The organism is Haloferax sp. Atlit-12N, assembly GCF_003383095.1.
In the GTDB taxonomy this organism is placed as follows: Archaea; Halobacteriota; Halobacteria; order Halobacteriales; family Haloferacaceae; genus Haloferax.
The window spans coordinates 1-109,055 of record NZ_PSYW01000002.1 but is presented as its reverse complement, the minus strand read 5'-3'; the positions used below and the strand labels follow the sequence as shown (position 1 = coordinate 109,055).

The following is a 109,055-nucleotide window of genomic DNA, read 5'->3' as shown; positions in this document are numbered from 1 at the left end:
CGACGAACAGCAGCCGCAGTCCATTGAGGATGTGAAACACCGCCACCGCGAGCAGCCCGACTTCCAGAATACGCACGACCAAGAGACTCTCCAGCGCCTGAATCGTGTTCGTGTACGCCGCCGCGCCCGAGAGGGCCGTCGACAACACGGCGATGTGGGTGAAGAGATAGCCCACAAGCACCCAGCCGGTGAACTTGTGGAATATCCAGGCCCACATGCCGGCCGAGAACTCCCGCCATCTGCTGAAGTCCTCGATGAGGCCCCGATTGTAAGACTGACTCATGCTCCTGTGAGTGTCGGGAAGGGGAGGGTATAGAACTTACGTGTATGGAGTTTCGTGAGGGTTGGCAAAAGTCGCCGGCCCCCGAATATCTCGGGGCCGGCTGGCCGGTCTCAGAGCGTCGGCTCGGGGGTGCCGGACTGCTCGCGCTCGACGACGCGCCGCACCTTGTCCTTCAGTTCGACGAGGTGGCAAAGCGGGTTCCCGGGGTAGACGACCGGGTTTTCGAGGACGCCGACGAGCAGGCCCGTGAAGGGGGCGACGACGGTGACGTTGTCGTCCTTGAACGGGTTCGTAATCGTGCAGATGCGGTCGCCCTCGTGGACGAGCGCGCCGCGGTCGTGGTGCATGTCGACGATGCCGCCCGCGTCGGCGCGGAGCCACGTCTTCTCGTTTTCGTCCGAGATGACGGTCCGCCAGCCCGGCCAGTTGACCGTCGAGGCTCCCCGGAGGCCGTACTCGGCGAAGACGCTCTCGACGCCCGCGAGCGCCTCGTCGATAAGTTCGCGCTGGAAGCGGTGGGCCTCGCCCATCTCGACGGTGATGGCCGGCGTCCCGCTCGCCGACGACTCGGTGCGGAGCATCCCGCTGGACCCGGAACTGTCGATGATGACGTGCGAGCCGAAGGCGTTTGCGAGTCGCGCGACCGCGGGGTCGGACATGTCCGCGCGGACGTGGAGCATGTTGGTCCGCCCCCGCGTCGACGTGTGGAAGTCGATGCCGAGGTCGCAGGGCGCGATGAAGTTCTGGTAGATGCGGTGTGCCATCCGCTTGGCCCCCGTGGAGGTCTCGGAGCCCGGGAACGACCGGTTCAGGTCGCGGTCGTAGATGGGGAGATACCGCTGTTGGGCGAGGAACGCGGGGACGTTCATCACCGGCATGCAGACGAGCGTGCCCGCGAGGTCCGCGAGGTCCCACTCGTAGGCCACCTCGCGGACGACCTCGATACCGTTCAGTTCGTCGCCGTGGGCGGCGGCGGAGAGGAACACGGTCGGCCCCGGCTGCTCCCCGTTGATGATGGTGACGGGGATGCGAACCGGGTCGCCGAGATACGTCTCGGAGATGCCGTACCGGATGTCCTGTGTCTCGCCCGGCTCGACCTTCCCGCCGTTGTAGGTGAAGGCCTCGTTGTCGGCCATGTGATGCGATGGGAGGGCCGGGGTTATAAACGGTCGCGACGGACCGCCCGACGCAGTCCTCGCGGCCGCGAATCGCGGGCGGCCGGCTCTCGACCGTCATGTCTTTGAAACCCGGAGGATATCAACTGAGTATGTCCACCACAGACGACGCCGTGCGTGTCGGCGTGCTTTCTCTGCACAACAGCAAGGAGACGAAGGCAATCCTCAACGCGGTCGAAGACCTCGGCCACGAACCGGTGTGGCTCCGTCGGGAGAACGCGGCGGTCAGCATCGAAGACGGCGAGGTGACAGTCGAGCCTGAGGTGGACATCATCGCGAACCGACTGCTCCTGTCGAACACCGAAGAACCCGCCGAACTGCTCGGGCTGGCGACGACGTTCAACCGCATCCGACCGATGCTCAACGAGCCGGACGCGGTTCTCGCGGCCATTCACAAGTTCGCCACGGCCGCGACCCTCGCCAACTGGAACATCCAGGTGCCCGACGCGCTCCTCGCGCTCTCGAACGACCGGCTGAACAAGGGCCGCGAGCGCTTCGGCGACGTCGGCGTCTACAAGTCCGCCATCGGCACCCACGGCGGCGGGACGTGGAAGGTCGACCTGACCGAGCCCGTGAACCCGAAGGTCGGTAACCGACAGGCGTTCCTGCAGAAGCTCATCGACCGCGACGGCGACCGCCACCGCGACCTGCGCGTCTACATCGTCGACGGCGAAATCATCGGTGCGATGTACCGATACGCCCCTGACGGCGACTGGCGGACCAACGTCGCCCTCGGCGGCGACGTGCTCAACGCGACCGACGAGATGCCCGAGGAAGCGCGGGAAACTGCGCTCTACACGGCCGAAGTGATGGAGATGGACTACGTCGGCGTCGACCTCGTCGAGGGCGAAGACGGCTGGTTCGTCCTCGAAGCCAACCCGACGGCCGGCTTCAAGGGTCTGTATCAGGCGACGGGCAAGAGCCCCGCGCCGCACATCGCGAAGCTCGCAATCGAGCGCGCGGGCGGCGAGGTCGACGAGACGCGCGTCGAGGAGCTCTCGGCGACGCTCGACGACTCCGTCCCCTCGTGTGCCCCCAACGAGTCGCCCATCATCGACGGTGAAGCGCCCCTTATCGGCTACATCGAGGAGGTCGTCGTCAACGGGACCAGCGGCTCCCAGCAGACCCTCGCCAAGTCCGACACCGGCGCGACCCGGACGAGCATCGACACGAGCCTCGCCGCCGAAATCGGCGCGGGGCCAATCAAGAGCATGACGCGCGTGAAGTCCGGGAGCCTCAAGGGCGGGAAGGCCCGTCCCGTGGTCGACCTCGTCATCGGTATCGGCGGCACCCAGCACACCGTGACCGCCAGCGTCGAGGACCGCTCGCACATGGACTACCCGCTGCTGCTCGGGCGCGACATCCTCGAGCACTACCGCGTGGACGTGCGCCGCCGCGCCAACGCCGACCGCAACGACAGCGACGACGAGGAAGAAGAACTCCTCGAAGAGTAAGTCGGTCCGCCACGCCACGGCCACCGGCGCGGTCACCGCCGTCGAACCGACCGGCGACCGCACTCGAGACACGCGCACTTTTCTCGCCGACGCCCCAACCACGAGTCGATGAGCGACGACGCCTACCGCGAACTCCGGGCGGACCCGCACCTCGGCGACGTAGTCGAAGAACACGGCCCGCTCTCGCTCGACCCCGCCGACGACCCCTTCGAGCGACTGGTCGTCTCGATTGTCAACCAACAGCTCTCGACGACCGCGGCGGCGACGATTCGGGACCGCCTGTTCGACCGCGTCGAAGTCACCCCCGAGGGGATACTGGCCGCTGACGAGGACGTCCTGCGCGACTGCGGCCTCTCGAATCAGAAAGTGGGCTACGTCCGCAACGTCGCCGACGCGTTCCGAGACGGCCTGTCGGCCGAATCCCTCCGGGCGATGGACGACGACGAGGTCGTCGCGGCACTCACCGAGATTCGCGGCGTCGGCGACTGGACCGCGAAGATGTTCCTCATCTTCGTGCTCGCCCGCGAGGACGTGTTTCCGGTCGAGGACCTCGGAATTCGACGCGGCATGGAACACGTCTTCGGGTTCGAACCCGACGCCGTCTCCCGCGGCGAGATGCGCGAGCACGCCGAGCGATGGGCACCCTATCGAAGCTACGCCAGTCGCTACCTCTGGCGGTGCGTGGACTAACGCCCGCAGGGTGGAAAGTAACGGGGGAGCGAATAATCGCCAGACTGCGCCGGTGTGTTCTGTCGGTTGAATAAACGTCTGTTTCGTTTATATTTCACGCGAGGGAAACGTTGAAACCGCCGCGCACTATAACGTTCGTCCATGAACGTAGATGACGTCAACAGTATCACCGTTCTCGGAGCGGGCAACATGGGCCACGGCATCGCGGAGGTCGCGGCCCTCGCCGGCTACGACGTCGTGCTGCGCGACATCAAAGACGAGTTCGTTCAGAAGGGCTACGACCAAATCGAGTGGTCGCTGAACAAACTCGCCGAGAAGGACCGACTGTCGCAGGACGACGCCGACGCCGCGCTTGCCCGCGTCTCGACTGCGGTGGACCTCGGCGAAGCCGTTACCGACGCCGACGTCGTCATCGAGGCCGTCCCCGAGAAGATGTCCATCAAAAAGGAGGTGTACACCGAATTAGAGGAACACGCCCCCGACCACACGGTGTTCGCCACCAACACCTCCAGTCTCTCCATCACCGAACTCTCCGAAGTGACGGAGCGACCCGAGCGCTTCTGCGGGATGCACTTTTTCAACCCGCCGGTCCGCATGGACCTCGTCGAAGTCATCTCCGGCGCGCACACCGCCGACGAGACGCTCGAACTCGTCGAGGACCTCGCCGAGGCGATGGGCAAGACGCCCGTCCGCGTCCGCAAGGACAGCCCCGGCTTCATCGTGAACCGCATCCTCGTCCCGCTGATGAACGAGGCCGCGTGGATCGTCCACTCCGGTGACGCGACGATGGCCGAAGTCGACTCCACGACGAAGTACGACATGGGCCTCCCGATGGGGAGTTTCGAACTCGCCGACTACGTCGGCATCGACGTGGGCTATCACGTCCTCGAATACATGCACGAGGTGCTCGGCGACGCCTACGAACCCTGTCCGCTCCTCTCGGAGAAGGTCGAAGAGGGCGACCTCGGCCAGAAGACCGGCAAGGGCTTCTACGACTACGAAGACGGCGAGGGTGCCGAGGTCCCCCACGACGAGGGGAGCGAAGCGGTCAAGAACCGCCTGCTCGGCGTCATGGCGAACGAGGTCGCCGGTCTCGTCGGCAACGACGTGGCCGACCCGGCCGCCATCGACCGCGCGGTCAAACTCGGCGGGCGCTTCCCCGACGGCCCGGCGAAGATGGCCGACAACGCCGGCATCGCCACGCTCGTCGGCGCTCTCGACGAACTCCACGACGAGACCGACGAAGCGCGCTACGAGGCTGTCGACTACCTCCGCGACCTCGCCGAGTCCGGCGAGGGCTTCTACGGCGGCGAGGAGGAATCCGACGAGGCTCCCGCGTTCGACGACATCTCTGTCGAGGTCCGCGACGGCATCGGTCACATCACCCTCGACCGCCCGCACCGCCTCAACACTATCAGCATCGAACTGATGGACGAACTCTCCGAGGCGCTCGACGCCCTCGCCGACGACGACGAGGTTCGCGCCGTGCTCCTCACGGGCGCTGGCGACCGCGCCTTCTCCGCCGGGGCCGACGTGACGAGCATCGCCGCGGGCGGCGGCGACGCCGTCTCGGGCGTCGAAATCTCCCGGAAGGGCCAACAGACGTTCGGAAAGCTCGAGGAACTCGACAAGCCGGTCATCGCCGGCATCGACGGCTTCTGTCTCGGCGGCGGGATGGAACTCGCCATGTGCGCCGACCTCCGCATCGCCACGGAGCGCTCCGAACTCGGCCAGCCAGAGCACGACCTCGGGCTCCTCCCCGGATGGGGCGGCACGGTCCGCCTCCAGCGCATCGTCGGCACCGGCCGCGCGAAGGAGATTATCTTCAGCGCCGACCGCTACGACGCCGAGACGATGGCCGACTACGGCTTCATCAACGAGGTCGTCGAGAACGACGACTTCGAAGAACAGGCCTTCGAGTACGCAAAGCGGTTCGCACAGGGCCCGCCGGTCGCCCAGCGCTACACCAAGCGCGCCATGCACAACGGCTGGGAAGATACCGACTCCGGGCTGGAAGTCGAAGCACAGGCGTTCGGCCTGCTGTTTACCACCTCGGACCTGATGGAGGGCATCGCGGCCTTCACGAGCGACCGCGACCCCGAATTCACGGGCGAGTAAGCCGACGCCGTGGGTGGGTTCCTCTCACTTACCCACGATGGAACGCAACGCTTAAAATAGTCCAACGACCACTCGTGAATGCAGACGCTCGGTTGGTGTAGTCCGGCCAATCATCTTGGCCTTTCGAGCCGAGGACAGGGGTTCAAATCCCCTACCGAGCACTTCTGTCGAACACAAACCTTCGAGAGACCTCTGTGTCTCTCGGTCTTGTGAGACTGAATGCACGACGGGGGATTTGAAGCAGAGAGCGAACAGCGTGAGCGACTGAGGTTCAAATCTCCTCCCGAACACTTCTCTCAATCCCGACCAACTCGACTCCCGACCACACCAATTAGCTTACACGTTTTTAACGATAGCAATTAAAATATACACGATAGCATGGAACACGGACGTTCGGGAGTTCGATGATGCTCGAAGAGTTCGTCTCGCAAATCGACCCCGTCGTCGTCCGCCTGTTCGTCGCGGCGGCGTTGGGGATGTTCCTCGGCTTGGAGCGCGAGCGGTCGAAAAAGAGCGCCGGCGTGCGGACGTTCACGCTGACGAGCCTCCTCGGGGGCGTCGCCGTCGCGGTCGGGAGCGACATCCTCCTCGCAGTCGGCGGATTGTTGGTCGTCGCGCAAGCGGTGTTGCTCGGGAGTCGCGGACTCGTCGAACGCGGGTCGCGCGAAAGCGAAGACGACCGAACCGACTCACGACTCGACTTCGATGCGGATGCTGACGCCGAAGCTGGTGACGGCCGCCGCGGTGACACCGAGGCCGCGCGGTTGGACGACCTCGGCGTGAGCCTCTCGCTCACCACGTCCACGTCGCTGTTGGTCGCCTACGCGGTCGGTGCGGCGGTGGTAAGCGGCTTCGTCATCGAGGGCGTCGTCGTCGCGCTCACGTCGTCGCTCCTGTTGGTCCTGCGGCGCGAACTCCACGGGTTCGCCCGGCGACTCACGACCGACGAGGTTCGGAGCGCCGTCGAGTTCGCCATCATCGCGTTCGTCGTCTACCCGTTGCTCCCCGAGGGGCGAATCGGCCCGTGGGACGCCGTCAACCCCCGGACCGTCTGGTTGCTCGTCGTCGCGGTGAGCGCAATCGGCTTCGTCAACTACGTCATCATCCGGCGGTACGGCGAACGCGGCATCGCCATCACGGGCTTTTTCGGCGGGCTGGTGAACTCGACGGCCGTCATCGGCGAGATAGCCGGTCGGACCAGCCGGAACCCGTCGATTCGACCGCTCGCGGCCGGCGCGATTCTGATGGCCGACGCGGCGATGGCGCTCCGAAACCTCTCGCTCGTCGTCGTGTTCGTCCCGGAACTCGCGGTCGAGGTGGGGGTTCCCCTCGGACTCATCGCACTCGTGGGGATGAGCTACGCGCTGCACTCTCGCGAGTGGGGCGTCGACCTCGACGTGGCGTTCGAGTCGCCGTTCAGCCTCGAAAGCGCCCTCCGGTTCGGTGTGTTTTTCCTCCTCGTGTTGCTCGCCTCCGCGGCCGCACAGGAGTACTTCGGCGCGACTGGATTCATCGTGACGAGTTTCATCGGCGGACTCGTGTCGAGCGGGTCGGTCGTCACGACCACCGTCACGCTCTACGGCGGCGGCAACATCAGTGGAACGACCGCCGTCGTCGGCGTCCTCGCCGGAACCGCCGCGAGCATCGGGGTCAAGGTCGCGCTTGCGACGAGCGTCGACCGCGAACTCTTCGGTCCGGTGGCCCGCCGAAGCGCGCTCCTCGTGGCCGCCGGCGTCGTCGGCGTCATTATCGTCGTCTTTCGGCCGTGAGACGGGCGTGCGGAGCCCCGCGCCCACGGAATCACCGCAACCGACACAACAGTCAGCGACACAACATTGATAACACCGTGCCGCGGCAATCAAATCGCACTGGTTCGGCGCGTATCCCGTGACCGAACGACCCACGAAGATTCGCCCGTCGGTCGTCCCCCGACGGGCGAGGGTCATTCCGCGTATCCGACGCTTCTGAGCGACTGCGCTCGTCTGACTCGACCACCGAGCCGATGGCTTGAGGTACACCGCCGTCTATCGTGGCTCCACGTCCAACAAGCGATGATACGCGACCCGACCCGACGAGACCGTGGCGAACCGCACGCGGAGCGACAGCAGGTGAACGTGGTGCCGAACCGGGCGGGAAACATCCTCGGGAGCGCCTGACCGTGTCGGACACGACGCGCGCCGCGCTCGCCGCGGGAACCCTCGTCGCGCTCGCCGCGACGAGCGGGAGTCTCTACTTCAGCCTCGGCCTCGGACTGACGCCCTGCGACCTCTGTTGGTACCAGCGCATCCTGATGTACCCACTCGTCGTGGTGCTCGGAGTCGCCGCGGTTGAGGACCGACCCGGCGTCTGGAAGACGGTGCTCCCCCTCTCGCTGGGCGGGCTCGCACTCTCGGGCTACCACTCGTACCTGCAGGTCGCCCCGGGCGCGACCTGTACCGTCGGCGGGCCGTGTACGTCCATCCAGTACTCTATGCTCGGCGGTCTCCTGACGATTCCGCGACTCGCGTTCATCGGGTTCGCACTCGTGACGCTCCTCGCTGTCGCCGCCGCCCGCCTCGGCGGGTCGGCCGACGACGCGTGGGGGATGTGACCGCGGCTACTCGCTCGAATCGTCGAGGTCGACCATCGGTTCGGGGTAGTCCACGCCCAACTCGACCCCGTAGGTCTCCTGTTCGTCCTCGGTGAGTTCCCACGGTTCGTGGGCGTACTCGGCGGGCACGGCGTCGAGTTCGGGGAGCCACGTTTTCACGTACTCGGCGTCCTCGTCGTAGCGGTTCGCCTGCCAGCGCACGTCGAACGAGCGGTCCCGCGAGTCGTTGCCGACGCCCGCGATGTAGGCCCAGTTGCCGTAGTTCGACGCGGGGTCGTAATCGACGAGTCGCGTCTCGAAGTAGGCCGCGCCGCGTCGCCAGTCCAGTCTGAGGTCGTTGGCGAGGAACGATGCGGCGTTCTGCCGCCCGCGGTTCGACATGTAGCCGGTCGCGTTCAACTCCCGCATATTCGCGTCGACGAAGGGGATTCCCGTTTCTCCCGCCGCCCAGCGCTCGAATTGTGCGTCGTCGCTTCGCCAGTCGATGTCGGTCCGCTCCCGGATGCCCTCTCGACGGAAGAAGTCGCTCCCGTGTTTGGCGAACTGGAACTGGAAAAAATCGCGCCAGCGGAGTTCGAAGACGAGCCAGTACGTCGAGTCATTGGCGACCCGTCGGTCCTCGTAGCGGTCGACCTCGGCCTTGACGTACCGCGGCGAGAGACAGCCCTCGTTCAGCCACGGCGAGAACTTCGAGGAGTAGTCGGCTCCGAGCAGTCCGTTTCGCGTCTCCTTGTACTCCCGGAGGTTGTCGCCCGCCCAGATGTACGACTCCACGCGGTCGAGCGCGGCCGTCTCGCCGCCATCGAAAGAGAGGACGCCGCGTTCGTCCGGGGCGCTCTGGGACTCGGCGTCCGGATTCCCGACGAGGTCCGAAATCGAGGGAAGGTCGCCCGCGGCGGGCGCGTCCCCGGGAAGCGGCGAGACAGTCGGTTCGGGAAGCGGGTCGCCGCCAGCGGGGTCGCCGCCGTCCGTGGGCTCGTCGCCCGCGCCTCCGTCGCTCTCGTCGGTGTCTTCGGCGGCCGATTCGACCGCCTTCCGGAACGTCGTGTACGTGTCCGGGAGTTCCGAGAGCGCCATCGGGAGGTCGTCGAGGTGGGTGAGTGTGTGCCCCCAGAAGCGCCGGAGTTCGACGTCGCCGTCTCCAAGCGCCCGCTCGACCGCCGCTTCGACGCTCGACTCCTCGGGCGTCGGGTGGGTGTGGACCGTCACGAAGTCGGCATCGACGGCGTCGGCCACCTCGGGGAGGACGGACTCGGGACGGCCCTCGCGGACGACGAGGTCGCTCCCGCGGTCTCGGAGCGACGACCGCAGGTCGGACAGCGATTCGAGGCGGAAGCGAGCGCGGTGCGCGCCGGTCTTCTCGAAGTCGAAGGAGTCGGGGCCGCCGAACGGTCGGTCGCCGTACTCGCGGGAGTCCACGCAGTAGACGGGAACCACGCGGTCGGCGTCGCAGGCGGCCGCGAGCGCCTCGTTGTCGTGCAGGCGGAGGTCGCGGCGGAACCACGCGAGCGAAGTTGACTCGGACATCGTCGGCGGCGCTTAGGATGGGGGTGACTTGAGTCGAACGGCGGATTCGGGAGTGATACAAGAGGGCGACCCCCGGTCGCTCCGCCCGACCTACGTCCGGCTTCGCGTCTGCAAGCGGAGTTCCGCGCCGGCGACGACGGCGACGACGGTGAGCGTGAGTCCGGCGACGAGCCGCGGGTCCACGCGGTCGATGACGGGGACGCCCATCCAGCCGGCGAAGAGGAGCGCGAGTCCGGCCAGACAGGTCGCGAGCGTCAGGACCGCGAGAGGGGTCCGCGTCGGTTCGTCGTCGGCCAAGAAGTGGTCGAGTTCGGCGGCGCTCGACCCAAGCGAGACGGTCTTCGCCCGCGAGTCGTACGCGACGATGCGGAGCGAATCGAGTTTGGGCAGGTGAGTCTGGTGCAGCGAGATGTAGACGCTCTGGCGAACGTTCTTCGGGGGCGGCGACTCGCCGGACTCTATCTCGGCGATGTGCTCCGCGAGGTCGCCGACCGACTCCGGCCCGTCCCCGTCTCGCAGTCGTTCGAGCGCGAGCCGCCGCCGCTCGTTTCTGAGCACGTCGTGGATGTCGGCCTCGTCGAGGGAGTCGTCGACCGACTCCTCGGACACGGTCGGCGGGTCAGGCTCGGCCATCGCCCCGTTCAGAGCCAGTCATCGGGCTTCGTGTCGTAGTCGACCTCGCCGGCCGCGATGCGGGCTTCCAGTTCGGCGTCGAGGTCGTGTTCCTCGAACGACTCGCCGTCGTATCGAATCCGGATGGCTCGCTCTTCGGGCGTCGGCTCGCGCCCCCGCCGCCGGGCGACTTCGACCTCGTGCTCGTCGAACTCCTTCGTGATGGTCATCAGGTTCACCGGGCGGCCCCAGAGGTGGTAGACGCGCTCCAAGACGCCCTTGGCCTGCTTCATGTCGAGGATGACGCCGTTGTACTGGTGGCCCAAGAGGAGTTCCCCCCGGTTGTCGAAGTTCCCGTCGTACACCGCGATGGTCGGCTTCCCGAAGTTGGTGAACTGGAACAGGAGCTTCTTTTTCACGTCCCGGTACTCCGACGAGGAGACGCGGAACTGCCGGGACGACTGGGAGTACTCGTAGGCGAAGTAGTGGTTCGAGCGGACGAACTCCTCGGAGAGGAACGCGTCGAGGAACGTCACGTCGTTGTGACTCTCGCGAATCTCGCGCATGCGGTCCCAGCCGGCGGTCTTGTCCACGTCGGCGACGGCCGCCTCGACGCTGTCGTACACTTCGTCGTCGAACATGTACCGCGAGAGCTGTTCGAGTTCGGAGCGCCGAATCCGGCTGAGGAACCCGCGGTTCTGCGCTTTGACGAGCGAGTAGTGTCGCTCCGCGAGCCCCTCGTAGGTGAGGAGCTTCCACGGGTACGCTTCGAGGTCGAGCGACTCGTCGCCCGACAGCGCCCTGTCGAGCGTCTCGTGGTCGACTCTGGGGTCGTCGGGACCGAGTTCGGACAGTTCGTCGAGGGAGTCGGCGCTGACACCGTCGATAGCGGCGTCCGCCCGAAGGAGTTCCTGTACCTCGTCGAATTCGACTGTCTCGTGGAAGTTGCGCCACGTGACGCCCTTCACGCGCAGGAGTTTGTCGGCGACCTCCGCGCGGTTCGTCGAGTTCTCGATGTACTCCCACAGCTCCTTGCCGAGCTTGTAGGGGTTGAGCCCGGGCGACCCGAGGACGCGCGACTGGTGGTCGGCGTAGGTGATGAACTCGTCCGTGCCCGCGAAGCGCTCGTCGCCCATCATGAGCGACTCCCAGTAGGCCGCCCAGCCCTCGTTCATCACCTTCGTCATCTTCTGGGCGGCGAAGTAGTACGCCTCCTCGCGGAGCATGTCGAGGACGTCCTTCTGCCACGGCTCCATCTCTTCGGCCTTGCCCGTCTCCTCGTCGTACCGCATCCCGTGTTCGCGGACGTACGCGAGCACGTCCTTCCGGGGGTCGGTGAGCTTCGCAGCCTCGCGTTCGGCCTCTTCGACCTGTTCGAGCCACGCGTCGTCGAACACCTCGCGGCGCACGTCGTCGGAGATGTCGAGACTGTCCAACTGCGCGCGGATGTCCTCGGGGATGTGGCCGTCCTCGTCGGCGGCGGCCTCGCGGATGGTCCGGTGCTGGTCGATGGTGTCTTCCAGACAGAGGACGGCGTCGATGAACTTCTCCACGTCGTCCCGGCTGATTTCGGGATTTTCCACGTACCGCTCGATGGTCTGGGCGTGCTGTTCGAGCATCGCGGCGGCGGCGAACTGCCCCTCGTCGGAGAACAGCCCGAACCACTGGTTGTTCTTGAAGAAGTCCGAGTGGGCCTCGACGTGGGTGATGACGGCCTTCTGGTCGGCCAGCGAGTTCGACTCCTGGAGGAAGGCGTTCGCCGGGTCGTCGTTGTTGACGATTTCGAACGCCTTGCCCATGCCGAACTGGTCGGTCTTCCGCTGGCGGTCGTAGGTCATCCCCCACCGCCAGTGCGGATACCGCTCTTGGAACCCGCCGTAGGCGATGAGCTGGTTCATCTCGTCGTAGTTGACCACCCAGTAGTTCACCGGGTAGGGGTCGAGTCCGAGCTTCTTGGCGAGCGCGCCGGCCTCCCGGACGGGCTCGTCGAGTCTGGCGGCCTCGCGCTGTGCGTCTCTGCGGTGTCGTCTGAAACTCATTCTGCTGTCGCCTCCGTGCTGAGGATGGTGTAGATGGCGTCGATGACGTCGTCGGGCTCCGAGACGTACGCGACCACGACGTTACCCTGCTCGCCGAGGCTCCGTTCGACCTCTTCTGCGTGGGTGGCGTTGATGGCGGTCCCGCCGGGCTGGGTCTCCACGTAGGCGTGGAGGTTCGCGTCTATCTCCTGCATGAGCGGGACGACCCGCTCTTTGGTGTCGTTCGAGGAGTTCTCGGAGTCGCCCGCGGCGAAGACGTAGCGGTTCCACTCGCGCCACGGGTAGCGCTCGTCGAGGACCTCCTTCGCCAGTTCGTAGGCCGACGAGATGCGCGTCCCGCCGCCCGAGCGGATGCCGAAGAACTCGTCGCGTTCGACCTCCCACGCCTCCGCGTCGTGGGCGATGTAGACGAACTCGGCGTGGTCGTACTTGCCCGTGAGATACCAGTCCAGCGGGGTGAAGGTGCGCTCGACGAGTTCGCGTTTCGTCTCCCGCATCGACCCCGACACGTCGCGGATGTTGACGACCACGACGTTCGACTGCTTCTTCTCGATGACTTCCGGGTGGCGGTAGCGCTCGTCCTCGCGGCGGAACGGAATCTCGCGGAGCCCCTCGCGGCGGATGCGCTGGATGGCCGTCGTCCGCTCGACGTTCTCCTCCATCTCCTCGAAGGAGGCCCACGTCCCGCGTTCGTCGTCCGGGATGCGGCTCCACTCGTCTTCGATCCACGCCATCGAGACGAGGATGTTTTGCTCGCGGCACCACCGGAACACCTCGCGGGCCGAGGTGCCGTCGACTTTCATCGCCTCGCGGACGAACTCCTCGTCGAAGTCCATCGCGAGCTTTCGCTTCAGGCCCTCCTTGAACAGGCGCTCGAAGTCGAGGGTGCTGTGGGGGCCGCTTCGGGTGATGTCGGTGAAGTCGCCTTCGACCTCCTCGATGACCTCCTTTCCCTTCGGTTCGAGTTCGAGGCCGAGTTCCTCGTCCAACGCCTCGGCGAACTGCTCGGGGTCCATCTCGTAGTACTCGTGTTCGGCCCCCTCCTCGCCGGGTTCGCCGTCTTCGCCATCGCCGTCACCGGGCTGTGGCTGGCCGAGCGGTTGGCCCACGTCGGGTGTTCCGCCTTTGCCCTGTCCGACGCCGCCCATGTCGAGGCGGTCGTACTTGAACTCCGGCAGGTCCACGACCTTGATGGGTATCTTGATGTCTTTCGACCCGGACGCGCCGAGGTCGCCGTAGGAGATGAACTCCTTGAGGTCTTCGCGGCGCTCTTCACCCACTTCGCGGAATCGTTCGAGGTCGTCTCTCAGTCCCATGTGTGGCTCACCTCCTTCATCACGGCACGGCTGGTCAGTTCGGCCGACGCGGCGGTGTAGCCGCGGTCGACCAACTCGTCGATGGTGCGGGCTTTCACCCGCGCTGTTTCGGTGTTCGCCGGCGGGTTGTCCCACTGACGGGGGTCGAGGTCGGTGAACAACCGGCGCACGTCCTCCCAGTCGTGGGTTTCGAGCACCGTCCGGATGACCGGAATCTCGGTCAGGTCCACGTCGGAGACGGTAAAGCCCTCGTCGCGGTTCTCCCACGCGTAGCGGTTGAGCGCGGTGATGACCTTCTCGTTGCGGAAGTCTTCGACCGTCTCGGAGGGGTCGTTGCCCTCGTAGTCGTCCGGCGAGAAGCGCCCGAGGTGCTCGGTCTCGAACAGTTTCATGAGAAGCGGGTCGGGGTCGATCGGCCCGCGCTCGGTCTCTATCTGTCCGTCGGACGCCCACGCGTAGACGTGTTCGACGTACTCCTCGACCGTCTCGCGCTCGACGCCCTTGTCGGCGAGAAGCGCGTCGAGCACGTCCGCCTCCTGCTGGTCGAAGATGTACGCTTTGACGATGGCGATGCGTCCCTCGTACTCCGAGGACTCCGCCCGCGAGAACACGGGGGCGTCCGAGAGTTCGGCGACCATCTCGTCGAGCACGTCGGTCGGCATCACCACCGACGACACGTCGAGGTCGGGGTGTCTGCGGTCGATGCGGTCGTGCAGCAGGTCGGCGATGACGTCGCGGGTGAACGTCACGGGAATCCCGTGGGTCCCCTCCGAGTCTCCGACGAACTCGAACGCCGACACCTCGCGGCGCTGGTCGCCGACCTGCAGGTAGCCGCGGTCGAACAACAGCGCCTTGTCCACGAGGTTGAACTCGATGTCCGGGTCGCGCGGCACGTCCTCGCCGTCGAGACGGGTCACGACACTGTAGAGCGCCGCGGCCTCGACCGCGTGGGGTGCGAGTTCGCGGGTTCGGACCTCACCCGGCCCCTCCCGCACGTCTAACGAGACGGCCTCGGCGACGCGTTCGGCCATCGTCTCGGGGTCGTCCGTCCAGACGCTCGTCTCGTTGGTCAGCTCGCGGCGGATGAGTTCGGCCTCGAGCGAGAGGTTCGTCAGGTACCGGAACTCGTGTTTGTTGAGCCGGCGCTTGAGCGCCTTCAGCGGGTCGCGGCCGTTCCTGTCGGCGTACTTGTCGAGTTCGGCGTCGAGGTCGGGGTTCGAGATGATGACGAGCTGGGTGTCGATGTCCATCCCGATTCCCTTGTCCAGTTTGACGTGCCCCTCGTCGGGGACGTTCAGGAGCTTCTGGAGCAGGTCGGCGTGCTGGGTGGCGTCCTCGACAATGGTGAGGAGGCCGTTGCCCTGCGACAGCACGCCGTCGTAGCTGAACGCCTGCGGGTTCTTCCGCCCGCGGGAGTTCAGTTCGCGGAGCATGCTCGGCATCCACGACCCGACCAGTCGCTCCTTGGGCGAGCCGTCGTCCTCCGAGTGGAGGACGCCGACGCCGCGGCCGACGTCGACGACGTAGTTCTTCACCCGGAGGTGTTTCGGGTCGGTGACGGCGCTGAAGAGGTCCTGCTTGCCCGCTCTGCGGAACTCCTCTTCGAGGTAGGTGTACGCCTCCAGACAGAACGGGTCGAGGTCCTCGTCCACGTCCACGGGGATGTGGTCGCCGTTCTTGCTGTTGAGGTCGGCGAGCAGTCGCTTACGGACCTCCGCGGGGAACACCGAAAGCGGGTGCGACTGGACCGGACTCTCGTACCAGTCCTCGTCGGCTGCGTCGACCTCGCCGCCGTAGGACAGCCCGCGGGTGTCGTCGGCGTTGGCGACGTTCCACTCGACGGTGTAGCGCCGCCCCGCGTCGGTCTTCGAGTACTCCCGAAGCCCGTTGATGAGACAGCGTTTCAACTCGGATTTCCCCGTGGCCGTCGGACCGTCGAACCAGACGATTTTCTCGGCCTTGCCGCGGTCGGCGGCGATGGTCCGCAGGTCGTCGACGAAGGCGTTCAGCACCTCTGTGTTGCCGAGGACCGCGTGCTCGCCGTCGTTGGCGGGGTCGTCGAAAAAGCGGTAGCGCTCTTTCTCCTCGCCCTGTTCGACCACCTGTCTGGTCCCCATCGACTCGATGGCTTCCAAGAGGTACTTCGACGCGTGAGAGGCGATAGAGGGCGACTCGAACGCGGCGTCGACGTACTCGCCGAGACTCATCGGCTCCTCGTAGGTGCCGCGGAGCGCCTCGTCCGCCTCGCGGATGTAGTCTCGCATGGTCACCCTTCGAGTTCGGTCTTCGCCACCTCCGCACCGGCGAACTCGAGCACCTCCCGTGCGCCGTCGCGCGAGTAACCCTGGTCGACGAGCGCGTCTATCCACGCGTTGCGTTCGTCGTCGTCAAGCTCGTTCGCGCTCACGAGCGCCGAGAAGTTGATGTTGTGCTTCTTGTCCTCCCAGAGCTTGCGTTCGAGCGCGCGGCGGAGGCGGTCGTTGTCCTGCGGGTTGAACGACGTGCCCTCGCGGGCGCGCCGGGAGACCCAGTTGGAGACCTCCTGTCGGAAGTCGTCCTTGCGGTCCTCGGGGATGTTGAGCTTCTCCTCGACGGCGCGGAGGAACTTCTCGTCGGGGTCCTGGTCACGACCCGTCAGTTCGTCTTCGACCGTCGCGTCGTCGATGTACGCCATGACGTGGTCCATGTACTTCTCGCCCTGCCGGCGAATCTCGTCGATGTCGTAGGCGAGGGCGTGGCGCACGTCCTCGATGGCGCGCTCTTTGTACTCCTCGCGGACCATCTCGAGGTAGCGGTGGTAGCGTTCGAGGTTCTCCTCGGGAATCGACCCGTGGTTCTCGAGGTTCTCTTCGAGGTGGGTGAACGAGGACAGCGGCGAGAGGTAGCCGCGGCCGCGGTGGGTCGCGTCCATGATGGCCTCGGCGATTTCGTCGCCGATGAACCGGGCGGAGACGCCGTCCATGCCCTCTGCGATGTCGGCTTTCTTCTCGCCCTCCTCGCGGAGTTTGCGCACGTCCACGTCGTCGCCGTCGTCCAACTCGCCGTTGTAGGCCTTCGCCTTCTGGACGAGCGAGATGGTGTCGGAGTCGGGTTCGACGATACGCGTCAGGACGCCGAACAGCCCGGACATCTCCAGCGTGTGCGGCTCGACGTGGATGTCGGGCACGTCGGCGTTGCGGAGCATCTTCCGGTAGATTTCGGCCTCCTGTTCGTACTCGAGGACGTACGGGAAGTCGATGCGCTTCGTCCGGTCGTTGAACGCCTCCATCTTCTCGTCGCCCTTCTTCTCGCGGTATTCGGGCATGTTCGTCCGCCCGACGATGACCTGGTCGATGTCGATTCGGGGGTTGTTCTTCGGCTTGATGGTCTGTTCCTGCGAGGCGTGCAGGAAGTCGTAGAGGAACTCACGCTGGAGTTTCAGCAGTTCCTCGCCGGAGAAGATGCCGCGGTTCGCGTTACAGAACGCGCCGGCGTAGTCGAACGCCCGCGGGTCGGACTCGCCGTACACCGCGAGCTTCGAGTAGTTGACGTCGCCGGTGAGCTCGGTCTCGTCTTGGTTCTTCTTGTCCTTCGGCTCGAACGTCTCGATACACTGGCGTTTGTTCTCGGAGGCGACGAGGCGGATGACCTCGATGTGGTTCGCCACGACCTCCTCTAAGTCGTCGTCGTAGTGGGCCAGCAGCCGGTCCATGTAGAACTCCGAGGCGGGGTCTAACGCCTGGTCGTTCCGGATGGTGTACGGCGCGTCGAGGTTCTCGTTCAACTGCTCGATGACCACGTCGCGCTGTTCCTGCGGGAGCAACACGAGGGGGTCCTGATTCATCGGCGACGTGACCACGTCGTCGGAGGGGTCTTGGTCGCGGATGACGTCGCCGAGGTTCGTCCACCGGAAGGTGTACATCCGCCCCTCGTCGGACATCGTGTAGTCCTCGAAGTAGCGCCGGGAAATCCAGTCGAAGTGGGACTTCCCGGAGCCGACGGGGCCCAAGAGGAGTTTGATGCGTTTTTCGGGACCGAGGCCGCGGGCCCCCGATTTCACCTTGTTGACGAACTCGTGAATCGACTCGTGAACTTCGCGGCCGTAGAAGACGTTCTCTCCGTCGTGAAGGGGGTCTTCCGAGGCCATGAGGTACTCCACGACGCCCGCGTCCTCGTCGTAACGGGTGCCGTAGAAGTCGAACATGTCCGCCACGCGCTGGTGGGCGTTGCGAGCGATCTTTGGGTGTGCGTAGACCTCTTCCAAGTACCACTCGAAGCTCTTTGCCTCGCGGAGGTCCGCGGGCACGGAGTCTTTGTAGTGCTTGCTCAGGTCTGCGAGTGTTTCAATTTCGCCGGTCATTGTTCGTGGAGCCTCGTCGGACCAGCCGTCCGAAGACGACCGAGGGCGACGCGCCCGCGTTCGCGGGTCGCAGACGACACACCACGAGCCACGGACCCGCGGCGACAGACCACGGGCGGTGAGTCAAAGTGCGTCGCCGCCGCTGCGCGCTTACGACGGGTCGGCGACGGGCGACAGAATCGGCGATTGGCAGACTATGCGCGACGGCTCGCTCGGCCCGGGGACCGAGACTGTTAATGAATGAGGGACGTTAACATATAACGCTTTCTCTGAAAGTAGTCAACTGATTGTCTTGAATACCGACCAATCCAGATACGTACCACATCGGGTGACCCTCCAACTGACCAACGTATGTCGATTTAATCGGCGATTCAGTCGGTTGGCGGTCCCATTAATCGGGTCGGTTGTGATTCATGTCGTTCCCGATGGGTCGCTTTCGAGCGGCGAACCACGCGCTTCGAGTCGGGTCGAAGTGACTGCTCTTCGGCGCAGAAGCGGGAAGGCTTAGGACGCGCGGCGGACTAGCACGCCCATGACCGACCTGCCCGACGGGTGGACCCTCTGGAACGACGAACACGAGGGTCGGCGCATCCTCGCGTTTCGCCCGGACGTGTTCAACGAGAGCGCCTTTCCCGCCGAGTGCATGCCGACCGTCTTCGTGTGGAACGGGTCGCGGGCGAACCGCCCGGGCGCGACGCAGATACGCACCGAGACGTGGCACGCAGTGCTCTATCTCGAACCGGAAATCGAGGTCGTCGTCGAGGAGTTCGACTCCCGCGAGGCCGCCGTCGAGGGCGCGACCGACATCGCCGGGCGCTTTTCAGACGGCGAGATAGATTACCGGAGCGCCTACCAAGTCCCCCGGGAGGACTACTTCGAAAAGCTCGACGAGCTGACCGGGCGGGAGCCTTAACCACCTCGCAGGAGAACCACCGCTATGACCTCCGTCACGCTTGTCGGTGCCCGCCTGACCGACCCCGGCACCGAGTTCGTCTACCACGGTGAATCGAGCGCCTGCGAGGGGTGTCCGTACCGCCAGCAGTGCCTCAACCTCACCGAAGGCGTCCGCTACCGGGTCCTCGGCGTGCGCGAGAACACGCAGGTCCTCGACTGCGCCGTCCACGACGAGGGCGTCCGCGCCGTCGAGGTCGAACCGGCCCCGGTCACGGCGAACGTCCCCTCGAAGGGCGCGTACGCCGGAAGCAAGGCCAGCCTGCAGGGCCCGTGTCCGCACACCGAGTGCCCCAGCCACGAGTACTGCGTCCCCGAGGGTGCCGAGTTCGACCAGGAGTACCGCATCAGCGACGTGCTCGGCGACCCGCCGCACGACCACTGCCACCTCGACCGGAACCTGACGCTCGTCGAGTTCGAACCCGCCGACGAGTAGGGGTTTTTGTGGTTCCCGGCCGCTGGCCCTGATATGACGACCGCCGTCTTCTTCGACCTCGACCTGACGCTCCTCCGCTACACCGCCGACTTCGAGACTATCTTCGACCGCGCGGTCCCGGACGCTCCCGAAGGCGCCTACGACCGGTATCTCTCCGTCTTCTTCGACGCGTTCGAGGACCTCGCGGTTGACCCCTACGCGGTCGGCTTCGAGGTAATCACCGACGAGTTCGACATCGATGCCGACCCGGAGGCGCTCGTGGCGCGCTACGCGGAGGCCGAACTCGCCGCCACGACGGTCCCCGCGTCGGCCCGCGAGGCGCTCGTCCGCGTCGCCGACCGCCGACCGACCGGGATTCTCACGAACGGCGCGCCGGCGGTCCAGCGGGCAAAGCTCGAACGACACGACCTCACAGACGTCGTCGACGCCGTCGTCGTGTCGAACGACCCCGCGGTCGCCTCGCGGAAGCCCGACTCGGGCATCTTCGAGGCCGCGGAGACCGCGCTCCCGGCGGACGACTACGTCTACGTCGGCGACACCTACGACGAGGACGTGGTCGGGGCGAGAAACGCCGGGTGGGAGGCGTACCACGTCGGCCGCGAGGGGCCCGACGGCGACCCAACCGGCGACGCCCATGACGCCCATGACGCCCACGACGACCCGGCAGCGGTCGAATCGGTCGCCGACGCGGTGGCTCGAATCCTCGGTGACGACGACGCGTAGCGCGGGAGAAACGAGAGAATCGACCGACTACGGGAGCGTGCCGACTTTCTCGCCGGCGTAGCCGAAGATGTCCGCGTAGCCGTACGCGGAGAGGAGAATGGGGTAGAAGTCGCGGTCGGCGACGAACTGCTCGGCGTCGGCGCGGGCGAACGTCTCGCCGGCGGCGACGGGCTCGAAGTTGGTCGCGTGGACCTCGTACTGGTCCGCCGTCGGCTTGGGAAGCCGTTCCAGCAGGCGGAACACGTCGATGCTGTTCTCCTCTGGGATGCCGAGCTTCAGGCGGTCGTCCTCGGTCTGCGACTCGGACTTCTCGTCGAGCTCGCCGCTCCCGTCGCTTGCGACGGCTGGCGCGGGCAGGACGTTGGTCGCCGTGAGGAACGCCCGGATGAGCCAGTAGGCGTTGTCGGCCGCCTCGTCGGACTTCTGGAGGCCGGCTTCGACCTCGATGGTGTGGGCGTGTTCGATGAGGCGGCCCTCCGCGAAGTGGTTCGTCTCGACGGCCACATCGACCGGGAGCCGGGGGAGAATCGACCGGGAGATGGCGTCGACCGTGTCCACGATGGCGAACGGTTCGGCGTACGACTGGGTGGAGTGAAGCGAGAACGCGGTGGTGCCGCGGACCTCGCGGCCGAGGTCGTGGGCGAGGCGTCGCTCGTGGCTCTCGGCGTTGGGGTCGCCCGGAAACGCCCGGTTGAGGTCCTCGTCGAGGTAGCGCTCGTCCGCCGCCAGCGCCTCCTCGTTGGCGACGATGAGCTTCACCGGGCGCTCGACGTCGGGGTCCTCCGCGACGAACCGCTCGATGGCGCGAGCGCCGCACGGTTCGTCGCCGTGGATCGACCCGACGACAGACACTTCGGGCGTGCCGTCACCGAGTTCGTAGATTCGCATTGCCGATTCCTAGAACTGGACGCTAAAGGACTTTTAGATTCTCCCGGTTCACGCCGCTTTCGCTGACGTGTCAGCAGGAACTACTGATTCGGCGGGCGGGAAACCGCGGGTCAGACGCGATTAGTGGTCGAGCCCTTCGACGTACTCGTAGTCCGCGGGGTAGGCGGTCGCCCGGTGGCCGTCGAGTTCGATTTGCCAGCCGTGGAGCGCCGTCGGGTCGTCCAGCGCCGCCCGGAGCGTCTCGCGCACGTCGTCCACATCGACGCCGTAGAAGTCGCTCGGAACGCCGCGGATGTACTCCAGCGCCGTCTCGAACAGCGACCGCATCCCCGCGTCGTTCTCGAAGTCGAAGTGCTTGTACGCGCCGGCGGCGACCTGCACCATCCCGTGGAGGAAGGCGCTTTCCGCGGTCCCCGCGCCGTAGTTGTACCACTCGTCTTCGAAGCAGTCGTGACTCTCGTGGAAGTCGCCGGCGTTGAACAGGCGGACGCCGTGTTCGACCGCCCGTCGGAGCGTCGCGTGCTCCCACAGCCGCAGGTCGTCGTTCCACCCCGTCGGGTTGCCGAGCGGCGGGGCGACGCTCGGGTCGCGGGTGTGTTCGTCCATGTGAGTCAGGGCGGCCGGGAAGCCGGTAACTCCATCGGTGGCGACACCGGTCGCGCAGCTTTTTGATTCGGGCGCGACAACGGTCGGACATGCCGGACACGATAGCGTGCACCTACTGCGGAAGCGACGTTCGGCGTCACGACCCCGTCTTCGTGGCGGAACTCGAAGCCGGCGAGCGCGTGCCGGCGGGCGCGTTCTGCAACTACGCGTGCCTCTCGTCGCACATCGACGCGGCGGGGCTGACGACCGGCGCGTCCTGCGAGTGGCGGCCGGAGTAGGCTCCGACCGTGGTCGGAGTACCCGCCGGGACCCCTGACCTATTTACCGTGATTCGTCCTTTCGAGCGTATGGCACTCGCATCAGCACTCGTGGCCGGCGGGGTTATCGGGGTCCGGCATGCGCTGGAAGCCGACCACCTCGCCGCCGTCGCGACGATGGTCGAAGACGACGACCGACCGAGCATCGTCGGCGCCTCGTGGGGCGTCGGACACTCGATTCCGATCGCCGTCGTCGGCCTCCTGTTCGTCGCGCTCGGCGTCCGCCTACCCGAGTCGGTGACGCACTTCTTCGAAGTCGTCGTCGGTGCGATTCTCGTCCTCCTCGGCGCGCGGATGCTCCTTCAGGCCGCCGGCGTCTCCGTGCCGACGCTCCGCGGCCACGACCACGACAGCGGCGTTCACCGGCACCTCTCGCTCGGGAACGTCGCGTTCGGGACGAAACACACGCACGTCCACGACGAGTCGTTCGGCGTCGGCGTTCTCCACGGTTTCGCCGGGAGTGGCGCACTCGTCATCGCGATGGTCTCGACCGCGCCCGCGATGGGGCAGGCCGTCGCATTCCTCGCGGCGTTTAGCCTCCTCACTATCGCCACGATGGCGACCGTCTCTTTCCTCTGGGGTCGCTCGATGGCGGTCGGCGGGACGCGCGTCCTCTGCGTCGCGGCCGGCATCGTCGGCATCGCCGTCGGCGGCCTCCTCGTCGTCGAACAGTTCGGCGGTCTCGTCTGACGTTTCGCAACGTTTTAGCGGTCCCCCTGTCGTACTTGAGTACGCGCGAGGGTAGCTAAGTCAGGAAAAAGCGGCGGACTCAAGATCCGCTCCCGTAGGGGTCCGTGGGTTCAAATCCCTCCCCTCGCACTTATCTCGAGAAACGACGTGACGAGCGGCAAGTGCAGCTCAACCTGCGGCGAGAAGCGGACGCCGAGGCGGCCTGCAACCCTGATATAAACCCGGTCGCTCGGTGGCGGACGCGTTCTCTTCTGTCCCCCGCCGTGCACCCGGTTACGACGCCCCCACAGCGCCGCCGCCAGTATCCCGAACGATTCATCATGAACAGACCACGTTTCCGATGAAAACCGCCGGAAGTAGTCCGAGCGGGGACGACGTTCGGCGACAACCGGGACTGATCCGTCCGTCGGCCGAACTATCAGTTTCTCCGGACAGTCCAAGATTTATCAGAAACATTCATTATGTTATCGAGCCTACTGTAGTGTTGCCGGAAGCGCAAGGACGCACCGGATGACCAAACCGAATCTGTCGGGCGACGTGAAAGGCGTCGACGATGGTACGCATCGCAAGATGCGGAGGAATGGAATCGACACGAACACCGAGTCTTTCGTAACAGGAAGACGAGGTCAAAGTGCCGAAGAGGAACCGAAACAGCCCCGTAACCGCTCTGCGAGCGAGCGGCGGGAAGACCAAGTACCGGACCACGAGGAATCGGAGTTCGGGAAGTCGGCGCAAGCCGAAAACGGTCGTGAGGGCTGCGGAAAACGTCTTCCGTCCGGGTTCTAATTGCGGATTCTGGCTTTTCTGTTATTCGCCCTTCGAGCGGACGAGCCGTCTCGTGCGGCGCAGTTCACGACCCGACACGACGACGCGTCGCGTTCGCGGTCTGGGTGCGATGTTCCGGCCGGATTACGGCCGAATCAACTGACTCATCAGCCGGAGGTACTCCGAGGCGACGAGCGGTTCGTCGGCCGCGGTCCGCTCGACGGCCGCCACGCCGTGCCGGAGTTTCTCCTTGAGCGGACTCGGCGGAACCTTGTGTCCGAGCACGCGGGACGCCGTCTCGACGTGTTCCAGCGCGGTTTCGGCGTCGCCGGCTCTGACCGCCGCTCTGGCGTCGTCGAAGGACGCCGCGAGCGACTCGCGGACCCGCACCGGGAGGTCGATAGCGTCTGACACGCCACGAGATAAACCGTCCATCGACATAAGCCACCGGGCCGCGTCGGCGTCGGGTCGGTGGATATAGGCACTTCCACGTCCTGTCACGCCCATGAACGAACTCGACGCCCGGGCGGACCGGACACAGCGCGCGGCCCGCGACGGCGGCGCAGTCGCGCGACGCGCCTTCAGAACCGGCATCTCCGTCGAGACGAAAGACGGAAAGACGGACGTGGTCACGCAGGCCGACAAGGACGCCCAGCGCCGCGTCGTCGAGCGAATCCGCGGGGCGTTTCCCGAGGACCCAATCGTCGGCGAGGAGGACGACGAACTCAAGTCGGTTCCCGAGTCGGGGCCGGCGTGGGTCGTCGACCCCATCGACGGGACGAACAACTTCGTCCGCAACGTGCCGGTCTGGGCGACCGCGGTCGCCGCCGTCCGCGACGGCGACCCCGTCGCGGCGACAAACTACCTGCCCGCGCTCGACGACTGCTACGCGGCCGACGACGAGGCGGCCTACCGTAACGGCGAGGAGATTTCGGTGAGCCAGCGCGACGACCCCGAGACGTGTACGGTCTGTCCGACGTTCTGGTGGGATTACGACGTCCGCGACGAGTACGCCGCCGCGGCCAGGGCCATCGTGACACGCTTCGGCGACATGCGGCGCTACGGGAGCATGCAGGTCGTGCTCTCGTACGTTGCCGACGGCTCGCTCGACGGCGTCATCACGAACAAGCGGGCGAACCCGTGGGACTCGGTCGCCGGCGTACACCTCATTCGGATGGCCGGGGGGACGGTCACGGACCTCGATGGCAACGAGTGGCGGCACGATTCTGAGGGCCTCGTCGCCTCGAACGGGCGCATCCACGACGTCGTGCTGGAGGCGGCCCGCGAAATCGACGGGCGGTAGACGGACGAAAACCGGAACCGGACGGCGCTCGCCGCGGGCGCGGGCGCGCTTCTTATCCGCAAGTGCGAAGTCACCCCCCATCAGAAAGGATAGCATGGACCTCGACGCGACGGACCGGGCGATTCTCCGGATTCTGATGGAAGACGCGCGGACCCCGTTCAGCGAAATCGCTCGCAGAATCGATATGTCGAGTGCGACGGTTCACGACCGGGTCGGCCGGATGGAAGACGCCGGCGTCATCGAGGGCTACCACGCCCACGTCGACCCGCGGGAGGTCGGACTGGGTACCTCCGCGCTGGTCGGCTTCCGGGTCAAACAGGGCCGCGAGAAGGAGGCGCTCCAACAGCTTCGCGACATCGAGGGCGTCCAAGAAATCGACCTCACCACCGGCGAGTGGGACGTCATGCTCCGGGTGTACGCCGAGGACACCGACGCTCTGCGCGAACTCATGTTCGACCACATCGCCGAGCTCGACGGCTTCTCGCGGTCCCAGACGATGGTCATCCTCGGGACCGAGTACGACGACCCGGTGCTGCCGATTCGCGAGCCGGACGACGAGAACTGAATCCCGCTCGTCGCAGAACTGATTCGCCCCGCCGAGGCGTGCGCGGGGAGTGCGAGAGACCGGAACCCTAAACAGGCCCGCCGTCGGGGTATCGGCTATGGCAACGGTAGCAGAGCGAATGGGTCTCGACTCCGAGCGCCTCTGGGGACTCGGCGTCGTGGCCATCCTCGTCGCCCTCGTCGGCGGGTCGCTCGCGTTCCCTCGCGTCGTCTACGACGGCTTCATCTGGCACTACTTCTGGGGCCCCGTCCAAGCCGACGCGAACTCGGCCGTCTGCGCGGTTCGGGCGAACGGCGTCACGCAGTATCTCGACACGGCGTCGGCCTGCGCCGCCGCAGCCGAACCCGTCGCGTACCCCGGCTACACGCTCGTCTCCGAGGTCGGGTACATGGTCACGCTCGTCATCGCCCTCTCGGGCGTCGTGTTCCTCCTCCGCCGTCTCGACATCGGTGAGCGCCCGCGGTTCTTCTACGCGCTCTTCCCGTTCATGCTGTTCGGCGGCGCGTTCCGCGTGGTCGAGGACGCTAACGACTCGCCCGGCGTCGCCGACGCGCTCATCAGCTACCCGCTGAACACGCTCGTCATCAGCCCGGTCATCTACGTGACCGTCTTCGCAATCACCCTCGTCGCCGTCGTCGGGAGCGTCTTCGCCGAACGGCGGGGGCTCGTCGACGACTACGTGAAACCGCTGTTCGGGGCCGGCCTCGCGGTGCTCGCGGTCACGCTCGGCTACCTCCTGTGGGCCGGCCTCACCGGCGCGCAGGGCGCGACGTTCTACCCGCAGGTGCTCGCCGTCATCCTCGTCGGCGCGACGCTCACCGCCGCGGCGACGTGGTGGCTCGTCGAGCACTTCGCCCCAGAAGTCAACGAGGGGACCGGGTACATCGGCCTCGTCGTCATCTGGGGCCACGCCGTCGACGGCGTGGCGAACGTCATCGGCCTCGACTGGATGGTCGCGCTCGGCGCGGGGAACAACCTCGTCCCGAAGCACCCGGTGAACCAGGCCGTCGTCGACTTCACCGCCTCCACGCTCCCCGAGTCGGTGCTGGCCATCACGGGCGACGCGTGGCCGTTCCTGCTCGTCAAACTCGTGGCCGCGACGGCCGTCATCTGGGTGTTCGACGAGCAGATATTCGAGGACAGCCCGCGCTACGCAATCTTGCTTCTCATCGCCGTCCTCGCGGTCGGGCTCGGACCGGGGAGCCGCGACATGCTCCGCGCGACGTTCGGCGTCTAATCGACCCGCGGTCCCCTCCGCTCCGATTCTCCGGCTCTCCGACCTCTCGTTCACGGCCGCGCCCCGACGAAGCTTCAAGTACCGAGCCGCGGCTAACGCCGCTATTCTGTGACGCAGGCCGTGCGGCGGCTCGCGGGTGTCCGGCACACCGCCGCGCGGACTCGATTCGGCCCGCCTGCCACGCGGCCGCCCGTGCCGGCTGTCAGCCACGACGCCCACGAACCCCGAGACCCACCAGCTACGGGAACGGGTGGAACTCGCGGTCCAGTCGCGGTTCGAAGCCGAGATCCCGCGGCACCGACTCAGCACGGTCGGCGAAGTACGGCTCGCCGATGAACAGCGGCTGAGCCTCCGGAACGACCACGCGGACCGCCTCGAAGCCGAGTCGCTCCACGTCGCGCGGGGTGGTCCGCGCCGCGTACGCGTCGAGGCCGGCGTCGGCGACCGCCGAGACGACCGCGTCGAGTTCGGCCGCGCCCTCGGGGACTTCGTCGGGACCGACCGAGTCCGCGGGGATGGTCGCGTCCGGCGAGACGAACGTCTGTGCGGGCTTCGGGAAGTCGGCGTAGGTCGCAATCGCGCCGCCCTGCGTCGCGGCCTGCTCTGGTCCCATAGCGCGCAGTTCGGTCCAGTTCTGAAGCGCCTCGGCCAGCGCGGAGCGAGCGGCGCGGTTCGCGTCGAGATCCGCGCCGGAGCCCATGGCGAACTTCGGCCACTCGCCGTCGCGGTGGACGGCCACCGCCACGACCGGCACGTCCACGTCCTGCGTCACGAGGAGCGCAGTCACCTCGAGGGACTCAGAGCGGGCGCGGGCCGCCAGCGTCTCGAACGTCTCGTCGGTCACGTCCAGTCCGAGTGGGTCGAACGTCGAGTACCACGCGAGCATTGTCGCGTCGCGCTCGACGACCTCGTAGAGCCCCGAGAGAACCGCCTCAGTCCCGGTGTTTCCGAGGCCGAGGCCGGTCGTAATCGACGGCTTGTGTCGCTCCGACGGCGGCGGGTAGTGGACGAACTCCGCCGGGAGCGAGACGGTCGCCCCGGTTGCGAGGTCCTCGCCTTCGACCCACTGAATCGGCTCCTCGGGGTCGGGGTCGCGAAAGGAGTCGGGTCTGACGAAGCGACTCGGCGGCACCGCGGCCGGCCGGGACGCCGCGGGCGCGACGGCGAACTCGCTGGTTCGGTAGACGCCCGCCGAGTAGCGTTCGAGCGCCTCGCCGAGCGCCTTCATGTAGGCCTCGTCCCAGCCGGCGGCCGCGCCGCCGGCGAGTTCGGCCGCCCGAGCGTCGGCGTAGACCGTCGTGTCCGCTGTCTGCGCGACGTAGTACGGAAGCGGGAACGACTCGCGCTCACCGACCTGCGTGACGATGCCGACGCGGTCGTCCACGGCCGACTCGGCCCGCGCGAGCGCGTCATCTAACTCGACGGCGCGGAAGTCGCGGTCGAGGGTTCGGTCCCGCTCCATCGGCGACGGCGCGGGGAGGAACGACCGCTCGGGACCGGGGACTTCGACGACGGTCCCGGCCACGTCGTCGCCCGAGAGGAGCGCGATACCGCGTCGCCCGGCCACCGCGCCGGCGAGTCGAACGGCGGCGCGGTCGCCGCCAGGGCGACCCTCCGACTCCGTGGTGGACGCGACGCGCGCCCGGAGGTCCGCGAAGTCGGCGCTGGCGGGGTCGAACGCCGACACGGCCGCGTCGAGGTCGCCCACGGAATGACCGCCGATACCGCCGATTTCGACCGCAAGCCACCGCGAGGCGGCGTCGTCGGCCGCGTCGAAGACGTCGCTGCCGGCCGCGGCGACGACGAATCCGAGGTCGAACGAACCGAGCGAGTCAGGGGCCGTCTCCGCGACCGTCGCGTCGATGTCGGCGCACGCCGCGCGAATCGACTCGGCGGCGGGACCGCTCCCGACGAGTCCGATGTTCATGCGCGCGACGAGGAGAGGCGGAGGGAAAAAGCGAGGGGGTCGCGGTCGGTTACGCGTCGAGCAGTTTCTGGGCCTCGTCGGCCAGTTCGTCCGCGGTGGCGGCGACGAGTTCGTCCGCGCCGAGCTTCAGGCGGAGCCGCGGGCGACCGACGTCGATGGGTACTTTCTCGGTGTCGATGAGGCCGAGTTCTTCGAGCTTCGTCTTCGTTCGGGAGAACGTCGCCTTGCTGGCGATGCCCACGTCTTCGCCCCACTTCGAGATGTCGTAGAGGAGAACCTCGTTGCGGGCGGCGACGAGAAGCGAGATAGTTACCTCGTCGAGGCCGTCGCCGTCGCCACGAGCCGACGACAGCGAAGCGAGCACGGCATCGAAGTCGGCGAGCGTCTCTTCGCCGATATCCTCGCCGAGCGTTTCGCGGACGCGCGAGAGCGGCGGGGTCCGGAGCTTGAACTCGGGCGCGTCCGCCCAGTGGGCCTGATGGGCCTCGAACGCCGTCTCGACGAACGCCTCGTCGTCGGTGACGAGGCCGGCGACCTTGTCACCGGCGGCGACGAGCGCGACAACCGAGTTCGGCGTGACGAACAGCGTGTTCTCGACTTCGTCGTTGGCGGTCCGCATCGAGAGCGCGCCGTCGGCGACGAGGTTCGCGGCGTTCGCGGCGACGATGAAGTCGTCGAGCACGTCCTTCAGGACGCTCTCGTCGGCGACGAGACGGATTTCCGGCAGGTCGCCGTCGATGTCGGTCGCCACGGCGACGAGCCCCTCGATGACCTCGGCGGTCGGGTTCGCGACCAACACCTCGTCTTCCGACGAGGAAAGGACGGACTCGATGATGTCTCCTACCCCCTCAGCGAGTAGATTAGAACGAATAGCCATAGCTTGAATATCGCCAGTAATATATTTAATATTAACGCAAGACGACCGGCAGAACGTATTCGAAATCGAGTTGTACCAACGCTGTATCGCGCGAATTGAGCATTTCGTTTCAGAAATTTTACTCCTACCGGTGAGCGGGAAAATCGAGGGCGAACCGAGTACCTCATCCGTCCGGGAGTTGTCGTCCACGGCGGTCGGCCTCGGCGCTCAGTTCGGCTCGGGGACACGTCGGAGACGTTCAGTATCGCGCGTTCGTGTATCTGTTCACGGTAGCACACCACAGAATGTACACGGGTGTGCAACACAACACCGGCAGGCGTAGCCAAATGGGACACATTTATGCCGTAATTGGACCGGATACTACGTATGGACTACAGCCACGTCCGCGACGTCGACCCCGCCGTGGCAGACGCCCTCGACGGCGAGGTCGAACGCCAGCGCGACACGCTCGCGATGATCGCCTCGGAGAACCACGTCAGCGAAGCGGTCCTCGAAGCGCAGGGGAGCGCGCTGACGAACAAGTACGCCGAGGGCTATCCCGGCAAGCGCTACTACGCTGGCTGTGAGTACGCCGACGACGTGGAGACCCTCGCCGTCGAGCGCGCGAAGGAGCTGTGGGGCGCAGAGCACGTCAACGTCCAGCCGCACTCCGGTACGCAGGCCAACATGGGTGTCTACCTCGCCATGCTCGAACCCGGCGACAAGATTCTCTCGCTGGACCTGACCCACGGCGGCCACCTGAGCCACGGTCACCCCGCGAACTTCACGGGCAAGCTCTACGACGTCGAACAGTACGAAGTCGACGCCGAAAGCGGCTACATCGACTACGACCAGCTCGCGGAGAAGGCCGCGGAGTTCGAGCCGGACATCATCGTCTCCGGCTACTCCGCGTACCCACGCGCCGTCGAGTGGGAGACGATTCAGGAGGTCGCAGACGACGTGGACGCGCTCCACCTCGCCGACATCGCCCACATCACGGGCCTCGTCGCCGCTGGCGTCCACCCCTCGCCGGTCGGCGTCGCCGACTTCGTCACCGGCTCGACCCACAAGACCATCCGCGCCGGTCGCGGCGGCATCATCATGTGCGACGAGGAGTACGCCTCCGACATCGACTCCGCTGTCTTCCCCGGCGCGCAGGGCGGTCCCCTCATGCACAACATCGCCGGCAAGGCGGTCGGCTTCAAAGAGGCGCTCGAACCCGAGTTCGAGGAGTACGCCCAGCAGGTCGTCGACAACGCGAAGGTGCTCGCCGAGACGTTCCAAGACCACGGTCTCAGCGTCGTCTCCGGCGGCACCGACACGCATCTCGTGCTCGTCGACCTCCGCGACTCGCACCCCGACCTCACCGGCGGCACCGCCGAGGAGGCGCTCGAATCGACGGGCATCGTGCTGAACGCGAACACCGTCCCCGGCGAGACGCGCTCGGCGTTCAACCCCAGCGGTATCCGCGCCGGCACGCCCGGGCTCACCACCCGCGGCTTCGGCGAAGACGAGATTCGCGAAGTCGGCGAACTCATCGTGAAGGTCGTCGACGCTCCCGAGGACGACGACGTGCTCGCGGAAGTCTCCGAGCGCGTGCAGGAACTCTGCGACGCGAACCCGCTGTACGAGTAAGCGACACTCACGGGCGACCACTGCGGTCCGAGTCGTCCGGTTTTTCGAACACCTCTCCCAAGTAACACTATTAGCCGCGCCGCCGTATCGCTACTCGACATGGCACCGATTCGTCGGCTCGTTCTCGACGTGCTGAAACCGCATTCGCCGTCGACGGTTGAGTTCGCCCGCGAGGTCGCCGACGCGGCCGGCGTGGCCGGCGTGAACGCGACGCTCCTCGAAACCGACCGCGAGGTCCAGAACCTCAGACTCGTCGTGGAGGGCGAGGCCATCGACGCCGACGAGGTCGAGCGTCGCGTCCGCGACCTCGGCGGGACGGTCCACTCGGTCGACGAAGTGGTCGCCGGCGAGGAACTCGTGGAGTACCGGAACCAGCCGCAGGACCCGTCGGCCTCGTGATGTTCGGTCGGCTCGGCGCGCTCCTGCGCGACGACCGCGTCCGCGCCATCTCCCGCCGGTACTTCGTCTCGAACGGGTTCGACGGGGCGCTGACCTGCATCGGCCTCGTCATCGGCGCGTACCTCACCGGCGTCACGGAGGGGCTGACGGTCGTGAAAATCGGCGTCGGCGCGGCGGTGGGCCTGACCACCTCCGGCGTCTGGAGCGTCTGGGAGATAGAGCGCGCCGAGAAGCGAGCCGAGTTGGCCCGCATCGAAGAGGCCATGCTAACCGACCTCGGCGGGACCGCGGTGGAGCGAGACAAGGCCGCGGCGCGAGGAATCAACGCGGCCGCCAGCGGACTCGGCCCGTTGGTCGGCATCGTCGTCCCGCTGCTCCCGTTTCTCGCGGTCGGCGGACTGCTTTCGATGACGTGGGCGACGCTCGCCTCGGTCGGCCTCGGGACGGGTATCCCGTTTTCCTTCGGCGCGTACATGGGGTCGATATCGGACCAGCGGTGGTACGTCGCCGGCCTGCGGATGGCGCTCGCGGGCGTCGCGGTGGCCGCCGTGAACCTGCTGTTCGGGTGACTGCCGATAACCACATTCATGTATATTTTGCTCTGTTTACGGTCGAGAATACGCACGAATCCGAATCTTTGAAATGGTCGGGGCGCGCTGTCTGAGACAATGACGACCATCATCGACGGCAACGCCGTCGCCGAGGAGATTCGAGACGGGCTGGCCGACGCCATCGACGCGCTCGACGAGGCCGGCGTGAAGCCGGGTCTCGCGACCGTGCTGATGAGCGACGACCCCGCCAGCGAGACGTACGTCTCGATGAAACAGCGCGACTGCGAGGAGGTCGGCATCGAGGCGTTCGACTACGAACTCGACCCCGAGACGCCCGCCGACGAACTGTACTCGCTCGTCGACGACCTCAACGACGACGACGAGGTCCACGGCATCCTCGTCCAGATGCCCGTCCCCGACCACGTCGACGACCGAACGGTCCTCCGCCGCATCGACCCCGCCAAGGACGTGGACGGCTTCCACCCCGAGAACGTGGGTCGCCTCGTCGCCGGCGACGCCCGCTTCAAACCCTGTACGCCCCACGGCGTCCAGAAACTCCTCGACGCCGCCGACGTGGAGACCGAAGGCGCTGACGTGGTCGTCGTCGGCCGCTCGGACATCGTCGGCAAGCCGATGGCGAACCTGCTCATCCAGAAGGCCGAAGGCGGCAACGCCACGGTCACGGTCTGCCACTCGCGCACGGACGACCTCGCCGCGAAGACCCGCGAGGCCGACATCGTCGTCGCCGCCGCGGGCGTCCCCGAACTCGTCACCGGCGACATGCTCTCCGAGGGCGTCGTCGTCATCGACGTGGGCGTCAACCGCGTCGACGCGGACAACGAGAAGGGCTACGAACTCGTCGGCGACGTAGAGTTCGACTCCGCGAAAGAGAAGGCCAGCGCCATCACGCCCGTCCCCGGCGGCGTCGGCCCGATGACCCGCGCGATGCTCCTCTGGAACACCGTGAAGGCCGCCGCCGAAGCCGAGGGCGTCGACGTGGACCTCCCCTGAATCGGTTCGAGAACCGTGAGTCCCCCGTTAGACGCCGACATCGACGGCGAGTGGACGTACGACGTGGACGGCGTCATCCGGCGTCGGAACCGCCACGACCTCGGCGCCGAGGCGTTCGCCCGCGCCCTCGAGCGCATCGAAGACGGCCTCGACTGGGGCGTCGGCGCGCTCTGCGAGCGCGAGCACGACGGCGCGGTGCTTCTCGTCCGGCAGGACGGAGAGTGGGTCCTCCCCGGCGGCGGGGTCGAAGCCGGCGAGTCGAGACGTGAGGCGCTAGTCCGCGAGGTTGCCGAGGAGACCGGCCTCGACGCCGACGTGGGCGCGCTTCGAGTCGTCACGGAGCAGTCGTTTCACCACGGTGACGACGCCGCGAGCTTTCGGTTCGCGATTTACGAGGCGACCGTCGCGGGCGACCTCACCGACGACCCCGGTCTCGAAGACGAGGCCATCGCCGACGTGGCGTGGTTCGAGACGCTCCCCGACGACACGCTGGACCGCGGGCTGATTCGGTTTCTTCTCGGGCGCTGACGCCCGTTCGACAGCGGTCTTTTCTCACTCGTGAGTCGCCACGAGTAGCTGGTCGCCGTCCCGCCGAACGCAAAAGCGGGTGCCGGCGTCCACGTCGAAACTGTGCGCGGTTCGGTCGGAGATGAGCAGTTGCGAGAAGTCGTCGCCGCAGGCCGGACAGGCCACGCCGTCGCGGTTTTCGATGAGCGTGGTCTCGCCGTCGTCGCGGAGTAGTTTCACCCGGTGGCGCACGTCGTGGATGTCGAATCCGGCAGTCATCGTCGGCGAAGGGTCGTCGTGGACGAAAAACGTTCGGGAGCGTCAGAACAGCGCCGCGAGCGTGTCGCGGGCCGACGCGAGCGCGTCGAGGTCGTCGTCGACGAGCGCGGTGTGAAGTTCGCGGGCGGCCTCGACGAGCGACTCTGACTCCGAAAGGGAGACGGCCCCGTCGAGCGCTTCGACGCGTTTGCGGTGGTTCGAGAGGGTTTCGAGCGTCGTTCTGACCTCGGGGTTCGGGTTGTCGTCGAGCCACGTCGAGAGGTCGCGGCAGTAGGCGTCGATGGCCTCGGCGTAGGCGAGGCCGCGGGCGTCGGTCATCGAGTCGGGCACGGCGTCAGGCGTGGGTCGCTCGCCCTCGTCGGCGCGGCGGAGCAGGGTGATGACGTAGAGCTGTTCGTCGTCCGTGGGTCGGTTCGACCGGGCGACCACGTCGACCGCGTGGAGGAGTTCGTGGGCCGCGAGCGGGGTGTCTTCGAGGGGGAGCAGTTCGCCCCCGCGGATGTAGCCCGTCTTCCGAATGTAGTCGCGGAGGTCGGACTTCAACGCCGGGGCGGCGTCCCGAATCGACCCGTCGCCGACTGCGGAGCGGTGCGCCGAGAGGTCGAGGTCGGCCTGCATGGCGGTGTGGCGCGCTCTGTCGCCGACGCCGACACTCCGGAGGCTCCCGCACTGCGGGCACGATACGCTTCCCGTCTCGTAGTACGACCACCGGTGGTCGCACTCCTTGCACTCGCGCTCGCCGCGTATCTCCATGCGACTGGGTTCGCCCCGACGGCGCAAAAGCACGGCGACCCGACGCGGAGGGCATCAAGAGCGAGGCGAGTCGACGCGGCGGTGAGCGGCCGCCAGCCGAGACGACCGCCGGGCTACATACGTTCGGCGACCCACCATCGACGCATGCGAAGCGAATCCGAGGTCCGAGAGCAGTACGAGTTCCTGAAGGACGAACTCGACTCCGAGGAGATGCGACACGAAGGGGTCAGAAAGCTCATGACGCACTACAAGCGGGCGCTCGGCTGGGTGCTGGAAGAGGAACACATGTGATTTACCCAACATAAATCCCAGAGTCGAGTGAAATCGACGATCTTCCGGAATTCGGCGCGTACGTGCCACTCATACGGACTGTTTGCCGCGTTGTCAATGTTTGGCACGCGTCGTTATCTTTAAGTGAAACCGAACAGTAGCCGATAGTGACGCTTCGCTTTGGAGGGCCGAAGCGTCAGCGGGGACCAATTCAGGGCGGCATGCCGTGCCGGAGATTTCCGGCACGGCTTGCTTTCCTTCTGCGCGAAGCTACGACCCACAAGCGACTGTTTCATCCGCGCTGTGTTCGAGTGTATCCGAGTACCGACTCCGACCGTACTCGGTGGTCATCCGAGTCGTCAACTCGACCTTGTCACACAAGCTACGTGTTCGACCCGCCGCCGACTGCTCCGAGAGAGTGGTGACGCCGCCACCTCGCCTCGGATTTCCGTTTTAGATAGTCGATCGATTGTTCATTGATAACACTTAACAATCTGCTCGCTTAATTCGCCCGAGCCGTCCAGTTGTGGACATATCCGGACATCGAAACAGCAACTTCGGGTAATTAGTAATTTGGACTACATAATTGCTGACGGAGTATCTCGGAGACTAGCGGGTTTTCGAGGGAGATTCGTCGGTCGAGGCCGATATGCTTATCTGAATTAGACAGTAACATACGAGTCGAATTTACCGATGTACGACCTGACAGGATTCCAGCGAGACCTGCTGTACGTCATCGCGGGTCTCGAAGAGCCGCACGGACTCGCCATCAAAGAAGAACTCGAAGCCTACTACGAAAAGGAGATTCACCACGGGCGGCTCTACCCCAATCTCGACACGCTCGTCGAGAAGGGGCTGGTCGACAAGGGCCAGCGCGACCGCCGGACCAACTACTACACGCTCACCCGCCGCGGTCGCCGTGAGATAAAGGCCCGCGACGAGTGGGAAGCGGAGTACGTCCCCGAAGACTTCGAAGCGTGAGCGGGCGACTCGGACTACCCGTCCACGCCGGCGTCGGACGGCGACCGTGAGTCACGACTCGATTTCTCGTCTCGGTCGGTAAACGTCTCTAGCTCGTCCGATTCGCTCTCTTTCGGCCGGTCGGTCGCGGCTGTTTCTCGCGGTGTGTCATCCTCCTCGTCAACGGTCAGCTCGTCGACTGGCGGGCCGTCGACCAGATATGCGGGGTCGACCATGTACGGCCGAATCGGCTTCCCCGCCAGGAGCTCCGGCAGAACGAGCCGGACGAAGTTCACGAACAGCACGAGTATCATCGGCATGAGGAAGATGCCGTACCAGCCGAACAGGAGCGGACCGAACGTATAGGCGAGCATCACGGCCCCGACGTGGAGGCTCCGTCCGGAGACGTACGGCCGGAGCACGAGGTCGGGTATCGTGTCCACGATGACGAACGAGACGGCGGCGAAAAGCAGGACGAACCAGAACCCGGGGGGGTTGGCAATCGTCGCTTCGAGAGCCATGTAGGCCGCGACGGGGACGTAGACGAGCTTCATCCCGACGACGGGGATGAGGCTCGCGACCCCGGCGAGCAGGCCGATAAGCGCCGGTGCGGGGATGTGGACGCCCACGGGTGCGATGACGTTCAAAAGCGAGTACGCGATGACGCCGATGGTGCCCGTGAGGATGGCGTTCAGGATGTTGCCGAAGAAGATGTTGTTGAAATCGCGGTCCACGCCGCGCATGTAGGCCTCGAGGATGCCGTGGTCGTCGGCGAACATCGACTGGCCCCACCGGCGGAGTCGGTGGCCGTCGCGGAGGAGGTAGAACGCGAACGCGATCATGACGAACAGGTGAATCGCGCCGATACCGAGGAATGCGAAGGTGTTGGCGGCGACGCTCAGCGAATCGAACACCGAGCTAATCGCCTCGGGAGTCAACACCGAGCGGAAGTCGTACTCCAACAGCGCCTGCGGGCTGGCGATTCCCTCCAACAGCGTGGGGTCGATGCCGTAGGCTTCGAGGTCGATAGGCACCTCGTCGGAGGAGAGTTGGTCGGCGTATTTCAGGAACTCGCGGAGGGCGATGGTCGCGGCGTAGACGACGAGTCCGAGCGCGGGGAGCGCGAGGGCGAAAAGCGCCACAGCCGCCGCGAGGCTTGGGGGCTTCACCCGCCTCCGAATCCGCCGGTAGATGGGCCGCGTGGCGTAGTAGATGAAGAGACCGAAGACGAACGTCCCGATGAAAGAGTAGACGACGTAGGCGAGCGCGCCCGCGAGAACCAACGCGAGCGCCCACCACATCGCCCGGGAGCGCTGAATGTCACGGAGAGCCATACCCAACACGGACGCGGAGGCGTCAAAAGCCTATCGCGGGAGCGACAGGTCACGACGGGACACCGTCACGTTCGGCCGCCGAACCCCTCCGTTCACGGGATAAAATCGACCGACTGGACCGCGTCTCGGCTGATATTGCACCATTAATAACGAATATCTTAACACACGGGTCTTCGTACCGAGGCGCATGGACCGAGAGACGGCGGTGCCACGCGTCGATTCGATGCCCGGCGAGAAAGCGCGCGAGTGGGTGGAGTACCACCACGAACACGCCGCGCCGAGCACGTACGTCTACGACTTCGTCTGGGACATCACGGCGGAGTCCGAAGGCCCCTTCTGCACCGACGTCGACGGCAACGTCCTCCTCGATTTCACGAGCCACGTCGCGGCCGCCCCGCTCGGCTACAACAACCCGAAGCTCATGGACCGCATGGCCGAGTTCGACCTCGTCGACCCGACGAAAATCGCCGGGCAGGACTTCTACGTCAGCGACGGCTCCGCACCCGGCGAGGAACAACTCCCCGGCCCCGCCGCGCTCATGGACAAACTGACCGACCTCACGAGCCACTACGGGATGGACACGGTGTTCCTGTCGAACTCCGGGGCCGAGGCCGTCGAGAACGCCATCAAAATCGCCTACGACCACGCCGACGGCGCGAAGTACGGCGTCACCTTCGAGGGCGCGTTCCACGGCCGCACCCTCGGCGCGCTCTCGCTCAACCGCTCGAAGTCCGTCTACCGCCGCAAGTTCCCCGAGATTTCGGGCGTCCTCGACGTGCCGTTCTGCGACGACCGGGCCTGCTCGCCCGAGACGTGTTCCTGCGGCTTCTTCCCCGACGCCGACTCCGCCGTCTCCAAACTCCGACAGAAGCTCCACCCGAAGAAGGGCCACATCGACGCCGACGAGGTCGCCTACGTCATCGTCGAACCGATACAGGGAGAGGGCGGCTACCGCTTCCCCTCGGACGCCTTCGCCGAGGAACTCGCCGCCGTCGTCGACGACTACGACCTGACGCTCATCGCCGACGAGATTCAGACCGGCGTCGGCCGCACCGGCGAGATGTGGGGCTCCGACCACTACCCCATCGAACCCGACATCATCACCGGTGCAAAGGGCCTCCGCGTCGGCGCGACCGTCTCGAACGACGAGATATTCCCCGACGAGACCTCGCGGCTCTCCTCGACGTGGGGTGCTGGCGACATCGTCTCCTCGATGCAGGGCGTGTTCACGCTCGAAGCCATCGAGGAGTACGACCTGCTCGACAACGCCGTCGCCCGCGGCCGGCAGTTCACCGAGCGGATGCGCGACGACGCGCCCGACACCGTCGTCGACGTGCGCGGCAAAGGCCTGCTTCTCGCCGTCGAGTTCGACACCAAAGAACGCCGCGACGCCGTGCAGGAAGCCGCCCTCAAACGCGGCCTCCTCACCCTCTCGTGCGGCTACAAGGTGCTCCGAATCCTCCCGCCGCTCGACGTGACCGACCGCGAAATCGACCTCGGCGCGACGATGCTGGTAGACGCCATCGAAGACGTGTCGTAACGCGGCCGGTCAGGTCACGTCGCGGTTGACGACGGGTTCGACCACGTTCCCGAGTTCGCGCATCATCCCGGCACCGACGAGGTAGTACACCGCCGATTCGACGCGCTCTTTCCACGCGGGACCGTCGCCCATTTCGAGACTCACGTCGCCGGCGCGAATTCGGCGCGCCGCCTCGCTGGCGACGACGCCTGCAATAGGGGAGCCGTACTCGTCGCGGGCGCGACGGAACTCGCGCATCGCCCGGCGCTTCGCTCGGAACGACCGGCCGGAGTCGTAGTCGGTATCGCCGGGGTCCACGTCGAGGGCGTCGAGCGCGAAGTCGTGGGCACGCCGCGCGAGGAGGGCACGGGCGGTGTCGACGAACTGCTTCGCGGTCAGTCCGCGCTCGTAGTCCCCGACGTATCTGGCGTCGTTGTCGAAACAGAGCGTAAACAGCTCCCACCGGGCGGCCCCGTAGGGCGTCGATTGGTCAAGGTCGCGCTCTTCTTCGATCGTAGTCCGCATCTCGCTCCGCCGCGGGTACTCGTCGATTCGAGTCCAGAACGACTCGATAGCGTCAGTGAGTCGGTCCCCGTATGGAATCGTGTCGTCGCCGAGGTTCGCTCGGTACTGCTCGCGGTGATAGCGGGCGGTCCGGAGGCGTTGTTGTGCCTGCAACTGCGAGCCCCACTCGCGGGCGAAGTCGTGTGCCGAGTAGTCGGCCTTCTCGTCGCTGCCGTTCGAGTCGCCCCAGCCGACGGTCAGTCGTGTGAACGAGAGGAGTCGTTCGATGGCGTAGAGATACGCGAGGTCGCGGCCGGGGTCGGAGACGCGGTACTCGGAGATTGACGCCGCGAGTTCGTCGGCCGCCCGCTCCAGTTCGCGGCCGCGCTCGACGAGAAACTCGGGGTCGTCGTTTCCGAGTACGACGGTCGCGTAGCCGACCGTCTCACCGGCGTACTGAAGTCCGGTAGTCGCAGACCTGAGTCGGTCGCGAGCGTTGCCCCAGTCCTTCGCGGATTCGAGATGCCCGCCCGCCGGCGACATACGGAGGTGAAACCGCACGTCCTTGTCCACCGAATCGCGGTCGACACGCGAGCGCAACTCCTCAGCCCGTTCGACGACGGATTCGAGGTTCGCCACCGCCGCGTCGGCGTGTTCGTCGCTCACCGGCGGCTGCCAGACGTAGTTGCTCGGCGGGTCAGGGTACATCGTCGTCAGCCAGTCCGTAATCGGGTTGGGGAGCCACGTCGGCCTGAACCAGCCGATACCGCCGACCGCGCCCGCGCCGCCGACGAGGCCGAGCAGTTGGCGACGCGAGAGCGAGGAGGGTTCGTTGGAGGGAGAGCCGTCTGTGGGTGGGGCGTCGTCGGGGGACACACGCCGGAGTTCCGAACCAGTCCGTGTAAACGTGTCGGCGGACTGTTGACTCGGGTCGAACGCGCCCTACGTCCAGCGGTCGAGACCGGTCTGCGTGACCGACTCCTCGATGCGCTCGAAGCCGCGGCGGACCTCCTCGGGGTCGACCTCCCACGTCTCGGTGACGAACTCGCGGGCAGCGGCCACGTCGGGGTCGATGTCCGTGTCGTAGTCGTAGTCGTCGGTGACCGGCGGGTCCAAGAAGAACTCGCGCACCCGGTCGGCGTTGGGGATGGTGTCGCCGCGGGCTTCGAGGACCGACCAGAGGTCGCCGTGTTCTGTGACGACCTTCACGGCCGTCTTCGGCCCGATTCCCGTGATGCCCTCGTTGAAGTCGGTCCCGCAGAGCATGGCGATGTCGACGAGTTGCTCGTAGGTGATGTCGTGTTTGTCGAGCGTCGCGTCGAGGTCCATCAGCTCGGGGTTGCCCTTGCTCGTGAGCTGTCGGAGCGTGTAGGGCGCGCCGAACAGGAGGGTGTCGTAGTCCTCGCTGCCCACGTAGTCGGCATCGCCCTTGCGGGCCATGTAGGACGCCTGCGCCTCGCCCTCGGCGGGCGCTTCGACCACGGGCACGTCGAGCAGCGAGAGGAGTTCGCGACTGGTGTCCTGAATCGTCTCGGTGAGTCGCTGAGTGCGTGCTTCCATCCGGGCGGCTTCGACCGCGTCGCCTGCCTCACGAGCCGCTTCGAGCCGCTCTTCGGCCTTCTCGCGCTGTTCGCGGCGCTTCGCCACCTCGTCGTCTTTCATCTCGGTGACGCCGCCGTCGAAGACGAAGACGGGCGTCAGGTCGTGTTCGAAGAACTTGGGGAGCCCCTGGACGATGCCGACGAGGTTGGCGACCTCCTCGCCCTCGCTCGTCGTGTACTTCTCCGAGTTCGTCCACTTGACCGTCGTCGTGAGATAGCGGTACAGCCAGTTGTGGGCGTCGACGGCGACGACGCTCCCGGCCACCTCGTCGAACGACACCTCGGAGAGCGCGGCGAGCGTCCGCAGGTCTGCGTTTCCCATTTGCTCGGCTTTCGAGGGCCGAGGGTTTCAATCGTCCGAGTGAACGCCGTCGGCACCGGGCGGCTCCGCCCCCTCGCGCGCCGCGAGAAACGTCCGCTCCGGGTCGCCGAGGTCGCGGGCGCGGTAACGGTCGAGGCCAGACTGGTACGTCTCGCGGGAGGCCGCGGCGGGCGCGTCGGCGGGGCGCTCAAGCACCAACTCGGCGACGCCCGTCTCGCGGCCCGTGAAGCCGAATCCGGCCTTGTGGCACGCCTCGTAGGCGAAGGGGTTGTTCGCGGCGATGCGGACCGTCTCGTAGCCGCGGTCGGCGGCGGCCTCGCAGGTCCGGCGGAGGAGGTCGGGGCCGAGTCCGTCGCCCCGGCGGTCCCGCCGGACCGTGACGTACCGGAGCCAGAGCGTCGTCGGGTCCGTCCGGTCCTCGTTGAACGCGACCGCAGCGACCACGTTCTCGGCTAGCGGCGGCAGGGAGTCGGGGCCGCCGGTCGGCGCGGGTCGGTCGTCGTCGAGGGGCGGCAGGGACTCGTCGGGGTCCCGGAGCACCGTCTTGCCCGTCGCCGCGGTGACGAACTTTCCCGCGTAGGCGAACCGCCGGTAGTCGAGACGGAGCCGCGGCCCGTCTTCGGGCCACCCGAGCAGGTCGAACTCCATAGCCGAGATGGGACCGCCGCGCGCAAGAACCTTCCCCGGCGGGGGCGTGGAGTCGGGCATGCACGGCGCAGGCGACGTTCGGTTCTTCGACCGCTTCGCACCCGTCTACGACCTCGTGATGCCGCCAGCCGACCCCGGCGCGCTCGGAACCGCGCTTGACCGCGCCGACCGCCCCGTCGAACGCGTCGTCGACATCGGCGGTGGCTCCGGGCGGGCGACCCTCGCGCTCGACGTTCCCGAGCGAATCGTCCTCGACCGCTCGGCCGGGATGCTCCGCCGAGCGCGCGAGCGTGGCCTCGACTGCGTCCGCGGCGACGCCCGAGGGCTTCCCTTCGCCGACGACTCCCTTGACGCCGTGACCGTCGTGGACGCCTTCCACCACATGCCGAACCAGCGGGGCGTCGCCGAGGAGGTCTTCCGCGTCCTCGCGCCCGGCGGGGTGTTCGCCGTCAACGAGTTCGACCCCGAAACGCTCCTCGGCCGAGGGCTCGTCGCCGCCGAGCGGGTCGTCGGCTTCGGGTCGGCGTTCGCTACGCCCGACGAACTCGTCCGGTTCCTCGAACGCGTCGGGTTCGATGCCGACGTGGTCGAACGGGGCTTCGAGTACACGGTGGTCGGAAAAAAGCGGGAAAGCCATTAGGGGGGCGACGAATCCTCGCCTATGGCAACCTCGACTTCGTTCTTAGAGGAGCGACTCGATGCCGGGGCGTTACCCATCGCCGTGGGCGACGTGCTCGCCATCTTCCTCCTCGTCACCGTCGGCGTGGTTCAGCACAACGGGGTGTCGTACCTCTCGGCCGACCCGGTCGGCTGGGTACTCACCGCGGTCCCGTTCCTCATCGGATGGCTCGTCACCGCCCCGCTTTTGGGCGCGTACTCGCCCGGCGCGGCCGAGTCGGCGAAGTCGGCCGTCCCGCTCGGAATCCGCTCGTGGCTCGCGGCGACCGTCATCGGCATGGCGATTCGCTGGACGCCGCTTTTCGAAGGCGGCGTCGAACTCACGTTCGTCGCGGTCATGCTGGTGCTCGGCTCCGCCGCGCTCGGTGTCTGGCGGACGCTGTACTTCAAACTCGTCTGAGCGTCGAACACCGCCCCCCGCGAACCGAACCGAAGAACTGACCGAAACCGTATTTTCTGCCGGCCGTCCGCGCCTGTCCCCGACCGTCCCGGAGTCAGGCGGGCGTCGGCCGCCGTCGCAACAGTGTCACGCCGAGAAGCGTCGCCGCCGCCGCGAACCCGGCGAGGACCACGAACAGCGCCGTCGAGTCGGCGACGGTGAGGATGTAGCCGGCGATGGCCCCGCCGAGCGCGCCGACGCCGAACACGCCGAGATAGGTGAATCCGTAGGAGAGTCCCCGCAGACCGGCGGGCGTGTACTCCGCGACGATCGCCTGGTAGAACGGCTGGACCATGAACAGGAAGAAGCCGAGGAGCGCACAGATGGCGAGGAGCGGGACCACACCGAGACTCGCCACGGGAAGGAACGCGATGGCGATGACAGCGAGCGCGCCGAAGCCGGCGACGATGCCGCGTTCGGTCCTGATGCGGTCGGTGAGTTTGCCGCCGACGTACTGTCCGAAGACGCCGACCGTCAGGAGGCCGGCGTAGACGAACAGTTCCACGTCGAGCGTCGGCGCGCCCCCGGCCGACCCGGACGCGAGGGCGGCGGGCAGGAGTTCGGAGACCGGAATCGGCTCGATGCCGATGACAGAGCCGAGGAGGTCCGGCAGGAACGTCGTGACGCCGCGGTAGTAGAGCCCGGAGAACATCACGAGCGCGAAGACGAGCGCGAACCCGCCGGCGAAGAGGTGCTTCGACTGCGAGACCAGTTCAGCGAACGAGGAGACGCCCGTGCCGGCCTTGCTGTCGCCCCCGGTGTCATCGTCGTCGTCGGTGTCGCCCGTCTCGCCGCCGTCGGTCGCGGCGACGGCAGCCTGCTCTTCGAAGTTGGCGCGGGTCGCGAGTGCGGCGGCCACGAGCGCCGGGAGCGCGAGCACGGCGGCGACGAGGTGCCAGTCGAAGAACAACAAGAGGAGCGCGGTGAGGAAGGGTCCGAAGCCGATGCCGAGGTTCCCGGCGATGCCGTGGTAGGCGAAGCCGGTTCCGCGTTCCTCGACGCCAGTGCTGATGAGTCGGAGTCCGGCGGGGTGGTAGACGCTGGCCGCGGCACCCCAGACGACGAGCGCGAGGGCGACGACGACGAGGTTCGGCGACAGCGCGAGCATGACGAACGAACCCGCCATACCGAGGAGACAGGCGACGATGAGGCGCTTGGAGCCGACGCGGTCGACGAGGATGCCGCCGGGGAGCGCCCCGAGGCCGAACAGCGCGAATCCGAGGCCGGTCATCACGCCCAACGAGGCGGTCGTGACGGGAACCGTCGCGAGGCCGAGGTCGATGCTCGCGAACTCCCCGAGCCAGATGGCCACGAAGATGGGGATGGACAGTTCGTACGTGTGGACCATCCCGTGGGCGAGCATCACCAACGCGACGATTGAGCGGTCGTTGCGGTTCACGTCTCCGGCCACGGCACCGACTCCCATAACCGTGTGGAGTTCCGGCAGACGACGCGAACCCCGGACCGACTGTTCGGGCGAGAGGCACAATCCACAGTATCGAATTTGTGATGTTCTCTTGGGTGTACAAACCCTCCGCAGTCTTGCGATTATCGAGCCATAAGTTATGAGAAAGTTATCTGGAGGCCACGAAAACAGTATCAGTCATCTATGGGAAAGAATTATACCACTTACGTCCGTAGTATGCTATATATTATGACCGGATATTACGACTACATTCTTGGGCTCATTCCGCTCACACTCCTCGGCATCACCGGCACGCTTACCGTCGCCGGGTTGCAGTTGACCACGGCAGTGCCGATGGCCGCGGGCATGGCCGCGCTCCTCACCGGCCACGCGCTCTTCGTGAACGGGCCCTCGTCGCCGTCCCCGTCCCGATTCGACGAACACGCCGGACCCAACGCCGCTGACGCGCCTTCTCCGTCGGTTCTCGACGCCGACTAATCCCCATCGCACGCCCGCCCGGCCGGTTCGCCGGCCCGCAGGGTTTTGACCGAAGGTCTCGTTTTTCCGACCATGACAGCGACGTTGTTCCTCACGAGCGACGAGGTTAGTGGACTGGCGACCCCGGCCGAGTACGTCGCGGCCGTCCGCGAGGGCTACAGGCAGCGCGGGGAGGGCGCGCCGGCCGAGCCGCGGACGAAGCTGTTCAACCGCGAGCCGCCGGGCATGCTCACCTCCTACGCGGCCGTGCTCCCCGAGACGGGCGCGATGGGCGGCTACATGTACTCCGCCGGCTTCGGCGCGGAGGACGCGTGGTTCATGACGCCGCTTTTCGACGCGGAGAGCGGCGAGCCGCTGGCGCTCCTCGACGGCGCGAGCATGAACCCCTTCAAGACCGGCGCGGCCGGTGGGGTCGGCATCGACGCCCTCGCCCGAGACGACGCCTCGACGCTCGCGCTCATCGGAAGCGGCGCGCAGGCCCGCGGACAGCTCCGGGCCGCCGCGACCGTCCGCGACCTCGACACCGTCTGGGTCTACTCGCCGACGAAGGAGAGCCGCGAGTCGTTCGCGGGCGAGATGGACCGCGCGCTCGACGCCAGCGTCGCCGCCGTCGCCTCCAGCGCCGCGGCCGTCGAGGGCGCGGACATCGTCGTCACGGCCACGACCGCCACGGACCCGGTGTTCGACGGCGACCTGCTCGAACCCGGCACACACGTCACCGCGATGGGCCAATACCACCCCGAAAAGCGCGAACTCGACGAGACGACCATCGAGCGCGCGACGTACGTCCCCGACCTCCGCGAGCGCGCCACGATGGACGCCGGGTCGTTCCTCGCCGCTGTCGAGGCCGGCGTCGTGGACGAAGACCACATCCACGCCGAACTCGGCGAGGTCGTCGCCGGCGTCGCCGCCGGGCGCGAGGACGACGAGGAGATAACCGTCTTCGACAGCGGCGGCACGGGCATCGAGACGGTCGCCGCGGCGCACATGCTCTACGAGAAGGCGCGCGACGAGGGACTCGGGACGACCATCGACTTCTCGCCGGCGAGCGAGTCGCTCACCGGCCAGTAAGCGTCCGCGCGCCCGTCAAATCGTCAGCCGCGCGACCCGCTCGGTCCCGACGAGGACGACCGGAACGAGCGCCAGCGCGCCGACGCCGACAACCGCCGGGACGACGACACCGGGCCAGAACGACCCCAGTTCGGTCTGCGCGAACGCGCCGAGCAGGGCCGTGCCGCCGACGACGAGGCTGTAGTACGCCGAGCGAATCGGGAGCGTCGGCAGGTGGCCGGGCCGCGGCCACGACCCGGTTCGGACGTAGCCGCCGCGGAAGGTGCCGACGGCGACGGCGCTCGCCGCGAGAGCGGTGAGGCCGGACAGCGACACCTCAGCTCTCGGGGTCGCGAAAAGCAGGAACCAGAGGGTCGGAATCGCCAGTACCGACACCTCCCACGCGGCGAAAAACACCTGGTCGAGCCAGCGGTCGACCCGCTTTGTCGTCTCCGAGAGCGCCCCCCACATCACGACTAGACGTAGGTTTCGGGCGGTTAAACGGTTTTTCCGGCGGTAGCAGCGAAGGCGGTCTACTGCAGTCGGTACCGGAGGACCGCCGCGATGCCCCCGAGGTTCTTCAACTGCTCGCCGGGCTGGAACTCCGCCGAGAACACGGTGACCTCGCCGCCCTTCTGTTCGACCGAGTCGATGATGTCGTTCACGTCCACGTCCCAGTCGCCGTCGCCCTGTCGCTCCGCGCGGAGCCGGGAGTCGAGGAGAAGCAGGTGTTCGACCGCGCCGAACTCCGCGGCCTCCGCGACCTGTTCGACGCCGTAGGCCGCCTTCGCGCCCGTCGAGATGTTCTCCATCAGTTCGTCGATGAGGTTGGCCTCCTCGGCGATGCGGGTCTGTTTCTGCACGTCGTCGACCGCGCCGCGCTTGAGCACCTCGTGGACGCCGCGGTCGCCGACGCCGGCGGTGTCGACGGTCGTGACGATGGTCTCTGCGACCGCGGGGAAGTTGTTCTCGAAGTAGTCCATCGCGTCGTTTTTCGTGAATCCCGGCCCGGCGAGGATGATGGCGTCCACCTCGAGGTGCGACAGCGCGGACCCGAGTTCGTCGAACAGTTCGGACCGCGGGCGGGCGTACTCGCCCTTCCCGGTCGGCTTCGTGAGCGAGGCGTACTCCTCGGTGCCGTACTGGGCGACGGTGTGGATGTAGGCCGCGCCCTCCTCGACGGTCGCGATGGCCACGTCGGGGTTCTCGGCGGCCTGTTCGGCCGTCTCGATGCGGTCTATCTGGTCGGCCTTGAAGTGCTTCTCGATGGTTATCTCGGCGCGCTCCTCGACGTTGAGGGTGTGGTGGTGGCCGAGTTGGTCCTCGCGGGAACAGGAGACGATGACGCCGCCGACGCGGAGGCGGTTGGCGAAGCGAGCGAACTCCACGTCGTCGACCTCGATGGTGACGTTGAGGTGCTCGCGCTCGCCGCCGGTGTCCCGCATCTGCTCGTCGTCGCGCTGGATGCGGCGGGTGGTGTCGCCGGAGACGAGGTCACCCGGCTCGAGGACGTACGAGAGGTGCCAGAGGTCGTCGACGTTCTCGGGGACGAGCGTGATTCGCTCGCGCCCCTCCTCGCCGCGACCGCGGCTCGAAATGCGCATACACGTCCGGTCGTCGGGGAACGGAAAAGAGTCCTGCTATCGCGGTCCTCCGCAATCGCCGTCGACTTACCACCCAGTCGACTGCTGGCCCTTGCCGGTGGCGTCGGCGAAGCCGCGGGCCCACAGGTAGAACGTTATCACCTGCACGTAGAACAGGACGAAGAGCCCGACGACGATGACCGAAAGGAGACCCCCGATGAAGCCGAGCACGACCGCGACGACGAGCGCGAGCAACCACGCGACGGCGTACTCGCCGGTGAACGCGCCCGAGAGGATAGTACGCACGTCGAAGCCGGCAGCGAGGTTCCCCTCGATGGCGAAGTTCGCCCCGGCGGCCGGCCCGAGGTAGGCCGCGAGCAGGCTGAGCACGAACACGAGGAGGCCGAGGACGACCGAGACGATACCGAGCCCGACGCCGCCCGCGGAGGACGCCGCCGCGCTCCCCGTCGCCGCCTCGGAGACGGTGAAGGTGCCGATGCCGATGATGACCGAGAGCAGCATCGACGGGACGATTGCCACTAACGCCCAGACGAACGTCACCACGAACAGCTTCAGGCCGTCGACGAACAGTCCGCCCCAGTCCGTGAACGAGGGCGCGGCCCGCTCGCCGTTCGCGGCCGCCTGCATCGCCCTGACGAAGTAGCCCTGCAGGATAATCCCCGGGAGTATCAGTACAGAAAGCAGCGAGAGAACCCCGCCGATAATCGTCGTCGCAACCCAGTCGTCGCTTCGCTTGAGAAACCACAGCGCGTCGGAGAGCATACCGTTGGGGTGTCGCGCCGCTAGCGGCTTAGATATTCCGTCGAAAATTCGGATTTTCGCTGACAGCTCAGACGGCGGGCTGTTCGCCCGGCGTCTCGCCCTCGTCCATCATCTCGATGTCGTGGAGTTCGCCCCACGTCTTGCCGATGATGTAGTAGGCAGCGACGGCCGCGTAGAACGTCACGAACGCCCCGACGACGAAGCCGAGAAGCGGGATGACGTTGAGGACGCCGACCACGATGGACGACGCGAACAGCACCGCGAAGGACATGAGCCACGCGGTGGCGTACTTGCCCGAGGTCAGGATGGGCCGGAGCGTGCCGAAGTCGAACGCCGCGCCCATGCGGTCGGTCTCAGCGTAGTTCGACAGCGCCGCCGGGATGAGGTACGCGGCGAGCAGGCCGAGGACGAACGCGAGCAGGAGGCCCACGAGCGCCACGATGCCGCCGACTGCGCCCGCGGCGTCGGAGCCGCCGGCCGCCGCGCCGACGATGCCCGCGAAGCCGAACACGCCCGCGATGATGGCCGGGACGAGCGCGTAGACGAACGCGATAGCGAAGCCTTTCACGCCGTCTATCGCCATGTCGCCCCAGTCGTCGAACACCGGGGGCTCCTCGTCGCCCTTCATGGTCGCGCGAACGACCCGAAGGAGATAGCCGATGACGAGGAACGTCGGGACGATGAGGAAGCTCAACAGGCCGAGGACGCCGCCGATGAGGACCGTCTTTACCCAGTCCTCGCCGTTTCGAAGGTAATTGAGTGATTCTGAAATCATGATGTTTCACCGAGCGCCACCACCCACCCACCCATCCACCGGCCGTTCGGCCGAATGTGAGATTCGCGGGTTGACACGCGCGCTCGAAGCAACATTACGACGAGAAAGTATATAATCTTGTACCCGACACGCCCGAATAATTGAATATTAAGCCGTCTAGCGTCTGGTTACCGGAAGACGGCGTCGACGTTTACGGAGAATTAAGGAGAAAGCCCCGCCCTTTAGGGCGGGGATCCGGCATAATCCTCCACAAACCACCGTTCAAACACTCGGATGGATATTCCACGCTGCGTAATCCATACTTTCAAGTAATATTCTCGACATAGGTTACGTATGGCGAAACAGGTCGTCACCCGCACCTATACTGCTTCCATACGGAACCAGCAACAGGTGTCCGACGACCTTGATTCGCTCGGGTTTTCAGCCTCGAAACTCTGGAACGTCGGACGGTGGATTTGTGACCGCGTATGGTCAGAGATTGGCCACATTCCCGGTCACAATGAACTCACCTCGTACCTCAAGTCGCACGAACACTATGATGACCTGCATTCTCAGTCAAGTCAGCGAGTCCTTCAAGAACTCGCTGAAGCGTTCACCGGCTGGTACGGCAAACGACGCAACGGAGACACGAGAGCAAACCCGCCGAAGTACCGCAAACACGGCGACGAACACCCCCGAAGCACGGTCACGTTCAAAGCCGCTGGCTTCAAACTCGACACCAAGTACGAGCGAGTCCGACTCTCGAAAGGCTCGAACCTGAAAGAATACTGGTCGGACTTCATTCTCTGCGAGTACCAGACTCGTCCTGACGTTGACCTCTCCACCGTGGAGAGCGTCCAACAGGTTCGAGCGGTTTGGACTGGTGACGAGTGGGAGCTACACTTCGTGTGCAAGGTCGAAATAGAGGTTGCTGAAGTCCCCGGTGAGAAGACCGTTGGAGTTGACCTCGGCGTCACCAACTTCGCCGCCCTCGCCTACGAGGACGGCCACAGCGAGTTGTATCCACTGAACTGCTTGAAGCAGGATGACTACTACTTCAGCAAGCGAATCGCTCGCTGTGACGACTCAGAATCTGACCAAGCGACACGGTTGAATCAGAAGAAATCGGCTCGCCGCACCCACTACTTCCACACCCTCTCCAAACACATCGTCCAACGATGTATTGATGAGGAGGTTGGAACGATTGTAGTTGGCGACCTCTCCGGTATCCGTGAGGATGAGGAAAATGGTGAGTCGAAGAACTGGGGCAAGCACGGCAACCTCGACTTGCACTCGTGGGCGTTCGACCGATTCACTTCGATGCTCAAATACAAGGCCGAGATGGAAGGCATATCGGTCGAACAAGTGTCTGAGCGTGATACGTCGAAGTCGTGTTCATGCTGTGGTCGGAAGCGGAAAGCGAACCGTGTTGAACGCGGGTTGTACGTGTGTGATGAGTGTGAGACGGTGGCGAATGCAGACGTGAACGGTGCTGAGAACATTCGGCAGAAAGTATCTCCGAGTCTCGCCTGTGATGGGGGAGATAGGAGTAACGGCTGGTTGGCACAGCCATCAACGTACCTGTTCGACCAAGAGAGCGGATGCTTCGCACCGCGAGAACAGGCCACGTCGTAAACCACAATATCCCAACGGCAGTCGGGAATCCTCGCCCTTCAGCGCGGAGAGGATGTCAATCGTCGACGATATCGCTCCCGCCCGGTGGGAGGAACTCCTGAATCTGGTCGGGTGATGCGATTTTTCTGACGAACGACTTGTCGGCGAAGCGCTCGCGGAGCCGGCGATAACACAGTTTCGCGGCGTCGTTCTGGGCGTACTGCCCCGGCGTGAGCGTCAGCGTCGTCTCCGCGCGCGCCTCGATTGCCGACGGCGGGCCACCGATGACGCGCGTCTCGTCCTCGCACTGGATGCCGACCGCGACCTTCGCGGCCACGTCCTCGAAGTATTCGCGGTCGCCGCGGATGACGAAGCTCCCCTTCTCAATGTACTCGCCGGATTCGGGCGTCTTCGACACCTGCGAGGGCTCAACCATGTAGGCGTCGTCGGCGAAGCGGCCCTCTTTCCAGATGGAGGAGTACGAGACGGCGAACTGCGCGGCCTCGCGGAGCGTCTCGTCGGAGAAGTCGACCGCCTGCGCGGGTTCGCTCGGCCCCGTCGCCTTCAGGAGCGTGACCGGCCCGCCGTGGGCCTGCGTGTGGAAGAAGCGGTCGTGCTTGCTCATGTACTTCTTCACTAACTCCTCGTTTTGGTCGGCGTTGCGGCCGCCGACGACGAGGTAGCCGCTGGAGGTGTGGAACCAGCGGAACCGCTCGAACCAGTGTTCCGTGGACTTGACGGGCACCGAGTCGAGCGCGAGCCAGTCGGTCTCCTCCGGTTCTTCGTCCTCGTCGTCCTCGTCGTCCTCGTCGTCGTCGGCCTCCCACTCGTCGCGGCGCTTCTTTACGGCCGCTAACTCCTCGCGGGTGTCCTCGATGGCCGCCAGCGCGCCCTCCTTTTTCTCCTCGATGCGCTTGGCCTCGGTGTAGAGGCGGTCGGCGTTCTTCTCGACGCCCATCGACACGTCGAGGGTGACGGTCGCGTCGTCGAGGTCGACGGTGACCGTTCCGTTCGCACCGTCGACGTTCGTGACGGCCTCGGCTTCGGGGATGCCCTGTTCGGCACCCTCCGCAAGCGTCTCGCCGATGTCGTCCCACGGGACGCCCTCCTCGCGCGCGCCGCGGACGGTCGAGAGCACGTCGTCGACGAGGTCGTAGTTGGCGTACAGCAGTTCGGCGCGCTCGCGCTCGTCTTGGGCCTGCTGTTCGAAGCCCTCGATTGCGCCCTCCTGCTGGTCGATGATGCGCTGTTGCTTGGCGATTTGCTCCTCGAAGTCCGGGCGGTCAGCGGTCGCCTCCTGCTCGTCGGCGGTCAAATCGAGCCGGAAGAAGTACTCGTCGAGCGCGTCGTTGAACGTGTCGTAGGCCTCCTCGTCGAGCCCGGCGTTCTGGTGTTCGCGCAGGGGGAAGGGCGTCACGTCCACGACTTCGCCGTCGTCGTCGAGGTAGAGCCGCGGGTCGAACTCCCCGGAGCGAACCTGCTGGCGGAGGTCGACGATGGCGTCGTAGATATCGTCGTAATCGTCGGCAGTCGCGTCGGTGATGTCGAGGGTCTTCTCCACGCCGGCGCGGGTACACAGCTCTTCGGCGTAGAGGCCGCCGAGGTTCAACTGAGTCGCGAGCGTCCGCACCACGTCGGTGTCGGACTGCTCCATGTTCCGGCCGAGGGCGTCGCGGCTGACGGTCAGGGGGTCGAGCCGCGAGGCAGGGTACTCGTACTGCGACCCCGGCGCGACCGTCCGCGACTTGAGCCGCACCGTCTCCAGACTGCGGACGACTTCGCCCGTCTCGTCGAGCACCGCGATGTTGCCCTGTCCGAACAGCTCGACGACGATTTTCGTGTTCTCGTCGCCGCGCTCGAACGTGAACGTGAGGATGCGGTCGAACTCGTACTGCTCGACGCCCGCGAAGTCGGCCCCGTTGAGCCGGTTTCTGAGCATCATCGCGAAGTTCGGCGGCCGACCGGGGGCGTCCGGCACGTGCTCCTGTGCGGCGAGGTGCGCGCGCTTTATCTCGCCCACTTCGAGAAGGAGTTCGAGCCGTCCGCGGTCGAAGTCCCGCATCTTGAGGCGAAGCAGGTCGTCGCCGTAGAGGTACGCCTTGTCGACCTTCGCGCCCTCGTACCGGTTCAACTCGGTGACGAGGGCCGCGAGGTCGACGCTCGTGAGTTCCCGCTTCGGGTCCATGGACTCGCTTTTTGGCGGCGAACGAAAAGGGGTGTCGTTTCCGCGGGTTCGACGGCCGCCCGAATCGGGGAGAAGATTCTTATCAGCCAGCAAGAATTTATTCGGTGAATGCGTCTCCGAGCCCTCGCTCTCGTCACCCTCGCCCTCCTCGTCGCGCTGGCCGCGCTCCCCGCCGGGAGCGTCCCCGCCGAAGCTCGACCCCCGCCAGAGGCCGTCTGCGGCGTCTGCGGCGAGGGGTTCGAAGAAGCAGGCGTCGACGCCGGCGTCCCGCTCACCGTCGAATCGAGCGCGCTTCGAGTCCGCGTCGGCGACGACGGCGTCGGCACGTGGACCGCTCGCGTCGAACTCGACGACGAGTCGGCCGCGACGTTCCGCGAGAACCCCGAACAACTCGACCGCGTCGTCCGCGGGACGTTCGAGAGCCACCGCGTGTTCACCGACGACCGCAGACGTCTCGAAACCCGGATGGACGGCGACACCGCGGTCGTGACCTTCGTGGTGCCCGAGATGGCGTATCGCGGCTACGACGACGTGCTGGTCGTGGACTACTTCCACGACGACGGTGTCAGAGGAACCGTCTACGTCGATGCCGACCGGTTCGTCGTGACCGGCCCCGAGGGGTCGACGCTCCTCACCGCGCCCACAGAAGTTCAGACCACCGAGACAGCCGCCGTCTGGAGCGCCGACGACGAGGGCGCGTCGAGCGTCGGGAGCCAGACGTACCTCACGTTCGGCCCCGACGCGGGACTCGCGACCACGGCCGCGGCCTACGCCAGTCTCGCCGCCGACTCGGGGCCCGGCATCCTCACGAACCTCGCGTGGGTCGCGTTCGTCCCGACGCTCGTGCTCACCATCGGCGTCCTCCTCATCCGGCACTTCGACCGCCGGTTCGGCGGCCGGGGCGTTCGACGCTTCGGCCCCGTCGTCGCGGGACTCGGCGTCATGTGGGGCCTCTGTCTCCTCGTCGTCCGGGCGCTCTCCGGGAGCGTCGCCGCGATGGCGTGGCTCCTCGCACTCCAACTCGTCGCGCTCGGCGTCGTCTCGGCGGTCCGGCCCGGGGCGCTCGGGTTCCGTCGTCTCGTCGCCGCCACCGTCGGACCGCAGGTCGCGCTCGCGGTCGCCACCGCGATTTCGATGCCGGGGCCGAACCCGTGGTTCTCGCTCAGCGCGCTCGCGTTAGAGGCCGCAGTCGTGCTGTTTCTCCCCCTCGGCTACGCGGCCCGGCGCGACGGGAACACGCGCCTGCTGTCGCTCGCCATCGTCGCCGCGCCCGTGGTATTCGCGCTTCCGCTGGTCCCCTTCGGCGGCTACGGCGTCCTGTTCGTCGGCGTGCTGCTCGTCGTCTGGGTGCTGGTGACGCTCGCGACCGGGTCGCTCGTCTACCGACTCGGCTGGGCACTCGGCGGCGAGTCGGTACGGGGTCAGGCCGACGATAGTACGCGAGCGACGGTGTAGCGCCCACCGAAGCCGAGCGCGAAGCGAGCGCGAACCCGAGGCTCGCGAGTCCGACATGAGAAACTCGCTCCGCAATCGTCAGGTAGTCGCCCGCAGAACTGCCCTCATGAGCGAATCCGATGTCCGCGTCGCGGTCACCGAGGGCGAGCGCGACGACGCCTTCGCCGTCCGCAAGGACGTCTTCGTGGACGAACAGGGCGTCGACGAGGAACTGGAGTGGGACGAACACGACGACCCCGACGCCGAGGCGGTCCACTTCGTCGCCTACCGCGACGGCGACCCGGTCGGCGCGGCCCGCTTGCGCGAGTACGAACCCGGCGTCGGCAAGGTCGAGCGCGTCGCCGTCCTCGACTCGGCCCGCGGCGAGGGCTGGGGGCGGCGACTCATGGACGCGCTCGAAACAGAGGCGCGCGAGCGCGGGTTCGACTCGCTTCTCCTCCACGGCCAGACGACCGCGGAGGGGTTCTACCACGGCCTCGACTACGAGACGACGAGCGACGTGTTCGACGAGGCCGGTATCCCCCACGTCGAGATGCGGAAGTCGCTGTAGTCGCCTAGTCCTCCGAGACCGACTTCTCCACCGGCCGACTGCGACGGTCCTCCCGCAACTGGAAGCCATCGGCCTCCTCGCGGGCGAGCAGTTCGCGCTGCGGGTAGGGTATCTTGATGCCCTCGCGGTCGAACGCGAGTTTCACGTTCCGAAGCACCTCGGCTTTCGCCTGCGCCCGGCGCGGGGCCGAGGGGTTCGTAATCCAAAAGCGCAGTTGGAGGCCGATGGCTGAGTCGCCGAACGTCGTCGGCATCACCTGCGGTTTCGGGACCCCTTCGACGAACTGGAGGTCCGAAAGCGCCTCCTCCGCCACCGACTCGGCGTGTTCGATGTCCGCCTCGTAGTCGATGCCCACGTCGAGGCGGAGCCGGAGGCGATTGCGCTTCGTCCGGTTGGTTATCTTCGCGTTCGTCACGCGGTCGTTGGGGAAGACGACCGTCTCGCCGTCGGCGTTGCTCAGTCTGGTGTTGATGATGGTGATGTCGGTGACGATGCCCTCGGCGTCGTCTATCTCCACCCAGTCGCCGAGTTCGAACGGCCGAGAGAACATCAGCACGAAGCCTGCGATGAGCGACCCGAGGGTCTGTCTCGCGGCCATACCGACCACGATGCCGAGGAAGCCCGCGCCGACGAGCAGGCCGCCGATTTGGACCTGCCAGACCGTGAGCGACGCCATCCCGACCGCGAGGAGGACGACCAGTTGGAGGACGCGGAAGACGATGCCCTGCTGGTGGGCGTTGATGTTGTCGGAGGCCGTCGCGTAGGAGTCCAGTTTCTCTTCGAGGACGTTCGTCCCGACGAGCGCCCCGGCGAACAGCGCGACCGTGGCCCCGAGTTTGGCGGCGTTCGGCACTGCGACGGCGAGGACTTCGGTGAGGTCCGCGGCGAGGCCAGTGTACCCCCAGAGGAGCAACAGCGACAGCGTCGCGACGACGAAGACCGCGAGTTGGAGCGTCCGGACGACGACCGTCGCGGGGAACAGCCACGCCGCGTCGGTGACGGCGTCGGGAACCCGCGGGTGGGCCAGTACCCGCGCTCGGAGCTCGGCGGTCGCCCGCGAGACGAGCCGCGGCGCGAGAAAGACCGCGATACCGAGCGCGAGCGCCACGAGCGCCGCCGAGATACCGAGTCGTTCTTCTGTCGAAACGAACTGTGCCAGTGCCGAACGGAGGTCCTGAAGCCACGTCGTCGCCTGCCCCTGAACCGCCGCACCCCCCTGTGGTGCCATTCTACCGTGTGCGGTCGGCCAAAAAGTAAAAGCGTGGCGGAGTGACAATCAGCGGTGAGAATCGGCCGAGGAGGGTGTTTTCGTCGGCTACAGCCGTTTCGATACGTACGGGCCAGTCCCACCTTTTTCCGAGACTCGCTGCGCTCGTCTCGCAAAAATCTGGACCAAAAAGCTGGTTCTCAGTCTACAGCCGCTTCGATACGTACGGGCCGTCTTGGTGGTAGCCGAGTTTCTGCTTGTAGTACTGCCGGACGCCGATACCCGAGATGACCGAAATCTTGTCGTAGCCGGCGTCGCGGGACAGTTCCTCGGCGTGCGCGAGGAGCTTCTTTCCGTAGCCCTTGTGCTGCCAGTCGCCGTCGGCACCGATGCCCGCCTCGGAGCCGTACACGTGGAGTTCGCGGACGAGCGCCGCATCTTGAAGCTCGCGGCGGACCGGGTTGCCGGGGAACCGGAGGCGACAGAAGCCGACGAGCAGGTCCTCGACGGGGTCCTCGAACGAGATGAAGTGCTCGGTCCCGCCGGCGACCTCGTAGGTCATCACGTCGAGTTCGATGCGCTCTGGGTCCGGGTCGGCCTCGTTCATGCCGACCTCGCGGGCGCGGATGTCCCGCTGGACGATGCCTCGTTCCTCGGCGCGCTGGGCGGCCAGTTGTCGGAGGTTCGACTTCCAGACGCCCGCGTCGATGAAGTCCGCGGGGATGTCCCGCTGGACGCGCTGGAGGCGGGTGTACTTCGGAATCATGCCCATGACCTCCGCGACGATGTCGGCGGCCTCCTCGTTGTTCAGCGGCTCGTACTCGTCGCGCCGCCACATGTCGTAGGTGATGGTGTCGCGGACGATGAGCGTCGGGTAGATTTTGAGATAGTCGGGTCGCCAGTCGCTGTTTTCGAACAGCTGACGGAAGTCCTCCAGACACATCTCCTTGGTCATCCCCGGCTGGCCGGGCATCATGTGGAAGCCGACCTTGAACGCCGAGTCGCGGAGCCGGCGGTTGGCGTCGATGGAGGCCTGAACGCCGTGGCCGCGGTGCATCTCGCGGTTGATGCGCTCGTAGGTCGTCTGGACGCCGACTTCGACCTTCGTCGCGCCCAAATCGAGCATCCGGTCTATCTGCTCGGGGTCGCACCAATCCGGCTTCGTCTCGAAGGTCGTCCCGATGTTGCGGATGTCGTTCGTCTCGTTTTCCGCGATGACGTCCTCGATGTACTTGAACTCGACATCCTCGGGGTCGGGCTTGAACGACCGGTCTTCCGCCGGTTCGGGCTCCTTGTCGAGGTCGTAGTCGTTCATGGCTTCGAGCGCCCGCTTGACGAACCACTCCTGGTAGTCGTGGCTCCGGGCGGTCATCGTCCCGCCCATCAAGATGAGTTCGACCTTGTCCACGGGGTGGCCGATGTGTCGAAGCTGTTCGAGGCGGAGCGTGACCTGCCCGTAGGGGTCGTAGTCGTTCTGGACGCCGCGGGCGGCCGCGGGCTCGTGGCCCGTGTACGACTGCGACGAGGAGAACTCGCTGGCTGGCCCGCCGGGACAGTAGAGGCACTTCCCGTGGGGGCACATGTGCGGCGAGGTCATGATGGCGACCGGCGAGACGCCGGAAGCGGTGCGGACGGGCTTGCGCTGAACGACCTCTTTGACCTCCTCGCGGCGGTCCTCCGGGGCGTACTGCAGAATCTCGGCGTTCTTCGGGACTTTCGGCGAGGAGTGTTCCGAACAGGCGTCGAGCTTTGCCGATTCGAGGTCGTCGCGGTCGACGTCGCCCGCGAGGATGCGCTCGACGAGCGCCTCGCAGGTCCGTTCGAACGCCTCGGACTCCGTCTCGGTCTCGGCGCTCACGGACACACCTCCCGTTCGGCGACGTGGTGGCGGTTCATGGGCGCGAATCGGGTCGTTTCGTGGATAAGCGTGTCGCTCGGGAGGCTACAGTTCGACGCGTCGAAGTACGTCGATATCTTCGGCCCCGTACGGTGTGAGAGGAAGCGACGCGAGTTCGAACGCCGAGACTGTCGTGTCTGGGACCTGTATCTCGCGGTTGTCCCGAACCCACGAATACGCCCGCTCGAATCCGTCGGTGGTCTCGAAGTGCGCGAGCGAGACGTGCGGGACGTAGTCGTCGCCCTCGTACTGAAACGTCGGCACGCCGTCGAGCGACCGTATCCGGTCATGAAGCGCGCGAAACTGGCCGTCGGCGTGCGGTTCCGCGAAGACGACTGACGGGAAGGCATTGAGCCGTCGAATCGAGACCTCGAACGGGTCGATGTCCGCCGTCGCGGCTTCGAGGTCTCTCGTGATGGTGTCGAGTTCTTCGGGAGTGATTTTCTCGGAACCGTTGCCGGACTCGCTCGGCCCGAACCCCACGAGTTTGAGCGTCACGTGGAGGGTGTCCTCGTCGTCGAGCGAGACGCCCGGAATCGACCCGAGTTCGGTGCGAACGGGCGAGAGCGCATCGAGAACGGTCTCGTCTTCGATTCGAACCCAGCAGACGTACTCTTCGGTCAGACCGCGTGCGCGCTGGTCGGCGAAGCTCCCGCTCTGGAGGGTAGGGTCGCTCGTCTGCGTCCGCGACCAGACCGCGTCGTAGTCGGGAGAAGACGAATCCTCGGTCATCTTCGGGGAGACGCCCCGAGCGGTCAAAAAAGATGAGGAGGAGTCTGGATTGCGGCTTAGAACTGCTCGGCGGCGGCGTCGAGGACGGCTTCGAGCGCCTCGTCGCGCGCGCCGGTCAGGAACTCGATGCGACCTTCGCGGATGCCCGCGGCGGCGAGACCGGCGGCGGGCGCTTTCTCGGCGGCCGACTCGACGACCGCGCGGAGGTCGAGGTCGCCCGTGGCGCGGAGGTAGAGTTCGTCCATGCCGAGCGCGACGGTCACGAAGGAATCACCCTCGCGGGTGCGGCGGTGGAGTTCGTCCACGAGCAGGCCCGTCGGCGGGAAGTCGAAGCGGTGACTGTAGGCGTCGGAGTCGAGGACGGCCGCGGAGATAGCACCGACGTCACGGCGTTCGAGGTTCGCCTGCGCCGTCTCGATTTCGTCTTCGACCTTGATGCGGAACTGCTCGGAGACGTGGCCGGCGAGGCCCTCGTCGGCGTCGAACAGCAGGTCGGCGATGAGTTCACGCTTGTCCTGATACGACTGGTAGTAGGCTTCCAGCGCGACGGCCTCACGGAGTTCGCGGACGCGGTCGGCGTCGAAGCCGTGCGACTCGGCGAGGTCGAGGTACTGCTGCGGGCAGTTCTCCCAGTAGCTGACGGCGGGGAGGTGCGACACGTCGTCGCGGATGTCCTCGTTGACGGCGACCGAGAGCGTGGAGGCGAGCGCGCCGACCGAGAGGTCGCGGGCGTCGGCTCCCTCGCGGGCAGGGTTGACGAGCACGTCGACTTCCTCGGCGACCTCGTCGTCGGCGGGCGCGGCGTCGACGACGACGCGCTCGGAGCCGTAGACGCCGAGCAGGCCGAGACCGTCGAGGGACTCGGCGGTCGAGCCGGCACCGAGGAGAAGCACGAGCGGGAGCTTCTCGTCGTGGCGGTCGCGGTCTTCGAGCATCCGCGTCACGTCGTTCGTGGCGGCGTCCATGCCGTAGACTGCCTCCTCGAGCGGGCGACGGGTGAAGTAGTGGTACTCGGCGTCGTCGCGGGGGTGCTCGTCTCGGATGAGCGGGAGCACGGCGCGCTCGACGGCGGCGCCGGCGACGTAGCCGTCGGCGGTGGCCGTGTGGCGGACGACGATAGGGCGCGATTCGAGGACGGCGCGGCGGATGGCCTCCGCGGCGTCGAGCAGCGACTTGCCGACGGCGGCGACCGGCTCGTGGGCCGCGAGGGGCGCGACGGCGTCCGGGCGGGCCTCGTCCGAGAGGGCGTCCGCGAGGCGCTGGGCCACGGTGTCGGCCTCGCCGCCGTCGAGAATCGTCAGCTCCTCGGTCTCGATCTGGAGTTCGCCGCGGCGGCGCTCGACCTCGCCGTCGATGCGGACGTAGTCGCCCACTTCGACTTCGGGGTACGCGCGGACGCCGGCCTCGACGAAGGCCGCGCAGTCGGCGATGGCCGTCTCGTCGCGGAGTTCGAACACCGTCGGGCCGCCGGTCTGGCGGACGCTGGCGATTTCGCCCTCGACGCGAATTACGTCGCCGACGCGGTCGTCGATACTGGCGAGCGTCACGCGTTCGGCTTCGTCGTCCTCGGCGTCAGCCTCGGTCTCGACTTCCTGCTCGGCGTCGGTGTCGTCCTGTTCGGGCTCCGATTCGGGCTCGACCTCGCTCTCCGGTTCCGCTTCCGCTTCGACGTCCTGCTCGGACTCGCCGTTGGCGGCGATGTCGTCGACGACGTCTCCGGCGGTCGGCGCGCGGTCCTCGTCTCCGGCGTCGGACTCGGACTCAGACGCGGCGTCCTGCTCGGGTTCAGGTTCGGGCTCAGATTCGGCTTCCTGTTCAGGTTCGGACCCGGTCGTCTCGGACGACGTGCTCGCGCCGACGGGCTTCGTCGTCTTGCCTGTCTTCGGGCGCGTCTTGACGGTCGCCGGGCCGCTGCTCTCGGCTTCCTTCTCGACGGGCTGGCCGTCGGCGTCGCCGTCGGGGTCGTGGATGCGAGCGCCGCGGAACTCCGAGTCGGACTGGCGAATCGACCAGCCGAGGTCGATGTTGCCGTTGTCGCGGACGTTCTTCACCTGGACGAACACCTCGTCGCCCGGCTCCCACTCGAGGGATTCGAGGCGGCGGTCGAGTTCGCTGCGGTGCAGAAGTCCGGTCACGTTCGAAGCGAGGTCGACGAAGACACCGAAGTCGGCGTACCCGTCGACGGTGCCCTTGTAAAATCGGCCGGGGACGAGCTGGTGGGGGCTATTGCCCCGGAATTCGAACCAGACGTCCTCCTCGTGCGTAATCCAATCCATTGCGTTGAGCAAACAACCCCTAACTAAAACGATTGTCGAAAAACGCTCAGGGGAGCGGAGCGCGTGCACGGGCGAAAAAACGGCGCTCCGTCGGTCGAAACGCGGGAATTCGAGGCGAGGTTCGGCTCAGACGAGCGCGAGCGCCGCGGCGAGTTCCGAGAGGGCGCGGAAGCCGCCGAAGGCGTAGCCGAACACCACGCCGGCGGGGACGGCCGCGGCGAGCGCCGCCTTCGGAACCGTCGTCTGGTGGACCTCGCTGATGCCGACGACGAGGAGGACCGCGCCGTAGACGGCGCACAGCGCGCGAAAGCCGGGAATCGGGAGGCTGGCGAAGGCGCACGGCGCGGCGGCGTAGGCGATGACCTGCACCGTCTCGCTCACTCCTGCGCGGCGGGACAAAAGCGGGATGAGAAGCGCCGTCTGGATGGCCGCCGTCAGGTGGAGGAGCGCCGGCGCGACGAACAGCGCGACGACGAGCAGGGCGACGAGCGCCGAGACGAGCGGGCCGCCCTCGATGGCCGGAATCGTCGCCGGCGCGAAGGCGAACCCGAGGCCCTGATAGACGAGTGCCACCGCGATGGCGAACACGAGGCCGGGCGCTTGGTCGCCGGGAGCGACGCCGTCGCGGAAGAACTGGCGTGGGCGAACGACCACGGCGACCCACGCGCGGAGGATACCGGTCGGTCCGCGGTCGCGGCCCTCCCGTGGGGTTTCGACCCAAGTAGTCACGCTAGCCTCTAGTCCCGCCGGAGGGTATGACAGTTCCGGCACCGCGCCTCGTAGGACTCCTCCGCGCCGACGAGGATGGTAGGGTCGTCGACGTGCGCGGGTTCGCCGTCGATGAGTCGCTGGTTCCGGGTCGCCGGCTCGCCGCAGACGGTGCAGATGGCTTGGAGCTTGTCGACGTACTCCGCGAGCGCCATCAGTTGCGGGAGCGGGTCGAACGGTTCGGCGCGGAAGGTCTGGTCGGTCCCCGAGACGAGGACGCGCTTGCCGTCGGCGGCCAGCGCCTCGCACACGTCGACCAGCTCGGCCGAGAAGAAGTTGGCCTCGTCGATGGCGACCACGTCCTCGCCGTTGAGTTCCTCGGCGATTTGCCAGACGCCCTCGCCTTCGGAGGGGACGACGCTCGCCTCCCACGAGCGACCGGCGTGAGAGCCGACCGTCGTCTCGCCGTAGCGGTCGTCGAGTTGGGGCTTGAACACCGAAATCTCCTGCCCCGCGATTTCGGCCCGGCGGAGGCGTCGGAGGAGTTCCTCCGTCTTCCCCGAGAACATAGAGCCGGAGATGACCTCTATCCATCCGCTCTGCGTGATGGCGTGCATATCCTGACTGGGGGACGAGGAGGGTCAAAACGATTGTTCATCTGCCGCGACGGTCGGGCGTCGAGACGGGTCGACTCCGCGGAACGTTGACGGGGTCGAGACGGCGCAGTCGGGGCGACGCGTGACGGCGACTCAGTCGTCCGCGCCGACGTTCTCGCCGCTCTCGAACGTCGGTGGCTCCGGCTCGATGTTGGCGTAGACGACCGCGTCCCGCCCGAGTCGCTCGACCCGCTCGCGCAGGTCCTCGTTCGCGAGGTCGTCGCCGTCGAACGACGAGGAGACGCGGGGAATCGCGACTTGGTGGGGGAGCACCCACGAGTTCAGCGACCGGCAGACCGACCGGAGGTGTTCGAGGGCGGTCACGGGGAACGAGCCGCCGGCGACGGCGAGGAGGCCCACGGTCTTCTCGCCGAACTCGTCGAAGCCGCAGTAGTCGAGCGCGTTCTTGAGGACGCCGGAGTACGAGCCGTGATAGACCGGCGTACCGAGGATGACCGCGTCCGCGCCGTCGACGACGTGGCGGAGTTCGGCCGAATCCCCTTGCTCGTCGTAGTCGGCATCGAGCGGCGGGAGGTCGTACTCGCGGAGGTCAACGAGTTCCGTCGTACCGCCGGCGGCCGACGCGCCGGCGAGGACGTGTTCGAGCGCCAATCGGGTGTAGCTGTGGTCGCGGAGACTGCCGCAGATGGCGACCACGTGTGGCTGCGTCATACCCTGTATCTCCGTGAGCGCCGTGAAAATCTCGTCGGCCGCACTCGGCCGTGCCGGATGGACACAACACACAGGAACCCGGGCCGCGAAAACCAGCCATGAACGTCGTCTTCCACGTCTCCAGCGCCGACCTCGGTGACTGGCGGCACGCCATCCGCAACGTCCGAAACCTGCTCGACGACGAGACGGTCGAGACGGGCGAGGTCACGCTTCTCGCCAACGGCGACGCAGCGCTCCTCTTTCTCGCCGACTCGCCCGTCCGCGACCGCCTCGACCCGCTGTTCGAGGCCGACGTTCGCTGTTGCGCCTGTCAGAACTCCCTCGACGGCCGCGGCATCGACACCGACCGACTGGCCGACGGCGTCGAGGTCGTTCCCTCTGGTGTCGGCGAGCTCGTGACGCGGCAGGCGGCGGGCGATGCCTATCTGAAGGTGCCGTAGGCGTCGGTGCGCGTCACCCCGAGCCGACGAACTCCCGGAGCACCGTCGCCTCGGCCTTTCGGAGTAGCTCACCGGCCGTACTCGTCGAGCAGTCGAGCACGTCGGCCACGTCCGCGACCGACCCCTCGCGAGGGATTTCGTAGTAGCCGGTCGAGACCGCGGTCTCCAGCGCGGCCCGCTGTCGGTCGGTGAGCTGCGAGGGGGACCGCCGCCGGTCGAAGGGTTGCACGCGCTCGACCGTGAGGTCGCCGAGCGCCGCGATATCGTCGTAAAACGCGCTGAGCGCCGACACCTCGCCGACAGCCTCGAACCGGACGGAGCCGGTGGCGTGAAACACCACCGGTGGGAGGAATATCACCCGCGAGTCAGCGATGACTCCGAGAAGCGGGTCCGCGAACTCGTAGTCGCGCTGGTGGAGGAAGCCGTAGGTCCCCTCCGCGCTCTCGACGAAGTGCGACCGCACGAGCGAATCGACGCCCGAAACGAGCGCGTCGGCCGCGTCTCGGTCGCCGTCGAACCAGAACAGCGTCGTCGCGTCGGCCGTCGGACTCCACATCAACAGCTCCGCCCGGTCGACCGGCGAGTCGCGCATCATCCCGCGCTGGAGCGGGTGGACCAGTCGGTCCGGGTAGTCGACCGAGAACTGGGCGTGTTTCATTCCGTTTCGACCGACCGTTTTTCGGTCCGGTATATCAAACGCGGTGGTGCGATTCGGCGGCGGCGGTCGACCCCGACAAACCGTCCGAAGCGTCCGGGTCGAGCGACCCCGCGGCACGGCACTGTTCGTCCAGCGCGTCGGGGACGCTCCGGAGGAGCGTCCGGAGGTGGTCTGTGCCGCGCACCTCTCGAAGCCGCGCGCCGGGTATCGCGGATTCGAGGCGTTTCGCCCCGGATATCGGGACGTTCGTGTCGGCGTCGCCGTGCCACAGGGACACGTCGGCTTCGATGTCGTCGAAGGGAATCCCCCACGGCGCGGCCGCGGCCCGGAAGTCGTCGACTACGCCCCGCCGCGAGTGACTGACCGCCGCCACGAAGTCGTCTCGAACCAGCGCGGCGACCCCGTCAGGGACCGCTTCGGTCGCGTCGTCGGCCGTGTACTGCGCGACGACGAGCGAAGGGTCAAGCCTCCCGGCGAGCCATGCCTGTCCGCGGAAGAGACTGCCGAGGAGTGCCGGCGCGTTCGTCGCCAGCCACGACAGGAACCGCTGCGGGCTGGGCGTCCGCTCGCGCGCTTCCGGCGGGACCGCCCCCGCGACGACGCTCACGTGCTGAACTCTGTCCGGCCGCGCCGCCGCGGCGGCCAACGCGTCGCGGCTCCCGCCGGAGAACGCGACCAGCCCCGCCGACTGCGCGCCGATGTCGTCGAGGAGCGCGTCGAAGAAGTCCGCGGATGTAGGTTCCGCGGGTCGCTGGCTCGGGTCACTCGATTCCTCGGGTATCGGGCGCGGCGACGAACGTCCGTAGCCGGGTCTGTCGGGGGCAAGGACTCTGATTCCGCGTTCCTCAGCGGGCGCGTCAAACAGCGCTCCGAGCAGGCGCGACCCCGGCGCGCCGTGGAGAAACACGACCGGGATGCCGTCGGAATCGCCGTACTCGGCGTATGCGAGTCGCCCTCCGTCGTCCAGCGCGAGGGTCTTCGCTTCGGCGGACTCCGCGGCTTCGCGAGGGTCGAACGAAGACGCGTCGCGTGTTGCCATCGAGTGTACGTAGTCGGAACCGAGGGGTGCGACTGCTGCCGGACTAGTCCGGTGGGATAAATACGGGCGGCGAGACGACCGCGACGAGACAAGCACGGCGAACACCACCGGCGGAGCGCGGGCTACTTCGCCAGCGAGACGCGGACGCCGTCGTCGCCCTCCGCGACATCGACGAGGCCGTCGGATTCGAGGTCGTCCACGAGGCCGCGAAGCCACTCCGACCCCGTGTCGCCGCCGTAATCGACGCGGACTCGCGGTCCCAACTCCGAGAGGCCGAGTTCGTCGTACTCGCCGAGAACCCTGACGACCCGGCCGCGGAACTGCCGCCTGCTCCCCTCGAAACTCGGCTGGGTCGGCACGTCGGGCGCGGTGAAGTCACCCGTCTCGTAGGCGTGACAGAACTGCCGCCACGGACAGCCGGACTCGTCGCACGTCGGTGTCTTCCCGCAGGCGACCCCACCGAGTTCCATGATGGCGTTGTTCCAGACGCGGGACTCGCCGTCGGGCATGAGTTCCGAGGCGGCGGCCTCGAACGCCGCGTCGTCGTCGGGGACCGCGAAGGCGCGGTGCAGCACCCGCTTGACGTTGGTATCGACCACCGCGTCGCCGTTGTTGAACGCGAAGGAGGCGACCGCGTTGGCGGTGTAGGGGCCGACGCCCATGAGTTCCGAGAGGCCGTCGGGCGTCCGGGGGAACTCGCCGCCGTGGTCCTCTTCGACCTGCCGGGCGGCCTCGTGGAGGTACTTCGCGCGGTTGTTGTACCCCAGTCGGTGATTCGTCCAGAAGCCGACCACGTCGGCGCGGTCGGCCGCCGCGAGGTCGGCCGTCGTCGGCCACTCGTCGAGGAACGCCTCCCACGCCTCGACCACGCGGCCGAGTTGGGTCTGCTGGCTCATCACCTCGGAGACGAGAATCTCGTAGGGGTCGTCGGTGCGCCGCCACGGGAAGTCCCGGTGGTCGGCCTCGTACCACTCGGTGAGCGCGGACTGGACTGCTTCGCGGTCGAGGTCTGCGGGGAGTTCGGACGGCGCGTCGCTCATCGCCCCGGCTTGGGACGGCCCGCGTTTAGCCGTGGCGATGCCGAACGGTTATCAGACGACCGTGTTTACGAGGTCCACTTCGTACGTGGTCCCCTCGTACTCGACGAGCGGGGCACCGTGACCGGTCGCGCTATTCTCCGATATCTCGTCGATTCGATCTTTGAGCGCGGCGAAGTCGTCGGAAAGCGGTTCGCATTCGTCTACCTCTCCGTCGATTGCGCGCTCGAACACCGCGCGCTCGCCGTCGGAGAGGTCGTCGAGGGGAACGACGAGTTCCTCGTGAACGAACGCGGCGAACGCCGCCCTGTCTTCGCCGACTTGTTCGAGCGTGTATCTGTTTGTCTCTTCTTCGACGGTTCGCGTCTCTCCGACGGTGACCTCGAACGAGCGCCCATCGTACCGTACCCAGACGGTTCCGGCGTCGGTGAGTCGAGAGTCGGCACCGTCGGGATAGACGTACGCGTATCCAGTTGCGAACCCTCGCGGGCCGTCGCCGTTCTCGAACTCTTTGCTCGGATACGCGGCGAGGAACGCCTCGCGGTCGGCCTTCGGGAGTTCATCGAAGTCGAAGACCGTCGCTCCGGTCGGCGGCGACTCGTTTCGGTCGTATTCGATTTCGACCTCGCGGGCGATGCGTTCTCGCGTCTCGATTCGCTCGCGTTCGACGCGGTAGTACGCGCCGTCGTGTTCGACGTAGTCGCCCGACTCGAGCGGGAAGTGGTCGTACGTACTGTACGTGGCCTCGCCCTCGCTGGCCGCAGTTGCGACGAGACGCGACACCGTCTCAGCGTGCTCGTGGAAGTCCTGGATGACGGTATCGACCAGTTCGGGGTCGGAGAGTGCCGTCGCTTCGAGCGAGTAGCTGGAGGTACAGCTATTGCCGGGGGTCCCACCGAGACAGCCCGAGAGAAGGGCCGAACCGACCACGAGGCCGCCGAGGAAGGACCGCCGAGAGAGTTCCGGGGACATGCGCGGAAATTGCCGAATCACCAGTAAGTGTCTTCTGTCGGGGAGCGCCAGTCGGCGGGCGGGAGGCACAGCGGACAGCTCCCGCGGTCGAAACGCGTATCCCCGTGACGGCCCCATCGCCGGGCGATGACGCTCGACGAACTCACAGACGACGTTGACGCGGCCTACGGAGACCTCGGCGATAGCCTAGACGTGTCGCTCGACCGCGAGACGCGACACGAACTCGCCATGCTCGTCGCCCTGTTCGACCCCGACGACGCGGACGAACTCGTCCGCCGGGCGGTCCACGCGCTGTTCCAGTCGGAACTCGACCGCGGCCAACTCGACTTCCACCTCCGGCAGGGCTACGACGTGACCTACGACGAGTACCTCGCAGGGATGACCTACGAGGAGATGACCGGGCAGTCGCAGGCCCCGCCGCGGGACGACGTGCGCCGCTACCAGATGTAACCGCGGGCGGACACCGAAACGTCGGGGGACGAAGCGCGCCCCGCAGTCGAGACGTAGCGACCCGACTCAGACGATTTCGGCTTCGATTTCGACGCCGTCGATGCGGCGGTAGCGGTGGGAGTCGTCGCCGTCGCGGACGACTTCGAACGCCCGGAGGAGCACCACCAGTCGCTCCTCGCCGAGGTTGGCGCGGAGGACGACGCCCTCGCCGGTGACGACCACGTACGGCGGAGACGCGACGGGCGGGGCGGCCATCGGTCGGCCGGTAGCCGTCACCGCGTCGGCGAGGGCCCGCGGCAGTCGGGAAAGCGCGCCGGAGCCGTCGAGCGCGCGCCTGAACGGCGGCATGACGCGCTCGCGGTCCGCCACCGAATCACCGTCCCACTCGGCGGCGACGGCGGTGGCGCATTGGCCGACGACGGTCAGCAGTCGCTCGTGTTCGTCGCGGAGCACGCGAGCGGCCTCCTCGGCGAGTCCGTCGTGAGATGTCACGTCAGTCACGAACCGAGGTGGGTCGCCACCGGATAAAAACCTCCGCGAGTGCGCCCGCTTCCCGGACGCTTTTTGCCGGCGCGGGCCGCCAGTACGCACATGGAACTCGCCGCCATCGAGGAACTCATCGAATCGCACATCGAGGACGCCGACGCGACGGTCTCGCGGCCCCGGACGGTCGACGAGAACCACGAGGACGACCACTACGCCGCCGTCGTCGTCTCGCCCGCCTTCGAGGGGAAGACGCTCGTCAAGCAGCACCAACTCGTCTACGACGCCCTCGGCGACCACATGACGACGGACATCCACGCGATGGAACTGAAGACGTACACGCCCAAGGAGTACGCGTCGCTGGAGGAGTGAGCACCGCCGCGACCGACGAACTGAGGAAAAGGGACCGGACCGAAAAGCGACCGACTGACTGAACCCGGCTGAAACCGGACGCCCGCTCAGAGGTTCGCTTCCGGCGCGTCGAGGTCGGCCGATTCTAACGACCGATTCTGGAGCGTCTCGCCGGTGGTCGCGTCGAACAGGTGAACCGCGTCCTCGGGGATGCGGGCGACGACGGACTCGCCGGCTTCGACCCGGCGCATGCCGCCAACGGTGGCGACGAAGCGGCGCTCGCCGCCGAGTTCGAGGTAGACCGCGTTCTCATTGCCCATCGGTTCGACCACGTCGACGGTCGTCTCGTAGGCGTGGTCCGCGGCCGCGTCGCCGATGACTTCGATGTCCTCGGGGCGGATGCCGAGCGTGACGCGCTCCGAGCCCTCGACTGCCTCCGCGGACTTCGCGGAGAGGTCGTAGGAGAAGGCGTCGCCGACGAGTTCGTCGCCCTGCACGTCCATCTCGAAGAAGTTCATCGACGGCTCACCGATGAAGCCCGCGACGAACCGGTTCGCCGGCCGGTGGTACGCCTCCAGCGGCGTGGCGACCTGCTGGAGTTCGCCGTCGTTGAGGATGGCGATTCGGTCGCCCATCGTCATCGCCTCCGTCTGGTCGTGGGTGACGTAGACGGTGGTGACGCCGAGGTCCTCCTGCAGGCGCTGGAGTTCGGTCCGCATCTGCGAGCGGAGTTTGGCGTCGAGGTTGGACAGCGGTTCGTCCATCAGGAACACCTCGGGGTCGCGCACGATTGCGCGCCCGAGGGCGACCCGCTGTTGCTGGCCGCCGGAGAGTTCGCCGGGCTTGCGGTCGAGCAGGTCGGCGATGCCGAGCATGGACGACGTCTCTTCGACGAGTTCGTCGATGTCGGCGTCGGCCATATCGGTCGACTCCTCCAGCCCGAAGCGCATGTTCCCACGGACGGTCATGTGGGGGTACAGCGCGTACGACTGGAACACCATCGCGATGTCCCGGTCGCGCGGCGGGCGGTTGTCCATCCGGTCGTCGCCGAGGCGAATCTCGCCCTCGGAGACGGTTTCCAGCCCCGCGATCATGCGGAGCGTGGTCGATTTGCCGCACCCCGAGGGACCGACGAGGACGAGGAACTCGCCGTCCTCGATGGTCACGGAGGCGTCGTCGACGGCGACGACTTTGGAGCCGCCGTCGTCGAAGAACTTCGATACGTGGTCGAGCGTGAGGTCAGCCATGGGTCTGTGTGCGTGTCGTGGTGGTCGTCTGCGATGCGACGAGAGGGGTGCGACGGCGGCGGCGGCCGACCGCGACGCGTGCGAGTCGGTTCATGTGTTGCCTGCGACCCCCTTCGCGAACTTGTCCCCGAACAGAACGTAGACGAGCAACGTCGGCAGGGCGGCGACGAACGCGCCGGCCATCTGCGTGTTGAACGTCTGGATGATGCCGCCGGTCAGTTCGTTGAGCGCGATGGTCGCCACCGCCGCGGGGCCGGACCCCGAGGGGATGATGATGAGCGCGAACAGCAGGTCGTTCCAGACCTGCGTGAACTGGTAGATGAGCGTCACCGCGAACATCGGCATCGAAAGCGGGAGCACGATGCGGCGGTAGACGGTGAACGCGCCTGCGCCGTCGAGGCGAGCGGCCTCCAGCATCTCCGTCGAGAGCTTCTTGTAGTAGCCTCGGAACAACAGCGTCGTGATGGGAATCCCGTACGCCGTGTGGGTGATGATGAGGTTGATGATGCTCGCGTAGTGCGGGTGGGTGGCGAGTTCGACCGTCCCGAGGACGGGCACCTGCGCCGAGAACACCGTGATGTCGAGAACCGGCGCGAGCAACTCCTGGGTGTCCACGATGGCCCAGAGCCGCGACAGCGGGATGAGAACCGCCTGGTACGGGATGAAGATGCCCGCAATGAACAGCGCGACGACGCCGAGTTGGCCGCGCCACTCGAAGTTCGTGAGGCCGTAGGCGGCGAAACTGCCGAACAGCGCCGACAGCACCGTCGCCGGCACGGCCAGCATGATGCTGTTGAGGATGGCCGACGACAGCGTGTCGAGGGCGACGCCGAACGGTTCGAGCGTGAAGCCCTCGACCGTCGGCGGCACGAACGGCGGCGACGTGGCGAACTCGGCTTCGGTCTTCAGCGCGGTCATCAGCCCCGATTCGAGGGGCGACAGGTAGAACGCCACCAGCCCGACGAGCGTCGCGTAGAGGGCGACGCGCAGCGGGTCGATGGCTTCGAGGTCGACGCCGACTCGCTCTGCGAGGTCGTCGCGGACGCTCATAGTTCACCCCGCCGGTACTCGCCGTAGAGGTACGGCGCGACCACGGTCAGTGCCACGAGGAACAGGATTACGGCGATTGCGGAGCCGTAGGCCCACTGGTTGGCGGAGAACGCCTGTCGGTACATCATCGTCGAGAGGATGTCCGCCGTCGGTCCGGGGTTGCTCCCGAACAGGACGTACAGGAAGTCGAACGCCTTGAGCGCGAACACCATGAGGACGACCGCGGCGCTCACTGTCGAGGCGCGGAGTTGCGGCAGGATGACCCGCCGGTACATCCGCAGGATGGACGCGCCGTCGACCCGCGCGGCCTCGTACTGGTCGTTCGGAATCGCGCGGAGCCCCGCGAGGTAGACGACCATCGCGTAGCCGCTGAACTGCCAGAGTAGCGCGAAGATGACCGCGAACAGCTTGAAGTAGAACGTGTCTGGGACGAGCGGTATCGCCCCGAGCGCGCCCGTGTCGATGCTGCCGGTGAGCCACTTCGACGCGACGAAGTCGAGGCCGATACTCCGCAGGAAGGCGTTGATGAGCCCCGAATCGAAGTTGTACATCCACCGCCAGAACACCGCCGTCACGACGAACGACAGGCTGAACGGCAGGAGGTAGATGGTGCGGAACCAGTTTTCGAACCGGATGCCGCGGTCGACGAGGATGGCGAGGCCGAGCCCCCCGGCCAGCGAGAGGCCGGTAAACGAGATGAGGAGCACGAACGTGTTCCGGGTGGCGATCCAGAACTGGCCGTCCGAGAAGGCCCGCCGGTACATCTCCAGGTCGAACGTCGAGGGGTCGTACGTCGGCAGTGTGAGCCCGCCGAAGTCGGTGAAGGAGATGACGATGTTCCAGCTGATAGCGCCGTAGACGAAAAAGCCCATCAGCAGGAACGGCGGGAGCCAAAACGGCGCGGAGCGGACCGCGTCACTCTCGCGGAGCGACGACAGCGCCGACCCGAGGTCGGAGCCGCCCCCGGCCGTTTCGTTCCCCGCGGCGGCCGTCCCGCCGTCGGTTCGAACCGGCTGGCCGTCGTCTCGCAGACGGTCCAGGAGTCGCTTGAGGATGTGTGATGACATAATCGGAAATGGGGGAGTGTTCCCTTACTGGAACGCCGACTGGATGGCGCTGTAGGCCGCCTCCACGTCGTAGCTGGAGATGAACGAGGCCATCGCGTCCTCGAACGCGGTGAGCGCGTCGGGGGCGACGGCGAGGCCGTGCTGAATCGACAGCGGCTGAGCCTCGGAGTTGGAGAAGTCGTCCATCTGGTTCTGGAGGAACGGCCCGAAGGCGTCCTGCGGCACGTCGGTCCGCGGCGGGATGGAGCCCTTCTTCGGGTTGAACCGCTCTTGGGCGTCGACCGAGCCGACGTAGCGGAGGAACGCCTTCGTCGCCTCGGGCGACGGGTTGTTCGTCGGCATCGGGAACGAGTCCATGTTGAGCGAGTAGAGTCCCTCAGTGCCCGGGAACGCGACGTGGTCCCAGTTGGTCTCGTACTCGAAGTCGTCCTGTGCGCGGTACATTCCGGCCGCCCAGTCGCCCTGGTGGAAGAACGCCGCGTCGCCCGAGATGACCTTCGAGTTGGCGTCCTGCCACGAGATGGAACCGGCGTCGTTCGGGTAGTACTCGGAGTACTGCTTGACGATGTCGAGCGAGTCGCGGACGGCGTCCGCGTTGGCTTCGACGTTGCCGGCGGTCACGTCGGCGTACACGTCTGCGCCGTACTCGCCGAGGAGCACCTGCGCCCAGAGCTGGCCGGTCGACCACGCGGAGTTCGTCTGCTGAGCCATCCCGACGTAGCCCGCCTCTTCGACGGTCGCCATCGCGTCCACGAGGGCGCTCGGCGAGTCGATGTTCGCGGGGTCGACGCCCGCGTCTTCGACGACCTCGACGTTGTAAAAGAGGTTGTTGAGACGGTGGATGTTCAGCGGGACCGAAACGTAGTTACCGGCCGGCTGAGCCGCCTCTTGGGGGCCGTCGAGGTAGGCGTTCTTCATGTCGTTGTGGCCCCAGACGGACTCCTCGATGTCCTCCAGTTTGTCGGCGTCCGTGAAGGGCTGGAGGTTCGCGCCGGGCCACGCCTGCCACGTGCTCGGCGGGTCGTTGTTCAGGATGCGCTTTTTGATGACCGCGCGGAGGTTCTGGCCAGCGCCGCCCGCGACGGGGTTCTCCGTGAGTTCGATGTCCGGGTACTGCTCGTTGAAGCCTTCGAGGAGCGCCTGCGCCGCGGCACCGCCGTCGCCGCCGGTCCACCAGTGCTGCACTTCGAGCGCGTTGTACTCCGTCGAGGAGTCGGAGTCGTCACCGCTCGTCTCCTCGGTGCTCTCGGAGTCGCCGGAACCGTCCGTGGACTCCGTCGTCGACTCTCCGCCGCCGCCGGTACAGCCCGCGAGGAAGGTCGCGGCTCCGGCACCGCCGGCGAGTTTGAGATACGTGCGTCGAGAAACGTCGTCCGAATCGGGTGTGTCAGTCATGATTGTTGGTCCGTGACAAGTCCAGCCAATGAATTTTACACGATTTACTTAAGACTTTCCAAATCAACAATTCGAAATCGAGTAAATTTTTTTGTCATCAGATAACTGTCTAGTCAGAATCGAAAGACTGCATCCACTTACAGAGACGATTAATAATTATTCAAACATGAGTTAATTTTCATGAACGAGAGTCGGGCGCACGGACCAATGGATTTTACCCCCTGCCAAAACGACCCCCGAGCCATGGGCGACGATGATTATCGAATCGAGCGGGACAGTCTCGGCGAGATGGAAGTTCCTGTCGACGCCTACTGGGGCGCACAGACCCAGCGGGCGGTCGAGAACTTCCCCATCTCCGGTATCACCTTCGGGCGGCGCTTCGTCCGCGCGCTCGGCGTAGTGAAGAAGGCCGCCGCGCAGGCCAACCGCGACCTCGGCATGATAGACGAGGACGTCGCGGCCGCCATCGTCGAGGCCGCCGACGAGGTCATCGCCGGCGAACTCGACGACCAGTTCCCCGTCGACGTGTTCCAGACCGGTTCCGGGACCTCCTCGAACATGAACGCCAACGAGGTCATCGCCAACCGCGCCGCGGAGATTATGGGCGAGGGCATCGGCGACCGCGTCGTCCACCCGAACGACCACGTCAACTTCGGTCAGTCCTCGAACGACGTGATTCCGACCGCCATGCACGTCGCCTCCCTCGAAGCCGTCGAGAAGGACCTCCTCCCCGCGCTGGAGACGCTCGCCGAGGCGCTCGGCGACAAGGAAGACGAGTTCGACGGCGTCGTCAAGACCGGCCGCACCCACCTGCAGGACGCCACGCCCGTCCGCCTCGGACAGGAGTTCGGCGGCTACCGCACGCAGGTCGAAAAGGGCGTCCGCCGCGTCGAGAACGTGCGCGAGCACCTCGGCGAACTCGCGCTCGGCGGCACCGCGGTCGGCACGGGGCTGAACACGCACCCCGAGTTCCCGGCGAAGGCCGCGGAGTACATGTCCGAGGAGACCGGTGTCGAGTTCCGCGAGGCCGACAACCACTTCGAGGCGCAGGCGGCCCACGACGCGATGAGCGAGGCCCACGGCGCGCTCCGCACGGTCGCCGGCTCCCTCAACAAAATCGCCAACGACCTCCGCCTGCTCGCGTCCGGCCCGCGCAACGGGCTCGGCGAACTCGAACAGCCGGAGAACCAGCCCGGCTCCTCCATCATGCCCGGCAAGATCAACCCGGTCGTCGCGGAGGCCGTCAATCAGGTCCACAAGCAGGTCGTCGGCAACGACGCCGCCGTCTCCGCCGGTGCCGCCGAGGGCCAAATCGACCTCAACCTCTACAAGCCCGTCCTCGCGCACAACTTCCTCGAATCGGCGAAACTGCTGGCGAACTCCTCCGAGGTGTTCGCCGAGCGCTTCGTCGCCAAGCTCGAAGCCAACGAGGAACACTGCGAGACGCGGGTCGAGCAGTCGATGGCGCTGGCGACGGCGCTCAACCCCGCAATCGGTTACGACAAGGCCTCGAAGGTCGCCAAGAAGGCGCTTGCGGACGGGAAGAGCGTCCGGCAGGTCGCCGTCGACGAAGGCTACCTCACTGAGGAGGAAGCCGACGAGGTGCTCGACCCCGAAAAGATGACCCATCGCGGTATTCTCGGCGACGACTGAGCCCGCCCAAAAAACAGTCCATTTTTTGATACATCGGGGCGACCGGGAAAGTTCCCCGATTCGAGTCGCGCGCTCGACGATTTCGGTCAGTTCAGACACAGAGACGGTTATATTTACTCGTCTCGCGGTAGCAATCGCACTCCAGCGACGCCGTGACAATCACTCCCGGGAGAAGAACTGTCACGAAATCTCTAAAATCGGTATTTTGAAGCCTGATTTTGACGATTATACCAGTATGGCCGGACTGCAACAGCAGCGGGCCCGCGGGCGAGACATGTTGGAGTGTCGAGGTTGTGGGGCCGTATTCCCGGAGGGACGAGCGACGAACGACGGGTGGACGTACGTCTGTCCCGAGTGTGAACAGGTCGAAGGTATCGGCGAGGGGCTTCGTCGCCTCTGACGGCAGACTGAATCCTTTTTTACTCCCCCCGAACGCAGGGAGTACCAATGACCGAGTACGACTACGACTACGAGGACCTCGGCCTCGTGGCTGGGCTGGAGATTCACCAGCAACTCGACACCGAGACGAAGCTGTTCTGCGGGTGCCCGACCGACCTCCGCGAGCCCGACGAGGCGGCGCGCACGTTCACGCGCTTCCTCCATCCGACCAAGAGCGAACTGGGTGAACTCGACGACGCCGCGCTCGAAGAGAGCCGCGTCGAACGCGAGTTCGAGTACCTCGCCTACGACTCGACCTGTCTGGTCGAAGAGGACGACGAGCCGCCGCACGAACTCGACCACGAGGCGCGGACGGTCGCCATGCAGATCGCCGAACTGCTCGACATGAACGTCGTCGACGAGGCGCACGTCATGCGCAAACTCGTCATCGACGGCTCGAACACCTCGGGCTTCCAGCGCTCGTCTCTCATCGCGCAGGAAGGCGAGATTCAGACCAGCGACGGCCCCGTCTCCGTCGTGGACCTCATGCTCGAAGAGGAGTCCGCCCAGCGCGTCGAAGAGCGCGACGACGGCGTTCTCTACAGTATCGACCGCCTCGGTATCCCGCTCGTCGAAATCGGCACCGGGCCGGACATCTCCTCACCCGAGCAGGCCCGCGAGGCGGCCCAGACCATCGGCATGCTCCTGCGCTCGACGGGCAAGGTCAAACGCGGCCTCGGCACCATCCGGCAGGACGTGAACGTCTCCATCGCCGACGGCGCGCGCGTCGAAATCAAGGGCGTGCAGGCGCTCGACCAAATCGACGAAATCGTCCGCTTCGAGGTCGGTCGACAGGCCGAACTCGTCGAGATTCGCGACGAACTCCAGTCGCGCGACGCGTCCGTTGGCGACGTGGCCGACGTGACCGGCGTGTTCGAGGACTCGGACTCCGGCGTCATCCGCGGCGCGCTGGACGCCGGCGGGAAGGTCACGGCCGTCCCCCTGTACGGCTTCGACGGCCTCGTCGGCCGCGAACTCCAGCCCGACCGCCGCCTCGGTACCGAACTCTCCGACCACGCCAAGCGCCACGGCGCGGGTGGCATCTTCCACACCGACGAACTCCCGGCCTACGGCGTCACCGAGGCCGAGGTCGAGGCGCTCCGCGAGGCGGTCGACGCCGGTCCCGAGGACGCGGTCGCCATCGTCGCCGACGACCCCGAGACGGCCGACCTCGCCATCGACGCGGTCGCCGAGCGCGCCGAAGTCGCCATCGAGGAGGTCCCCGAGGAGACCCGCGGTGCTAACGACGACGGCACGACGCGCTACCTCCGACCGCTCCCCGGCGCGGCCCGGATGTACCCCGAGACGGACGTGCTCACCGTTGACCTCGACCCGAGCGACGTGGAGACGCCCGAACTCCTGACCGAGAAGGTCGACCGCTACCAAGCCGAGTTCGGCCTTGACGCCGGTCTCGCAGAACAAGTCGCCTACGGCCGGAAGATGCCGCTGTTCGAAGAAGCGGTGGACGCCGGCATCGACGCGACGTTCGCGGCGGGCCTGCTCGAATCGACGCTGACCGAACTCCGCCGCGACGACGTGGCCGTCTCCGAACTCACCGACGACCACCTGCTCGCGGTCATGCATCTCGTCGAGGACGGCGACCTCGCCAAGGAGGGCGTCAACGACGTGCTCGCCACCATCGCCGAGAACCCGAGCCTCACGGCCGAGGAGGCCGTCGAGGAGGCCGGCCTCTCCGGCGTCTCCGAAGGCGAGGTCCGCGAGGCCATCGCCGAGGTCGTCGAGCGCAACGCCGACCAGGTCGAACAGCAGGGCATGGGCGCGTTCTCGGCGCTCATGGGCGAGGCGATGGGCGCGCTCCGCGGCAAGGCCGACGGCGGCGTCGTCAGCGACGTGCTCCGCGAGGAGATTCAAAAGCGGGCCTGAGTCGGTCCTCTCGTCTCGATGCGGCCCGGCCACCCACCGGCGGTCGGCTAGCTCTCGAAAATCTATTACTTCTCCCGTTTCCGAACGAATCGAACATCCACGCCCAATATTTGCCAGGATAATCTGACAATGAGTGCATAACTATAGTGGATTTCAAATATATACTGAGTGGGTGCAATCAAAGATGACCACACCGTCGGTGGGGCGACGAACAGTGCTGCGGCTAACCGGAGGGCTGCTGGCGATGGGCGGACTGAGTTCGCCGCCGCCGAGAAAGGCCGGTACGGAAACGGGAACGGTATCGGGGCGTTCCTGAACGAGAAGGCGCAGTTCAAGTCGATGCCCATCTGGAGCACCGGCATCGCGAACAAGCGAGGGATGGAGACAGTCGAAGTGAAAGTCGGCGTGATGACACCGCTCGACCTGCCGGCGGGGCTGGTCCCGCCGGACGTGGAGGTCGAGGGACCGTTCAAATACGCGCCACACGCGGTCAAGGTCTCGACCGGGACGACCGTCAAGTGGGTGTGGACCGAGAACCCGTTCACCCTCGTCGACCCGGACAACCCGTGGCCGCACGACGTGGCGTCGGTCGACATGGTGAACGGCGACCACCTCTTCCACAGTCCGTTCATGGGAACGGGGTCTTACGAATACACGTTCGACGAACCGGGAACCTACCTCTACTACTGCCACCCGCACGGCAACCCCTTCCCGGACAGCCCCGAAGAGGACAACATCTTCGGAATGCGCGGGGCGGTTCTCGTCGTCGACGACTAATCGAATCGCGGTTCCCTTCTTTTCGAGTCCGACCCCGGCGTCTCCCGGGGCACCTCACGTCGCCGAGCGCCCGCTATCGCGGACGAACCGCCGCCACCCCCACCGACCCGCGTACTCGACGCCGGCCGCGACGAGGAGAAGAACCAACAGCGCCGGCCCGACGAAGAGGAACATCCCGAGCGCGTCCGTCTCGCCGCGGACGTGGAGGAACGCCCACCAGACGAGTTCCGTGATTCCGAACAGGCCAACGAGCGGCGCGACCAGCCCGCGGCGAGCGAACAGCAGGGCCGAAACGACGACGAACCCGGCGAGCACGAGGAACGAGAACCCGAGGAAGCCAGCCGCGGTCACTGGGTCCTCGACGAAGCCCGAGGGGAACGCGTCGGTGGCGAGTCGCGCCGCGGTCCAGACGGCGAGCGTGGCGAGGGCGTAGCCGCCGCCGAGGAGTGCGGGCGTCAGGAAGCTTCGGGCGCTCCGAGCGCGCGTCGCGTAGACGACGCCGACGGTGCCGAGCGCGGCGGCGACGGCGACGACGTGGGTGAGAAGCCAGTTACCGAGCACCGGGTCGGGCGAGCCGGGCATCTCACCGCACCTCGATTCGCGTCATCGACTCGTCGGCCATGGCGGCCAGTCGCTCGACGCGCTCGTCGGTCGAGGGGTGGGTCGAAAGCAGGTCAGACACCGGGTCTTCGACCTCGACTTCGCCGTACACCCACAGCGGCGAGAGACCGAACCTCGGCCGGGCGGCCCGCTCTAACTTCCGCAGGGCCGATGCGAGCGCCATCGGCTTGCCCGTCACCTCGGCGGCCCGCGCGTCGGCCGCGAACTCCCGCTTTCGCGACTGCGACCGGACGAACACGGTGAGGCCGAAGCCGAACAGGCCGACGAACTCGTCCAGTCGGAGGCGAATCCGCCCGGCGAGCGTCTCGTGCCACGACCCCGGCCGGCCGCGCATCCACGCCGAACCGAGGGCGACGCCCGTCGTCAGGAACGTCACGGGCGAGACGAACAGGTAGCCGACGCCGACGACCGTCTGGAGGACGCTCGCCACGAGCGACTGGACCAGCCCGTCCTTCCGTTCGAGGTGCGCGAGTTCGTGCGCGAGGAGCGCCTCGAACTCGTCGGCGTCGAGGAGGCGGAACAGCGTGGCGTCGAAGACGACCACGTCGCGGCCCATCGGGTCGAGCGCCATCGCGTTCGGCGCGGAGAAACGCGCGAGCTTCAGCGTCGGCGGGTCGAGGTCCATCCGCTCGGCGAGGCGGTCGCGCAGGCGGTGGACCGACGGCGACTCCGCGGGCGACATGTCCCGCGCGTCGAGCTGGCTGAGCAGTCGCACCGTTCCGAAGCGGAAGCTCAGGTAGCCGAGGACGACGGCGACTGCGACGCCGACGACGGCGGCGGTCAGGGGGTCAGGGCGGAGCCGCCAGAGCGTCACCACCGCGAACGCGCTGAGCGCGCTGAGCGAGAGGTAGAACGCGAGGACGACGACGCCGACGGCGACCATCGGGAGGCGAGAGCGGCGCGGGGACGATGCCATCTCGCGTGAAGGTAGGGCGTCGGGTCGCAAAAGCTGTCTGGCGCGTTGGGGGAACGAACTCGTCGAGCGCTGCCGGACGAGCGCGCCGCCCGGACCGCCGGCACCGCTACTTTCTCCACGGGGCCGGCCGAAGGGGAGTCATGCAGTTCTTCGAGGATTTCGCGGTCGGCGACACCCACGAGTTCGGCGAGTACGACGTGACCGAATCGGAGATTCTGGCGTTCGCCGAGCAGTACGACCCGCAGTGGTTCCACACCGACCCGGAGCGCGCCGAGTCCGAGTCGATGTACGGTGGCGTCATCGCCAGCGGCTGGCACACCACGTCGATGACGATGCGCCTGCTCGTGGACGGCTTCCTCGCCGACTCGGCGTCCCTCGGCGCGAAGGGCGTCGACGAACTTCGCTGGTGGAAGCCGGTGTACCCGGGCGACACGCTCGTCGTGGAAAACGAGGTGTTGGAGACGACCGCCGAGACCGACAGTCGCGGCCTCGTGGAGATTCGGACGACGACCCGCGCCGAGCGCGAGTCGGGCGAGGTGGAGAAGGTCTGTTCGTTCGTGAGCTACGTGATGTTCGCCCGGCGAGACGGCGCTGCGGAGTAGCGCCGACGCGTCAGTTCTCGTCGTCGCGGAAGCGGTCCGGGTCGCGGACTGCCTCGGCGGCGCGGCGGAACACGCCCGTCAGCGTCGCGGCCTCGCGCTCGGTCGGGTGGGCGCGGCCGAGCAGTCGGCGCATCATCCGCGAGGTCTTGGTCCGCTTGTGTTCGCGGTAGTCCACGGCGTCGAGCAACTCGTCGAAAAATCGGTAGACGACCTCGATTTCGTCTTCGGAGGCGCGCTCGCGCTCCACGTCCGGGAGTTGTGTCTCCTCGACGGTAAACCGGCGAAGCTCGTACATGAGAAGCGTCGCCGCCTGCCCGAGGTTGAGCACGGGATAGCGGTCGTCGGCGGGGATACAACAGACCTCGTCGAGCATGGCCAACTCCTCGTTGTCGAGGCCGGTTCCCTCGCGGCCGAAGACGAGCGCGGTCTTCGTCTCCACCGACTCCAGCGAGTCGGCGATTTCGACCGGCGTCTTGAACGGGTAGCGGATGTGCCGGGTGGAGTCCTCGTGGGAGACCGCGGTCGTCCCGATGGTGTGGAACTCCTCGACGACCTCCTCCAGGGTCGTCTCGGTGGCGTTCGGGAGCACGTCCTCGCGGGCGTGGCCGGCGAAGCCGTAGGCCTCGCCGTCAGGGTCCAGCTCCGGCGGGTCGACGAGGCGGAGGTCGTAGATGCCGAAGTTCTTCATCGCCCGCGCGATGGTCCCGACGTTGCCGGGCGTCTCGGGTTCGACGACGACGACGACGAACTCGCGGTCCCCGGCGGCACCGGCGTCTGGGTCGTCGCTCATTTCGTCGGGTAGTCCGTGTCGAGGTCGACGCCGTCGAGGTCGTCTTCGGTCAGGGGCGTCACGTCCTCGTCGTCCGCGCCGGGGCCGTAGTCGCGGAGGTTGATGCGCTCGCCCTCGACGAAGTTCTCCTCCAGCCGGCGCTGAATCTCGTTCGCGTCCGGCGGCGACGGCAGTTCGTCGGGGTCGGTGTCGACGTACTCCAGTCCGCCGTAGCCGTCGGGGGCGCGGCCGTCGGCGGCGAACCACTCGTGGAAGGCGTCGGCGAACACCGCGTCGCCGACGAGGTCGCGGCCGTCCTCCTCGCGGAACCAGTAGAGGAAGTCCGGTTCGTGCTGCTCGCAGAGGAGCACTTCCTCACGGGGCTCGCCGTAGACGATGGACGCCTGTCGGCAGTTCTGAATCTCCTCGTCGCCGTGGACCAGATAGCAGGCGTCGCACGGTTCCTCGACGAGCGAGACGAGGCGCATGAGTCGCTCCCGCGGGTCCTCAGGAATCTCGTCGAGCGGTTTGAACTCGCCCTCGTCGGTGAATATCTCGGACTCTTCGAACCGCCATCCGCGGAGTCCGACGCTGACCTTCGCCATGGTCCGAGGTAGCCGAGCGGCGGATAAAAATGGCGTGATGCCGGTCAGCCGTCCGCGAGGAGCGTGTCCAGCCGGTCGAGGTTGGCCGCCGCCGTCTCCTCTGTAACGGGCACGTAACCGACGACCGCCGGCTCCGACGTGGACCGTTCGAGGTAGTACCGGACGAACGCGGCGACCTCCGGCCGCGACAGCGCCTCGCGGGCGACGTAGATGTACAAGGGCCGTGAGAGCGTGTCGTAGGCCCCGTTCTTCGCGTTCGCGGGCGACGGGAGGACGCACCCGTCGGCCTCGGAAATCGGGACCGCCCGGACGGCGTCGCGGTTCTGGAGGTAGTACGCGAGGCCGAAGTAGCCCATCGCGTACGGCGAGTCGCCGACGGTCTTGGCGATGACCGTGTCCTGTTCGGTCGTGAGGTGGTCCGTCCGCTGGACCGCGCTCGGGAGGACGGCGTCCGAAAAGTAGTCGAACGTGCCCGAGGCCGTGGTCGGGCCGGCGAGGCGAATCGGCTCGTCGGGCCACTCGGGTCGCACGTCGCTCCACGACGAGGCCCCACCGACGCGCCATATCTCGGCGAGTTCGGAGAGCGTGAGGCAATCGGCCCAGTCGGCGTCGGGATTGACGACGACGGAGATGGCGTCGGTGGCGATGCGGAACTCCACCGGCTCGACACCGACGGTCGCGCAGGCGTCGCGCTCGTCCGTCTCGATGGCCCTGCTCGCGTCGTTCACGACGGTTCGACCCGGACAGAAGAAGTCGGCGAATCCCCCGCCGGTCCCCGTCGAGGTGACGGAGACCGTCACGTCTGGGTGCGCGTCCGAGAACGACTTGCCGAGCGAGAGCGTCAGCGGGTAGACCGTACTACTACCGGCGATGGCGATACGCCCCGAGAGCGCGTCGTCGTCTGTCGTCTCGGTCGCCGTCGCGGTCGAACCCGGCCGCGACCCGACGCTCCCGAGACAGCCCGCGAGTCCGACTGCCCCGGCCGCCCCGAGCGCGCCGAGGAACCCGCGCCGGCTCGGTCCGTCCCCGTCTCGACAAGGTGGCATCACGGTCGGTTGTTTCTCGGGTCTGGTCATGGTGGTTGCTAAGTGGGATATATAGTCACACGAGGGAGACGGCGTCGTCGGCACCGCCGCCGACGCACTCGACATCGCTGATTTCGAACCGCGCGCCGCCGGTCACCGACTCGCAGAGCGTGAGGTCCCAGCCGTGAGCGTCGGCGACCTGCAGGACGATGGGGAGGCCGAAACCGGTCCCGCCGCCGGCGCGATTCGTCGTGTACCCCGGTTCGAGCACGCTCGCCCGGTCGGCCTCCGGGATGCCGGGGCCGTCGTCTTCGACGTAGAAGCCGGGAGCGTCCCCGAGCGCGCCGACGGTGACGGTCACCCCGTCGCAGTCGCCGTGTTCCACGGCGTCACCAGACGCAGTCTGGTTGCCCGTCGAGCCGTGCTCGACGGCGTCGTCGGATGAAATCCGACTGCCCGTGGAACCGTGTTCCACGGCGTTCCGAAAGAGGTTCTCGAAGACGTGGGCCGCGAGGTCTGGGTCGGCGGCGAACCGGGCGTTCTCCTCGACGACGAGCGTGGCGTCCCGCGTCTTCACGTGCCCCCACGCCCGCTGGGCCGCGTCGGACAGCGCGACCGGGAGCGTGTCTTCGACCCGCCGCTGGAGCGCCAACACGAGCGCGTCGTCGATGATAGCGTCGATGCGGTCGAGCGATTCGACGAGCGGTTCGACGTGGTCGCTTTCGGTCTCGTCGGCGAGGAGTTCCGCCCGGCCGACCGCGACGTTGAGGGGGTTTCGAAGGTCGTGCGAAAGCACGTTCGAGACGGTTCGGAGCTGTTCGTTTCGCTCTTGAACGTCGGCCATCATCTCGTTGAACGACCGAGCGACCTCGGCCATCGCCTCGCTCTCTTCGTCGGGGTCGATTCGCTCCGCGAGGTCGCCGTCGGCGCAGGCCCGCATCACCTCGCCGTAGGCCTCCGCGGTCCGTTCGAGGTGGCGGCGGCGGCGCTCGGAGGCCTCCTTTTCGGCCCACGCCTCCTGTCTCGCCGCCTCGGCCTGTTCGCGGGCGCGCTCGGCTTCGAGAATCTGGTCGCGAAGCGAGACTCGCATCACGTCGAACGCCTCGTAGAGGTCACCGAACTCGTCCTCGCGGTCGCGGTCGATGGACACGTCGAGGTTGCCGTCGGTGAGTTCCCGCGCGTTCGACCCGAGGGTCTGGACCGCGTCGACGGTGTCCCGTCCGATGGTGGCCGCCAGCAGCGCCGCCCCCGCGCCGACGACGAACAGGGTCGCGAGTATCTGTGTGAGGATGTCCGTCCGGAGGGCGTACGCCTCGCCCGTGGGGACGCGTGAGGTGACGACCCAGTCGTGGGCCTCCATCCGGGCGAACCCGACCTCGGTCTTCGAGTCGCCGAGTGACTGGCCGGAGACGAACCCGGACGACGCGTCGTACCGGGTCGTTTCGAGCGCGTCGGTCTCCAACAGCCGCGACTCGTCCTCCGCGAGGACGACTGTCCCCGCCGCGTCGACGACGACGAACCGGCCGGCGTCGATGTCGTGGAGATGCGTCTCTGAGATGTCTCGGAGGTTCGCCACGGCGATGACGGCCCGGTTCGGCCGGTCAGGAATCGTCGTCGCGAAGAGGACGACGGGCGCGGCCCCCTCGGAGGGGCGGAACGGGTCCGAGACGACCACGTCGCCGTGGGACTGCTGGGCGAGCGCGGTGAACTCCTGTCGGCCGTAGTACGTCGTCACCGACTCGGCCGAGGCGACGCTGGCGCTCCCCGTGCTCGTGAGGACCGTCTCGTTTCTCGTGTCGATGTAGTACGCGGCGCCGATGTCGCGGTCGCGTTCGACCACCGACCACAGATAGAGGTTGATGTCGCGGTCGTCGCCGGACTGGAACGCCGCGGACTCCGATATCGACCGCATCTGCACCTCCATCCGCGTGAGCCACTCGTCGAGGTTCTGGGCTTGAATCTCGGCGTTCGTCACGAGGCCGTCGCGCGTCTCCTCGCCGATGACCTCGTTGGCGTGGAGGTACGAGTAGCCGCCGACGGCAGCGATGGCGAGCGTGACGAGTCCGAGCGCGAGCGCGAACTTCACCGCGTACCGCTTCCTGACGAGCCGCGGAAGGAGTCGTCGCGTCACGGCCGGCCGAACCTCCGGTCTGTCATCCGAGGTCGGGGGTCACCCCCTCGAACCCGTCTTCGAGCAGCTCCGCGCGGGCCGCGTCGGCGCGGGCCTCCGCGTCGTCGACCGCAGCGGTGAGTTCGCGGTACGACGCCGAGTTTTCGAGCGTCTCGCGGTCGCAGGAGGCCTCCAACACGGCCCGCTTGCGGGCGAGCGCGAAGTACGCTCGGAGCTGGTCGTTGTACGACCCGCGGACCACGAGCGAGCGGACGGCGCGCCTGACGTCCCGTTTGCCGACCGGCTTGACGAGGTAGTCGTCGAACGGCATCTCGACGATGTCGGTGTCGGGCTCGACGCCGGTCACCATCACGACCGGGAAGTCGTGGTCGCGCGCCCGGAGTTCGGACAGCACCTCGTCGCCGGTGCCGCCGGGCATGTGCCTATCGAGCATCGCGGCGTCGAACGGCTCGTCGGCGACGAGTTCCAACGCTTCCTCCGCGCTCGACGCCGTTCTGACGTGGTAGTCGTCGGCGAGCCACGCCTCGTACAGCGTCGTCAGGGACGGTTCGTCGTCAACGGCGAGTATCGTCGGGAGTCCGTCGCCAGTCATAATCGGTGGGTGGGTGGGTGGGTGGGTGCGCCCGGTTGGCACCCGGTTGGGTGTAGCGTCCAGAGAGCGCTATTAAGCGGTTGCTATGAGCCCTCAATAGGTCTCTGTCCCCGTGTCTCTCGGTTCGTACTCGCCGACTCGACGCGTCTTCCGCGACCGGTCGGCATATGTTCGTGTGGTCCAACCGGCGGGTATGCGAACCGTCGATGCGGCAGGACTCGAAATCGGCGACGACCACCCGCCCCGAATCATGGGTGTGCTGAACGTCTCCAAGGAGTCCCCGTACAAGCCGAGCGTGTTCAACGACCCGAGCGAGGCCGCCGAGTACGTCGACCGCGAACTCATCGACGAGGGGGCCGACATCGTCGACGTCGGCCTCGAATCGGCGAACAAGCGCCTCGACGTGCTGTCTGCCGAAGACGAACTCGACCGGCTCGACACGGCGCTTTCGGTCCTCGACAGCGTCTCCGGCGACGCCGTCTTCTCCATCGAGACGCGCTACCACGAGGTCGCGGAGGCGGCGCTCGACGGCGGCTTCGACATGGTCAACGACATCTGCGGCTTCGCCGACCCGGAGATGCCCCGCGTCTGCGAGGAGTTCGACGCCGCCGTCGCCAAGATGGCCAGCCCCCCGGACCTCACCCGCCCCGGCGCAATAGAGGAAGTTGACGACATCTACGACGCCCTCGAACTGAACGGCTTCACCGACAAGACCATCGTCGACCCCGCCTTCGGCGGCTGGTCGGAGGCGAAGACGCTCGAACACGACCGCGAGACGTTCGACCGCCTGCGGGAGTTCCGCGGCTACGGCTACCCCATCTTGGTCTCCATCAACCGCAAGAACTTCCTCCGCGACGTTGCCGGCCGCTCGACTGAGGAAGCGCTGCCCGTCAGCCTCGCCGCCACTTCGATGGCAGTCGAACGCGGCGCGCACATCGTGCGGACCCACGACGTGAAAGAGACCCGCGACGCCGCCCTCATCGGCCACGAGTTCAAGCGCCGTCGCGTCCGCGAACCCGGTGACGTGTCCGTCGAGGAACTCGACGTGACGACACCCGACGAGGCCGCCAGACACCTCGACCGCGTCGGCGCGAACCGCGAGGTCGCCGCCGAGAGCGTCACGCGCGTCTTCGAACTGGAGGGGCTCGGCCCCGACGACCGGGAGTCCCTCGCCGCTGCGGCCGGCGATGCGGGAGCCGTCCTCGCCGCCGGTGACACCGGTGCGCTTCTGGTCGGGAGTCCCGCCGCACTCGCCCGGGTTTCGACCCTCGTCACGGACGCCTCAGATGCCCTCGAAGCCGCTTTAGAGACCGTCGGTCGGGCGACGAACTAACCGGTACGCTATCTCGTACCAGACACGTCTATTCGTCTGACGTTCGGCAGACGTTGACCGTTCTACTAAGAGAAAACTTATACCATCCGACTCTAAAACGGTCCTGTGGACGCCGGAAGGGCACGCGGGTAGGGGTACACGAGTGCCATTCCGGCCCATACAGTTACATTCTGAGCGACAGCTACACCATGGATTTCACCACGTGGGAACCCGTCTACGAACGGATTCTCGATGATTTCGGCTTCGAACGAACCGGCGACGAGCGCGCCAGAGACGCGCTCGCCGACCTCGTGAGTCCCTTCGACCGCGACCGACTGGACTGGGCGGGCGCGACTGTCGCCGTCTGCGGGGCGGCCCCGACGCTCGACGACGAACTCGACCGACTCGACGACCCCGATGTGGACGTGGTCGTCGCCGCCTCCACCGCCGCCGACGCGGTCCGAGCCGCCGGATTCGACCTCGATTTGATGGTGACCGACCTCGACAAGAACCCCGAGACGGCGGTCGAACTGACCGAATCCGGCGTGCCCGTCGCGGCCCACGCCCACGGCGACAACCTCCCCGCGGTCCGCGAGTGGGTGCCGCGATTCGACGCCGACTACGTCCTCGGGACGACGCAGGCGGCCCCGGTCAGCCCCGTCGTCAACTGGGGCGGCTTCACCGACGGCGACCGAGCGGCCTTCATCGCCGACGAACTCGGGGCGAAACGGCTCGTCTTCGCCGGGTGGGACTTCGACGACCCGGCCGTGGACGCGATGAAAGCACGGAAACTCCGGTGGGCCGAGCGTCTGCTCCGGTGGCTCGAACGACGCCGCGGAGAGCGCTTTTCGGTTCTCGACGGCCGGCGCGACGGCATCGACTCGCTCCCCTGAACGTCCCGTTCTCACGCCCGCTCGTCGGTGTGGTCCCGCCTGTCGGCGCGGCGTTCCTCACGCTCGCGCTTCGCTTACCGCGTGTTCTGCGGGTGTACACCGGCACCCTCGTCGGACCCGGACTGTTCGGCCGCCGACTCCTCGACCACGCCGTCGAACAGCGAGGCGTCGCACCCGCGGCAGGTCGCCGAGACGCGTCGCTTCGTCCGCTCGCTGTCGGGCCGTGCAACCCGTTCGCTCTCGACCGCGACTGCACCGTCGCAGGTCGGGCACGTTCGGAGACACAACCGAAGGGCGCCGAGGACGCGGTTCCGGTCCGCCGTCGGGAGCCGCCACCACTCAGGGTAGTACCGGCGGAACGTCGCGACCGCCGTGAGGTCGGCGACGAACGCGGCGCGAGAGTCCCACTGGCCGACGGTTCCGCGGTCGAGCCGCGCGAACAGCCCCCGCTCGTTCCACCCCATCTCGATTCTGTCCGGGTCGACACCGAGGAGCCCCGCGAGGGCCTCGCGGTCGCGGCTTCTGCCCTCGGTTTCGAGCATGCGGTCGCGCCAGTCCTCGGCGAACCGCGGCGACAGCGAGAGGTTGTCGTCCGCGTCGGTCGCGAAGACGCCCGCGCCGTGCAGCGCGGCGGCGAGGTCGACGCGGCCGTCGAGTGAGAGCGGCGGCGAGGGACGCGCCGACGGGAGCATCGGCGGCGACGGCGAGGTCGGCGAGAGTTCGGCGAACGCGAAGCCGAAGACGACCAAGGGCGGAAGTACGCCGAGGAACACGCCGTAGGGAACCCAGACGAGCCAGCCGAGCGTCCCGCAGACGAACGTCAAGAGGAGGAGCGGAAACACGAGTGGAGAACGGAGACGCGGCTGTCGGACCGCGGAGTCAGGAAGGAAGCGATGCCCGGACATACCAGAACCGTGGGTACGACGCGGTATAGGTATGAACCGGGTACACCAGATAGCAAGAACGTAAACGTGCTCCCGTCCCGGAATTCGGTCGATAACATCACATTACCCGAGACAGTCGCGCCAACCCGAGGGTCGGCCATCGTACCATATCCATGCCAACAGGTGTGCGAAAACAGTCGAATGACCGCCGTTGGGCGTGGTAGGGAGCCATTTCCAGCGTCTCCGGGCGATTAAGTTCGCTCGAACGGACGGGTCGGTCGGTTTCACGTGCGAGTCGAGGCCGGACTGCCGCTACATTGACATAGCCGCCGTCCTGAGGCGCGGCTATGCAACTGCACTGGCACCGCCGAGACCTGCGAGTCGCGGACAACCGCGGCCTCGCGACGGCCGCCGAGGCGGGCCCCGTCGCCCCGCTTTTCGTCTTCGACCGGGACGTGCTCGACCACGCCGGCGCGCCCCGCGTCAGGTACTTGCTCGACGCGCTCGCCGAACTCCGCGACGCGTACCGAGAGCGCGGGAGCGACCTGCTCGTCGCCCGCGGCGACCCACGGACCGTCGTGCCGGCGGTGGCGGCGGCGCTCGACGCCGAGCGGGCCACGTGGGGCATCGACTACTCCGGACTCGCCCGCGAGCGCGACGCCGACGTGCGACTCGCCCTCGACGACGCCGGGGTTGCCCGCGAACCGGTCCACGACGCCATCTTCCATCCGCCGGGGAGCATCACGACAAACGCGGGCGACACCTACTCCGTCTACACCTACTTCTGGAAGAAGTGGCGCGACCGCGACAAGCCCGACCCGTACCCGGAACTGGAGGCCGACGACCTCGCCGACGCCGCCACCCTCGAAACTGCGACCGAGGGCTTCGCTGACGCCGAATTCGACGTCGCCGTCGGCGACCTGCCGACTATCTCGGACCTCGGATTCGAGGAGCCGTCGGCATCGGTCCAGTCGGCGGGGACCGAGGCGGCCCGCGAGCGCCTGTCGGCGTTCTGCGCGGACGCCATCTACCGCTACGCCGACGACCGCGACTACCCGACGCGAGACGCCACGTCCCGACTCTCGACTGACCTCAAGTTCGGGACCATCGGCATCCGCGAGGTGTACGCGGCGACCGCGGCGGCCCGGGAGGGCGTCGGTGGCGAGAGAGACGAGTCGGTCGAGGAGTTCCAGTCGCAGTTGGCGTGGCGGGAGTTCTACGCCCACGTCCTCCGGGAGCACCCGAACGTCGTCACGGAGAACTACAAGGAGTACGAAGAGGACATCGCGTGGCGCGACGACGCCGAGGAACTCACGGCGTGGAAAGAGGGCAAAACCGGCTATCCCATCGTCGACGCCGGGATGCGACAGCTTCGCGAGGAGGCGCACATGCACAACCGCGTCCGGATGATCGTCGCGTCGTTCCTCACGAAGGACCTCCTGTGCGACTGGCGACACGGCTACGCGCACTTCCGCGAGCACCTCGCGGACCACGACACCGCCAACGACAACGGCGGCTGGCAGTGGGCCGCTTCCACCGGGACCGACGCCCAGCCGTACTTCCGCATCTTCAACCCGATGACTCAGGGCGAGCGCTACGACCCCGATGGTGAGTACATCAAGCGGTACGTCCCCGAGCTATCGGACGTGACGGCCAACACCATCCACGAGTGGCACGAACTGAGCGACCTCGAACGCGAGCGTCTCGCGCCCGACTACTCGGACCCAATCGTGGACCACTCCGAGCGCCGCGAGCGGGCGATTTCGATGTTCGAGGCCGCCCGCGGCGACGACTGAGCGCCGGCCGCGCCGACGGCGGTCGAGAGCCGCCGTGTCCACGTTCCGCCCTCGGTCGCCGCGGCACGAACGGCTTTCTGCTCGGGGAGCGACCTCCGAGGCATGCACGTCGCTATTATCCTCTACGACGGCTTCGACGAACTCGACGCCGTCGCGCCGTTCGAAGTGTTCCAGAACGCCGGCGCAGCCGGGGCCGACTGCGAGGCCGAACTCGTCGCGCTCGACGACCGCGAGTTCGTGACCGCGAGCCACGGGATGCGCGTCGGAGTCGACGGCGTCCTCGACCCCGAGACCGACCGCCCGGACCTCCTCGTCGTCCCCGGCGGCGGCTGGAACTCCCGCGCCGACCAGAGCGCGTGGGCGGAGGCCGAGAAAGGCGAGATTCCAGACGCCATCGCGGCGCTCCACGAGGCCGGAGCGACCATCGCCGGCGTCTGTACCGGCGGCATGCTCCTCGCTCGCGCCGGCATTCTCGACGGTCGCCCCGCAGTCACCCATGGCGGCGCGCTCTCTGACCTCCGCGAGACGGCCGCCGAAGTCGTCGAAGCGCGCGTCGTCGACGACGGCGACGTGCTCACCGCGGGCGGCGTCACCTCCGGACTCGACCTCTCGTTACACGTCGTCGAACGGGAGTTCGGGTCGGACATCGCCGATGCCGTCTCGACCGAAATCGAGTACGAACGACGAACGAAGCCGTTCGACGGCTGACACGCTCGCACGAACCGGAGTTTCTCGAATCGGAGAAATCGACCGACAGCGACCCGCACACTATGGTTTGTGCTAGCATACCTCTCCTCAAGTTTTAACAGGATTCCGCCCGACCCGTGATACGGAGGTTACACATTATGAGCTACGAACTCGACCCGCTTCCGTACGAGTACGACGCCCTTGAACCGCACATCTCCGAGCAGGTGCTGACGTGGCATCACGACACCCACCACCAGGGCTACGTCAACGGCTGGAATGCGGCCGAGGAGACCCTCGCCGAGAACCGCGAAGCAGGCGAGTTCGGCTCGTCCGCCGGCGCGCTCCGCAACGTCACCCACAACGGCTCGGGACACATTCTGCACGACCTGTTCTGGCAGAACATGTCGCCGGAAGGCGGCGACGAGCCTGAGGGCGCGCTCGCAGACCGCATTGCGGAGGACTTCGGTTCCTACGAAGCCTGGAAGGGCGAATTCGAAGCGGCGGCCGGCGCGGCCGGCGGCTGGGCGCTTCTCGTCTACGACTCGTTCTCGAATCAGCTTCGGAACGTCGTCGTCGACAAGCACGACCAGGGCGCACTCTGGGGTAGCCATCCCATCCTCGCGCTCGACGTCTGGGAGCACTCGTACTACCACGACTACGGCCCGGCCCGCGGTGACTTCGTCTCCGCGTTCTTCGAGGTCGTCGACTGGGACGAACCCGCCGCCCGCTACGACCAGGCCGTCGAACTCTTCGAGTAAACCTGGTACATCCCGACTTTTCTTTCGGACGCGACGTCGCCAGCGGCGGCGCTCTCCGCGTTGAAGCGAGTGCTGAGGATTGTCAGAGCCGTCTCTCGCGGGGTCGGCCCGCGCTCAGGGCTGGTGGTCACGAGCAGTCGGGTCGCTGAACAGTTCCGCCCCGGTGAACTCGTCGTTCAGCGTGCGGACCCGGTCGTTCAGCGCGGCGAAGTCGCGGCCGTCCGTCCCGCGGTCGAAGCTGGCGAGGACGCCGGTCGGGCGGTCACCGACGAAGGTCCGGAACTGCTCGAAGGAATCGAATCCGCGGACCGTGTAGCCGTAGTCGGCGTAGTACAGCGTCTCGTAGGTGTCTCTCGTGACGTACCCGAATCGCTCGTTGTCGATGAATCGGGAGATGTCGAGGCATTCGAGCGCGTCCGAGACGTCCGCCCGGAGATAGAGGTGCTCGTAGCCGTGGTGGTCGAAGACCCAGAGGTCTCGGAGGTCGTCCCCACCGAAGTCTCGGAAGGTCTCGACGAGTCGTGCGGCGGCGTCGCTCATCGTTTCGGGTCTCGTGTCGCCCCAGATAAGCCTGCTTATCAGGCTGTCGAGGCCCATACAGGCGCTTGGAGAGCGGTCGCGGGTCGCGGTCGCGGTCGCCGCCGCCCGCGGTCGTCGGGGTTTTGCCCGTCGGCCGAGAAGCCTCCGGTATGCCCAAGCCGAAAGACGAGTTCGACACTCTCTACGGGTACCTCCTGTACGAACCCGCCGACATCCTCGACCCCGACTACATGTACACCGTGGGCGAAATCGCCCGCCTGATGCAGGGACTGTCGCCGCAGGACGACCTCGCAGAGGAGACCGAAGACCGCATCATCCAGTGGACGATTCCGTGGATCGTCGCCAACCAGGAGGACTTCGTCATCAACGACCCCCGGAGCGACGAACCGGGCTACTTCGGCCTCCATCCCGACGCCGTCCCCGAAGAAGTCGAAGAGTAACCACGGTCACGCCCTCCTTCGCGCGGTTCGCAATCCGCGCGTTCTCCCGACGTGAGAGTCGCACGAACGGTTATCTGTCAAGTAGTTGTATTCTCTATCGTACTATGACTCAATTCGACACCGAAGTCGCAGTCGTAACTGGTGCTGGCTCGGGAATCGGTCGCGCGACGGCGGAGGCGTTCGCCGCAGAGGGCGCGCGGGTCGTCGTCTCCGACGTGAACGTGGAGGGCGGCGAGGAGACCGTCGCGCGCATCGTGGAGGCCGGCGGGACGGCGACGTTCGTCGAGACGGACGTGACAGACGGCGACGCCGTCGCCGCGATGGTCGAGACAGCGGTCTCCGAGTACGGCCGACTCGACTTCGCCTGCAACAACGCGGGCGTCGGCGGCGCGCAGAAACCGGCCGCCGACCTCTCGTTCGACGAGTGGCAACAGGTCATCGACGTGAACCTCAACGGCGTCTGGCGGTCGATGCGACACGAGATTCCCGCGATGCTCGAAAACGGCGGGGGCGTCGTCGTCAACATGGCGTCGATTCTCGGAAAAGTCGGCTTCGCGAACGCGAGCGCCTACGTCGCCGCGAAGCACGGCGTCCTCGGACTGACGAAGACCGCGGCCATCGAGTACGCCGAACAGGGCGTCCGCATCAACGCGGTGTGTCCGGGCTTCGTCGACACGCCGCTGCTCGGCGAAGGCGGCCTCGACGACCCCGAAGTGCGGCAGGGCATCGAGTCGCTCCACCCGATGAACCGCCTCGGCGACGTGGACGAAATCGCCTCCGCGGTCGTCTGGCTCTGTTCCGACGGCGCGTCGTTCACGACGGGCGAGGCGCTCACCGTCGACGGCGGCTACACGAGTCGATAGAACGAGAACGAGTTGGCGAGGCGTCGATGCGGTCGATGCGGTCGGTGCGGTCGGTGCGGTCGGTGCGGTCGATGCCGTCGGTGAGGTCGGTGAGGTCGGTGAGGCCGGTTCGGCGAGCGGCGAGTCTGACGCCGCGGCTCACCTCGTCCGCGCCGCCCGCGCCGCGAGTTCGAGGTCCTCGCTCGGGCGAGTCGTGACGCTCGGCCCGTGACCGGTGTGGAGTTCGGTCAGGTCGTCGCCGACGACCTCGCGCAGGCGGTCGATGCTCTCGACGAGCGCGCCGCGGTCTCCTTCGGGGAGGTCGGTCCGACCGAATCCGCCGTTGGCGAAGACGAGGTCGCCCGCGAAGCAGACGCCCGACCCGCGGGAGAAGAAACACAGGTGGTCGTCCTTGTGACCCGGCGTGTGGACCGCCTCGAACACGTCGTCGCCGATTTGGACGCGCTCGCCGTCGTCGATGCGCTTGTCCACGGCGAGGTTGCCGGTGTCGTAGCCCCACGTCTGCACGTCGAACGCGTCGCGGATGCCGTCGAGGTTTCCGATGTGGTCTGGGTGGGTGTGCGTGAGGTACACCGCGTCGAGCGAGTCCGTGAACTCGCGGACCTTCGGCACCACGTCGAAGTTCGCCCCGGCGTCCACGAGCGCGGTGGTCTCGCCGTCGACGAGAAAGACGTTGCTCGTGAAGACTCGGATTCCCTGCGCGAGGTTGCGAATCATGGGCACAGGTACGAAAAGCGGGCTATTCCGTGTTGTGGGCGCTGCGGAGCCGAGCCGAAAAGCGAAAGAACTCGCAACCGAGAGCAACACCCAACCAGGGCACCTCTCATGCGCCAATATCTCGACCTCGTGACAGACGTTCTCGGCACCGGACAACACAAACCCAACCGAACCGGCGTAGACACCATCTCGGGCTTCTCGAAGCACTACACCGTCGACCTCCAGGAGGGCTTCCCGCTTCTCACGACGAAGGACCTCTCGGGCTTCCGGTGGAACTCCCTCATCCACGAACTCCTCTGGTACCTCTCCGGCGAGGAACACATCCGCACCCTGCGCGAGGAGACGGGCATCTGGGACGCGTGGGCCGACGAGGAGGGCCATCTCGACACGGCCTACGGCCGGTTCTGGCGGCGCTATCCCGTCCCCGAGGAAGGGCTCTCGGGTGAGGCGTGGCCCGAGGACGACCACCGCTGGATGAACGACGAGGGGACATTCGACCAGCTCGCGTACGTCCTCGACACGCTCGCAGAGAACCCGAACTCCCGCCGGATGGTCATCAACGCGTGGCACCCCGCCAACGCCGCCGTCTCGACGCTTCCGCCGTGTCACTACACGTTCGTCTTCAACGTGCAGGGCGACGAACTCAATCTCCACCTGACCCAGCGCTCGGGCGACATCGCGCTCGGCGTCCCGTTCAACCTCGCGGCGTACGCCATCCTCGCGCAGGTTGTCGCCCAGCGCGCCGGCTTCGAACTCGGGTCGTTCGCCCACACCATCGTCGATGCCCACGTCTACTGCGGCACCGGCGAGCGCGGCGCGTGGTACGGCGACCATCTCGACGAACTCCAGTCCCGCCTCGCCGACGTGGAGTCGCCCGAAGGGTACCTCGACGTGCGCGAGTGGCTCCTCGACGCGGCACCCGAGGAGGCCGAGGGCGAGGAGGACTACGACCACGTCCCCGGACTGCTCCTGCAGGCCTCGCGCGAACCCCGCGAGCGCCCCACGCTCGACGTGGCCGACGTGCCCCTCGAAGACCTCTCGTTCGAGGACATCGTCCTCCGCGACTACGACCCGGCCGACGGGATTCGCTTCGCGGTGGCCGAATGAGCGGCGACGAGTCCGCCGAGTCCGCGGCCGCCACCACCGAATCCGCGGTCCGGTTCGTCCTCGTCGCCGCCGTCGCCGACAACCGCGTCATCGGCCGCGACGGCGACATGCCGTGGCACCTCCCCGAGGACCTGAAGCACTTCAAGCGGACGACGACCGGCCACCCGGTCGTGATGGGCCGCAAAACCTACGAGAGCATTGCCCGCCAGCTCGACGGCCCGCTTCCGAACCGCCACAGCGTCGTCCTGACGACCCGCGACCTCGACCTCCCCGAGGGCGCGGAGGCGGTCGATTCCGTCGAAGCCGCGGTCGCCGCCGCCGAGAACGCGGCCGCCGAGATGGGCGTCGAGACGGTGTACGTCGTCGGCGGCGCGACCGTCTACGAGCAGTTCCTCGACCGCGCTGCGGGGCTGGTTCTCACCGAACTCGACGCGGCTTACGAGGGCGACACGCGGTTCCCCGAGTGGGACCGCGAGGCGTGGGCCGAGACCGACCGCGACGACCGAGACGGCTTCTCGTTCGTCACGTACGAGCGTCGTGAGGTGCAATCGTGAGCGACGCTGGAAGTCGCTGGGAGTACAAAATCGTCCGCACGGCCGACGGCGGCCTGTTCAGCGGCGACACAACCCCCATGGAGGACGCCCTCAACTCCCTCGGCGGCGACGGCTGGGAACTCGTGGACACGATTTCCGACTCGCGCGGTGCCGGCGCGAACAGCGGGCAGACGGCACTCGTGTTCAAGCGGCCGAAGCGCTGAGATTCGTCGTTCCCCGTTGTGCCCCGTTTTCACCCGCCGTCTTCAGCCTTCGAGCGTCCGGAACAGCGGCGACGAGTCGCCGCCCTCGAAGCGGACCATCTCCTCGCCGTCGAAGGTGACCGCGACCGAGTCGTAGTCGCTCGGGACCGAGACCACGGCGTCGAGCGTCGTGCGCGGCACGCAGTCGTCCGACGGCTCCTTCTCGCTGTCTTCGTCGGGTGTGGTCGTGATTCGGTAGACGTAGACGCCGTCTTCGAGCGTGTCGAGTTCGCCGCGGACGACGACGCTCGGCGCGTCGTGCGTGAAAGTCCGGTTGAACGCGACGGTCGTCTGCTCGCCGGCGGGCATCCGACCGACCCACGAACTGGGCGCGGTCTCATCGGCGAGCAGACAACCGGTCGCGGTGGTCGTCGAGGCAGTGGGCGAAGTCGTCGTCTCCGTCGGAAGCGAGTAGGCGACGACGCCGGCACCGGCGACGAGTCCGACGAAAAACACCGCGAGAAGGGCGACAGCGGAGTACGAGGCCATATCCGATAAACGCGTTCCGGGGCGATAAACGGGGCGTGACGCGTGCTATTGAAAGGGTCGTGGCGGGTCGTCGCAGGTCGCCACGAGTCGTTACGTTCCGTCTGTGGCCCCCGTGAGTCACGTTGGTTCATCTGCGGGTTTCGTGACAAATAATAGGTAGGTTTATTGACGGGTGAGTCCTCATAACGGGGAACGAAGCTTCCCCTCGCTATGACCACACCGACACTCGCAGACCGACTCCGTCAGCCCGAGTACACCGGCGAGAACCGATGTACACCGTGCACCGTCGTGAATGTCGTCATCGCCGCCGCGCTGAGTCTGCTGCTCGGCGTCGCGTGGCCGCCGCTCGCGCCCGTCTCGTTCGCCATCTTCGCGGGAGCCATCTACTTCCGCGGCTACCTGATTCCCGGCACGCCGACGCTCACGAAGACGTACTTCCCCGACTGGGTCCTCCGGTGGTTCGACAAGGAACCGACGCCGACCCGCGTCGAGTCCGCGCCGGCCGCGCCAGCGAGGGAGAACGACGCTGACGCCGAATCGGCAAGCGACGAGGTCGAGGCGGGACAGTTAGACGAGGGCGGCGAGGCTGCCGAGGAGTTGGACGTGGAGGCGTCGCTCTTGGAAGCCGGCGCGCTCGATTGGGACGAAAGCGGCGAGGAACTGCGCCTCGACCCCGCGTTCGAGTCGGCGTGGAACGACGAAATCGAGCGCACCGACGACTCGACGATTCGACGGCGACTCGCCGACCTCACCGGAATCGACGCCGACGACATCTCGCTGGAATCGCGGTCTCGGAACCGGTGGTTCGTCGCGGTCGTCGACGGCACCACCATCGGTACGTGGGAGTCGCGCGCCGCGCTCGTCGCCGACGTGGCCGCCGACGGCACCCTCGGCGGCCGCCTCGACGACTGGGGCCGCCTGACGGGCGAACAGCGGAGCGCGCTGGCGAGAGGGCTCCGAATCTACCTCGACCGCTGTCCGGCCTGCGGCGGAGACGTTCGATTCGGCTCCGAGACGGCCGAGTCGTGCTGCCGGTCGTGGGAGGTGTTCGTCGTCCGCTGTGACGACTGCGAGGAACGACTGCTAGAAGTCGACGCCGACGCGCTCGAACCCGAGGCGGCGTAGGTCGGCGCGGGAATCCCGACGCTGGCGAGTACACTTTTGTTTGCTGACAACAATCTCCGAGTATGAGCAAGGCGCACTTCGAGGTGTTCGTCGACGCGGCGGACAAGTACCGGTGGCGACTCGTCCACGACAACGGAAACATCCTCGCCGACTCCGGCGAGGGCTACGCGTCGAAACAGAAGGCGAAGCAGGGCATCGAGAGCGTGAAGCGGAACGCTCCCGACGCGGACGTGGTCGAGGAGTAATCTCGGGGTCTCAGGCCGGCTATTCGTCTGAAATTGGCGTCACGTCCGGCGATTCGAGCGTGAACCCCACACCGATGCCGGGTGTGGAGGCTTTTTCCGCCTCCGGAACTGACCGAAGAGTAATGACGAACGTCGCCGACGCGAGCGAGGAGGTCGCACGATGAACCGAAACGACAAGCAGGCCTACGACCGCGGTACGTCGCTTTTCTCCCCCGACGGACGCATCTATCAGGTCGAGTACGCCCGCGAGGCCGTCAAGCGCGGCGCGCCGGTCCTCGGCGTGCGCACCGCCGACGGCGTCGTTCTGGCGGCCCTCCGGTCGACCCCGTCGGAACTCATGGAAGCCGAAAGCATCGAGAAGTTGCACAAGCTCGACGACGCGCTCGGCGCGGCCACCGCCGGCCACGTCGCCGACGCGCGGAAGCTCGTCGACTTCGCGCGGACGACCGCCCAGCGCGAGCACCTGCGCTACGGCGAGCCCATCGGCGTCGAGACGCTCACGAAGACCATCACCGACAACATCCAAGAGAGCACGCAGTCCGGCGGCACTCGCCCGTACGGCGCGTCACTTCTCATCGGCGGCGTCGAGAACGGCTCGGGTCGCCTCTTTGCGACCGACCCGTCCGGGACGCCGCAGGAGTGGAAGGCAGTCGCCATCGGCGGCCACCGCGAAGACGTGCAGGCCGCCCTCGAAGACGGGTACGCCGAGGACCTGTCGCTCGAAGACGGTCTCGCGCTCGCCGTCGAGGCGCTCGTCGCGGCCGACGACGAAATCGAGAGCGACGAGCTGAACCTCGTCACCGTCTCCGAGGCGGGCTACGAAATCGTCGACGAGGAGACCATCGCCGAGCTGTTCGCCGACGCGACCGCGGACGACGAGTCCGACGAGACGGACGAAGGCGAGGAGTAGATGACAGACGGGAGCCCGACCGACGATAGCGCCCAGACGACCGACTCGGACGCGTCGGAACCGACGGGTTCGGGAGCGGCCGCGACCGCCGGCGCGGCGGCCGTGACGCTCGACCGCATCGCGGTCTACCCCGTGAAGTCGCTCGACGCCGAGTTCGTCGACGCCGCCGACATCGTCGAGAACGGCGGGCTCCGCGGTGACCGCGAGTACGCCATCTTCGACGAAGACGGCGAGTACGTCAACGGGAAGCGCGAGCGTGCGGTCCACCGAATCCGGAGTTCCGTCTCGCTCGCCGACGGGACGGTCGAACTCTCGGCGCCCGAGATGGACGACTACGACGGGCCGATAGCCGAGGCCGACGACTGGCTCTCGGCGTACTTCGGCTACCCGGTCGAACTCCGGCGCGACCCCGCCGGCGGATTTCCCGACGACACCGAGGCCAGCGGACCGACAGTCATCTCGACGGGAACGCTCGACGCGGTCGCTTCGTGGTTCGACGGCATCGACGCCGACGAGATGCGCCGTCGCCTCCGGCCGAACCTCGTCTTAGACGCGACCGAACCGTTCTGGGAGGACCACCTGTTCGACCGGCGCGGCACGGTCGTCGAGTTCGCTATCGGTGCCGCGGCTTTCGAGGGTGTCAACCCCTGCCAGCGCTGTGTCGTCCCGAGCCGCGACCCCGACACGGGCGAGGAGACGCCCGACTTTCGGCCGACGCTCGTGAGGAAGCGCCGCGAGACGCTCCCCGAGTGGTCCGGCGGCGACTGGTTCGACCACGACTTCCGCCTCATGGTCAACACCGGCGTGCCGGAGTCGTCGTGGGGTGAGACGCTGTCGGTCGGTGACGCGGTCACCGTCGGCGACATCGTCTCCGAGTGAGTCAGGTCGTTTTCCGTCGCGTTCGAACGCCCCGGAGTCGTGCGGTTCCGCCTCGCCGACATCCGCGGCTTTACGTCGTCTCCCCCGATTGAGAGAGCCATGTTCACGCTTACCGATGTGCGGGTCGTCGACGCCGACGGGGCCCGCGAGGCGAACGTGGTGATAGACGAGTCGACCGGGCGCATCGCGTCCGTCGGTGACGAGACAAAAGGCGAGACCCGAACCCTCTCGGGCGCGGTTGTCGCGCCGGGCCTCGTCGACGCCCACGTCCACCTCATGATGGACGGCCGCCCCGACGTGGCCGCCTACCAGTCCGAACCGGTCGAACGCGCCTGCTATCGGGCCGCGGCCAACCTCCGGAAGACGCTGGAAGCGGGCGTCACGACCGTCCGCGACCTCGGGAGTTCGGGCGACCTCGCGACGAGCGCGAAGGCCGCGGTCGCCGACGGCGAGCTCGACGGGCCGCGCGTCCTCGCCGCCGGGGAGAACATCACCATGACCGGCGGCCACGGCCACTGGTTCGGCCGGGAGGCCGACGGCCCGAACGAGGTCCGTAAGGCCGCCCGAGAGCAACTGAAGCGCGGCGCGGACGTCGTGAAGTGCATGGCGACCGGCGGCGTCCTCACGACCGGCGCGGTCACGGGCGCGCCCGAGTTCACGGAGGCTGAGATTCGCGCTCTCGTGGAGGCCGCGAGCGCGAAGGACGTCCCGACCGCGGCCCACGCCCACGGCGAGGAAGGCATCAAAAACGCCGCCCGCGCGGGGATTTCGAGCGTCGAACACGGAATGTTCATGGACGAGGAGGCCGCCGACCTCATGGTCGACCACGGCACGTACTGGGTGCCGACGGCCTCGGCCGTCCGCGAAATCGTCGAGGCGGGCGTCGAGGCCGGCATCCCGCCGGAGGCGGTCGAAAAGGCCGAAGACGCCGCCGAGCGCTTCAAAGGCGCGTGGGAACACGCGCTCGACGCCGGCGTGAAAATCGCCATGGGAACCGACGCGGGCACGCCGTTCAACGACCACGGCGAGAACGCGCTCCGCGAGATGGAACTGCTCGTCGAGTACGGCCTGTCGCCCGCGGCGGCGCTCGAAGCCGCGACCGTCGGCGGCGCTGACCTCCTCGGACTGGACGACGTGGGGAAGGTCGCCGAAGGCTACGTCGCGGACCTCGTCGTGCTCGACGCCGACCCGAGCGAGGACGCCGGCGCGTGGCGGACGGTCAAGCAGGTGTATCGCGAGGGCGCGCGGGTCGTCTAATCGCAACACGGCAGTCGGTATCACACCCGATTTGAAGCGACAACCTTTTACAATCACGAGCAATACGAAAGGATGTACCAACGTGCTCTGTTGGTGTAGTCCGGCCAATCATATCACCCTCTCACGGTGATGACCAGGGTTCGAATCCCTGACGGAGCACTTCTCTCAATCTCGAACCACGAGCGATAGCGAGCGTGTTCGAGTCCGAGATGCAACAGAAGGGTTCGAGCAGCGAGCAACGCAGCGCGTTGCGAGTGAGTTCGAATCCCTGACGGAGCACTTCTCTCAATCTCGAACCGTGAGCGACAGCGAGCGTGTTCTGGCCCGAGATGCGACTGCGACGCCTGACTTGACCGACGAGCGTGTGCGTTATCGCTGGTCCGTCGTCGCGTTCGGTTTCGAGCCGACGTTTCCGAGCGTTGTCCTCCGGCTACGCCTCCGGGTCGCCAAGTTTCGACATCACGAGGTCCTCGGCGGTTCGCAGTCGGTACTGGACCGTCGAGCGCGGCACGTCGAGCACCTCGCTGAGGTCCTCGACGGTCACCTTGCGCGGGCGCTCGTAGTAACCGTGTTCGACGGCGGTTTCGAGCGCCTCCCAGTGGGCCGACGAGAGGTCGGCCGCGATGCGCGATTCGGCGTCCCAGTTACCGGCGCTCGTGAGGTGTTCGACGTCCAACTGCAGGCCCTCTCTGAGTTGCGCCTCGATGGTCTCGTACAGTTCACCGAGCGGGTGGTCACCGGGGTAGAGGATGCGCCAGCGGTACGCGCCCGCGCGGCGAGACGACTCGAAGATGACGCCCGGACCGACGTGTTCGAGCACGTATCGCGGAATCGAGTGGCAGTTGCTCACCTCCTCGCGGTAGGTGTAGACGGTCATCGAGTTGTCCGACCGGTCGAGGACGTGGTAGTCGCGGTGGGTATGGCAGTCGGGCGCGTCGAGACACTCGTTGCACCGCGTTTCGTCGAGGAACACCCCCTCGAACGCCGACAGCGCTTCCGGCGTGCCGACGACGTGGTCGACCCGCCACATCACGTCCTCCGTGGACGAACAGACCGACGAACGGGACCGCAGACTCGGATACTCGTAAAACAGGTCCATCAGCTCGTCGGTGTCCTCGGAAAAGCGAACGACGAATTCGAACTCACGCATTCAGCGGTCACTCTATCGCGGAGGAACTTAGCATGTACTAATCTCGACGGAACTTGTTTGGGGTTCTAACCGAGCTATGCTCGGGTTACACTGCTCAGTCCGAATTAGTTTAGCATATGCTAGCGTAATAGTGAGGGAGGCCGCGAACGGAGTGAGAATCGGAGTGACGCGGGGTCCACTCGCCCCGCGGGAATCGGTCCCGACCATCCACACCACCACCGCCGACCGCAACCTCACTCCAACCAACCTCGGACAGCGGCCGGGACACCACCTATTTTACGCCCGGTCGTCTACCCGCACGAGGATGTTACTCGCGGGAACGGTGGTCGCCGACGCGTCCACTATCATCGAAGAGGGAGCCGTCGTCGTCGACGACGACCGCATCGCCGCGGTTGGAGAGTACGCGGACCTCGCGGAACGGTCCCCCGACCATGAGCGACGCGAGTTCGACGTTATCGCGCCGGGACTGGTCGGCGGGCACGTCCACTCGGTGCAGTCGCTCGGACGAGGCATCGCCGACGACACGTCGCTTCTCGACTGGCTCTTCGACCACGTGCTTCCGATGGAAGCCGGCCTCGACGCGGAGGGGATGCGCGTCGCCGCCGAACTGGGCTATCTCGAATGCATCGAGTCCGGGACGACGACGGTCGTCGACCACCTCTCGGTTCGACACGCCGAGGAGGCGTTCGAGGCGGCGGGCGAGATGGGCATCCGCGGGCGAATCGGGAAGGTGCTCATGGACACGAACGCGCCCGAGGGGTTACAGGAAGACACCGACGCCGGCCTCGCCGAGTCCGAACGCCTCATTGAGCGCTACCACGACGGCTTCGGCGGCCGCATCCAGTACGCCGTCACGCCCCGGTTCGCCGTCACCTGCTCGGAGGCGTGTCTGCGGGGCGTCCGCGAACTCGCAGACCGGTACGACGGCGTCCGCATCCACACCCACGCGAGCGAGAACCGCGACGAAATCGCCACCGTCGAGGCGGAGACTGGCATGCGGAACATCCACTGGCTCGACGAGGTCGGTCTCACCGGCGACGACGTGGTGCTCGCCCACTGCGTCCACACCGACGAGTCCGAGCGCGAAGTGCTCACCGAGACCGGTACGCACGTCACCTACTGCCCGTCGTCGAACATGAAACTCGCGTCGGGCATCGCGCCGATTCCCGACTACCTCGACCGCGGTATCAACGTCGCACTCGGCAACGACGGCCCGCCGTGCAACAACACGCTCGACCCGTTCACCGAGATGCGGCAAGCCAGCCTCCTCCAGAAAGTCGACGCGCTCGACCCGACGAGCACGCCCGCCGCGACCGTCTTCGAGATGGCGACCCGAAACGGCGCGAAGGCCGCCGGTTTCGACCGGGTCGGCGAGCTCCGCGAAGGATGGAAAGCCGACATCGTCGGTATCGACACCGACCTCACCCGCGCGACGCCGATGCACGACGTGCTTTCGCACCTCGTCTTCTCCGCCCACGGCGACGACGTGGTGTTCACCATGGTCGACGGCGACGTGCTCTACGACGGAGGCGAACACGTCCGCGCGGACCCCGACGACATCCGCGAGCGGGCGCGGGCGGTCGCCGACGGCCTCGACGCGGCACCGACGGGCGACTGAGCGCCGGTTCGACCTTGAGTCGAGTCATCTGCGAGAGCGGCCGCCATCGTCGCACCTTTCTCTCCGCGCGACGGCACCTGAGTCATGACTGTCCGCCTCCGTGCGGCGACGGCGTCCGACCTCCCCGCGATTCGGGAGATTTACGCGCCGTTCGTCGAGGACACCGCGATTTCGTTCGCCTACGACCCGCCGAGCGTCGCGGACCTCGAAGCGAAACTGGAGAAGAAGACCGACTATCCGTGGCTCGTCTGCGAACTCGACGGTGAAGTGGCCGGCTACGCCTACGCCGGAGCGATTCGAGAGCGTGTCGCCTACCAGTGGGCCGTCGAGACCTCGATTTACGTCCACCCGGACTTCCAGCGCCGCGGCGTCGCCCGCGGTCTCTACACGGCGCTTTTAGACCTGCTCGAACGGCAGGGCTACGTCTCGGCCGTCGCTGTCGTCACGACGCCGAACCCCGCGAGCATCGCCTTCCACGAATCGTTCGGCTTCGAGCGCGTCGGCCGTTTCGAGCGCGTCGGCTACAAACACGACGCGTGGCACGACGTGGAGTGGTGGAGTCTCGACCTCGGCGACCGACCCGAAGAACCCACAGCACCGCTGTCCGTGGCCGACGCTCGGGAATGCGACTGGTGGGACGACGCGCTCACTCGCGGCGCTGCGCTCGTCGAAGACACTGGACAGAACAGCACTACCTGAGCCGAGGTCCCTTCCCGTCTCCCGGCCCGTCGTCCGCGTTCAGACGCCGGCTTCGAGGGAGTCTTCCCTCTCGGCTTCCGCCGAGTCGCTCCCCTCGACCGCCTCGACTTCGCCGATGTCGTCAACCTCGGCGACCGCGTCAGCGTCCGGGTCGGCGGCCCCCGCCTGTTCGAGCACGTAGCGCTCGACGCCGGCGGAGAGCATCGCCTGCCAGTCGTCGAACTCGGTGTTCGCGTCGACGTACCGGTCCAACTCGTGGGCCGGTATCGACTCGAAGGACTCCTGGTCTGCGACCGCGAAGCCGCTTTCTTCGAGGAATTCACTAATCGATGCCGCCTCACAATGTGACTCGACCCACGGCGACGGGAACAAGTCGGCCAGCGTCACCTCGCCGCCGAGACCCCCAATCTCGACGTCAAGTGTCGCGGCCGTCGTTTCGGCCTCACCCATACCCGGGTCCTACAGCCACGGATATAACGGTGTTGCGGTTGGCGTCCGAGAGAGTCAGTTCGTCGAGACGATTTCGACCACGTCCCGGTGTGCGAGTTCGTGGTCCGAACCGATTTGGCGCTTCGAGTGGCAGTCGATGCCGTGGAGGAGGCCGTCGCCGATGTCCGAGTGCAGGTGGTACGCGAAGTCCTCGGTCGTCGAGCCCTCGGGGAGAATAAAGCAGTCGCGGAAGACGCCCTGCGAGTCGCTTTTCCCGTTCGCGCTCCCGGGGAAGATGGCGATGGCACCCATCACGTCGAACAACGCGTTTTCGAGCGACTGCTGGACGCCCGTGCCGCCGAACTCCGCGACGAACTCGCGAATCTGTTCGAGACCCGCCTCCTGTTCGTCGCTCACGTCGCCGACGATGTCGAAGTCGTCGTCGCCGGGGCGGTAGTCGACGACGCCGCCCTCGTCGGCCTTCTTCAGCGCCTTCTCCGCGTGCGCCGAGGTCGGGACGAACGTCAGGTGTTCGTAGTCGGCGTCGGCCGTGATTTCCTCGTAGTTCTCTTGGGAGACTGGCTTGTCCATCTTGTTCGCCGCGATGATGATTGGCTTCGTGCGCTTTCGAATCTCGCGGGCGAGCGACTCCTTGTCCGCGTCGTCCCACTCGTCGGGGTCGAGTTCCAGACCGAGCGAAAGGATTATCTGCTTGATTTCGTCTTTGTTCGTCTTGAACGCGGACATCTGCTCGGCGAGGTCGACTTCGATGTCCTTGTCCTCGCCGTGATAGCCCGAGCGGTAGCGGTCGATGCCCTTCTCCAGGACGCCGAGGTACCACATGTCCAGTTCGTTCTCGAGGAAGTCGATGTCCTCCCGGGGGTCGTGGCCCTCCGTCGCCTCGCCTTCGATGTCCGTCTCACCGGAGAAGTCGACGACGTGGACGAGCACGTCCGCCTCGTTGAGGTCGGTGAGGAACTGGTTTCCGAGGCCCTTCCCCTCGTGCGCGCCGGGGATGAGACCCGCCACGTCGACGAGTTTGACCGGGACGTATCGCATTCCGTGGTCGCAGTAGCCGACAGAGGGCGTACACGACTCGTCGAACTCCGGGGCCGCACACTCGACGCGGACGTACGCCTCGCCGATGGAGGGGTCGATGGTCGTAAACGGATACGCGCCCTCGGGCACGTCGTTCATCGTCGCCGCGTTGAAGAAACTCGACTTCCCGACGGACGGTTTTCCGACGAGACCGATCTTGTAACTCATTCGTTGGTCGGACTGGTGTCTCGAACGCTAATAACCGTTCGACGTTCGTCTCTGCATGCGTGAGATTCGCACACTATCGGGGGCGAGGTGGGTGATTCCCCGCACTCTACCCCCGGGTTCGAGCGCCGGAAACGCGGCTCCGTCATCGGGTTCGCAGCACGCGGTAGCCGAGTCACGCCGAGGCGTCGACGACGACGTGCGCTCGTGGTTCACCTTTCGGCTCACGTCCGGTGCATCTTTGTCTCCACGTCTCCGACAGCCGGGCATGACCGACCCCGACGAGACGGCGAGCGAAACCGCGCCCGCGTCGAACACGGACTCCGACGCGGCCGCCACCGAGCGTTCGCCGGACGATTCGACCGACGGGGACACGTTCCGCGTCGGCATCCACGTCACCGAGACCGAACTCCGGTTCGTGGTCAACGTCCCGTCCGATATCGACTCGGGGTGGACCGACCCCGACGCGTTCCAGCGCCTCGTCGAACGCGTCACCTGGGAACAACTCGACCAGCGAGCGACGCTTCAGACCGTCGCGACCAACGCCGCCGAGGGCGAGACGGTGTTCCTCGGGACGGTGACGCTGCGACCGGACGAGACCGTCGTGGACCATACGCTCCGCGTTCCGCCGCTCGACGGGGCGTGAACCGCTCAGCGTCACCGATGTCCGACCCGACGACGGAGACCGCGATTCGAGAGATTCAGGACGCCGCGCTCACACGCGCGCTCACCGACGACGACCACGCGAGGCAGTCGCTCGCGGTCGCCGGCGCGCTCGAAACGGCCAGAGCGGAAGCGACCGACGCGGCGTTCGACGACGGTGGTGTCACGCTCGCGGCGTCGCTCGCGTTCGTCTCGACGCTGTTCGCGCACCGTCGCCTCCGGGAGTCGCTTCGGTCGAGCGTCAGCGCGTCCGACGACTCGGCGTGGTATCCGAGCGGCGCGCCCGCCCGCGTCGACGACGACCTCGTGGTCGCGGGCGCACGGCTCGCGGTTCGACGGTTCGACGTCGAGCCGGCGCTCGTCGGCGCGCTCGGTGACGTTTCGATAGAAAAAGTCGCGTCGGGCGAGTGAGTCGTCCGACCGTCAGTCTCTGACAACGACGGCCGGGGCGTATGTGGAAGTGGGGGTGCCTCTGAACCACAGTATCCGCCCGGACGCGGACGAAGGGTGAAACCCAAGACCCACGCTCGATGCGTGGAAACCCGTGTTCGAGTCGTTAGTTGTTGTTGGCGTGTTCCGGCGGGCCACCACCGTTGCCGTTACCGTTCGACTTGTCGTCGTCTTCTGACTCGTCGTCGTCTTCTGACTCGTCCTCAGCGTCGCCGTCGGTCTCGGTCTCCTCGGTGTCGGCCTGCTCGGTCTCGGCGGTCTCCTCGTCGTCTTCGTCGCTCGCCTTGTCGTTGTTGGCGTGTTCCGGCGGGCCGCCCGCGTTACCGTTCTTGGCCTTGCCGGAGTTTCCGGGTGCGTCCTCCTCGCCGTCAGCGTCGTCGCTGCTGTTCTTCGGGCCGGCGTGGTCCGGACGCTTGTCGTCGGCGTTACCCGGGTTGTTCTTGGTCACGAAGTCGGAGACTGCCTGTCCGAGGGGGCCGTCAGTACCCGTGTCCTTGAGTCGCTCGACGAAGCTGCTGACGAGCTGCCCGAACGGGTCGTCCTCGGCGACCTCACCCTGTAGGGTGGCGGTCGTCTCAGCGCTGAGGCCGTCGTACTCGGCGGTCACGTCGACCGTGACACTCTGCAGGGGCGCGGTGAGTTCGACGGTACCGTTCGCATCCGTCTCGTACTCGCCCGCGTCCGTGTAGTTCCCGTCGACCGCGACCGAGGCGTTCTCGACAGCCTCGCCGTCTTCAGTCACGGTGATGGTGACCGACTCGTTTTCGTCCTGCGAGACGGCAATGGAGAGGTCGTCAGCCTCGACGGCGACCGTGGTCTCGGCGGAGAGGCCGTCGGCCGTCGCGACGAACGTCAGGTTCGTCGTGGTCGTCGGTTCGGCGACCTCGACGGTCCCGTTCTCATTCGTCTCGTACGTTCCGTTGTCGGCGTAGTCGGTCCCGTTGACCTGAACCGACGCGTTCTCGACCGGTTCTCCGTCCTGCGTGACGGTGGCGACGACCGTGTCGTTGGCGTCGTCAACCTCGGCGGTGACGGTGAGGTCGTCGGCCTCAACTGCGACCGTCGTCTCAGCGGTGAGGTCGCCGTCCATCGCGACGAACGTCAGGTTCGTCGTGGTCGTCGGTTCGGCGACCTCGACGGTCCCGTTCGCGTCCGTTTCGTACGTTCCGTTGTCGTACGCGCTCCCGTTGACCATGACAGACGCGCCCTCGACGGCGTCGCCGTACTGGGTGACGGTGGCGGTGAGCGTGTCGTTGGCGTCGTCAGCCTCGACGGAGATGTCGAGGGACTCGTCGAGCGGGACGAGGACGACGGACGTGCTGGACGTGTTGTTCCCCTCGGTGACGGTGAACGTCGCGTTCACGCGTTCCTGCGGGTTGGGGAGGTCGACGGTTCCGTTCGCGCCCGTCGCGTACGTTCCGTTCCCGGAGTAGTTACCGCTCGATTCGACGACGACCGTCGCGTTCTCGACGGCCGTCTCGTTCCGCGTCACGGTTACTGTCGCGTCGCCCGTGTCGGCGCCCTGTGTGACGCCGACCTGGAGGGCATCGGTGCTCGCTGCACCGACGGTCCCGGGGACCATCGCGACGGCGAGCATCGCAACGACCATGACTACAGTGAAGTGTTTGCTGCCGCGCATGCAACCCTCCCTTCTAACCCTGATACGGTAAAAGGGGAGAATCGTAACCCCGGTTTTCGCTGAATTTCACCCCAATCAACGTGTTCGAAATCGGGCTTTCGTCTGTCGATTTCGCCGAGTTTCGAGTCGGACAGCCGTCCGGGGCTCACCGAAACACCGTCACGGCCGAACGCGAGTGGTGTCGGCGGAACCGATGCGTTCGACGAGGGCGTTGCCACTCTCGGACGACATGAGAGATGCGACCGAGAGAGCGGTCGCTGTCTGTGCAGTGTGCAAGCGAGCGATTACCGCTCGCTGTAAATGAAAAAAGCCCACTGGACCGAAGTCCAGTGGGCTTTGTATGAGTGGGGGCGGCGAACTGGATTTCCCAGAGGATCGCTCACTCCAGTACTGACCAGAACG

General features: G+C 66.8%; 112 protein-coding genes and 3 tRNA genes (1 of these 115 running past the window's edge). 58 read left to right on the top strand and 57 right to left on the bottom strand.

The annotated features are described in order from the left end of the window. Both sdhC and C5B90_RS08740 read right to left on the bottom strand, forming a co-directional pair. Positions 1-283, bottom strand: the 5' portion of a protein-coding gene (sdhC, locus tag C5B90_RS08745) for a succinate dehydrogenase, cytochrome b556 subunit (protein ID WP_004974453.1). 113 nt of this gene lie to the left of the window's left edge; the window shows 283 of its 396 coding nt (coding positions 1-283); it begins with the start codon at positions 281-283; its stop codon lies beyond the left edge, outside the window. 110 nt (positions 284-393) lie between these two features. Continuing rightward, positions 394-1,419: a succinylglutamate desuccinylase/aspartoacylase family protein gene (locus C5B90_RS08740; RefSeq protein ID WP_115880814.1), complete on the bottom strand. Its 1,026-nt coding sequence runs from the start codon at positions 1,417-1,419 to the stop codon at positions 394-396. Positions 1,420-1,550: 131 nt separating this feature from the next. Between C5B90_RS08740 and C5B90_RS08735 the strand changes: the two genes are divergently transcribed. From C5B90_RS08735 to C5B90_RS08710, 6 genes are all read left to right on the top strand, one after another. Beyond that, positions 1,551-2,912, top strand: coding sequence for a RimK/LysX family protein (locus tag C5B90_RS08735; RefSeq protein WP_115880812.1), 1,362 nt, complete (start codon positions 1,551-1,553; stop codon positions 2,910-2,912). Between the two features lie 108 nt (positions 2,913-3,020). Then, complete coding sequence (locus C5B90_RS08730; RefSeq protein WP_115880810.1) at positions 3,021-3,602, top strand: DNA-3-methyladenine glycosylase; 582 nt, start codon at positions 3,021-3,023, stop codon at positions 3,600-3,602. Between the two features lie 141 nt (positions 3,603-3,743). After that, positions 3,744-5,720: a 3-hydroxyacyl-CoA dehydrogenase/enoyl-CoA hydratase family protein gene (locus C5B90_RS08725; RefSeq protein ID WP_115880808.1), complete on the top strand. Its 1,977-nt coding sequence runs from the start codon at positions 3,744-3,746 to the stop codon at positions 5,718-5,720. 86 nt (positions 5,721-5,806) lie between these two features. Beyond that, positions 5,807-5,881 (top strand) — tRNA-Glu (locus tag C5B90_RS08720). Positions 5,882-6,127: 246 nt separating this feature from the next. Continuing rightward, on the top strand, positions 6,128-7,489 hold the full coding sequence (locus C5B90_RS08715) for an MgtC/SapB family protein (RefSeq protein ID WP_115882458.1): 1,362 nt from the start codon (positions 6,128-6,130) through the stop codon (positions 7,487-7,489). A 389-nt stretch (positions 7,490-7,878) separates the two neighbouring features. After that, the gene (locus C5B90_RS08710) at positions 7,879-8,310 is read left to right on the top strand and encodes a disulfide bond formation protein B (protein ID WP_115880806.1); all 432 of its coding nucleotides are present in this window, start codon (positions 7,879-7,881) and stop codon (positions 8,308-8,310) included. Between the two features lie 6 nt (positions 8,311-8,316). Here the strand turns inward: C5B90_RS08710 and C5B90_RS08705 are convergent, their stop codons facing one another. The 6 genes from C5B90_RS08705 to C5B90_RS08680 all read right to left on the bottom strand — a co-directional run bounded on the left by C5B90_RS08705 (position 8,317) and on the right by C5B90_RS08680 (position 18,143). Beyond that, complete coding sequence (locus C5B90_RS08705) at positions 8,317-9,837, bottom strand: DASH family cryptochrome (RefSeq protein WP_115880804.1); 1,521 nt, start codon at positions 9,835-9,837, stop codon at positions 8,317-8,319. Between the two features lie 90 nt (positions 9,838-9,927). Next, positions 9,928-10,470, bottom strand: a complete 543-nt coding sequence (locus C5B90_RS08700) for a hypothetical protein (protein ID WP_115880802.1) — start codon at positions 10,468-10,470, stop codon at positions 9,928-9,930. Positions 10,471-10,478: 8 nt separating this feature from the next. Next, positions 10,479-12,488: a SpoVR family protein gene (locus C5B90_RS08695; RefSeq protein WP_115880800.1), complete on the bottom strand. Its 2,010-nt coding sequence runs from the start codon at positions 12,486-12,488 to the stop codon at positions 10,479-10,481. After that, positions 12,485-13,804, bottom strand: a complete 1,320-nt coding sequence (locus tag C5B90_RS08690) for a YeaH/YhbH family protein (RefSeq protein WP_115880798.1) — start codon at positions 13,802-13,804, stop codon at positions 12,485-12,487. The genes C5B90_RS08695 and C5B90_RS08690 overlap by 4 nt, the downstream gene beginning before the upstream one ends. Further along, positions 13,795-16,074, bottom strand: a complete 2,280-nt coding sequence (locus C5B90_RS08685; protein WP_394337536.1) for a PrkA family serine protein kinase — start codon at positions 16,072-16,074, stop codon at positions 13,795-13,797. Before C5B90_RS08685 ends, C5B90_RS08690 begins: the two co-directional genes overlap by 10 nt. Continuing rightward, positions 16,071-18,143, bottom strand: coding sequence for a PrkA family serine protein kinase (locus C5B90_RS08680; RefSeq protein ID WP_115880794.1), 2,073 nt, complete (start codon positions 18,141-18,143; stop codon positions 16,071-16,073). The genes C5B90_RS08685 and C5B90_RS08680 overlap by 4 nt, the downstream gene beginning before the upstream one ends. 532 nt (positions 18,144-18,675) lie before the next feature. On the opposite strand from C5B90_RS08680, the gene C5B90_RS08675 reads away from it, so the two are divergent. The 3 genes from C5B90_RS08675 to C5B90_RS08665 are packed head-to-tail and all read left to right on the top strand — an operon-like array spanning position 18,676 to position 20,253. Further along, positions 18,676-19,056: a DUF5820 family protein gene (locus tag C5B90_RS08675; RefSeq protein WP_004974432.1), complete on the top strand. Its 381-nt coding sequence runs from the start codon at positions 18,676-18,678 to the stop codon at positions 19,054-19,056. A gap of 24 nt (positions 19,057-19,080) precedes the next feature. Continuing rightward, positions 19,081-19,530 (top strand): UPF0179 family protein, encoded by a 450-nt coding sequence (locus C5B90_RS08670; RefSeq protein WP_004974429.1) that lies wholly within the window; start codon positions 19,081-19,083, stop codon positions 19,528-19,530. Positions 19,531-19,563: 33 nt separating this feature from the next. Next, on the top strand, positions 19,564-20,253 hold the full coding sequence (locus C5B90_RS08665) for an HAD family hydrolase (protein WP_115880792.1): 690 nt from the start codon (positions 19,564-19,566) through the stop codon (positions 20,251-20,253). A gap of 27 nt (positions 20,254-20,280) precedes the next feature. Here C5B90_RS08665 and C5B90_RS08660 read toward each other — a convergent pair whose 3' ends face one another. Continuing rightward, the gene (locus tag C5B90_RS08660) at positions 20,281-21,141 is read right to left on the bottom strand and encodes a succinylglutamate desuccinylase/aspartoacylase family protein (RefSeq protein WP_115880790.1); all 861 of its coding nucleotides are present in this window, start codon (positions 21,139-21,141) and stop codon (positions 20,281-20,283) included. Between the two features lie 120 nt (positions 21,142-21,261). Continuing rightward, entirely contained in the window at positions 21,262-21,747 is a 486-nt protein-coding gene (locus tag C5B90_RS08655) for a DUF309 domain-containing protein (RefSeq protein ID WP_058828259.1), read from the bottom strand. 89 nt (positions 21,748-21,836) lie between these two features. Here C5B90_RS08655 and C5B90_RS08650 point away from each other — a divergent pair, with 89 nt between their 5' ends. The 3 genes from C5B90_RS08650 to C5B90_RS08640 all read left to right on the top strand — a co-directional run bounded on the left by C5B90_RS08650 (position 21,837) and on the right by C5B90_RS08640 (position 22,883). Beyond that, a complete protein-coding gene (locus C5B90_RS08650; protein WP_115880788.1) occupies positions 21,837-22,025 on the top strand; it encodes a hypothetical protein in 189 nt (62 codons plus the stop codon). A 69-nt stretch (positions 22,026-22,094) separates the two neighbouring features. After that, positions 22,095-22,754 (top strand): high-affinity nickel-transporter protein, encoded by a 660-nt coding sequence (locus tag C5B90_RS08645; RefSeq protein ID WP_115880786.1) that lies wholly within the window; start codon positions 22,095-22,097, stop codon positions 22,752-22,754. A 45-nt stretch (positions 22,755-22,799) separates the two neighbouring features. Further along, positions 22,800-22,883, top strand: a tRNA-Leu gene (locus C5B90_RS08640). 780 nt (positions 22,884-23,663) lie between these two features. Here the strand turns inward: C5B90_RS08640 and C5B90_RS08635 are convergent. Next, positions 23,664-23,933, bottom strand: a complete 270-nt coding sequence (locus tag C5B90_RS08635) for a hypothetical protein (protein WP_058828256.1) — start codon at positions 23,931-23,933, stop codon at positions 23,664-23,666. Between the two features lie 91 nt (positions 23,934-24,024). Between C5B90_RS08635 and C5B90_RS08630 the strand changes: the two genes are divergently transcribed. From C5B90_RS08630 to C5B90_RS08620, 3 genes are all read left to right on the top strand, one after another. Continuing rightward, entirely contained in the window at positions 24,025-24,822 is a 798-nt protein-coding gene (locus C5B90_RS08630; RefSeq protein ID WP_115880784.1) for an inositol monophosphatase, read from the top strand. Positions 24,823-24,916: 94 nt separating this feature from the next. Continuing rightward, entirely contained in the window at positions 24,917-25,387 is a 471-nt protein-coding gene (locus C5B90_RS08625; protein WP_115880782.1) for an Lrp/AsnC family transcriptional regulator, read from the top strand. A gap of 118 nt (positions 25,388-25,505) precedes the next feature. Next, on the top strand, positions 25,506-26,624 hold the full coding sequence (locus tag C5B90_RS08620; RefSeq protein WP_199517501.1) for a DUF63 family protein: 1,119 nt from the start codon (positions 25,506-25,508) through the stop codon (positions 26,622-26,624). 238 nt (positions 26,625-26,862) lie between these two features. Here C5B90_RS08620 and C5B90_RS08615 read toward each other — a convergent pair whose 3' ends face one another. Together C5B90_RS08615 and tbsP are read right to left on the bottom strand one after the other, a co-directional pair. Further along, positions 26,863-28,551, bottom strand: coding sequence for a YcaO-like family protein (locus C5B90_RS08615; protein ID WP_115880778.1), 1,689 nt, complete (start codon positions 28,549-28,551; stop codon positions 26,863-26,865). A 49-nt stretch (positions 28,552-28,600) separates the two neighbouring features. Beyond that, positions 28,601-29,428: a transcriptional regulator TbsP gene (gene tbsP / locus C5B90_RS08610; RefSeq protein WP_115880776.1), complete on the bottom strand. Its 828-nt coding sequence runs from the start codon at positions 29,426-29,428 to the stop codon at positions 28,601-28,603. Positions 29,429-29,794: 366 nt separating this feature from the next. Here tbsP and glyA point away from each other — a divergent pair, with 366 nt between their 5' ends. From glyA to C5B90_RS08585, 5 genes are all read left to right on the top strand, one after another. Next, positions 29,795-31,042, top strand: coding sequence for a serine hydroxymethyltransferase (glyA, locus tag C5B90_RS08605; RefSeq protein WP_115880774.1), 1,248 nt, complete (start codon positions 29,795-29,797; stop codon positions 31,040-31,042). Between the two features lie 99 nt (positions 31,043-31,141). After that, positions 31,142-31,441 (top strand): DUF211 domain-containing protein, encoded by a 300-nt coding sequence (locus C5B90_RS08600; RefSeq protein WP_115880772.1) that lies wholly within the window; start codon positions 31,142-31,144, stop codon positions 31,439-31,441. Further along, the gene (locus C5B90_RS08595; RefSeq protein WP_115880770.1) at positions 31,441-32,010 is read left to right on the top strand and encodes a VIT1/CCC1 transporter family protein; all 570 of its coding nucleotides are present in this window, start codon (positions 31,441-31,443) and stop codon (positions 32,008-32,010) included. The genes C5B90_RS08600 and C5B90_RS08595 overlap by 1 nt, the downstream gene beginning before the upstream one ends. A gap of 99 nt (positions 32,011-32,109) precedes the next feature. Then, on the top strand, positions 32,110-33,003 hold the full coding sequence (gene folD, locus C5B90_RS08590; protein ID WP_115880768.1) for a bifunctional methylenetetrahydrofolate dehydrogenase/methenyltetrahydrofolate cyclohydrolase FolD: 894 nt from the start codon (positions 32,110-32,112) through the stop codon (positions 33,001-33,003). Between the two features lie 15 nt (positions 33,004-33,018). Next, a complete protein-coding gene (locus C5B90_RS08585; RefSeq protein WP_115880766.1) occupies positions 33,019-33,531 on the top strand; it encodes an NUDIX hydrolase in 513 nt (170 codons plus the stop codon). 24 nt (positions 33,532-33,555) lie between these two features. Here the strand turns inward: C5B90_RS08585 and C5B90_RS08580 are convergent, their stop codons facing one another. Further along, positions 33,556-33,789, bottom strand: a complete 234-nt coding sequence (locus tag C5B90_RS08580; RefSeq protein WP_115880764.1) for a flagella cluster protein — start codon at positions 33,787-33,789, stop codon at positions 33,556-33,558. 42 nt (positions 33,790-33,831) lie between these two features. After that, complete coding sequence (locus C5B90_RS08575; protein WP_115880762.1) at positions 33,832-34,542, bottom strand: hypothetical protein; 711 nt, start codon at positions 34,540-34,542, stop codon at positions 33,832-33,834. Between the two features lie 144 nt (positions 34,543-34,686). Here C5B90_RS08575 and C5B90_RS20795 point away from each other — a divergent pair, with 144 nt between their 5' ends. Next, positions 34,687-34,833: a hypothetical protein gene (locus C5B90_RS20795; RefSeq protein WP_004061251.1), complete on the top strand. Its 147-nt coding sequence runs from the start codon at positions 34,687-34,689 to the stop codon at positions 34,831-34,833. Between the two features lie 672 nt (positions 34,834-35,505). Beyond that, positions 35,506-35,793: a PadR family transcriptional regulator gene (locus C5B90_RS08570; RefSeq protein WP_004044685.1), complete on the top strand. Its 288-nt coding sequence runs from the start codon at positions 35,506-35,508 to the stop codon at positions 35,791-35,793. 14 nt (positions 35,794-35,807) lie between these two features. On the opposite strand, the gene C5B90_RS08565 is transcribed toward C5B90_RS08570, so the two are convergent. Beyond that, positions 35,808-37,073, bottom strand: a complete 1,266-nt coding sequence (locus tag C5B90_RS08565) for an AI-2E family transporter (RefSeq protein WP_115882456.1) — start codon at positions 37,071-37,073, stop codon at positions 35,808-35,810. A gap of 220 nt (positions 37,074-37,293) precedes the next feature. Here C5B90_RS08565 and C5B90_RS08560 point away from each other — a divergent pair, with 220 nt between their 5' ends. Then, the gene (locus C5B90_RS08560) at positions 37,294-38,646 is read left to right on the top strand and encodes an aspartate aminotransferase family protein (RefSeq protein WP_115880760.1); all 1,353 of its coding nucleotides are present in this window, start codon (positions 37,294-37,296) and stop codon (positions 38,644-38,646) included. Between the two features lie 9 nt (positions 38,647-38,655). Here C5B90_RS08560 and C5B90_RS08555 read toward each other — a convergent pair whose 3' ends face one another. The 3 genes from C5B90_RS08555 to C5B90_RS08545 all read right to left on the bottom strand — a co-directional run bounded on the left by C5B90_RS08555 (position 38,656) and on the right by C5B90_RS08545 (position 41,700). Next, the gene (locus C5B90_RS08555; RefSeq protein WP_115880758.1) at positions 38,656-40,005 is read right to left on the bottom strand and encodes a transcriptional initiation protein Tat; all 1,350 of its coding nucleotides are present in this window, start codon (positions 40,003-40,005) and stop codon (positions 38,656-38,658) included. Between the two features lie 66 nt (positions 40,006-40,071). After that, positions 40,072-41,052: a flap endonuclease-1 gene (gene fen, locus C5B90_RS08550; RefSeq protein WP_115880756.1), complete on the bottom strand. Its 981-nt coding sequence runs from the start codon at positions 41,050-41,052 to the stop codon at positions 40,072-40,074. A 27-nt stretch (positions 41,053-41,079) separates the two neighbouring features. Further along, positions 41,080-41,700, bottom strand: a complete 621-nt coding sequence (locus tag C5B90_RS08545) for a GNAT family N-acetyltransferase (RefSeq protein ID WP_115880754.1) — start codon at positions 41,698-41,700, stop codon at positions 41,080-41,082. 58 nt (positions 41,701-41,758) lie between these two features. On the opposite strand from C5B90_RS08545, the gene C5B90_RS08540 reads away from it, so the two are divergent. Next, positions 41,759-42,340: a class I SAM-dependent methyltransferase gene (locus tag C5B90_RS08540; protein ID WP_115880752.1), complete on the top strand. Its 582-nt coding sequence runs from the start codon at positions 41,759-41,761 to the stop codon at positions 42,338-42,340. A 21-nt stretch (positions 42,341-42,361) separates the two neighbouring features. Then, positions 42,362-42,778, top strand: a complete 417-nt coding sequence (locus C5B90_RS08535; protein WP_115880750.1) for a DUF3054 domain-containing protein — start codon at positions 42,362-42,364, stop codon at positions 42,776-42,778. A gap of 94 nt (positions 42,779-42,872) precedes the next feature. Here the strand turns inward: C5B90_RS08535 and C5B90_RS08530 are convergent, their stop codons facing one another. Further along, positions 42,873-44,243 (bottom strand): MFS transporter, encoded by a 1,371-nt coding sequence (locus tag C5B90_RS08530; protein ID WP_115880748.1) that lies wholly within the window; start codon positions 44,241-44,243, stop codon positions 42,873-42,875. A 228-nt stretch (positions 44,244-44,471) separates the two neighbouring features. Between C5B90_RS08530 and C5B90_RS08525 the strand changes: the two genes are divergently transcribed. Both C5B90_RS08525 and C5B90_RS08520 read left to right on the top strand, forming a co-directional pair. After that, positions 44,472-44,720, top strand: coding sequence for a hypothetical protein (locus tag C5B90_RS08525; protein WP_115880746.1), 249 nt, complete (start codon positions 44,472-44,474; stop codon positions 44,718-44,720). 72 nt (positions 44,721-44,792) lie between these two features. Further along, a complete protein-coding gene (locus C5B90_RS08520; protein ID WP_115880744.1) occupies positions 44,793-45,791 on the top strand; it encodes an ornithine cyclodeaminase family protein in 999 nt (332 codons plus the stop codon). Between the two features lie 15 nt (positions 45,792-45,806). Here C5B90_RS08520 and C5B90_RS08515 read toward each other — a convergent pair whose 3' ends face one another. The 4 genes from C5B90_RS08515 to C5B90_RS08500 all read right to left on the bottom strand — a co-directional run bounded on the left by C5B90_RS08515 (position 45,807) and on the right by C5B90_RS08500 (position 48,911). Continuing rightward, positions 45,807-46,241, bottom strand: a complete 435-nt coding sequence (locus C5B90_RS08515; protein WP_115880742.1) for a hypothetical protein — start codon at positions 46,239-46,241, stop codon at positions 45,807-45,809. Between the two features lie 62 nt (positions 46,242-46,303). Continuing rightward, a complete protein-coding gene (locus tag C5B90_RS08510) occupies positions 46,304-47,374 on the bottom strand; it encodes an mRNA surveillance protein pelota (RefSeq protein ID WP_115880740.1) in 1,071 nt (356 codons plus the stop codon). 66 nt (positions 47,375-47,440) lie between these two features. Beyond that, positions 47,441-48,136, bottom strand: a complete 696-nt coding sequence (locus tag C5B90_RS08505; RefSeq protein ID WP_115880738.1) for a DUF4013 domain-containing protein — start codon at positions 48,134-48,136, stop codon at positions 47,441-47,443. A gap of 67 nt (positions 48,137-48,203) precedes the next feature. Next, the gene (locus C5B90_RS08500) at positions 48,204-48,911 is read right to left on the bottom strand and encodes a DUF4013 domain-containing protein (protein ID WP_115880736.1); all 708 of its coding nucleotides are present in this window, start codon (positions 48,909-48,911) and stop codon (positions 48,204-48,206) included. Between the two features lie 333 nt (positions 48,912-49,244). Here C5B90_RS08500 and C5B90_RS08495 point away from each other — a divergent pair, with 333 nt between their 5' ends. Further along, positions 49,245-50,525: an RNA-guided endonuclease TnpB family protein gene (locus C5B90_RS08495; protein ID WP_115880734.1), complete on the top strand. Its 1,281-nt coding sequence runs from the start codon at positions 49,245-49,247 to the stop codon at positions 50,523-50,525. A 55-nt stretch (positions 50,526-50,580) separates the two neighbouring features. Here the strand turns inward: C5B90_RS08495 and rqcH are convergent, their stop codons facing one another. Then, positions 50,581-52,689, bottom strand: coding sequence for a ribosome rescue protein RqcH (rqcH, locus tag C5B90_RS08490; RefSeq protein ID WP_115880732.1), 2,109 nt, complete (start codon positions 52,687-52,689; stop codon positions 50,581-50,583). A gap of 108 nt (positions 52,690-52,797) precedes the next feature. Here rqcH and C5B90_RS08485 point away from each other — a divergent pair, with 108 nt between their 5' ends. Together C5B90_RS08485 and C5B90_RS08480 are read left to right on the top strand one after the other, a co-directional pair. After that, positions 52,798-54,144, top strand: coding sequence for a hypothetical protein (locus C5B90_RS08485; RefSeq protein ID WP_115880730.1), 1,347 nt, complete (start codon positions 52,798-52,800; stop codon positions 54,142-54,144). A gap of 106 nt (positions 54,145-54,250) precedes the next feature. Beyond that, positions 54,251-54,694 (top strand): GNAT family N-acetyltransferase, encoded by a 444-nt coding sequence (locus tag C5B90_RS08480; RefSeq protein ID WP_115880728.1) that lies wholly within the window; start codon positions 54,251-54,253, stop codon positions 54,692-54,694. Positions 54,695-54,698: 4 nt separating this feature from the next. On the opposite strand, the gene C5B90_RS08475 is transcribed toward C5B90_RS08480, so the two are convergent. The 7 genes from C5B90_RS08475 to C5B90_RS08445 all read right to left on the bottom strand — a co-directional run bounded on the left by C5B90_RS08475 (position 54,699) and on the right by C5B90_RS08445 (position 62,842). Continuing rightward, positions 54,699-55,922, bottom strand: coding sequence for a mechanosensitive ion channel family protein (locus C5B90_RS08475; protein ID WP_115880726.1), 1,224 nt, complete (start codon positions 55,920-55,922; stop codon positions 54,699-54,701). A gap of 184 nt (positions 55,923-56,106) precedes the next feature. After that, a complete protein-coding gene (locus C5B90_RS08470; RefSeq protein ID WP_058568933.1) occupies positions 56,107-57,765 on the bottom strand; it encodes a tRNA uridine(34) 5-carboxymethylaminomethyl modification radical SAM/GNAT enzyme Elp3 in 1,659 nt (552 codons plus the stop codon). A gap of 78 nt (positions 57,766-57,843) precedes the next feature. After that, positions 57,844-58,530, bottom strand: coding sequence for a 2'-5' RNA ligase family protein (locus C5B90_RS08465; protein WP_115880724.1), 687 nt, complete (start codon positions 58,528-58,530; stop codon positions 57,844-57,846). Between the two features lie 56 nt (positions 58,531-58,586). Continuing rightward, the gene (locus C5B90_RS08460; protein WP_115880722.1) at positions 58,587-60,806 is read right to left on the bottom strand and encodes a DHH family phosphoesterase; all 2,220 of its coding nucleotides are present in this window, start codon (positions 60,804-60,806) and stop codon (positions 58,587-58,589) included. A gap of 126 nt (positions 60,807-60,932) precedes the next feature. After that, entirely contained in the window at positions 60,933-61,460 is a 528-nt protein-coding gene (locus C5B90_RS08455) for a YIP1 family protein (protein ID WP_115882454.1), read from the bottom strand. An 83-nt stretch (positions 61,461-61,543) separates the two neighbouring features. After that, positions 61,544-62,131, bottom strand: a complete 588-nt coding sequence (locus C5B90_RS08450) for a thymidine kinase (RefSeq protein WP_115880720.1) — start codon at positions 62,129-62,131, stop codon at positions 61,544-61,546. 132 nt (positions 62,132-62,263) lie between these two features. Next, on the bottom strand, positions 62,264-62,842 hold the full coding sequence (locus C5B90_RS08445; protein ID WP_115880718.1) for an NADPH-dependent FMN reductase: 579 nt from the start codon (positions 62,840-62,842) through the stop codon (positions 62,264-62,266). Between the two features lie 98 nt (positions 62,843-62,940). Between C5B90_RS08445 and C5B90_RS08440 the strand changes: the two genes are divergently transcribed. Then, positions 62,941-63,282, top strand: coding sequence for a DsrE family protein (locus tag C5B90_RS08440; RefSeq protein WP_115880716.1), 342 nt, complete (start codon positions 62,941-62,943; stop codon positions 63,280-63,282). A 13-nt stretch (positions 63,283-63,295) separates the two neighbouring features. Here C5B90_RS08440 and C5B90_RS08435 read toward each other — a convergent pair whose 3' ends face one another. The 4 genes from C5B90_RS08435 to C5B90_RS08420 all read right to left on the bottom strand — a co-directional run bounded on the left by C5B90_RS08435 (position 63,296) and on the right by C5B90_RS08420 (position 66,988). After that, a complete protein-coding gene (locus C5B90_RS08435) occupies positions 63,296-63,940 on the bottom strand; it encodes a helix-turn-helix domain-containing protein (protein ID WP_115880714.1) in 645 nt (214 codons plus the stop codon). A gap of 34 nt (positions 63,941-63,974) precedes the next feature. Then, on the bottom strand, positions 63,975-64,979 hold the full coding sequence (locus C5B90_RS08430) for an alpha/beta fold hydrolase (protein WP_115880712.1): 1,005 nt from the start codon (positions 64,977-64,979) through the stop codon (positions 63,975-63,977). Positions 64,980-65,101: 122 nt separating this feature from the next. Continuing rightward, complete coding sequence (locus C5B90_RS08425) at positions 65,102-66,019, bottom strand: A/G-specific adenine glycosylase (protein ID WP_115880710.1); 918 nt, start codon at positions 66,017-66,019, stop codon at positions 65,102-65,104. Positions 66,020-66,070: 51 nt separating this feature from the next. Next, positions 66,071-66,988 carry a hypothetical protein gene (locus C5B90_RS08420; protein ID WP_115880708.1) on the bottom strand — a complete coding sequence of 306 codons (918 nt, stop codon included), beginning with the start codon at positions 66,986-66,988 and terminating at the stop codon, positions 66,071-66,073. A 126-nt stretch (positions 66,989-67,114) separates the two neighbouring features. On the opposite strand from C5B90_RS08420, the gene C5B90_RS08415 reads away from it, so the two are divergent. Then, the gene (locus C5B90_RS08415) at positions 67,115-67,438 is read left to right on the top strand and encodes a hypothetical protein (RefSeq protein ID WP_004969267.1); all 324 of its coding nucleotides are present in this window, start codon (positions 67,115-67,117) and stop codon (positions 67,436-67,438) included. 66 nt (positions 67,439-67,504) lie between these two features. On the opposite strand, the gene C5B90_RS08410 is transcribed toward C5B90_RS08415, so the two are convergent. Further along, a complete protein-coding gene (locus C5B90_RS08410) occupies positions 67,505-67,939 on the bottom strand; it encodes a hypothetical protein (RefSeq protein WP_115880706.1) in 435 nt (144 codons plus the stop codon). A gap of 90 nt (positions 67,940-68,029) precedes the next feature. Here C5B90_RS08410 and C5B90_RS08405 point away from each other — a divergent pair, with 90 nt between their 5' ends. Beyond that, complete coding sequence (locus C5B90_RS08405) at positions 68,030-68,293, top strand: BolA family protein (protein ID WP_115880704.1); 264 nt, start codon at positions 68,030-68,032, stop codon at positions 68,291-68,293. An 86-nt stretch (positions 68,294-68,379) separates the two neighbouring features. On the opposite strand, the gene C5B90_RS08400 is transcribed toward C5B90_RS08405, so the two are convergent. The 4 genes from C5B90_RS08400 to C5B90_RS08385 form a co-directional block, all read right to left on the bottom strand. Further along, complete coding sequence (locus C5B90_RS08400; RefSeq protein ID WP_115880702.1) at positions 68,380-69,519, bottom strand: ABC transporter ATP-binding protein; 1,140 nt, start codon at positions 69,517-69,519, stop codon at positions 68,380-68,382. 90 nt (positions 69,520-69,609) lie between these two features. Beyond that, positions 69,610-70,569: a carbohydrate ABC transporter permease gene (locus C5B90_RS08395; protein ID WP_115880700.1), complete on the bottom strand. Its 960-nt coding sequence runs from the start codon at positions 70,567-70,569 to the stop codon at positions 69,610-69,612. Then, positions 70,566-71,636, bottom strand: coding sequence for a carbohydrate ABC transporter permease (locus tag C5B90_RS08390; RefSeq protein ID WP_115880698.1), 1,071 nt, complete (start codon positions 71,634-71,636; stop codon positions 70,566-70,568). The genes C5B90_RS08395 and C5B90_RS08390 overlap by 4 nt, the downstream gene beginning before the upstream one ends. Positions 71,637-71,660: 24 nt before the next feature. After that, complete coding sequence (locus C5B90_RS08385) at positions 71,661-73,031, bottom strand: ABC transporter substrate-binding protein (RefSeq protein WP_115880696.1); 1,371 nt, start codon at positions 73,029-73,031, stop codon at positions 71,661-71,663. 243 nt (positions 73,032-73,274) lie between these two features. Here C5B90_RS08385 and C5B90_RS08380 point away from each other — a divergent pair, with 243 nt between their 5' ends. From C5B90_RS08380 to C5B90_RS08370, 4 genes are all read left to right on the top strand, one after another. After that, positions 73,275-74,684: a class II fumarate hydratase gene (locus C5B90_RS08380; RefSeq protein ID WP_115880694.1), complete on the top strand. Its 1,410-nt coding sequence runs from the start codon at positions 73,275-73,277 to the stop codon at positions 74,682-74,684. 235 nt (positions 74,685-74,919) lie between these two features. Further along, complete coding sequence (locus tag C5B90_RS21260) at positions 74,920-75,084, top strand: HVO_2901 family zinc finger protein (RefSeq protein WP_013035362.1); 165 nt, start codon at positions 74,920-74,922, stop codon at positions 75,082-75,084. A gap of 47 nt (positions 75,085-75,131) precedes the next feature. Next, positions 75,132-77,006, top strand: a complete 1,875-nt coding sequence (gatE, locus tag C5B90_RS08375) for a Glu-tRNA(Gln) amidotransferase subunit GatE (protein ID WP_115880692.1) — start codon at positions 75,132-75,134, stop codon at positions 77,004-77,006. Between the two features lie 168 nt (positions 77,007-77,174). Continuing rightward, a complete protein-coding gene (locus C5B90_RS08370) occupies positions 77,175-77,783 on the top strand; it encodes a plastocyanin/azurin family copper-binding protein (protein WP_115880690.1) in 609 nt (202 codons plus the stop codon). 54 nt (positions 77,784-77,837) lie between these two features. On the opposite strand, the gene C5B90_RS08365 is transcribed toward C5B90_RS08370, so the two are convergent. Both C5B90_RS08365 and C5B90_RS08360 read right to left on the bottom strand, forming a co-directional pair. Continuing rightward, on the bottom strand, positions 77,838-78,365 hold the full coding sequence (locus tag C5B90_RS08365) for a hypothetical protein (protein WP_115880689.1): 528 nt from the start codon (positions 78,363-78,365) through the stop codon (positions 77,838-77,840). A gap of 1 nt (position 78,366) precedes the next feature. Continuing rightward, entirely contained in the window at positions 78,367-79,287 is a 921-nt protein-coding gene (locus C5B90_RS08360; RefSeq protein ID WP_115882452.1) for a M48 family metallopeptidase, read from the bottom strand. Between the two features lie 173 nt (positions 79,288-79,460). On the opposite strand from C5B90_RS08360, the gene C5B90_RS08355 reads away from it, so the two are divergent. After that, a complete protein-coding gene (locus C5B90_RS08355; protein WP_115880687.1) occupies positions 79,461-79,922 on the top strand; it encodes a MaoC family dehydratase in 462 nt (153 codons plus the stop codon). A 10-nt stretch (positions 79,923-79,932) separates the two neighbouring features. On the opposite strand, the gene C5B90_RS08350 is transcribed toward C5B90_RS08355, so the two are convergent. From C5B90_RS08350 to C5B90_RS08330, 5 genes are read right to left on the bottom strand one after another with little or no spacing between them, the layout of a single operon-like run. Further along, on the bottom strand, positions 79,933-80,712 hold the full coding sequence (locus C5B90_RS08350) for an RNA methyltransferase (protein WP_115880685.1): 780 nt from the start codon (positions 80,710-80,712) through the stop codon (positions 79,933-79,935). Beyond that, positions 80,709-81,296: a hypothetical protein gene (locus C5B90_RS08345; protein WP_115880683.1), complete on the bottom strand. Its 588-nt coding sequence runs from the start codon at positions 81,294-81,296 to the stop codon at positions 80,709-80,711. Before C5B90_RS08345 ends, C5B90_RS08350 begins: the two co-directional genes overlap by 4 nt. Before the next feature lie 44 nt (positions 81,297-81,340). Continuing rightward, the gene (locus tag C5B90_RS08340; protein WP_115882450.1) at positions 81,341-82,342 is read right to left on the bottom strand and encodes a PstS family phosphate ABC transporter substrate-binding protein; all 1,002 of its coding nucleotides are present in this window, start codon (positions 82,340-82,342) and stop codon (positions 81,341-81,343) included. 55 nt (positions 82,343-82,397) lie between these two features. Continuing rightward, entirely contained in the window at positions 82,398-84,452 is a 2,055-nt protein-coding gene (locus C5B90_RS08335; RefSeq protein ID WP_115880681.1) for an ATP-binding protein, read from the bottom strand. 22 nt (positions 84,453-84,474) lie between these two features. Next, on the bottom strand, positions 84,475-85,044 hold the full coding sequence (locus C5B90_RS08330; protein WP_115880679.1) for a response regulator: 570 nt from the start codon (positions 85,042-85,044) through the stop codon (positions 84,475-84,477). A 193-nt stretch (positions 85,045-85,237) separates the two neighbouring features. Between C5B90_RS08330 and folP the strand changes: the two genes are divergently transcribed. Beyond that, positions 85,238-86,377, top strand: coding sequence for a dihydropteroate synthase (gene folP, locus C5B90_RS08325; protein WP_115882448.1), 1,140 nt, complete (start codon positions 85,238-85,240; stop codon positions 86,375-86,377). A gap of 188 nt (positions 86,378-86,565) precedes the next feature. Continuing rightward, the gene (locus tag C5B90_RS08320; RefSeq protein WP_115880677.1) at positions 86,566-87,249 is read left to right on the top strand and encodes a 6-hydroxymethylpterin diphosphokinase MptE-like protein; all 684 of its coding nucleotides are present in this window, start codon (positions 86,566-86,568) and stop codon (positions 87,247-87,249) included. Between the two features lie 74 nt (positions 87,250-87,323). Here the strand turns inward: C5B90_RS08320 and C5B90_RS08315 are convergent, their stop codons facing one another. Next, the gene (locus C5B90_RS08315; RefSeq protein WP_115880675.1) at positions 87,324-88,091 is read right to left on the bottom strand and encodes a hypothetical protein; all 768 of its coding nucleotides are present in this window, start codon (positions 88,089-88,091) and stop codon (positions 87,324-87,326) included. 389 nt (positions 88,092-88,480) lie between these two features. Between C5B90_RS08315 and C5B90_RS08310 the strand changes: the two genes are divergently transcribed. The 3 genes from C5B90_RS08310 (at position 88,481) to sod (ending at position 91,374) form a co-directional block, all read left to right on the top strand. Beyond that, on the top strand, positions 88,481-89,929 hold the full coding sequence (locus C5B90_RS08310) for a deoxyribodipyrimidine photo-lyase (protein ID WP_115880673.1): 1,449 nt from the start codon (positions 88,481-88,483) through the stop codon (positions 89,927-89,929). A 102-nt stretch (positions 89,930-90,031) separates the two neighbouring features. Continuing rightward, complete coding sequence (locus C5B90_RS08305) at positions 90,032-90,637, top strand: DJ-1/PfpI family protein (protein ID WP_115880671.1); 606 nt, start codon at positions 90,032-90,034, stop codon at positions 90,635-90,637. A gap of 137 nt (positions 90,638-90,774) precedes the next feature. Further along, complete coding sequence (gene sod / locus C5B90_RS08300; RefSeq protein ID WP_115880669.1) at positions 90,775-91,374, top strand: superoxide dismutase; 600 nt, start codon at positions 90,775-90,777, stop codon at positions 91,372-91,374. A gap of 114 nt (positions 91,375-91,488) precedes the next feature. Here the strand turns inward: sod and C5B90_RS08295 are convergent, their stop codons facing one another. Further along, positions 91,489-91,914 (bottom strand): hypothetical protein, encoded by a 426-nt coding sequence (locus C5B90_RS08295; RefSeq protein ID WP_115880667.1) that lies wholly within the window; start codon positions 91,912-91,914, stop codon positions 91,489-91,491. Positions 91,915-92,063: 149 nt separating this feature from the next. On the opposite strand from C5B90_RS08295, the gene C5B90_RS08290 reads away from it, so the two are divergent. Next, complete coding sequence (locus C5B90_RS08290) at positions 92,064-92,354, top strand: DUF5827 family protein (RefSeq protein ID WP_115880665.1); 291 nt, start codon at positions 92,064-92,066, stop codon at positions 92,352-92,354. A gap of 104 nt (positions 92,355-92,458) precedes the next feature. Continuing rightward, positions 92,459-93,217: an SDR family oxidoreductase gene (locus tag C5B90_RS08285; protein WP_115880663.1), complete on the top strand. Its 759-nt coding sequence runs from the start codon at positions 92,459-92,461 to the stop codon at positions 93,215-93,217. On the opposite strand, the gene C5B90_RS20545 is transcribed toward C5B90_RS08285, so the two are convergent. Further along, a complete protein-coding gene (locus C5B90_RS20545) occupies positions 93,186-93,359 on the bottom strand; it encodes a hypothetical protein (protein WP_158547220.1) in 174 nt (57 codons plus the stop codon). The genes C5B90_RS08285 and C5B90_RS20545 overlap by 32 nt on opposite strands. Further along, positions 93,356-93,934 (bottom strand): MBL fold metallo-hydrolase, encoded by a 579-nt coding sequence (locus C5B90_RS08275; RefSeq protein WP_115880661.1) that lies wholly within the window; start codon positions 93,932-93,934, stop codon positions 93,356-93,358. Before C5B90_RS08275 ends, C5B90_RS20545 begins: the two co-directional genes overlap by 4 nt. A 108-nt stretch (positions 93,935-94,042) precedes the next feature. Here C5B90_RS08275 and thyA point away from each other — a divergent pair, with 108 nt between their 5' ends. From thyA to C5B90_RS08260, 3 genes are read left to right on the top strand one after another with little or no spacing between them, the layout of a single operon-like run. Further along, positions 94,043-95,041, top strand: coding sequence for a thymidylate synthase (thyA, locus tag C5B90_RS08270; RefSeq protein ID WP_115880659.1), 999 nt, complete (start codon positions 94,043-94,045; stop codon positions 95,039-95,041). Further along, complete coding sequence (locus C5B90_RS08265) at positions 95,038-95,595, top strand: dihydrofolate reductase (protein ID WP_115880657.1); 558 nt, start codon at positions 95,038-95,040, stop codon at positions 95,593-95,595. Before thyA ends, C5B90_RS08265 begins: the two co-directional genes overlap by 4 nt. Then, positions 95,592-95,798 carry a DUF4177 domain-containing protein gene (locus C5B90_RS08260; protein WP_115880655.1) on the top strand — a complete coding sequence of 69 codons (207 nt, stop codon included), beginning with the start codon at positions 95,592-95,594 and terminating at the stop codon, positions 95,796-95,798. The genes C5B90_RS08265 and C5B90_RS08260 overlap by 4 nt, the downstream gene beginning before the upstream one ends. A 42-nt stretch (positions 95,799-95,840) precedes the next feature. Here the strand turns inward: C5B90_RS08260 and C5B90_RS08255 are convergent, their stop codons facing one another. Then, on the bottom strand, positions 95,841-96,326 hold the full coding sequence (locus C5B90_RS08255; protein WP_115880653.1) for a hypothetical protein: 486 nt from the start codon (positions 96,324-96,326) through the stop codon (positions 95,841-95,843). A 210-nt stretch (positions 96,327-96,536) separates the two neighbouring features. Here C5B90_RS08255 and C5B90_RS08250 point away from each other — a divergent pair, with 210 nt between their 5' ends. The 6 genes from C5B90_RS08250 to C5B90_RS08225 all read left to right on the top strand — a co-directional run bounded on the left by C5B90_RS08250 (position 96,537) and on the right by C5B90_RS08225 (position 100,901). Further along, on the top strand, positions 96,537-97,451 hold the full coding sequence (locus C5B90_RS08250; protein WP_115880651.1) for a hypothetical protein: 915 nt from the start codon (positions 96,537-96,539) through the stop codon (positions 97,449-97,451). Positions 97,452-97,513: 62 nt separating this feature from the next. Continuing rightward, on the top strand, positions 97,514-97,696 hold the full coding sequence (locus tag C5B90_RS08245) for an HVO_2922 family protein (protein WP_058826167.1): 183 nt from the start codon (positions 97,514-97,516) through the stop codon (positions 97,694-97,696). Positions 97,697-97,856: 160 nt separating this feature from the next. Then, on the top strand, positions 97,857-98,606 hold the full coding sequence (psmA2, locus tag C5B90_RS08240) for a proteasome subunit alpha (RefSeq protein ID WP_115880649.1): 750 nt from the start codon (positions 97,857-97,859) through the stop codon (positions 98,604-98,606). Further along, positions 98,607-99,485, top strand: coding sequence for an MOSC domain-containing protein (locus C5B90_RS08235; protein ID WP_115880648.1), 879 nt, complete (start codon positions 98,607-98,609; stop codon positions 99,483-99,485). It abuts the gene before it with no gap. A 99-nt stretch (positions 99,486-99,584) separates the two neighbouring features. Continuing rightward, positions 99,585-100,742, top strand: coding sequence for an amidohydrolase family protein (locus C5B90_RS08230; RefSeq protein ID WP_115882446.1), 1,158 nt, complete (start codon positions 99,585-99,587; stop codon positions 100,740-100,742). 84 nt (positions 100,743-100,826) lie between these two features. Further along, a tRNA-Glu gene (locus tag C5B90_RS08225) sits at positions 100,827-100,901 on the top strand. A gap of 271 nt (positions 100,902-101,172) precedes the next feature. On the opposite strand, the gene C5B90_RS08220 is transcribed toward C5B90_RS08225, so the two are convergent. Further along, entirely contained in the window at positions 101,173-101,892 is a 720-nt protein-coding gene (locus C5B90_RS08220; RefSeq protein ID WP_115880646.1) for a helix-turn-helix domain-containing protein, read from the bottom strand. A 304-nt stretch (positions 101,893-102,196) separates the two neighbouring features. On the opposite strand from C5B90_RS08220, the gene C5B90_RS08215 reads away from it, so the two are divergent. Together C5B90_RS08215 and C5B90_RS08210 are read left to right on the top strand one after the other, a co-directional pair. Further along, on the top strand, positions 102,197-103,510 hold the full coding sequence (locus C5B90_RS08215; RefSeq protein WP_115880644.1) for a 5'-deoxyadenosine deaminase: 1,314 nt from the start codon (positions 102,197-102,199) through the stop codon (positions 103,508-103,510). Between the two features lie 84 nt (positions 103,511-103,594). Then, positions 103,595-104,209, top strand: coding sequence for a GNAT family N-acetyltransferase (locus tag C5B90_RS08210; RefSeq protein ID WP_115880642.1), 615 nt, complete (start codon positions 103,595-103,597; stop codon positions 104,207-104,209). 39 nt (positions 104,210-104,248) lie between these two features. Here C5B90_RS08210 and C5B90_RS08205 read toward each other — a convergent pair whose 3' ends face one another. Together C5B90_RS08205 and C5B90_RS08200 are read right to left on the bottom strand one after the other, a co-directional pair. Continuing rightward, positions 104,249-104,659 (bottom strand): hypothetical protein, encoded by a 411-nt coding sequence (locus tag C5B90_RS08205; RefSeq protein WP_115880640.1) that lies wholly within the window; start codon positions 104,657-104,659, stop codon positions 104,249-104,251. 54 nt (positions 104,660-104,713) lie between these two features. After that, a complete protein-coding gene (locus C5B90_RS08200) occupies positions 104,714-105,904 on the bottom strand; it encodes a redox-regulated ATPase YchF (protein WP_004974239.1) in 1,191 nt (396 codons plus the stop codon). A gap of 265 nt (positions 105,905-106,169) precedes the next feature. Here C5B90_RS08200 and C5B90_RS08195 point away from each other — a divergent pair, with 265 nt between their 5' ends. Beyond that, entirely contained in the window at positions 106,170-106,547 is a 378-nt protein-coding gene (locus C5B90_RS08195) for a hypothetical protein (RefSeq protein ID WP_115880638.1), read from the top strand. A 17-nt stretch (positions 106,548-106,564) separates the two neighbouring features. Continuing rightward, positions 106,565-106,975 carry a hypothetical protein gene (locus C5B90_RS08190; RefSeq protein ID WP_115880636.1) on the top strand — a complete coding sequence of 137 codons (411 nt, stop codon included), beginning with the start codon at positions 106,565-106,567 and terminating at the stop codon, positions 106,973-106,975. A 145-nt stretch (positions 106,976-107,120) separates the two neighbouring features. On the opposite strand, the gene C5B90_RS08185 is transcribed toward C5B90_RS08190, so the two are convergent. Next, on the bottom strand, positions 107,121-108,653 hold the full coding sequence (locus tag C5B90_RS08185; protein WP_115880634.1) for a hypothetical protein: 1,533 nt from the start codon (positions 108,651-108,653) through the stop codon (positions 107,121-107,123). Positions 108,654-109,055 lie beyond the last annotated feature (402 nt).

Excerpts from the sequence above, each read along its gene's own strand:
- C5B90_RS08655 (WP_058828259.1), bottom strand. The coding sequence starts at position 21,747 with ATGGACGAACACACCCGCGACCCGAGCGTCGCCCCGCCGCTCGGCAAC.
- C5B90_RS08700 (WP_115880802.1), bottom strand. The coding sequence starts at position 10,470 with ATGGCCGAGCCTGACCCGCCGACCGTGTCCGAGGAGTCGGTCGACGAC.
- C5B90_RS08330 (WP_115880679.1), bottom strand. The coding sequence starts at position 85,044 with ATGACTGGCGACGGACTCCCGACGATACTCGCCGTTGACGACGAACCG.
- folP (WP_115882448.1), top strand. The coding sequence starts at position 85,238 with ATGCGAACCGTCGATGCGGCAGGACTCGAAATCGGCGACGACCACCCG.
- C5B90_RS08390 (WP_115880698.1), bottom strand. The coding sequence starts at position 71,636 with ATGTCATCACACATCCTCAAGCGACTCCTGGACCGTCTGCGAGACGAC.
- C5B90_RS08305 (WP_115880671.1), top strand. The coding sequence starts at position 90,032 with ATGCACGTCGCTATTATCCTCTACGACGGCTTCGACGAACTCGACGCC.
- C5B90_RS08200 (WP_004974239.1), bottom strand. The coding sequence starts at position 105,904 with ATGAGTTACAAGATCGGTCTCGTCGGAAAACCGTCCGTCGGGAAGTCG.
- C5B90_RS08570 (WP_004044685.1), top strand. The coding sequence starts at position 35,506 with ATGTACGACCTGACAGGATTCCAGCGAGACCTGCTGTACGTCATCGCG.
- C5B90_RS08670 (WP_004974429.1), top strand. The coding sequence starts at position 19,081 with ATGACCTCCGTCACGCTTGTCGGTGCCCGCCTGACCGACCCCGGCACC.
- C5B90_RS08520 (WP_115880744.1), top strand. The coding sequence starts at position 44,793 with ATGACAGCGACGTTGTTCCTCACGAGCGACGAGGTTAGTGGACTGGCG.
- C5B90_RS08500 (WP_115880736.1), bottom strand. The coding sequence starts at position 48,911 with ATGATTTCAGAATCACTCAATTACCTTCGAAACGGCGAGGACTGGGTA.
- C5B90_RS08480 (WP_115880728.1), top strand. The coding sequence starts at position 54,251 with ATGAGCGAATCCGATGTCCGCGTCGCGGTCACCGAGGGCGAGCGCGAC.
- C5B90_RS08220 (WP_115880646.1), bottom strand. The coding sequence starts at position 101,892 with ATGCGTGAGTTCGAATTCGTCGTTCGCTTTTCCGAGGACACCGACGAG.
- C5B90_RS08355 (WP_115880687.1), top strand. The coding sequence starts at position 79,461 with ATGCAGTTCTTCGAGGATTTCGCGGTCGGCGACACCCACGAGTTCGGC.
- C5B90_RS08705 (WP_115880804.1), bottom strand. The coding sequence starts at position 9,837 with ATGTCCGAGTCAACTTCGCTCGCGTGGTTCCGCCGCGACCTCCGCCTG.
- C5B90_RS08510 (WP_115880740.1), bottom strand. The coding sequence starts at position 47,374 with ATGCGCATTTCGAGCCGCGGTCGCGGCGAGGAGGGGCGCGAGCGAATC.
- C5B90_RS08385 (WP_115880696.1), bottom strand. The coding sequence starts at position 73,031 with ATGACTGACACACCCGATTCGGACGACGTTTCTCGACGCACGTATCTC.
- C5B90_RS08350 (WP_115880685.1), bottom strand. The coding sequence starts at position 80,712 with ATGAGCGACGACCCAGACGCCGGTGCCGCCGGGGACCGCGAGTTCGTC.
- C5B90_RS08320 (WP_115880677.1), top strand. The coding sequence starts at position 86,566 with ATGGATTTCACCACGTGGGAACCCGTCTACGAACGGATTCTCGATGAT.
- glyA (WP_115880774.1), top strand. The coding sequence starts at position 29,795 with ATGGACTACAGCCACGTCCGCGACGTCGACCCCGCCGTGGCAGACGCC.
- C5B90_RS08420 (WP_115880708.1), bottom strand. The coding sequence starts at position 66,988 with ATGTCCCCGGAACTCTCTCGGCGGTCCTTCCTCGGCGGCCTCGTGGTC.
- C5B90_RS08650 (WP_115880788.1), top strand. The coding sequence starts at position 21,837 with ATGCCGGACACGATAGCGTGCACCTACTGCGGAAGCGACGTTCGGCGT.
- C5B90_RS08600 (WP_115880772.1), top strand. The coding sequence starts at position 31,142 with ATGGCACCGATTCGTCGGCTCGTTCTCGACGTGCTGAAACCGCATTCG.
- C5B90_RS08665 (WP_115880792.1), top strand. The coding sequence starts at position 19,564 with ATGACGACCGCCGTCTTCTTCGACCTCGACCTGACGCTCCTCCGCTAC.
- tbsP (WP_115880776.1), bottom strand. The coding sequence starts at position 29,428 with ATGGCTATTCGTTCTAATCTACTCGCTGAGGGGGTAGGAGACATCATC.
- C5B90_RS08215 (WP_115880644.1), top strand. The coding sequence starts at position 102,197 with ATGTTACTCGCGGGAACGGTGGTCGCCGACGCGTCCACTATCATCGAA.
- C5B90_RS08460 (WP_115880722.1), bottom strand. The coding sequence starts at position 60,806 with ATGGATTGGATTACGCACGAGGAGGACGTCTGGTTCGAATTCCGGGGC.
- C5B90_RS08730 (WP_115880810.1), top strand. The coding sequence starts at position 3,021 with ATGAGCGACGACGCCTACCGCGAACTCCGGGCGGACCCGCACCTCGGC.
- fen (WP_115880756.1), bottom strand. The coding sequence starts at position 41,052 with ATGGGAAACGCAGACCTGCGGACGCTCGCCGCGCTCTCCGAGGTGTCG.
- C5B90_RS08740 (WP_115880814.1), bottom strand. The coding sequence starts at position 1,419 with ATGGCCGACAACGAGGCCTTCACCTACAACGGCGGGAAGGTCGAGCCG.
- folD (WP_115880768.1), top strand. The coding sequence starts at position 32,110 with ATGACGACCATCATCGACGGCAACGCCGTCGCCGAGGAGATTCGAGAC.
- C5B90_RS20795 (WP_004061251.1), top strand. The coding sequence starts at position 34,687 with ATGCGAAGCGAATCCGAGGTCCGAGAGCAGTACGAGTTCCTGAAGGAC.
- C5B90_RS08365 (WP_115880689.1), bottom strand. The coding sequence starts at position 78,365 with ATGCCCGGCTCGCCCGACCCGGTGCTCGGTAACTGGCTTCTCACCCAC.
- C5B90_RS08715 (WP_115882458.1), top strand. The coding sequence starts at position 6,128 with ATGCTCGAAGAGTTCGTCTCGCAAATCGACCCCGTCGTCGTCCGCCTG.
- C5B90_RS08230 (WP_115882446.1), top strand. The coding sequence starts at position 99,585 with ATGTTCACGCTTACCGATGTGCGGGTCGTCGACGCCGACGGGGCCCGC.
- C5B90_RS08190 (WP_115880636.1), top strand. The coding sequence starts at position 106,565 with ATGTCCGACCCGACGACGGAGACCGCGATTCGAGAGATTCAGGACGCC.
- C5B90_RS08535 (WP_115880750.1), top strand. The coding sequence starts at position 42,362 with ATGGCAACCTCGACTTCGTTCTTAGAGGAGCGACTCGATGCCGGGGCG.
- C5B90_RS08425 (WP_115880710.1), bottom strand. The coding sequence starts at position 66,019 with ATGAGCGACGCGCCGTCCGAACTCCCCGCAGACCTCGACCGCGAAGCA.
- C5B90_RS08525 (WP_115880746.1), top strand. The coding sequence starts at position 44,472 with ATGACCGGATATTACGACTACATTCTTGGGCTCATTCCGCTCACACTC.
- C5B90_RS08560 (WP_115880760.1), top strand. The coding sequence starts at position 37,294 with ATGGACCGAGAGACGGCGGTGCCACGCGTCGATTCGATGCCCGGCGAG.
- C5B90_RS08465 (WP_115880724.1), bottom strand. The coding sequence starts at position 58,530 with ATGACCGAGGATTCGTCTTCTCCCGACTACGACGCGGTCTGGTCGCGG.
- C5B90_RS08235 (WP_115880648.1), top strand. The coding sequence starts at position 98,607 with ATGACAGACGGGAGCCCGACCGACGATAGCGCCCAGACGACCGACTCG.
- rqcH (WP_115880732.1), bottom strand. The coding sequence starts at position 52,689 with ATGGACCCGAAGCGGGAACTCACGAGCGTCGACCTCGCGGCCCTCGTC.
- C5B90_RS08630 (WP_115880784.1), top strand. The coding sequence starts at position 24,025 with ATGAACGAACTCGACGCCCGGGCGGACCGGACACAGCGCGCGGCCCGC.
- C5B90_RS08395 (WP_115880700.1), bottom strand. The coding sequence starts at position 70,569 with ATGAGCGTCCGCGACGACCTCGCAGAGCGAGTCGGCGTCGACCTCGAA.
- C5B90_RS08675 (WP_004974432.1), top strand. The coding sequence starts at position 18,676 with ATGACCGACCTGCCCGACGGGTGGACCCTCTGGAACGACGAACACGAG.
- gatE (WP_115880692.1), top strand. The coding sequence starts at position 75,132 with ATGACCGAGTACGACTACGACTACGAGGACCTCGGCCTCGTGGCTGGG.
- C5B90_RS08505 (WP_115880738.1), bottom strand. The coding sequence starts at position 48,136 with ATGCTCTCCGACGCGCTGTGGTTTCTCAAGCGAAGCGACGACTGGGTT.
- C5B90_RS08515 (WP_115880742.1), bottom strand. The coding sequence starts at position 46,241 with ATGTGGGGGGCGCTCTCGGAGACGACAAAGCGGGTCGACCGCTGGCTC.
- C5B90_RS08565 (WP_115882456.1), bottom strand. The coding sequence starts at position 37,073 with ATGTGGTGGGCGCTCGCGTTGGTTCTCGCGGGCGCGCTCGCCTACGTC.
- psmA2 (WP_115880649.1), top strand. The coding sequence starts at position 97,857 with ATGAACCGAAACGACAAGCAGGCCTACGACCGCGGTACGTCGCTTTTC.
- C5B90_RS08725 (WP_115880808.1), top strand. The coding sequence starts at position 3,744 with ATGAACGTAGATGACGTCAACAGTATCACCGTTCTCGGAGCGGGCAAC.
- thyA (WP_115880659.1), top strand. The coding sequence starts at position 94,043 with ATGCGCCAATATCTCGACCTCGTGACAGACGTTCTCGGCACCGGACAA.
- C5B90_RS08450 (WP_115880720.1), bottom strand. The coding sequence starts at position 62,131 with ATGCACGCCATCACGCAGAGCGGATGGATAGAGGTCATCTCCGGCTCT.
- sod (WP_115880669.1), top strand. The coding sequence starts at position 90,775 with ATGAGCTACGAACTCGACCCGCTTCCGTACGAGTACGACGCCCTTGAA.
- C5B90_RS08540 (WP_115880752.1), top strand. The coding sequence starts at position 41,759 with ATGCACGGCGCAGGCGACGTTCGGTTCTTCGACCGCTTCGCACCCGTC.
- C5B90_RS08210 (WP_115880642.1), top strand. The coding sequence starts at position 103,595 with ATGACTGTCCGCCTCCGTGCGGCGACGGCGTCCGACCTCCCCGCGATT.
- C5B90_RS08735 (WP_115880812.1), top strand. The coding sequence starts at position 1,551 with ATGTCCACCACAGACGACGCCGTGCGTGTCGGCGTGCTTTCTCTGCAC.
- C5B90_RS08290 (WP_115880665.1), top strand. The coding sequence starts at position 92,064 with ATGCCCAAGCCGAAAGACGAGTTCGACACTCTCTACGGGTACCTCCTG.
- C5B90_RS08430 (WP_115880712.1), bottom strand. The coding sequence starts at position 64,979 with ATGGCAACACGCGACGCGTCTTCGTTCGACCCTCGCGAAGCCGCGGAG.
- C5B90_RS08580 (WP_115880764.1), bottom strand. The coding sequence starts at position 33,789 with ATGACTGCCGGATTCGACATCCACGACGTGCGCCACCGGGTGAAACTA.
- C5B90_RS08620 (WP_199517501.1), top strand. The coding sequence starts at position 25,506 with ATGGGTCTCGACTCCGAGCGCCTCTGGGGACTCGGCGTCGTGGCCATC.
- C5B90_RS08205 (WP_115880640.1), bottom strand. The coding sequence starts at position 104,659 with ATGGGTGAGGCCGAAACGACGGCCGCGACACTTGACGTCGAGATTGGG.
- C5B90_RS08405 (WP_115880704.1), top strand. The coding sequence starts at position 68,030 with ATGGAACTCGCCGCCATCGAGGAACTCATCGAATCGCACATCGAGGAC.
- C5B90_RS08345 (WP_115880683.1), bottom strand. The coding sequence starts at position 81,296 with ATGGCGAAGGTCAGCGTCGGACTCCGCGGATGGCGGTTCGAAGAGTCC.
- C5B90_RS08485 (WP_115880730.1), top strand. The coding sequence starts at position 52,798 with ATGCGTCTCCGAGCCCTCGCTCTCGTCACCCTCGCCCTCCTCGTCGCG.
- C5B90_RS08295 (WP_115880667.1), bottom strand. The coding sequence starts at position 91,914 with ATGAGCGACGCCGCCGCACGACTCGTCGAGACCTTCCGAGACTTCGGT.
- C5B90_RS08265 (WP_115880657.1), top strand. The coding sequence starts at position 95,038 with ATGAGCGGCGACGAGTCCGCCGAGTCCGCGGCCGCCACCACCGAATCC.
- C5B90_RS08545 (WP_115880754.1), bottom strand. The coding sequence starts at position 41,700 with ATGGAGTTCGACCTGCTCGGGTGGCCCGAAGACGGGCCGCGGCTCCGT.
- C5B90_RS08575 (WP_115880762.1), bottom strand. The coding sequence starts at position 34,542 with ATGGAGATACGCGGCGAGCGCGAGTGCAAGGAGTGCGACCACCGGTGG.
- C5B90_RS08660 (WP_115880790.1), bottom strand. The coding sequence starts at position 21,141 with ATGCGAATCTACGAACTCGGTGACGGCACGCCCGAAGTGTCTGTCGTC.
- C5B90_RS21260 (WP_013035362.1), top strand. The coding sequence starts at position 74,920 with ATGGCCGGACTGCAACAGCAGCGGGCCCGCGGGCGAGACATGTTGGAG.
- C5B90_RS08595 (WP_115880770.1), top strand. The coding sequence starts at position 31,441 with ATGTTCGGTCGGCTCGGCGCGCTCCTGCGCGACGACCGCGTCCGCGCC.
- C5B90_RS08255 (WP_115880653.1), bottom strand. The coding sequence starts at position 96,326 with ATGGCCTCGTACTCCGCTGTCGCCCTTCTCGCGGTGTTTTTCGTCGGA.
- C5B90_RS08645 (WP_115880786.1), top strand. The coding sequence starts at position 22,095 with ATGGCACTCGCATCAGCACTCGTGGCCGGCGGGGTTATCGGGGTCCGG.
- C5B90_RS08625 (WP_115880782.1), top strand. The coding sequence starts at position 24,917 with ATGGACCTCGACGCGACGGACCGGGCGATTCTCCGGATTCTGATGGAA.
- C5B90_RS08340 (WP_115882450.1), bottom strand. The coding sequence starts at position 82,342 with ATGCCACCTTGTCGAGACGGGGACGGACCGAGCCGGCGCGGGTTCCTC.
- C5B90_RS08435 (WP_115880714.1), bottom strand. The coding sequence starts at position 63,940 with ATGAAACACGCCCAGTTCTCGGTCGACTACCCGGACCGACTGGTCCAC.
- C5B90_RS08615 (WP_115880778.1), bottom strand. The coding sequence starts at position 28,551 with ATGAACATCGGACTCGTCGGGAGCGGTCCCGCCGCCGAGTCGATTCGC.
- C5B90_RS08415 (WP_004969267.1), top strand. The coding sequence starts at position 67,115 with ATGACGCTCGACGAACTCACAGACGACGTTGACGCGGCCTACGGAGAC.
- C5B90_RS08195 (WP_115880638.1), top strand. The coding sequence starts at position 106,170 with ATGACCGACCCCGACGAGACGGCGAGCGAAACCGCGCCCGCGTCGAAC.
- C5B90_RS08245 (WP_058826167.1), top strand. The coding sequence starts at position 97,514 with ATGAGCAAGGCGCACTTCGAGGTGTTCGTCGACGCGGCGGACAAGTAC.
- C5B90_RS08185 (WP_115880634.1), bottom strand. The coding sequence starts at position 108,653 with ATGCGCGGCAGCAAACACTTCACTGTAGTCATGGTCGTTGCGATGCTC.
- C5B90_RS08310 (WP_115880673.1), top strand. The coding sequence starts at position 88,481 with ATGCAACTGCACTGGCACCGCCGAGACCTGCGAGTCGCGGACAACCGC.
- C5B90_RS08285 (WP_115880663.1), top strand. The coding sequence starts at position 92,459 with ATGACTCAATTCGACACCGAAGTCGCAGTCGTAACTGGTGCTGGCTCG.
- C5B90_RS08690 (WP_115880798.1), bottom strand. The coding sequence starts at position 13,804 with ATGGGACTGAGAGACGACCTCGAACGATTCCGCGAAGTGGGTGAAGAG.
- C5B90_RS08440 (WP_115880716.1), top strand. The coding sequence starts at position 62,941 with ATGAACGTCGTCTTCCACGTCTCCAGCGCCGACCTCGGTGACTGGCGG.
- C5B90_RS08680 (WP_115880794.1), bottom strand. The coding sequence starts at position 18,143 with ATGACCGGCGAAATTGAAACACTCGCAGACCTGAGCAAGCACTACAAA.
- C5B90_RS08445 (WP_115880718.1), bottom strand. The coding sequence starts at position 62,842 with ATGACGCAGCCACACGTGGTCGCCATCTGCGGCAGTCTCCGCGACCAC.
- C5B90_RS08250 (WP_115880651.1), top strand. The coding sequence starts at position 96,537 with ATGACCACACCGACACTCGCAGACCGACTCCGTCAGCCCGAGTACACC.
- C5B90_RS08530 (WP_115880748.1), bottom strand. The coding sequence starts at position 44,243 with ATGGGAGTCGGTGCCGTGGCCGGAGACGTGAACCGCAACGACCGCTCA.
- C5B90_RS08360 (WP_115882452.1), bottom strand. The coding sequence starts at position 79,287 with ATGGTCGCCGTCGGCGTCGTCGTCCTCGCGTTCTACCTCTCGCTCAGC.
- C5B90_RS08275 (WP_115880661.1), bottom strand. The coding sequence starts at position 93,934 with ATGATTCGCAACCTCGCGCAGGGAATCCGAGTCTTCACGAGCAACGTC.
- C5B90_RS08400 (WP_115880702.1), bottom strand. The coding sequence starts at position 69,519 with ATGGCTGACCTCACGCTCGACCACGTATCGAAGTTCTTCGACGACGGC.
- C5B90_RS08380 (WP_115880694.1), top strand. The coding sequence starts at position 73,275 with ATGGGCGACGATGATTATCGAATCGAGCGGGACAGTCTCGGCGAGATG.
- C5B90_RS08495 (WP_115880734.1), top strand. The coding sequence starts at position 49,245 with ATGGCGAAACAGGTCGTCACCCGCACCTATACTGCTTCCATACGGAAC.
- C5B90_RS08475 (WP_115880726.1), bottom strand. The coding sequence starts at position 55,922 with ATGGCACCACAGGGGGGTGCGGCGGTTCAGGGGCAGGCGACGACGTGG.
- C5B90_RS08695 (WP_115880800.1), bottom strand. The coding sequence starts at position 12,488 with ATGAGTTTCAGACGACACCGCAGAGACGCACAGCGCGAGGCCGCCAGA.